Raw genomic sequence first — 97,212 nt, 5'->3', positions numbered from 1 at the left:
GTTTTAATACTATTAGATTATATTATATAATATAATCTAATAGTATTAAAACGCTCCTTTTAATTCAAAATATTCAATCCAGTTAGTTGAAAAAAATCTATTTTTATATGATAATTTGATTAGCAGCTAGCTCTGTTAATTAAAATGAAATATACTATTACTGTCATATTATTGATCTTTTTATTAATGTGTAGCGTTAATGTTAATTTATTTTGTTTTCAAAATAAATTAACTACTTCTCGATGGGAATTTCCTAAAAAAGAAGATATAATTAAAAAAAAAATAAAAATAGGTATAATTTATCATAATTATATAAATCCTATTTTTTATAATGAAGACTATAAATACATTGCTTTTATCGGGATATTGACATCTTATAATGAATGGATTGAAATACATTTTAGTCCCATAAATTTTTTTACTATCCCAATAATAAATAAAGATTTCATTTCAAATACTTATTTTAATTTGGCTTTCACTATTTACATTGCTAAATATTCAATTCTAGCTGATACACTTAACATAAAATTTTTCATTGGAACCCAAATCGATTTAACTCTAAGAACTACTGTATTTACAGGAAAAACAACTAATGCATTTCTCTACCCAATCTTTCCCATAATTACCTTAAAATTTGAAATTGATTTCATACCTAATAACTACAGCATTTACTACAAAGTATCAACTTCTTTCAAAGAATTTATTCTTTTAGATTTAGGAATTACTATATTTATAACATAAAAAATTCGAAGACAAAGGCTAAAAAAACAAATCTTTAAAACTTTAAAACAATTTAACTAAGGAATAAGGACTATATTCACACCTGAACTTAAAGATTTTTTAATAGCATTTTCAATATTAGAAAAACTTCTTGTAATTGCTCCCATATTATAAGAATCTGTTATCATAATACTAGTAATATTTAAATTTTCCCTTATAATATTAACAATACTTTTAGACATACTGGTTATATCTTTGGAAATTTTAGGGGCATTTGCATGACCAATCATGATAAATTTAGCAGCCCTACCAAAAACAAACGGCACAAAATTATTTAGCATTAAAAAACTTTTACTATAAGGTAAAAACGCCAAATATTTATGCGTATCTATAGCCGTTCCCCCTAATCCAGGAAAATGTTTAATTGCAGAAAATACACCATGATTCTGCATGCCATCAATAAAAGCTTCTACCATAAGCCCAATATTATAAGCAGAATATCCTCCAAATGTTCTATTTAGTAAAGGGGTATGGGGTACAAATTTTATGTCGGCAACTGGAGCCATATTTAAATTAATATCCAATCTGCGCAATTGTTTAGCAAGAACTTCTCCAATTTTATAGATAAGATGTAAATCTTCAACACTCCCTACATACTCCATAGCCGGGAAATTATAAACCCCCATTTTTTTATTTTCACTAGCCCTACTAACTATCCCCCCCTCTTCATCAATAGCAACAAAAATATCATGTCCAATATGACTTTTTATCGCACTAATCAATTTTTTTGTCTGATCAGCATCTTTTAAATTTTCTCTAAATAAAATTATACCAATCGGATTAATCTTTTTTACTCTATTAATATCGCCAGTATTAAGTCCTTGAACATTACTAAAATTTGTTAAATTTCTAATTCCGACAAACAAGTTTCTATCTTTTAAAATAGTTTGAAAATCAAATTCACCTAAAAATTTTATCAAATCTACAAGATCTGATTTATCCCTATTAAAATATTCATAATCTATTTCTGGTAAAGATTCTGTCGCAAATAAATTTAAACAAAAAAAGAAAAAATAAGATAAAGCTTTCAAAAAGTCCATCTATAATACTCACTAAGCAAACCGTAATCTTTTGACAACAAATCAGAAAGAGAACAATCTAAATCTTTAGTAGCATTAAAATTATCGACCCTTCTTCTACTCCTATAGTCAGAATAATATCCATATTTATCTTCAAAATAATTACTATTAAGCAACATATCAATAAATAATTTTGCAGGAAGGAATCTTTTATTTCTGTCAACCGTTAAAATTAATGGATTTTTCATTAATTTTAACACTTCCCATGTTATTTGTTCAACCGAAATATATTTACCAAATTCTTTATCTTGCTCTATAATTCTAATGGGCATTTTTTCTATTATTTCATCAATATTTTTTATTAAATATTCTAAATTAAAAAGCCCGGTAGCACAATTAAATAACAGCCTATTACCCTTATTTTCAAACTCTTGTATAATTTCTGAAGAAATTCCCCCACCAATATCAACACAGGTTAAACGATTTTCACCATTTATTGCTAATACTCCACCCTTAAAATCGGTTTTGTTTTTAAAACTAAATTCAAATCCAGAAGAACAATTGGTCAAAGCCATTACAGCAAGTGCTTTAAAATTAATTGTAAAACCCATATTATCAACATTACCAATGTATATAAACCTTTTACCAGATTCATAAAGATGTAAATAAATATCTTTTAAAATTTTAAAATTTTGACCATGACCAGCAGGCAAAGCTAAAATAGAATTATTATTTTTACTATCCTTGACAGTAAAATATTGATAATTAGAGCTATTCAGTTTTTCATAACAATAAACTAAAGGTTGGACAGCTGTAAAAACATCTTCTTTTTTAAGATTGCAAAAATTTACACTTTTAATCAAATCATCTCCAAATAAACCATCCAAAAATTTTGAAATAAATCCATCCGTTTTGCAACTAGTCATTTGAAATATTGAAGGTTTAATTCTCCTACCACAATAAGATTCATATCTTTTAGCAACCATTAAAAGGTGCCTGATTTTTAAGGCTAAAAATGAAAATCCAAAACTACCGTCTTTGTTAATATAAGCTGGGGTTATACCCTTTGGAAATTCTCCAAATTTTTCTTTAAATTCAAGTATTTTAGATTCACATAACATATATAAATCTTCATTAAATCCTCTATTTTTAGCCAAATCAAAATAACTTGTTGAAGAACCTCCATTTAAAATTCCAAAAGAAAGATATGGGAAAAGAAGTAGTCCTAATTTTTCAAGATCACAAGAAGAAAAAATATAATAATCACCTTCTTCTGAATTCAAAAATTTAGAAAAATCATAAAAATATTTTTTTAAATTATCTTCAACTAAGCCTTTGTTAAACTTAAACCTCGAAATTTTATCCGAAATATTAAAAATATTTTCATGACTATCACAAGGAAAATATTTTATGGAATCAAAATTATTAACCCCTATTTCACCAGAATTAAGTTTTTTGAGTATCGTTTTAGAAAAAATTTTATCAACCTTAAAATTCATCAGTAAAAACCAAAACCTTAAAATAAAGCTATTAATACAAGCAAAAAAATAAATTTTTAAGTATAATAATATAAGCGAGCATATTATTGATTATTATAGCAATAATATGGCTAGAATATCAATGAGAAGAAATTTACATGCTTAAACAATATTCACTTAACATGAAAAATTTTAAAAAAGCTTTTGATGATATGATATTGTCTCCTTCGGGATTTAGAAAAATCTTTGCAAAATCAAAAAATGAAAATTCAATAGAAAATGAAATAGGCAACGAAGATAAAGTACTAATAGCACTAATAATCTTTACAATATCAAATTATTTTAAAAATAAATCCAAACCCTATATTGGATTGGGATTGGACTCAAGACCAACTGGTAACATTATTGCAGAAATAACAATGAAAATATTAATAACAAGTAAAGAAAAGATTAAGTTTTTTGGCATACTTCCAATAACTGAAATTTTGGCTTTTACAAAAAACAGCAAAGATTTAAAAGGTTTCATTTATATCTCTGCAAGCCATAATCCAACAGGATACAATGGAATAAAAATAGGATTAAACGATGGTGGCGTACTAAATTCTGCAAAAACAAATGAAATAATAAAACAAATTAAAAATAATAGCCAAAATGAAAAGTTAATAAACTACTTAATTAATACTTTAAACAAATTTAATGAAAACAAATCTCATTTAGAATATTATAACAAAACAATAAAGTTGGAAAAAAACAATAAAAACCAATCTTACAAAGCATATAAATCATTAATACATGAAATAGCATATGAAAACGATATTAACAATAAAAATATTAAAATTTTAAAGGAAAGAATACTAAAAAATCCAATTGGAATAATAGCAGAAATGAATGGAAGCTCCAGAATTAATTCAATAGATAAAGAATTAATAGAATCTTTGGGATTGAAAATAGAATTATATAATGACAAAATAGGTATTTTTACGCATAATATTATTCCTGAAGGGAAATCTTTAAATGAATGTAAAAAGCTGCTACAAGAAAAATATATACAAGACAATTCTTTTGAGCTAGGATATGTACCCGATTGTGATGGAGATAGGGGAAATCTGGTGTTTATAGACAAAGCCACAAACACTGTAAATGTCATCGAAGCACAAAAAATATTTGCACTTGTAGTAATTTCAGAGCTTAGCTATCTTTATTATACAGGAATAAAAAATAACATAGCAATAGTAACAAATGATGCAACATCTTTAAATATTGAAAAAATTGCAAATTTTTTCAATGCCAAAGTTTATAGAGTAGAAGTTGGAGAAGCCAATCTAACAGAAATGGCAGACGACTTAAGAGCTCAGGGATTGATTGTAAAAATCTCAGGAGAGGGATCTAATGGGGGTTGTATAATACACCCTTCAAGAGTAAGAGACCCAATTACTACTCTACTTAGTATCGTAAAATTATTAAAAATGAAAGAACTTTACCAAATATGGTGCAAATTGTCTAAAAACCACTATACAGAAAAATATAACCTAAAAGATATTTTAAATACAACAAATTTCTATAGCAATGTAATAGTATCATCTAAGAAAGCTAATTTAACAAATCTTAAAATAGAAAATCAAGAAATTTTAAAAAGCAATTATGAGAATCTATTAATTAAAGAGATTAAAAGCAATAAGTTATTTCAAGAATTATCAATAGTTGATTACGAAATCATTAACTATGAAGGTAAAAGACAAACTAAGATTAGAACAGGAGATGCCTCAGGAGGATTAAAAGTATTGCTAAAAACCAATAACGAAATTGTTGCAACTTTATGGATGAGGATCTCAAAAACAGAACCAGTAACAAGGGTGCTCAGCGAGGTTATTTATGCAAAAAGAAACATTTTGTTTAAGCTATTAGAATTTAATAAAAGCTTAATAAAAAAGGCAAATCTACCATAATAATTAATATTGTTTGATTTAAATAATAAGTTAATCACCACTATAAGTCTAGCATAAAATCAATAATTTTCATTCTTCATTTTTTATTTTTTTCAGCACCATATTTTATTCCATTCCAAGTTTTTGAAAGTCCTATTAAATCTTTCACATCTTTTACTACTTTACCTGCAATAGACCTTGCCTTGTTCGTACCATCAAAAATAATTTCATTAATATAGTCTTTTTTTTTAGCTTCATAAAAACTTCTTTTATCTCTGATTGGCTTTAAAAAGTTATTCAAAGCTAAAAACAATCTCTTCTTAACTTCAACATCACCTACTTTACCCTTCTTGTACCTACTTTTAAGATCTTCAACTTCCTCATGATTACTATTAAAAATACTATGATAAATAAAAACAGGGTTACCATCAACATTACCAGGGACATCTGCCCTTATTCTATTTGGATCTGTATACATAGACATAATTTTTTTTTCTAACAAATTTTCATCATCGTTTAAAAAAATTGCATTATTAAGACTCTTGCTCATTTTATTTTTACCGAAAATGCCCACTAAAGGACGAGAATCCGTGAAAACAGATTCGGGTATTGGAAAAAAATTATTTTTGTATAAATGGTTAAACCTTCTTGCAAGTTCTCTTGCAAATTCAATGTGAGATTCATTATCACGCCCAACGGGAACTAAATTTGCTTTTGCCATTAAAATATCTGCACTCATAAGAACGGGATATCCTAAAAGACCATAAGGAATCTCTTTAAGTCCGGCAGCAATACTCATATCCTTTATGCTGGGAATCCTTTGCAACCTAGCAACAGTAACAATCATTGAAAATATTAAATAAAGCTCGATGAGCTCGGGTATAGCTGATTGCAAATATATACTAACCTTATTAGGATTAATCCCACAAGCAAGATAATCTAAAACCATTTCTCTAACATTAAAGGGTATTGTATTGATGCTTTTCAAATCGGGTTTTGTAGTCAAAGTGTGTAAATCGGCTATAATAAAATATGTCTCATACTCTTCTTGAAATTTTAATCGATTTACTACAGATCCCACATAGTGTCCTAAATGCAGCGCTCCAGTGGGTCTATCTCCCGTAAGCATAACCTTTCTTTTCAAAATTAAATCTCCTCATCTTTGCCTGAAACATGGCTAATACTGCTTAAAATCTCAGAACCACCTAAAAATACCGAAAAAGACTTTAGCCAACTTACATTGTCAACTATTACCTTTACAATCACAGTAAAAGGATAAGCTATTAAAAGGCCCACAATACCCCAAAGCCAACCCCAAAAAAACAAAAAACATAAGAGTAAAAATGGTGAAATATCAAGTCTTTTTCCCTGCATTTTCGGCTCAAGAATATTTCCAATCAACATTTGAACAGAAGTATTGTATAGAAAAATATAAAGCACTATGTTTAAATTTGGATAAAATTGAATTAAAGATGTTATTACAATAAAAAACACAGCTAATATAGACCCAATACTAGGAATAAAATTGAAAACAAAAGTAAGAACTGCCCAAACAAGAGGAAAATCTTGCCCAAACAAAGTTAATCCAATAAACACTAAAATACCTGTTAAGCAGCTTACAAGAATTTTTATCCCTAAATATTTGCCAATTTGATTATTGATCGTATCTAAAGCCCCAATAAATCTAGTAGATACTGGCTTTTTAAACGCTTTATCAAGTTTCATTCCAAAAACATGTATTTCTGAAAGCAAAAAATACAACAACAAAAATACTACTACCAAGCTACTTGTAAATCCAATAATCTCATTAGAAGCTCTTGTTAAAAACGGATAAATATAACCAGAAAAATTTATATCATTAATAACAGAACTATCAACTTTATAGCGACTAAGCACGTCTTTCATAATGAATGCTAATTGATTTTGATAGTAGGGTAATTGCTTCATTAAAACAGTAACACTGTAATAAACAAAACTAAAAATTAAATAAGAAAAAGAAAATAATAAAAAAAATATAAGAAAAACTATCAAAAACTTCGGAACTTTAAATCTTGCCAAAAAAGTATAAACGGGATAAACCAAAAATCCCAACACTATAGAAATAGCCAAAGGTTTAAATACCGCTTCTGCTATTTTAAAAGCCCCAATAAATATTAAAACTATGACAATACAATGAAAAACAGATTCTATTCTCCAAGGCCTTAACCCTTGATTTGTATTTAAATCTTTAAACATATTCCCTCTTTTTGTTTTTTATACTGTTTTTATCAACTAAACAAAAGTAATAATGAATTAAACACTCAAGCAAATTTTTTCCATTATCCAATTATACAATTTGGTGCCTTTACTATAATCAGCCTCAGCAAAATCTCCTACTCTATTTTCATAAAACAATTTTTTTGCATTCGTATCATTTCCATGATACACCGTCAAAGTATTTCCACAATGATTCAAAATATTGTTTAAGATTTCAAATGCCGGAATATCACTAAATCCATCTGCAATGTAAAATATATTTTTAAAAGGAATTTGTCTTTTACTCTCTGGTACTCTCTGATTAATCTTCTCATAAGAACCTTTATTAATTTCAAAAATAACTCTGGTTTTTATTGTATGATCTACAAAGTAACAAACACTGCTTAAAACCTTATTTTTAGAAAATTTTTTATCTCTAAGTTCATAAAAAGGCATCAAATAAGAGTCTATAAACTCACATGCCCACACTTTGCTCACATAAGGTGCAATTTTGCTTCCCAAAATCATTTGTCTAAACCCACTTGAAACAATATAAATCTTAACTTGAGAATTATTATTTTCCAAATTTTTATTTATTTTAGATATCTCATCAAATAAACCAATAACCCCTTCAAAAAATCTTAACTTAGCACCTAAATTAAATAATACTTTATTATCCAGACTTTTAAAAAACCCCTCTCTTACATAGGTTAAAAAATGAGACAAATATATCATTTCATTAGAAATTATATTATAACCATTTTGATTATAAACATACTCTAAGCTTTCAACTTCTCTCCAAAAAGAACAAGAATCAACGCAATACTCATCAAACAATACTTGCTGCATATTACCATAAATAAGAGTATTATCAAAATCAAATATTAAAGCTATAATATTTTCTCTTTCATTCATAAATTCAAAAACAATTTAATTTAATTGTAATAATTGTAAACTATGCTTATTTATATATTTTATATTATACTAATATAGATTAATAAGTACAGTGTTTTAGCATTGAGTAGAAAATTTGTGATAGACATAAATGATTTAAATCAAATAAAAGATACTTTTTCAAGAATTTTAGATCTAAGCTTAATGAGCATCCTAGTATACTACATATACAAAAATGTAATCAATTCTTATTCTACAAATCTACTAAAAGGAATGTTAACCATCATCTCTATAGGAATTATCTCATATTATTTAAATCTCTATACTATTAGTTGGTTGTTAAATTATATAGGCAATATATTACCAATAGCAATAGTTATACTTTTTAATCAAGAAATAAAAAAAATAATAATGCAAATTGGAAATTTCAATTTAGCTTTTAAGCTTTCAAATAAAAAAGAAGAAACTTTAAAAGTTATTTCTGAAATCCTAAAAGCAGTTCAACACCTATCTGAAAGCAAATCTGGCAGCCTAATATGCATTGAAAAAAAAATACAACTGGAGCAAATAATAAACAAAGGAACTAAAATTGATGCACTAGTATCTAGCGAGCTGTTAATATCACTATTTGAGCGCGAAACCCCTCTTCACGATGGAGCTGTAATAATTAGTAAAAATAAATTAAAATATGCAGGCTCATTTTTACCATTATCTAATGTTGATTCTATTAGCAAAGCATTTGGAACAAGACACAGAGCAGGACTTGGGATTTCTGAAAATTCTGATGCAATAACAATAATAACCTCCGAAGAGACTGGATCTATTTCTATTACAATCAATGCAAAATTGGAATACAATTTAAGTTTAAATGAAATTAGAAATAAATTGAATCTCGAGCTAATAGAGTAAAATAATGAAAATAAGCAAAAAAATAACAAATATAATAGGTTTACTATTCGATGATTGGCAAAATAAAGCCATTTCTATTTTAATAGCTATTCTAATGCTTGTAGCGTTTCATTTCAATAAAATTGAATCAATAACAACTGAAAAAGAATTCGACATTATCTTAAATGATCAAATAGCTCTTGGAAAAATTCCTGACTTTAGCAAAGTCAAGATTACAATAAAAGTTAACAAAGATGACTTAAAATACCTTGATCTTAATAAAATAATATTATTTATTGAAGCATCAAAAATAAAGATTCCTGGAAAATATAAGCTACCAATAAAAATAAAAAATCTTAACTCAATACATATTGCAGAATATAAACTTTCAAAAACAAATGTGGTGCTAAATCTTGATAACAAAATCTCCAAATTAGTAAAAATAGAACCTAAATTTAAACTTATAGAAAAAGATGGTAAAGGCGAATATTTTATTGCAAAATACAATATATTACCCGAACATTTATTGGTATGTGGCCCCGAACAAGAGCTTAAAAAAATAAACACTATTCAAACCAACGTCAAAGAGTTTGATACAAGAACCCTATTTGTATCAGATTATCTTGAAGTAGTTCCCCCAAATCCCCTAGTTGTGTTTGAAAAAAATCATGTAGTAATCAATATTTATTTAAACAAAAAATATTCATACTCAACAATAAAATCTCCTAATCTTATTTTTAATAACCTAAAAAATGGCCTTGAGATTAAAGATAGAGAAAAAATAAACTCAGAAAACAAAGCGTTTGTAAAAATAAAAACAAGGCTTCCTGAAAAACAAATTAAAACCCATATAAACAATCAAAATATAAGCTTTGCTTTTGATTTAGCAAATATAAAAACTCCTGGGGTTTACAATATTAGTACAAATATAATTCTTAAAGAGAATATCAATGAAACAGAAATATATGATTATGAACCTAAAAAAATAAAACTGGAAATAATTGAAAGCTCAGGGGTCAAACCATGAGGTCAATAGGATGTGATATAATAAGAGTTGAAAGATTTAAAAGTTTTTTAGAAAATAAAAAAAAATTGGAGAGATTTTTTACATATAAAGAGATTGAAAATTTTAAATTAAAAGGGGGCAACATTATAGAAAGTTTAGCTGGAAAATTTGCAGCTAAAGAATCTTTAATCAAAGCATTAACTCCACTATTGCAATATAAAATAAATTACAGTCTTAAAGATATTGAGGTAATAAAATCTTTAAAAGGAAATGCAAAATTTTGTTTGCATAATGAAATTGAAAAATTTGCAATAAAAATGAATTTAAAACTATACCTAACAATATCCCATGAAAAGGAGTACGCTATTGCATTTGTAATGGTAGAAAATTAATTCATGAAAAAAATATCATATTTTACAAAAGAAAAAATTGAGTGCCCAATATGCTCTTTTAAATTTCAAAAAGAAGAACTTTTGACTGGAAGTAGCAGATTAATAGCTGGAAAGTTGAAAATTGATCTAAAAAGAGAATATATAAAAAACGAAAAATATGGCAATATTTATCCTAGAATATATTCTGTAATAGTATGTCCAAAATGCTACTTTGCAACATTCCCAAACGAATTTAATTCAATTCCTAAAAACAAAAAAGAAATTTTGCAAAATAAAAAATCCGAAAGAAAAAAAATAAATGCTATTTTTGATAATATGATCAACTTTAGCAAATCTAGAACATTAAAAGAAGGAGCTGCAAGCTATATTCTTGCCATGCTATGTTATGAGCATCTTGAAAAGAACCATAACCCCACATTAAATCAAGCAAAATCAGCAATAAGAGCCGCTTGGACATTTGAAGACCTTGAAAAAGAAGAACCAGACAAAAACTATAATTATCTTCAAAAAATATTTTACCACAAAGCTGCATATCTTTATAAACTGGTTATCGAAAAAGACAAAGACAATTCAGAACCTGTTAGCTCGTCAACCATATTTGGCCCAGATACAGACAAAAATTATGGCTATGACAGTGTTCTTTACTTATCAGGCCTTCTAGAATACTTTTATGGAAATAAGGACAATAAAGAATACAGATACAAACAATTAAACGACATAAAAACTACTCTTTCTAAGATAGCAGGAATGGGTAAATCTTCAAAAGAAAAACCTTCAATACTTTTAGACAAAATCAAAGAAGTTTACTTTAAAATATCAAAGGAAATGAAAAATCTTAAATAAATGAAAAAAATATTAGCTGAAATCGCTTATGACGGATCTATATATCATGGATTTCAAATACAACCAACAAAACCTACAATTCAAGGAGAAATTGAAAAAGCTCTAATGAAAATCAACAAAAAAAAAATAAAGATTCATTCATCCGGAAGAACAGATAAAGGAGTCCATGCAAAAAGACAAATAATAACTTTTAATATGAACATCGATATTCAGCTAAACAATCTAAAAAAAGCTTTAAATGCAATTTTATTAAAATCTGGTATAAAAATACTAAAACTCAAGCATGTGAAAAATTCATTTCATCCACGTTTTAGCGCTCAAAAAAGAAAATACAGTTACTGTATATTAAACAGCGATAACTACTACCCCTGGGAAGGCTATCAAGCTTATTATGTAAATAAAAAACTAAACATAAGTAATTTAAACCAAATGGCTAAAATATTAATTGGAAGTCACGATTTTACCACATTTTCATGCATAAAAGATAGAAGCAAATCCAAATTTAGGCACATACATTTTGCCAAATTTAAAAAAAAGGGAAAATATATTATTTTTGAAATAATAGGATCTTCTTTTTTGTGGAAAATGGTAAGATCAATAGTAGGTACAATGCTAGATATCGAAATAAAAAACGAATCAATTTTTACTTTTGAAGAAATACTACAATCAAAAAATAGAAATCTTGCAAGAACAACTGCACCCGCAAATGCTTTATTTTTAGACAAGGTTTATTATGAATAACAATATTTTAGCTAAAAAACTTTTTTTACTTAAAATATTGACAAATAATATTGAAGGCAAAATTACAGAAAATCTTGAAAAAATAGATATTGAGATTAAACAAAAAATAGAAAAAGTTAAAAATGTTAAAATTTATCAAAAAAATGAAAATAGTAAAGAACCTACAGAAATACCCGGGGCAGCCTTAAAAACCAAAAACTTAACGGGCCTATTATCAAATAATGGTTTACAAGAAAAAAGTATAAGCAATTACATCATAATATATGTAAACAAAAACCATCTTAACGAATCTTCAAGAGATATTATAAAAAAATGGTGCAAAAGCATAAACATGCACAATTATAAAATAATAGATACTATTGAATCACTTAACTTGGAAATCAGCAACAAAAACCCCAAAGCAATTTTATCTTGCGAAGAAATAGATTTTTTCTTAAATCAACCATTAAGAATTCAAATTGTAAGAGGCATAGAACTAAGATTTAAAGGTATTCCGCTGGTTTTAACATACCTTCCTACAAATCAAATAAAAAATCCAGAATTAAAAAAAGAAATATGGCAAGATTTAAAAATAATAAAAGGCATAATAAAATATGGTTGAACATCGTCATTCAAATTATTACTATGAAATTGCAATAAATATTCCTTTAAATAAACTTTTTTTTTACAGATTTAACTTGAATCTAGAAATTGGAATAAGGGTAATGGTTAATTTTAATGGCTCTAATAAAATTGGAATAATTATTAAAAAATATTTTGAAAACGAATTTAAAGAAAAATTTGAATTTAAAATAAAAGACATTATTAAAATAATAGATAAAACTAAAATAATAACAGAACATAACATTGATTTAGCACATTGGATTAGTAGAAAAACATTTTCGGGATTTGGAGAAACTTTATTCTTTGGGCTGCCTAAAAATTCAAAATCTAAAAAAAATCAAATATTACCTTTAATAAATGAGTATCCATATCCAGCTCATAAAAAGCCCCTTCAACTAAACACTGAACAACAAAATATTTACAAAGAAATTATTGGATCAGAAAAAACCAATATTTTTTACCTTTTTGGAATACCTGGATCTGGAAAAACTGAAATATTTATCAAATTGTGTGAATACTACTTAACACTAGAACAACAAGTACTTTTCTTGATTCCTGAAATATCATTAGGATATCAAATAATAAAAAGAATAAAATATGCATTAAATATGCACCATAAAATTTATGAATATAACTCTAAAGTTCCAAATTCTAATAAAAATTTAATATGGAATAAAGTCAAAAATGGAGAAAGTCTGGTTGTTATTGGCATTAAAAGTGTACTAATGCTACCTTTTACCAAATTAAAATTAATAATTATGGACGAAGAACACGAAACTACATACAAATCTGAAAATATTCCAAGATTTCATTCAAGACACATATCATTTTTTTTGCAAAAAAAATTTAATGCTAAATTTATAATGGGAAGCGCAACACCTTCTCTTGAAGCATACCACGCAATGAAACATAACCAAATAAAAAAAATAATAATGCAAAACAAATTCTCTCAAAACAAAATAGAAGATATAAAAATAATAAATATGAAAAAAGAACCCAGCACAATTTCATCAGAACTATTATACAGTATACAAAAAAGTTTAAATGAAAAAAGACAATCTTTAATTTTCATTAATAAAAGGGGATACCTAAAAAATCTCGAATGCAACGAATGTGGGCATATAATTTGTTGCCCAAATTGCTCATTTAGTCTAATTTACTACAAAAAAGAAAACAAACTTTCATGTCACTATTGTAGCTATAAAACAAAAACAACAAACTATTGTCCTCAATGCAAATCAAAAGACATTAAATACAAAACTTATGGAATTCAACTTGTTGAAAAAGAGTTAAAAAAATTTTTGCCAAATGCAAAAATTGCAAGAATAGATTCTGATATTACAAAAATAGAAAATATCAATTCAATAAATAAGTTTGAAAATAAAGAAATAGACATACTTATAGGAACACAAATCATTGCAAAAGGATTCAATTTTGAAAATATAAAAACACTAGGCATAATCAATGCAGACATTGGAATAGGATTACCTGACTTTAGAAGCAGCGAAAGAATTTTTACAACACTCTCACAAATTATGGGAAGAGTCGCAAGATTTAAAGATGATAACACAATTATTATACAAACAAAAAATCCTAATTATTATGCCATAAAATATGCTTATAAGAACCAATATGAACAATTTTACGAACAAGAACTAGATATAAGAAAAAAATTAAACTATCCTCCTTTTAACAAAATTATTAGAATAGTATTTAGAAGTAAAAATGAAGAATCTGTTAAACAAAAATGCTGGGAATTTTTTGAAAAATCTAAAGAATTTTTGCAAGAAGGAATTGATCACTTAGGCCCATCAGAAGCTATTATGAAAAAAATATCTAAAAATTACAGATACAATATAATATATTTGTCAAAATCCTACAGCTTGCTTGAAAAACTAGTTAATAAAACAAGAGAAAAGGTAAAAATAACAAATACTGTTTACATTGAAATCGATTACTATCCAATATCATTAATTTAGATAAAATCTAACCCTTCTTTACTTAAGGACTTAAGAAAAGTTGAAAGCACATAAAGCGCTTTATCATTGTGACCTCCTTCAGGAATAATAAGGTCAGCATATTCTTTGGTAGGCTCAATAAACCTATAATAGCCCCATCTAGTGGTGCTTAAATACTGATCAATAACCGATTCTAAAGTACGTCCCCTTTTAGAAATATCTCTCCTTAAACGCCTAATAAATCTAATATCATTTGGGGTATCAATATATATTTTAAGATCTATTAAATTTCTTATCCTCTCTTCAACAAAAATCATAATACCTTCAACAATAACAACAGGAGTTGGAACAACCAAAACCGTTTTAAGCTGCCTTTTATGATTAATAAAGTCATAAAGAGGCATGTCTATTGGGCTATTTTTTTTTAAATTTTTCAAATGTTCATAAAACAAATTATTATCAAAAGCATCCGGATGATCAAAATTTACCTTAGAAAACTCATATTCATAATCACCCACGCTCTTATAGTAATTATCTTGAGAGATAAGGACAAACTCTGGAATAAACTCACTAATCTTGCTTACAACTGTAGTTTTTCCGCTTCCAGAACCACCAGATATCCCAATAATCTTAGCCATCAACTAACTTCTTTTTTTCCATTTGCGGCATGTCTTTTAAAGTACCAGCCACAAATACATTCTTAAATCCCATACTTTTTAAAACTTTTTTAGCCTCGTAAGACTTATTAAAACTTTTACCATAAACAATTATTTGGGACTCAAAATCACCCAACTTATCTTTTTTAGCAAATAAATTATTAAAAGGAATGTTAATTGATTTCAAATAATGCGACTTATTATATTCTTTGGGAGATCGAATGTCTAAAATTTTTGCTCCATTTTTAATTTTCTCTAATAAAAACAGATTAATCCTTTTCATTCTGAGGATAATAAAAAACCAAATATAAAAAAAAAGCAGAACTATTAATACTATAAATTTTACATAATTCATCGCCATAGTTTCATGAACATGATATCAAAAAAAATAAAAAAAGGGAATAAAATTGTTTTTTTTGCAAAATTAATATAAAATTCAAGTAAATTATTTTATGGCTTAAAAGTAAATCTGGTGTTAAGTGAAAAAGAAAAAAAAGATAAGTTGTCGCAGGATTAAAAAAAAACTCAAATTGTTATTCATAATACTAGCAAAAAAAATAAAAACTATTACTAAAAATCCTAAATTAATATTTGATAGCACAATACAAATAGCTTTGGGCTCAACGCTAATGGCAATTTCCACAAATATTTTATACATTCCTCACGGACTTCTTAGTGGGGGAATTGGGGGCATTTCATTAATGCTGCATTACCTGGCAAGCTTCAATTTAGGATGGACAATATTTGCATTAAACATCCCATTATTTCTTATTGGAATAAAATTTTTAAATATAACATTCATCATTCAAAGTTGGATTGCAATGGGATTATATTCTATCATTATAAACTACTCACAGTTTTTACAAAGTAAAATACATCTTAACGATATGATGCTTGTATCAATATTAGCTGGCCTTATTTCTGGGCTCGGGCTTGGGCTAGTGTTTAAAGGTAAAGGGTCTTCAGGAGGATCAGATATAATTGCAATGATAATTAAAGAAAAATATTCAATTAGTATTGGAACAACAAACTTCATAGTTAATTTAGTAGTATTAATACTTGCATCCTTTTTATTTAATATTGAAATCGCTCTTTATACACTAATAGCATCATTTGTAACATCTATCATGACAGACAAAACAAGCAGCGGATTTGGCAATCAAAAAGCAATATTAATCATTTCGGATAAAGGAAAAGAAATTGCTTATCTTCTTACAAACAAGCTAAAATTAGCTGCTACATTAATAAGTGGAAAAGGAGCTTGGGCAGGGACAGAAAAAACCATAGTATTTATAGTAGTCCCAATAATGCGTTTGTCAAGAATTAAGTATATATCACAAAAAGTTGATCCAAATTGTTTCATTACCATTATTAACACTAATGAAATTACTGGAGGAAAAATAATAACTAATTCAATTTCATTAAAACAAGAAAAACAAGAAATTTTAAATTAAAAATCTTTTAACAAGAGAACCAAATTATCAATAATTAAATTCAATTCGTCACTTTTGTAAAAATTTGACAAAAAAATAACAAATCTTTTAGGAAATTCAGAAATGAATTTCCTAAAAGATTTACTTCCATTTCCAACATCAATTTCAAGCTTATAAGAATGAAGCATCAAAGTTATTTTTTTAAAACTGCTATCTACTCTGCCATAAACATCATCTCCTAATATTGGAAAATTAAGATATTTCATATGAACTCTCAATTGATGTGTACGACCAGTTTTAGGTTTTAAAGCTAAAAGGGAATATCCCCCAAAATTGAGTAATAATTTATATTCTGTTAATGCTTTTTTGCCTTTATCTTTAGAAACACTAAATTTTTTCCTATTGTATTTATCTCTATCTATAAAAGATTCAATACTTCCAATAAAACTATTAAAATTGCCCTTAACAATTGCAATGTAGACTTTATTTATCCTTTTATCTTTAAACTGCTGCGCTAAAAACCTTAAAGTACTAATGTTTTTCGCACAAATTAACACTCCAGAAGTATCTTTGTCTAATCTATGAACAATTCCGGGTCGAATTTTTTCTTCATTAAAATTAATTTTCAATCCTTTTATATGGTATAAAAGAAAATTCACAACAGTATCATCCCAATGCGATATTCCAGGATGACTTAAAATTCCTTGTGGCTTATTTAAAACAATAATATTAGAATCCTCATAAATTATAGCAATAGGAATATTGCTAGGCCTAAGACAATCAATCTGACTACTCTCCTCGTCAAATTCAATAAGCATTTCGTCATCCTTAAAAACAGGTTTAGACAATTTTATCTTAAAAAATTTTCCATTATTCTTTTTAAACGCTTCTACATTTCTTCTTTTAATCTGACTTCTAGTAAAACCCTCCAAATTATTTGACAAGTAAAGATCCAATCTTAAAGCATTTTCTTTAACAGTAAATTCTCTCTTAAGTCTTATCATATCACTGAAGCAAATAATCAATCAAAGCAATAGTTAATGCAACCATAGCCCCAATAGAAGCCGAAATAATAAATTTTTTATAAATTTCATCTTTTGAAAAAATAGGACCATTTGAAAAAGGATATGGAACGTAATTTGCATTCATTCCGCTATAAAAATAGTATCCTACATCGAAAAAAAACAAGCTCAAAAATAAAGCTATTGGAAAAGATCCAATACTAATAGCTGAAAACCTATACAAATCTTTTACTGATTTTGACTCAATATCATTCTCAAGATTTAAAGCTTTATTCTCTTGAATATTTTTATAAAGAAAAGAATCGTCCTTATCAACAACAGGTATATTAATATTATTTTTTTTTTGAGAAACAAATTTGCCACTGGAAGTTAATTTATCTTGCAATGGCAAATTTTTAGAAATACTTAACTTTAAATAATTAAAATTCAGCTTGGAATAATTGGATGAATTTGAATAAATATTCAAAACACTAAAAAGCAATAATAAGCTTCCAATAAGCATAAATTTTCTACTTTAATAATTCTAACTTTAAAGTCTCAGTTATTTCATCAACAATCTCAGAAGAACCAAAATACTGCACAGGGCCTGGATATAAATACAAATTATTCAAAGCCCACTTATCACGATTTTCAACAAACTCCTTAAACGCTCTCCCTTCTAAATCAACTAGAGCTTTTTTTATAACAGGCTTTTGCACTCCATACCTCTCTTCCATGTTCATCAACATTGTTAGAGGAACTCCTCCTGCGATCCAATCAGTTGGTTTTGAATTTAAATTTTTTATACAAGACATATAACCTGTAAGGCCATTTAAAATGAGCACAGCAGCATTATAACCTAAACTATAGCAATAATCACTATCAAAATTAGAAGGAAAAGCGCTTCTACCTTCATAGCCAAAGAAATGATCAACTGGAATGAAGCTTCCCTTATATTCTCCTTTTTTTTTCATATCGCTTAATCTTGATTGAACCATTTCAATAAACAATTTTTCAGTAGGAACTCTTGAAACATTAAAATTTCCATGAGGATCTCTTTCTAAAATTGAATTTATAAGTTCAAATTGAATAAACAAAGGCAAGGACAAATAAATTCTCTTCATATAATCACTAAGCTTAGTAACAAAAACTTCTTTCATTCCTTCAGCATTAAGTCCCTTAAACTCACTCTCATTCTTATCAAAAATATTGCATAATTCAACCATTAAAGACTTAACTTCTGGAATAAACTCAATTACACCCTCGGGAACTATAACTATTCCAAAATTATCTCCATTTAAAGATCTCTTTAAAATAACAAACACCATTTCATCAACAATCTCAGACAAAGTTTTCTTCTTAGCCAAAACCTCTTCAGAGACAATGCAAATGTTTGGGTGGGTCTTTAAAGCACATTCCAAAGCAACATGAGATGCGCTCCTGCCCATAAGTTTGACAAAATGCCAATATTTTTTAGTCGACATAGCATCTCGACATAGATTGCCTATCATCTCAGAATAAACTTTTGTAGCAGAATCAAATCCAAATGAAATTTCAATATGATCATTTTTAAGATCAGCATCAATTGTCTTTGGAACTCCAATAACCTGAATATCTTCTCCCTTTTTTTTAAAATACTCTGCAAGAATAGCGGCATTGGTATTCGAATCATCGCCACCAATAATAACAATTGCATTAAGATTGTTTTCTTTGGCAACCAATAAGGCTTTATTATAATGCTCTTCCGTTTCTATTTTTGTTCTTCCAGAAGATACAATATCAAAGCCTCCAGTATTCCTGTAAGAATTTACTAAACTCTCAGTAAGTTCAATTTTGTCATTCTCTAATAGGCCTAAAGGGCCCCCCTTAAATCCAAAAAGTTTTGAATTTGTATTAAATTTTTTTATTGCATCAAAAATACCAGATATAACATTGTGCCCACCGGGAGCAGGTCCTCCAGAAAGAATAATTCCAATATTTAAAGCTTTTGAAAAAGACAGATTAGACTCGCCCTCGGTAAAACTTACAACCGGAAGCCCATAAGTATTCTTAAAAAATTCCTTTAAAGCCTGTCTATCTTGAATTGCCTCAGTCTTTTCTCCATAAACTAAATTAATATTCTTAAAATCTTTTTTTAAAATATTTGGCAATTTGGGAATATACTTTTGCCTTTCTTGCTGAAAAAGAGAAGTATTCATACATTTTCCTCCAATAATTAATAATTAATTAACTAAATTAAACCTCTATCACAACTTAAATATTAAAATAATTCACAACTAATATCTATATATGATTTAAAACTAACATAGCATCACCATAAGAAAAAAATTTATACCCTTTCTTTATAGCTTCTTCATAAGAGCTAAACACAAAATCTTTACCTGCAAATGCAGAGACCAACATCAAAAGAGTAGACTGTGGTGTGTGAAAATTTGTAAAAAGCATGTCTACAAATTTGAAACAATAGTTTTTACCGGGATAAATAAAAAGATTTGTACTTTGCTGACCTGTTTTAAACTTCTTAAGTTCATCGTCATAAGATGATTCTAAGGCCCTAAGCGTTGTAGTACCAATTGATAAAATTTTTTTACCAAGAAATTTAGCCTTCTCCAATCTATCAGCCACACAATCTTTTATTAAAAAAGTTTCAAAATGCATATTATGTTCTTCAACCTTTTTTGATCTTACAGGAAGAAAAGTGCCAAGACCCACATGAAGAGTAATAAAATCATATTCAATATTGTTCTTTTCAAAAAAAGTAAATAAATCCCTGCTAAAATGCAACCCCGCAGTTGCAGAAGCTGCAGACCCAACATATTTAGAATAAATGGTTTGATATCGATCTTCATCTATTTTATCATAATCTCTTTTAATGTAAGGAGGTATAGGAACAAAACCATGTTTTTCAAAATAATCTTCCCCAACATCATTATCAAATTTTAAAACAATCTCACTACCATTTTTTGACAAAATTTTACCTATTAATCCTTCAGGAAATTTGTAAACACTGCCAACAATTTGCTTTTTAGACTTAGAAATTAATGCAGTAAATAAATCGGTGTCAATTTTATCCAAAATTAAAAATTCAACATCACTACCTAGCTCTGATTCTGCATATATTCTTGATTTTCTAACTTTTGAATTGTTAAAAACAATAAAAGTATCACTATCTATATATTTTAAAATATTGTTTACAGAATTTTCATGGTAAATTTCTTGCAATTTAGGATCTAAGACCATTAACCTTGAAGATCCTCTTTTTTCACTTGGATATTGAGCTATTAAAGAATAGGGTAAATTAAAATGAAACTCCTTGGTTTTCATTAAGATTGTCCTCTTTCATCTCTAAGTTTAAGTGGAGATACGCGAACTCAGTGGCTTTACGCCCCCTGTGGGTTCTGCTAATAAATCCTTTCATAATTAAATAAGGTTCATAAAAGTCTTCAAGAGAATCCGCTGTTTCCCCCACAGAAATAGCTAAAGTATCAACACCTACAGGGCCTCCATTAAACTTCAATATTAAACTTCTTAAAATATTTCTATCTTGCTCATCTAGACCTTCCCCATCAATTCTAAGCATTTCAAGCCCAATTGCAACAATATCGCTAGTAACAACCAAACTCCCAGTTACCTGAGCAATATCCCTTATTCGTCTTAGCAATCTATTTGCTATACGAGGAGTTCCTCTTGAACTTCTTGCAAGAAGAAAAGCAGCATCCTCTTCTATTTCAATATTTAAAATAATAGAATTTCTCTTTATTATCTCAACAAGCTCTATTTCGCTGTAAAGTTCAAATCTTGCAGTAATTCCAAATCTCGCATAAAGTGGAGATGTTACTTTTCCTGGTTTAGTAGTAGCTCCAATCAATGTGAATTTTGGAAGTGGCATTCGAACTGTTCTTGCATTAGCTCCTTGCCCGATTACCCAATCTAGCTCATAATCCTCCATAGCAATACAAAGCATTTCTTCTATTATTGGTCTAAGTCTATGTATTTCATCAATAAACAAAACACTCTTCTCATCAAGACCTGTTAAAATTCCAATAATATCTTTAGGCTTGTCAAAAGCCGGAGCTGATGTAATCTTAATCGAAGCATTCATCTCAAAGGCAATAATACTTGCAAGAGTAGTCTTTCCAAGACCTGGTGGACCACTTAAAAAAACATGATCTAAAGCTTCATCTCTCTCTTTAGAAGCTCTTATAAAAATACTAAGGGTTTCTTTAACATTAGCCTGACCTTTGAAATCTTCAAAGACTTTAGGCCTAAGCTCATTTTCACTCTTATCATATAAATAATTTTCATTAGAACTTAAAAAGCTTATACTATTTTCGTCTTTCATAAAAATACCCCTTAAAGACTAAAGACTATTTTATAACTTTTATAACTACCAAAAACTAACAAAAACTAAAATTAATTTGACATTCTTTTTAAAACCTCCTTAAATAAAAACTGCTCCTTTTCAGAGTCTTTTAAATTTGAAAATTCAACTAGATTGAAAGCCTCCTTAAGCTTACTACTCACAATTCTTCTGTCAAATCCCATACTAACAATCGATTCTTCTAATTCTTTAAATCCAAAAAGGCTAGATTCAAGCTCATTATTAATCAAAAGTTTACCTTGAAGATGTAAAAACATCTTGCCAGCCATTTTTTTGCCAATACCTTTGATTTTAGCAACAAGCTCAATGTCTTCTCTATCAATAGCATCTTTAAACTCATTATACCTTATACTAGAAAGCACTCTCAAAGCAGCCCTTGGCCCTATTCCACTTACTCCAATAAGTCTTTTAAAAGTCTCTCTTTCGTCTGAATTTAAAAATCCAAAAAGTTTTAATTCATTTTCTCTTGTATAAAGATAGGTAAATAGTTCAACTTTGTCTGACAACTTAAAATTATCAAGGCAAAATGCACTAACTAAAAGCTCAAATTCAAAAACAGCGGTCATTAAAACCAAACTAGATTCTTTTTTTTCTATAACTTTACCATAAATCTTATTTATCATATAATTAAATTATATTACACAGAAACACCCAATTTAAAGCAAAAATCTTAAAATAAGAAAAGGATACTAAATGAAAAATCAATTTCTAAATAGCTATTTTCAATTAATTACAACTATTTTTTTAATCTCATCTACAACTCTGGCAGCAGAAGAAACAGTAAGTGCACTAAAAGTTCCAAATGGATTTAAAGTCGAAATTTTTTTAAATAATACAATTGAAAAACCAAGAGGAATTACAAGCGATCAAGATGGAAACATATTCATAGGATCTGGGAGTACTTTTGCATACTTTGTAACAAAAAACAAAAAAATTTATACCATAGCAAAAACCCTAAAAAACCCTATTGGCATTGCTTATTGGGACAATAAATTGTATATATCTTCTGTCGATAAAATATATGTAGTTAAAAATGTAAAAGAAGAAATTAATAAAAGCATAACAACAAATAAAGACTATACATGGGAAATGCAAGTTTTTTCACTTTTACCAAAACATAATTCTAAAATCCACTCTGGACGCTATATCAAAGTGGATCCTAAAAATAACAAATTAATAGTAAACATAGGATCTCAACATAATGCTAAAATTCCCCCAAAAAAAGAAGCAATAATTCTCAGCATAGATTTAAAAACAAAAAAAGAAGAAATAATAGCTTTTGGAGTAAGAAACTCAGTTGGATTTGATTTTCATCCAACTAGCAACGAAATGTATTTTAGCGACAATGGCCAAGACGGATTGGGAGACAACATTCCTCCAGATGAGATAAACCTAATAATTACATATAAAGAGCATTTTGGATTCCCCTATGTATTTGGGAAAAACCAAAAAAATCACAATTTTTATAACAAAGCCCCTAAAAACACTAAATTTAGTCCATCTATTTATGAACTTCCTGCACACGTAGCTCCACTTGGAATACACTTTTACAAAGGAAATAACTTTCCAAAAGAATATATAAATAAATTATTCATAGCAGAACATGGTTCATGGAACAGATCCTCTCCTGTTGGATACAAAATAAGCACACTAGACATTGACCCAAAAACTAGAACAGCAAAAAATTACAAGAGCTTTTTACATGGATTTTTAAAGCCCAATAACTCCAAATTTGGACGCCCTGTTGATATAATCACGTATTATGACGGTTCAATTCTTTTTTCAGATGATTTTGGAAATAAAATCTACAGAGTTTACTACGAAAAGATTTAAATTAAGCTAAAAAATTAGCTTAATTCTTCTGGAATCTCCAAATTATGAATTACTTCCTGAACATCATCAAAGTCCTCAAGCTTTTCAATAAGAAGCATTATTTTTTCTGCTTGCTCTTTGTTTAAAGAAATTTTATTTTCAGGAATTAAAGCTATCTCTGCCACTTCTTCTTTAAATTTAGTTCTTAAAAAAGATAAGACTTTATCAAAATCATCAGGATTTGTTATAACTTCTGCTTCGTTGCTTGAAACTAAAATATCCTCAGCACCAAATTCTAATGCAAATTCCATTATTTCATCCTCAAGATATTTTTCTAAATTGTAAACAATAAGACCCTTTCTGTAAAACATGTATGAGACTGAACCGGGGGTACCAAGAGATCCCCCAGCTTTTGCAAGAACACTTTTTACATCACTAGAGGTTCTATTTTTATTATCAGTCAAGCATTTAATCATTAAAGCCACTCCATAAGGAGCATAAGCCTCATAGGTGATTTCAAAATATTCAACCCCCTCATTACCACCAATGCCTTTTTTTATTGCCTTCTCAATATTATCTTTTGGCATATTAGCAATCTTAGCCTTATTAACAGCAACCCTTAGTCTTGAATTAGACTCAATATCTCCTCCCCCCATTTTAGCTGCAATAGTTATTTCTCTTATTAACTTTGTAAAAAGTTTATTACGCTTTGCATCAAGAGCGCCTTTTTTCCTCTTTATTGTTGACCATTTGCTGTGACCAGACATTTACACCTCCAACAATTTTTCCAACCGATCTAAAATATTAAACATATTATTATTAATCAAATGAGCTTTAATTGTGTTAAACATTAACATAAGAACCGTAACAGGACCTATTCCCCCCTTAACAGGAGTAATAAATTTAACACAATCTTTAATATTCTCAAAATCTGTATCGCCTGAGAGAACTTTCCCATTATTGGTCTTAATTTCAGAAATACCAATATCAATAACGTAAGGTTTTCCACATAACATACTTTTGTCTATTAACTTGGGCTTACCAACAGCAGAAATAACAATATCTGCCTGTCTTAAATAAACATCCAAATAAATGCTTTTACTGTGACATGTAATAACAGTTGCATCATAAGGCTTTGAAGAGAGTAATATTGAAATAGGCCTTCCTACAAGAGGGCTTCTGCCGACTACAACAACCGTTTTTCCAGATGTTTTTATTCCTTCGTCTCGCAAAATCTTTAATACAGCAAGAGCTGTACAAGGAATAAATCCTTTTTTATCTCCCAAAATCATTTTACCTAAATTAACAAAAGATAAGCCGTCAACATCTTTTGAAGAAACTATACCATTTAAAACAGAATTTAAATCCATACCCTTCAAAAGAGGTAATTGAACAATAATTCCATCTGTACTTAAATTTTTATTTTCTCTATCAATTACTTTTAAAACATCGCTTTGAACAGAATTAGCAGACAATTTAATTACTTCAACATTCAAGCCTATCTCTTTTGCAACTCGATTCTTAATTGAAACATAAAGATTGCTTGCAGGCTCATCATTTGCCAAAACAACTTTTAATGCAATTTTATTTTTCAAATTGTGGTCTTTTAAGAATTCCTTAAGCATTAAATAATACTTACTTGCAAAATCTTTCCCATTAAATACAGTATTCAAAATATACCTCTTAAACCTAATAGGGTTATTAATATTATACTTAGATTGTCAATATAAAAAAAGCTAAGCTACTAAATTTCAAATTGTAATTAAATTTATTTTCAACTATAATAAACAGGGGTAATAATTTTAAAAGAATGGAGAATAATGAAAAAGTATCTTTTTATAACACTAATTGCAATCCTGCTAATTGGCGTAAATATAAAAAAAATCGAAGCCGTAGCTAATATTGATAGGCATACAAACTCTACCTTAGGAATAGATTTAAGTGTTGGAATACCCATTTTTTACAATGACTTATCAAAAGCTTATCCTACTAATTTATACCCAGGAGGCATTGGGGCAATAAAATACCAGTATCATATTTTAAACAATTTAGCAATTGGACTTGAACTAAGATATATGTTTAATTTTGATATTAACCATTCTTTTAATATATTAAATCCAGATTCAAGTGTGGGCAAAATTTTTTATAGCGTACCTATTACATTTTCAATAAACTATATATTTGATATAGGCGAATTATTTCAAATTCCAGTTTTCACAAATGTAGGATTTTCTCTTAATACATATGGAGATAGAAATAATAATATTACAAATTTAAGAACTTTTGATGCACTCCCTACAATCTCTTTTGGATCTGGAATTTTATGGAATTTTAACTATAAATGGTCTTTTGGAGTAACAACATCTTGGTGGATGATGTTTGAATTTGGAAATTCTGCTAAAATGGCACATTTTGCAAATGTATCATTATCAGTTACAGTAAATGTAAATAAATTGTAGGATAAAAATGAAAAAAAAATATGAAAACTATTTTAAAAAAAGATTAATTTTAAACCTATTAATATTTTTACTATTAGCATGCTCAAGCGAATCCATATTTTCCCAACTAGGTAATCTTCAAAAAATAAATCATGAATATAATATTTTAGGAAGCTCAAGTCCAACCGGAATTTCTCTAGTAGGAGAAACTCTCTATATTGCAGCCATGCATTTATTTAAAAAAGAAAAGGGAAAAATTGAAAAAATTGACTTGAGTAATTCTTATGAGTTTATAAATGACATTGTAAATGTATCTGGCAAAACCTATCTTTTAGCACAAAACAAAAACTCAGAACTAGAAGTTTACGAACTAAATGGAAAAGATTGGACATCAAAATTTAAAAAACCGCTAAACGCATATAAATTCTTAAAATCTGTAGGAAAGGATGGCATAAAAGAAGCATATATTTTAGCTATAGACAAAAATAATCAAGAGAGAATTTTAGACCTACACGGAGCTGACAAAACTCCATCACAAGCTAATAAAAATGACAAATTTTATCAAATATCAAATGAAGACAACTTAATTACAGGAAATTCTCTTAAAATATGGCAAACAAATAACAATACATATACAAACATAGATCACCAGCAAACCAAAGAAATAATGCCTATCATTAAAACAAATATTAGGGGTTTTTCTGAAATTTTAGTAATGAGTGGCGGTTATAATAATTTAGACACAAAGTTTAAAGTCTATTCAAGTGCAAATAATTACGCAACACCAATATTTACTCAAGACGAAGTGGGTGAATTTAGTAGTTACTTTGCAAGGGAATTTAATGATGCAATATTAATAGGAAGTAATAATGGGTTTGCAGAGTTCACAAAAAATAAAGAAGGGATTTTTGCTTTACAAGCACCCTCAAAATCTGTAGAGCCTGGAGCTTATAACGGTTCCCAGCTAAGCAAAACGGGTCTTAACGATATTATTCCTGTATCAAACAACACAATTTACATATTAACTCAAGGTAAAGGCCTATGGAAATTGGAAAACAAAAAATTAACTAAAGAATAAAGAATAAAAATTCGTTATAAATTTCTCATATCTAGATTTGTTAAAATCTTCATCATAATATTTTTTAATCTTAATTTTTAAATTGAAATTAATCTTAGATCTAAAATGTAAATAATTTATATTATTTATATTAAAAATTTGACCCTCATCATTCATAACCTTAACCTCAAGATCTAAAAGAAGTTTGGCAAAAAAAATATCTCGAGTAACCACAAGGCTATACTTGTCTACTAAATTTAAAATAAATGCATCAACATTGTCTACCACCTCTAAAGCAACATTTTCTGTCTTTTCTAACCTCAAAAACTTATTAGAAACTATAATAAGTTCTGATTTATTGTACAATATAAATTTTTGTAAAAATTTTATTATTTTGAAATTACAAGAATCAGCATCAACAAAAATTTTATTTAACAATCTTATAATCCACTACTTTAAAGGCCAAAAAAGAAACAATAGCACTTTTATTAATAGGGCCAAATATTCTAGAATCATTCAAAACACTTAAATTGTCATTTAATAAAAAAATTTCATTTTTTTTCAAAATAAAACACTTAACCACTTCATCCGTATTAAAAAAATTATTCAACTTGTAATAACTAACCAAATTACCATTCAAATAAAAAAAATCCGTATCCTTTTTATTTACCAAAACATTCAAACCCCTAACATACACAGAATCGCCGTGAACAGCTGCTATTCTTGATACTTTGTAGCTTGCTCTTTTGAAAATTTTATTTAAAAAAAAGAAATCTTTTATTAAAGTTAATAAAAAATTATCACTTAACCTAAAATCTTCATAAAGAACAATATCATTCATTTTTAAAGGAATAAAAAAAGATGTTATATGTGTTGCAACAAAAAATAAACTAGCATTCTTTGTTATTGTTGGTAACATATCATTACCTTTAATCATAAAAATTTGCAAAATAAACTTTGTGAAAAAAAAATTTAACATTAAAAATGTTAAAGCATATTTTAAAAAAATTTTTCTTCGCTTTTTCCTTAAAAGCCTTTGTTCGAAAGTTAAATATGGAGCCACTTTAAATAAATCCTACTCTAGAAAATGGAAGGTATATTATCAGGGTTCTTCCAAGCACTTTATTCTTATTAATTACTCCAAAAAATCTACCATCATGGGAATTATCTCTATTGTCTCCAATTGGCAAAATATACCCATAAGGAACATAAATTCCGCAATCCCTTATTATAGCTTTTTCCATATAATAATCAACATAAGGCATAAAAGCGGATAAATACTTATATTCCAATCTTTCAAACTCAAACCTATCAATCACTCTAACATCAAAAAATGAGAAATCGGGAGTACTGTTTAAATTTATATTTAACTGACTTAAAGCAACAAACATAGCAAAATCACTATAAATTCCATAATCCTCATTTGCCACAATTTTTTTAATATTAAAATTTTGACCAACTAAATCCCAATAAAAATCTTCTAAAATAAAATTTTCTTCGCCTTCTCTTTTAATATAAGCTTTACCGCTGTTAAATTTAACAATTTTACCGTCTGCAAATACGCCTCTTTTCACTAGAAATCTAACATTAGGATTGCCATATTCATCTCTATCAAGATCAACAAAAGATAGCGTTAACATGTAAAGTATTCTTTGAAAGATATCAAAAAAAACACCCTTTGATTTATACTCTGGATTTTCAAAAATAATAATATCGGATTCTTCTGGGGTTTTAAAACCAGTAATCTTAAATAATCCTGGCAAAAGTTCAGGACCGTAAGAAAATTTATCCACAAATAAAAAATCCCCTATTTGAAGAGTATTTTCCATTGAACCTGATGGTATTTTATAAGCTTGAATGAAATATTGATTTATTACCAGTACAAAAATTGCTGCAGCTACAAAATCAAATAAAAAGTTGCGCAAAAATCCTCGCTTCTTCGCTCTTAATTTGCAAAAATACTTCTTTCTTTTTCGATATGTCAAGTACCTCTCAATAGAATATACCAAAAAAGATGCAAATTTATCCAATCTTCTTAAATGCATAACCTAACCTCAAGAATTAAATCATACAAAATATTGACACTTATTTAAATACTTTTCTATACTTAAAAAGATGAAGGAAATTGATGAGAATTCAAATATTGAGCTTTTTGAAGTTAAATTAAAGCCAATTCTAGGAATAGCACCCAAAATTTACGTATTTTTTATAACAATAATATTGCTTTTAAGTTTAGTGTCAATTTTAATAATCATACCCAAGTTTAAAAATCCAGGAGCATATTTAAAAATAAATTCTAATATTGCAAACACTTATATCTACTTAAATGAAAAATATATAGGTAGAACTCCACTTAATAAATACATAAATACCACCGAAGGAATTATTAAAGCAAAAAGAATGGGATTTAAAACCTACGAGCAAAACATAAAAATTAACAACAAATTCTTTGGAAGCTACAATTTACAAATAAATTTAGAACTGGTTGATCCTGAAAAGATCATCAAACAAAGACAAAAAGAGCTCTCTATAATGGTGAAAATAAAAAATACTAATGAAAATATAAAATTAATTCCTGTATTTTCATTAATATCTAATGAACTTAAAGAACATCCTAAATACATTAAAAAATTTCTAAAAAATTCCATACCTTACTTAAATTCAATCGAAATGTTTAAGGATTTTCTAAATTCATACAAAGTCATGTATTCAATAGACCCACACAATACCAATCAAGAAGAAATATGGAACTCTCTAAAAACAAATTTTGACTTAGAAAATAGAGCTATCTTTTGGTTTTTAGAAAATTTAGATAAAGATCTAAAAATGATAACAAAAAATGAGCCATGGGTTAAAACATTAACCAAAACTCTAGACAATGAAAACATTCAATTAATTTCTAAAAATGAAAAAATTAATATAACGTTACCTGGATTTAAAAAAATAAATTCAAATAAAATCGAAAAAATTCAAAACTATGAATTAGATTTAAAAAATATTTCATTAAAATCTACCTATAGTATAAAAGAATTTCTTATTCAAGAACAAAATGTTACAAAATATGAGTATCAAGACTTTTTAAAAGAAAATCCAAAATGGACATTAAATAACAAAGAAAATTTAATAAAAGAACAGCTTGTAGATGAAAATTATCTTAAAAATTTTAACCAAATAGGCTTAAATGAGGCTATCACGGGAATATCTTATTTCTCAGCAATAGAATATGCCAATTGGTACTCTAAAAAACTTCCCAACGGATTCAAAGCAAGACTTCCTATATCACAAGAATGGGAATTGTACCAAAAAGAACCAAACAAAAACCCATTAAATATTAATGAAATATCAAAAAAAGTTGGATTTTGGAATCTAATGCAAAATTCGTCTTTTAATGATATCGCAATATTTAAAAATGAAAAAAATTTTTATAACGAAAATTCAAATTTTCATTCATTAATAACAGAAATTAGGACATACTCTTATCAAAATAATAATTTACTAAATCCATCAACTAAAGCTTCTTTCTTGAAAAATTGGAGCTCTCCAAACATTGGTTTTAGATTGATTGTATCAAAGGAATAGATTTGAACACAAACACTTTGCTTCTTGAAAACAAAAAGGCAAAATTTAATTACTTTATTGAAGAGAAAATAAGTTGCGGAATAGTACTGAAAGGCACCGAAGTGAAATCAATAAAGGCAAAAAAATTATCATTTAATAATAGCTTTGCAAGCATAAAAAAAGAAGAATTGTGGCTTGAAAACTTACACATATCAAAATATAAAGAAGGAAATATCTTTAATCATGATGAATTAAGACCTAGAAAACTTCTAATTAAAAAAAAGGAACTGCAAAGACTAAAAAAATTTAAAGAAAAAGAGGGATATACTTTAATTCCTATTAGTTTTTATTTAAAAAAATCAATAATTAAAGTAGAAGTTGGAATATGTAAAGGAAAAAAATTGTATGATAAAAGAGAAATACTAAAACAAAAAAGCATAAAAAAAGACCTTAGTAGAGAAATAAAATACAAATAATAAATAAAAGCTCTAATTTTTAATTACAATGAGCAATCACAATATAAAATTGCAATCACTCATTTTCATAATAAATAAAACTAATAACTTTTTTTAAAAGACAGTTCAAACCCAAGAGCACTAGCTTGACCCATGTTAATATCAAAACTAGGTTCAAACCCTCCCAAAGCTACATTAAGGCTATTTTTCAGTTTCTTGTTATAACTATTAGCAAATGTAAACGGAAGAATAATTTCTGTCAATCTTGTCACAGCCATAGTAACCGCACCTGCTAACATCATTCCCTTACCCCAAGTCCACTTAAAAGCAGCTTTTTTAGCATTACTATTAAGATCTTTAATATCTAAATAAGCTCCCGAAAGTATTAACCCTATACCAACCGCATCAAATCCAAGAATAAGAAAACCTCCTAAAATATCACCTTGAACAAAAGAACCTATTCCAAACCCTAAAAAAAGGTTCAATAAAAATGGCACAATAGGGTCTTTCTTACTAGTTTCATAAATTAAAAGTTTTTCTCCTGCGCCCAAATTAAAAGCGCTTTTAGAATCACCCGCTTGAGCAAAGCTAGAGAAAACACAAAAGGCTAGCAAAACAACAATTAAAAATTTATTCATAAAAACAAACCTCTTTATTAAAACTGGTAATATGGTAGCATATTAATTAAATTTAAAAAAGGTTTTTAAAACTATTTAAATTTAACTTTTTTCAAATTGTTACCTGAAATTCGCTTACCAATAGAGCTTCTTGATTTGACTATAAAATTAGTAATTTCAATTCTTTTAATAATGTCTTTATTTGTCGAAAATTCTACAAATTTAGGACTCAATGAAAAATCAACAAATTCATCATTTTCTCCTAAAAATTCATAAACTTTATCTGTAATAAATTTATCTATTTTAAATCTTTTAACATAATAAAAATTGTCAAGTTTGTTAAGATAAATTATTGAAAATATTTGTTCTTTTGAATTATTTATATCATAAACTAAAGCACATATATTCTTTTTATCTATAAATGCCTTGTCTTCAATATTTTTTAAAACATAATTATTTTTTCTGAAAACCAATACTTTATCATAATAACTAGCACTTCCAATAAATTCACCATCAAAAAGACTAGTCCCTACAAAACCTTCTGCTAAGTTTAAATAAACTTTCATATTCTTTGTAGCTATTTCTTTTACATTTTTTGATTTGATTAAAGAAATTTCGGTCTTTCTTTGATGATCTTTAGAATACTTTGCAAGTAATAAATCAATAAAATTTATTGAATATCCTTTTATTGAGGAAATATTACTATTTATAGTCCTTAATTCTTTATTTAAAATTTTAATATCCTTGGAATTCTTATCAATATCAAAAAGACTTATTTTCCTAATTGGAATCTTAAGCAAATTTTCAACATCTTCTTTCAAAACTTCCCTTGAAAAAGATTCTTTGCATCTTAAAATCTCTGACAATATTATACTTACAATATTTTCTTCTTTAGAAATTGTTTCAAGAAGTTTATAAATTTTTTTTTCAATAAAAATTTGCTCAAGTGTCTTATAAAATATTTTTTCAAGAATCTTGCTTTTTTGCAATTCAAGCTCCATTTTTAAAACTTTTTGAAGATGAGCTGCATGAAACTTAATAAGATCTTTAATAGTATAAACAACTGGATACCTCTCACTAAGCAACAATAAATTAACAGAAATTGATACTTGACAATTTGTATAATGATACAGCTTTTCAATCACTTCACTCGCATAAACGCCCCGCGGCAAAGACAGCTCTATGGCCACATTTTCAGCAGTAAAATCATTAATGCTTGAAACTTTAATATAATTTTTTCTAATTGCTTTTTCAATTGAAGATATCAAGCTCTCAGTAGTCTCCCCAAAAGGTAATTCCCTTATTACAATTGTTTTTTCATCTATAGTTTCAATTTTAGCCCTAACTAAAACTTTACCATTACCATCAGCATATTCATTAACATCAACTATTCCTCCTGTTGGGAAATCCGGATAAATATCGTAAGTCTCTCCAAGAAGCTCGCTTCTTACTGCATTTAAAATCTCATTAAAATTGTGAGGCAATATTTTGGCTGCCATTCCAACAGCAATTCCCTCACTTCCCTGAATTAAAATAACAGGAATTTTTGCAGGATAAAGCAAAGGCTCATTATTTCTTCCATCATAAGAAGATTCATAAACTGTTATCTCCTTGCTGTAAAGAACATCAAAAGCTAAAGGAGTTAACCTACACTCAATATATCTAGAAGCAGAAGCAGGATCACCTGTAAACAAATTGCCAAAATTGCCCTGCTTTTCAATAAATAGATCCTTGTTGGCAATGTTAACAAGAGCCTCATAAATTGACGTATCACCATGAGGATGGTATTTCATTGTATTACCAACAACATTTGCGACTTTATGAAAATTACCATCATGCATTTCAAAAAGCGAATGTATAATTCTTCTTTGGACCGGTTTAAATCCATCAACAACACTAGCAATAGCACGATCTTTAATAACATAAGACGAATATTGCAAAAAATTATCTTTAAGTACAGTTCTAATATCCATTAAATCAAATTCTCCATAATAAAATTCCGCCTTTCAGGAGTATTTTGCCCCATATAAAACCCCAACTTATCTTTTATTTCTTTAATATTAAAAAGATCCACTTTTGTAAGCTTAATGCTATTAATATCAATAAAACCTTTAAATTCATTTGGAGAAATTTCACCAAGACCTTTAAATCTTGTTACTTCACATCCACCCTTAAGCTGAAGAACAGCTTTTTGCTTTTCTTCCTCAGAATAACAATAGATTGTGTTTTTTTTATTCCTAACCCTAAAAAGAGGGGTTTCTAAAATATACATATGACCATTTAAAATTAAATCTTCAAAAAAAGTCAAGAAAAAAGTTAACAACAAATTTCTAATATGAAATCCATCAAAATCTGCATCAGTTGCTATTACAACCTTATTGTACCTTAAATTTTCAATTGATTCCTCAATGCCGAGAGCCACCATCATATTATAAAGCTCTTCATTTTTATATATTTCAGATTTATTTTTTTCAAACATATTTTGAGGTTTTCCTCTAAGAGAAAATATAGCCTGAGTATAAACATCTCTACAAGACACCATTGAACCGGTTGCAGAGTCCCCTTCTGTTAAGAAAATCATAGTTTGTTCTGACTGATTACTGCTACTATTAAAATGAAATTTGCAATCCTTAAGTTTAGGAATCTTAAAAGATATTTTTTTTGCTCTCTCTCTTGCTTCTTTTCTTACACTACTTAACTCTTTTCTAAGTCGCTCATTGTCAACTACTTTTTTCTCAATTAATTTTGCAAGTATTTTATCTTTATACAAAATTTCAGAAATTATCTTTTGCACTTCCTTTGCAACATTTCCTCTAGTTTCAATATTTCCAAGCTTATTCTTAGTTTGACTTTCAAATATTGGGTCTTTAATTTTAACAGAAAGAGTTGCAACAAGGCCTTCCCTAATATCTGTCGACGAATATGTTTTTTTAAGAAAATCGTTAATAGCCCTTACAAAGCCTTCTCTAAAACCAGTCTGATGAGTGCCTCCATCGTTGGTATATTGCCCATTAACAAATGAAAAATAAGTCTCACCATAATTATTTGTATGAGAAAAAGCAAATTCTAAGGTTTTGCTAGAATAGTAAACAATATCATAAAGCAAATCATCACTTTTAATTTCTGAATTCAAAAAATCTAAAAGACCATTTTTGGATTCAAAAATTTGATCATTATAGTTTATTATAAGCCCTTTATTCAAACAAGCATAATGGAAAAATCTTCTCTTTAGAAAATCTTCGCTGTAAGAATATTTTCCGAATATCTCTGAATCTGCTAAAAACTCAACATAAGTACCATCTTTATCAGAAGATTCTATTTCTCTAGATTCCAGCAAATTTCCTTTAGAAAATAAAGCTTCAAAAGATTTGCCATTTCTTATTGATCTTACTAAAAATTTCGAACTTAAGGCATTAACCGCCTTAGTTCCAACCCCATTAAGACCTACAGAAAATTGAAAAACATCATCATTATACTTGGCTCCAGTATTAATAACTGAAACACTCTCAACAACTTTACCAAGAGGAATTCCTCTTCCATAATCTCTAATAGTAATTAGATTATTTTGTTTTTTTATAAAAATTTCATTTCCGTAACCCATAATAAACTCATCAATTGAATTGTCTATTATCTCTTTAATTAAAATATAAATACCATCATCAATATTAGAACCATCCCCTAAGCGGCCAATATACATACCAGATCTTAATCTAATGTGTTCAAGAGAAGATAGAGTAATTATTTTACTTTCATCATAATTTTGAGTCTTCATCTAAATCCTTGCTTTATAAATTAAATTTTAATAGTTTCAAGCTTTTTAACTATTTGATCTCTAATAATACTAGCAAGATTCTCTTTTTCATATTCACTTAATTTTAAAATATCTATCAAAGGATGTACATGGACATAAACAGATAGCCCAGAATTAAAAATAATGTTTTTAATGAAAAAGTTATTAGTATTATAAAGAGTAACAGGAAGAATAGGTGTTCCTGTCTTTAATGCCATCTTAATTGCACCTTTTTTAAAAACCTTAGTATCCCCCCCCCTATTTCTAGTCCCTTCAGGGAAAATTCCAATAGTTCTACCCTCTCTCATAACCTTTATTGCCTTAGCCTCAGCTGCAGCAGCAGATCTTATGCTCCTTCTATTAACAAAAATAGTGCCCATAACAATTAGAATAAGATTCACAAAAGGAACCCTAAGTAAAGAATGTTTTGCCAATATTACAAATGGATTAACAAAAGTATAAATAAAAATTAGAGGATCCATAGCCGCAATATGATTTCCCATTATTATTATATTGCTTTTTTTAGGAATATTCTCAGAACCTGTAACAATAATTTTAATTCCCGCAAGCCATAAACCAACCTTAATACAAACCCGCATCATAACAAAACTTAACCTAACAACATAACTCTCAAGCAAAAAAATTTTACAAACCAAGTAAAAAGGAAATAAAAAAAAAATAAAAATTAAAAAGAACAATAAAATACTCAAATAAGCTATAATACTTCTCAATATTTTCATAAAAACTATTATCCTATTTTTTCTATTCGCTCAAGTTTTAATTTTTGCCCTTTAACTAAGCTTACATCATCTTTTAAAATTTTAATAGGATTAAGAATAATTGTAGAAAATTTTTGCTTTTGAACAACTCTTTCGCTATGTTCAAGAAAAAAAGATTCAACAAGCTTGTGACTACCCATATCAATTTCATATTCGAGAACAAAATTATTTTTTAAAGGGAAAATATTAAAAATGCCATAATAAATTTTGTTTTCATCAATATAAGTTAAATGTGGGTAAGAAAAATCATAAATTTTGTCCTTATACACATAATTCCCAATAGGAATAAAATACATATTATTACCATTTTTTTCAACATTTAAAACATCTTCATCAAATCTCTTAAATGCCCCCGAAAATCCACTATTATCATAAGAATTTGTACTAGTGTCAATTTTGACTTCAATGTTTTCTTTGTCTACAATTTTTATCCAAAAGTTGTAAACTATTAAATCTGAAAAAAGAGACTTAGCACTAATATTAAGAGTGTTGTAAGCCGGTTTTGAAATATATTTAATTTTTGCAACTTCTTGAGAATTTTTTATAAAAAGATTAATCTCGCTTGATTGCCTTTCAAAAGATAAAAATAAAGTCTCATTAATATCTTTATCTTGTTTTTTATTATAATCATGAGCATCATACCAAACTCCATGTAAAAATCTATAAACTTCATCTTTGCTTAAATTCTTTAAAGTTTTATAAATATTATTATCAATCTTGCCAACTTTTTCACTAACAGAAGAAAGATAATATTTGCCTTGAACATGAGAATATTCATACTTTTCAATCTTACTGATTATCAAATCTTCTCCCACTTTTTCATATTTTTCTAAAGAAATAGGATAACTTTCTCTTGATCTATTTTCTTCATATGCTGAAGATCTTGCATACTTATTGATAAGAACAGTGCCATTAACTTTATCAAAAAATATGGGTTTATAAGAAGATACATCATTTAAAACAGATTTTTGAAAAACATATAAAACAGATTTATCTTTTAAAAATCCTTGAACAACTATGTTAAAATCGTAATCACCCGTAATATCCTCAAGATACATGTTATAAGAATTTTTTGGATCAATATCTATTTGGGTTTTAAAAAGAATCGTTCCAACTTTAATTTTGGGATCAAAACCAATAATAAACAAATATGCATTAAGATTTGAAAAATCTTGAGCTAAAACTACCTGTTCAAAATAAACATCTAAGTTCAAATTTTCTTGCTGTACTGCAAGAATTTTATAGCCCTTTAAATCTATAATATCTCCAAAAAAATCTTCCATTTTGTTTATTTCTAAAACATTAGAACTTATATTCTCAATCTTGGAAACAGATTTTACATCTTTGTTAAAAACAATAAAATCTTTGTTTACCTTAGAACAAGCAAATAATATAAAAAAAAAGAATATAAATAAAAATCTATAAAAATAATTATAAAACCAAATTAATTCCCTATTAAAATTAATTACACTAGCAATCAAAACTTTTATCATGGCATTTATTTCTTAATTTTGACTAAAGTTTTGCAAAGCAAAAAACGACTCATTAAAATTATTAACAAAATCTTTTTTATTCAACAAAAAATCTGTAATCAAACCACTATTTGCAATATTAAAATTGTCAAGAAGTGTTTCATTTTTAATCTCTTCTTTAAGCTGGTTAGACCTTTTTTTAGCTGATTTAAGGAAAAATAAATAAACTTTTTTATTCGCTAAAAAAGGCTTAGACCAAGAATTTTCTTTTAATCCGAAAACAATATTATAAAAAGACTTGCTATTATTAAATTCAACCAACTCTTTTAAAGTATTAGGATAAATATTAACATTGTAAGATAAATTAACAATTTCTTCTTTTAAACTAAACCGATGTTTTTCAAGAGCTTGACTTAAACTGCTAAATTTAACATCACTGAGAAAATCATTTAACTTATTTTCCAAAAAGCCCTCAATAATACTTGGTTCATAAGTTTCAATATAATTTTTAACAGCACTAATATCTCGATCTGAATTTTTATCAAAATCATAAATATTACTAAATGCCTTATATATTTGATATTCATTTTTATTTTTAGTCTTAATAGGCTTGCTAAATTCACCTTCTTTTAAAGAAAAAATAGAATTTAAATCTTCTTTATTTTCAACATTAAGATCTAAGTCAAAATAATATTTATCCAGAGAAACAACACCTTTGAAATTAGCCATATCATCTGAATAAAGCTTAGCAAGCTCTTCAAATGGGGTTTTGTTTAATAGCTTATCATAAGCATTCCGAGCATCGCTCATATTTTTAAACCGAATAGACGCAAGAGATAAACGTTTAAATAAATTTAAATTTTTCTCGGCATAAGACATTGCCTCTTTATTAGAAAAGTCATGATAAGAAAGAGAAAGATATGAAATATGCCTTTCTACGGTACTCATATCTTTAATCATATTAAAAAGAGAATCGGGAAATATTAAATTATTATTTAAAAAAGTTTTTACATTAGAAAACAGTATGCTTTCTACAATATCATCATAAATTTTAACTTTTCGATAATCAGAAACTTTATTATATCTTTTAGAACTAAAATTTCCATTAGGATCTAAATATTCAGGTGATCTGAGTAAATTTTTATCCAACATTTCCTTAGAAATATAAAAATTGTATTTTTTTATCAAGTCTAAAAAAGCAATATCCTCAACATATTTCATAAATGCTAAATACCAGGCGTTATAATCTATATTAATATTTTTAGCATTTCCTTGTAATCTAGAATAAAGATTTGAATAATAATTAACATACTTGGCAAACTTATTATCTTTTTCATAGTAAATAGGTTGACCTTTATAAGAACCAAATTTTAAACCAGATGAATGAGCATTATCAAACATCCCTGGAAGTAAAGGTGCAATAATAAATCCGAAAACAATTAAAATAAGAGCAAAAATACCCCACATACCAACTTTTTTTTCTTTAGACTCAGGCACAACTAAATCATTCTTGACTTTTCTACTTCTTTTTCGCATAAAACAACCTTTAAATAAGTAAGTATACTAATAATTTAACTACTAAATTATCACAATTGAAAAATTATTGCAATTGAAATCTCTAACTTAAGATGTACGTTTAAGTATTATAGAACTAAAAAAGAAATTTTTACATTTCTGACATGAAAACAAATCTCGCTGAATCAAAAAGGAGAACGAACTCAAGGATATGTGAATATGAATCAAAACAAATTTAACCTTAATATAAATATAACTAAAGACGAACTTTTAAGATTAATAAAAATAGTTTACAATAATTTTGGAATCAATCTCAGCGAGAAAAAAAAGATGCTAATTGAAAGTAGATTATCATCTCTTCTTAAGGTTAAAGGTTTTAAAAATTTTACTGAATACATTGACTTTTTAGAAAAAAGCACTGGGAATCTTCAATTAATTGAATTAGTAGACAAAATATCAACAAATCATACCTATTTTTTCAGGGAATCTAAACATTTTGATTTCTTAAATAACAAAATATTACCCAAGCTTGCTGAAAAAATATTAAAATCGGAAAACTCAGAAATTAGAATATGGTCAGCCGGATGCTCAAGTGGTGAAGAGCCTTATACAATTGCAATGATATTAAGAGAATACATGGAAAATAATAAAGTAAATTTTAAAGTTAAAATCTTAGCAACAGACATTTCAATTAGCGTTCTACACGAAGCTTATGAGGGGATTTATCCTGAAGATCGTATAATAAATTTACCCAAATATTTAAAAAATAAATATTTAAATCAACTTCAATATGATAAATTTCAAGTTAAAGAAATTTTAAAAAAAATGGTTTACTTTAAAAAATTAAATTTAATGGATGAGAAATTTCCATTTAACAAAAAATTTGATCTGATATTTTGCAGAAACGTTATGATCTATTTTGACGAAAAAACTAGAAACAACCTTGCCAATAAATTCAATTACTACCTGAAAAATGATTCTTATCTTTTAATTGGACATTCAGAAACAATTCGGGGAAACAAAAATCTTGAATACATAATGCCTGCCACTTATAAGAAGAATTAATAATCATGATTATTAATTCTTCTTATAAAAATTATTTAGATTAAAAAGTCTAAAAATAATGCCACTAGGTTAAATTTACTTTCTCACCTATTCTAATAAAATAGAGCAACTCGCCAATTGTTGCTACATGATCACCCACTCTTTCTAAAAAACTATTTAAAAATAATATGTTTAAAAGATAATCCAAATTTTCAGGATTTTTTTTCATTGCATCAACAACAATACTTTTTTGCTTTGAGAATAATTTATCTATTATATTGTCATACTTAACTATCTTTAATATTTTAGTAAAATCTCCATCAAAATACGCATCAAAAATATCAGATAACATCTCTTTAGCTGTATCGGCCATTTCTCTTAAAGGTTTAAAATACAGATTAAGAAAATCGAAATCGTCCAAATCTGATTCAAGAAGAAGAACAACTCTTACAATCTTAGTAGCATGATCTGCAATCCTTTCAAGAGAACTTATTATTTTAATAATTGCTAAAATTTCTCTAAGCTCTGTAGCAACAGGGTGCTCAGTCGCAATTATTCTCCCGCACAAATCCTCAATATCATATTGATAATCATCTATTATTTTTTCATCTTCATTGATTATTTTTTTAGCTAAACTTTTATCTTTAGATTCTAAGGCTATTAAAGAGTCATCTATAATTTTAAGCACACATTCTTTCATATCCCAAAGATAATCTTTTATTATTTCAAGTTGTTTAGTAAGCCTTCTTCGTATCATATCATATCTCCTAAAAAAACCGCTTTAAAAATAAATATCTTATCTTGGCTCTCTCGTAATAATCACTAAAAGGGTAATTATCAATAACTAATTGATAACAATGTAAAGCCTTTAAAAAATCTTTATGTTTACTCTCAGACTCATAAAGTTTTCCCAACAAATAATTATATTTATCTAAAAAGCTTGAATTAATATACTTAGGAAAGTAAAGAGAACTAAAGTTTAAAGCAAACTCATACTCCCCCTTTGTTAATAAGAATTCAAAGATCTCAAGATAAACACTCTCAGAAAAATCAATATTCTTTTCAACTAAATATCTGGTGTTCTCTAAGACCTCTTCTTTAATATTTAATTTTATACCAAGCTTAATTAAATCAAAAACAATGCTTTGAAAGCATCTGCTCTTCAACTTCAAATAATTTTCATAAGATTTTAAATAATCTCTATTTTTATAATAAATTTCCGCCTTTAATAAAATATATTTATCATCATTAAAATTATACTTATTAAGCAAATCTATTGCTCCTTTGTAATCATTTATATAAGATAAATTCAAAGCTCTGGTAACAACTTCTAAATAGGTTGGCTTAATACTGTCCCTTCCAAATTGAAGGTTATTGTTACTTCTGATGTCCTTATTCTTATCAGAGCCACCACCATATGGATTTTCAACTTCAAACTTCTTTGTAATTTTCAAGACAACTATTTTATTAAATTCCCTTGAATCTTTAACATTTTGGTAGCTGAAAATTAACTTAATTTTGCCTTCTTTTTTAAAAGTTTGAAAAGTAAAAACGGCCCCGTTCTCATAAGATTCTCCAATTAGCTTAATAAAAACTCCATTTTCATTGCTTTTGACATAAATCCAAGACTCATCTTTAAAAGAAAGGTTAAACTTTGAATTGGTATTTACATTAATATCTACTTCTCTACTGCTAAAGTCAAGCTCATAAGAATCACCTTGACTTATAAAAGTTGGCTCAGGACAAACTTCAAAAACAATAAATAGCAAACTTATATAAATCAAATATTTTTTAATCATTTGGAAATTTCTAAAATCTTATCTATTAATTTTTCATTCTCCTTCTCAATATCAATATTAAATAAATTTTCTTTTTTAATCCAAAGGTTTTTAAAAAAATTCTCATCAAGAAATTGATTTTTAATCAACCCATCAATAACCAAATTTTTATTTAAATTTTCATTGAAAAAATCGGGTCTTGGAATAAAAAAATCATCCATATTTAAAGACTCATTTAAATCAAAATAAAAATCTTCCATATCAACTAATTTAACCTTAGCGTCTAAATTATCTTCAACAAACTTTTGAGATTTCTCTAACATTTGTGTTGAATAGAAATAAGTAATACCTGAAACAATAAAAATCAAAAATATTAAAATTAAAAAATATTTTCTAAAACTAAACTTTCTATCTTGCATGCTAATTTCCTTAAATCTAACTTAATTATATATTAAACACCTTGCTTTCACCATTATCAAGCGTAATACCTATCAAATTTTCACCACCCTCAGAAACATATGCATTATGGGTTATTACTAAAAGTTGAATTTTTTTCCCCAATTCTTTTAAAAGTAAAGAGAGTTTTTTACTGTTCTCAAAATCAAGGGCTGCATCTATTTCATCAAGCATACAAAAACAAGCAGGGGAATAATAATAAAGCGCAAACAAAAAGGCCATACTAACTAAAGTGCTCTCACCCCCTGAAAGCATGTTGTTATTTTTAATAAATTTGTTTGAAAAATTTATTCTAATTTCAACATTATCGGAATTTTCATTATAAAAAAGAATGGCAGTTCCTTTGAAAATTTTTTTAAAAAAGTAAGAAAAATTTTTATTAATCTCATCAAATGATTCTCTAAATTTTTTATAAATCTCATTTTTTATTTTTTTTTGAAGCTTTTGTAATGAATTTTTTGAAAGCTTTAAATCTTCTACTTGTAAACTTACTTTTTCAAAACGATCCTTAGTTTCATCAAATTCTTTATCAATATTGAAAAATACATAATCACCTAGATTGATTGAATCAATCTCTTTATATAATAGCTCTCTAGTTACAAGATCCTCTTCCAATTCAAATTTATCAGACATTTTATTAGAAATATTGAAATTTTCTATTTCGCTCTTAATACTTACATTAGAATTCAAAAGAAATTCGTATTCTGTCTGTTTTTTTATATATTCATAATAATTAGTTTTTTTAAAATCATTTAAAAACCCTAAAGAGCTTAAATCTTTCTCCTTAAAAGACTCTTTGCTGGCTTTTGAAGTACTAATAAGATTGCTTAAACTAAGCTCAATATTGCTCTTTTCTAAATTTAAATTTTCAAACTTTAAATACAAATCCTTAAGCTCTTCATCAAGACTATTCTTAGATTCAAATAAAAATTCTAAATTACCATCTATAAGTTTGATTTCGTCCAAATTTTTAAATTTAGAAAGCTCTATATATTCAAGCTCTCCTAATACATCATTTAATTGAAGTGTCTTTTCTTCAATTAATCTTTCAATATTTGTTATCTCTTTAGCAATATTTGATTTTAAAGCATTTTTTTCAAGCAAAAATTTTTTTAAATTAATATTTTGATTGAAAATAGGCTCAATTTTATCCTTCAATAAAGCCAAAAGATTCTCATCTTTACTTATATATTTTATTAAATTTACTCTAATCTCTTTAATATATTTTATACTCAATGATTCTTCAAAAAGTTTAAGAGAGTCTAATATATTATCTTTTAATAAAACAAGCTCTTCTAATTTAGCATTCTTTAATACAGATATAATTAAATCAACAAGTTCAAAAAAACTTTTAGTATATCTATTAATCTCATCACTTAACGAAAAAAAATCATTTTTCTTTTCTTTAAGCAAGCTATTTAATTGATATAAATCGTTATTTATAGATTTTTTTTTATCTTCAAACTTACATTTACTCTTGACAAACTTATCTTCTAAATTTATCTTTGCCGTCTTTTCTTGCTCTAATTTTTGAATCTTAATCTCTAATCCTAAAATTTTAGATTTCATAAGCTCAAGATCCTTTTCTAATGCTTGAATATTACTAACAACATTTTTTTCTCTAAATGAATAAAATTCCAACTTTTCCTTAAAACCAGAAGACAAAAATCTACTCAAACCATCTAAATTTAATTTACCTTTTAAGACATTAATATCAAAATTAATATTAAAAAGCCTTTTTAATGTTATTGTTTTTTCTAAAGCTTCTAATTTTTGACTTAAATCTTGATGTTTTTTTCTCAAAAGGTAAACGCTTTTTATGTTGTCATACTTTTGCCTTAAATTTTCTTGCAAGGCCAACAAAGATGATAAATTTTGATTAGATTGCTTAAAATTTTTCAGAGCCTCTTCTTCTTCAATTTTTAAAACATCTATTCCACTTGCCTGTTCAATCAAAGATTTAAGATTTACATTTCTTCCTAAAGAAATGTCTTCAACCCTACCTTGAGTTATAAACATATAAGGTGATTTTTTAAACTGGAACCTATTCAAAAGTCTGCTGTAATCTTGGAAATTTAAAATTTTATTATTAAAATAATACTCGCTCGAACCATCCTTATAAAGACGCCTGCGAATATAAAACCCCCCCCCAAATTCCCTTAAAGTCGATTTTTCACCATCAATGTTACTAAAAAAAAGAGTTATTTCTGCAAAATTGGATTTTCCTAATTTTGAAACAGAAATTAAATCGGAAATATCTTCAACTCTTAAAAATTTTAAATTATCTTCTCCCATACAAAAACGAACAGCATCAATAAGATTACTCTTGCCGCATCCATTAGGCCCCACAATAAAACTTAAATTTTCACCTATTTCAAGCTCTTGTCTATTTAAAAAAGACTTAAATCCCAAAAGTGCTATTTTTTTTAAAACCAAACCAACTCCTAATTAAAATTAAAATTAAAATTAAAACCCAATTACTGATAACCAATTACTGATAAATCTACAATTCCATATTATAATAAATAAAAATATTTTTATAAAAAGGTCAATTATGATTTGCGGAATAGATGAAGTTGGAAGAGGCTGCATTTTTGGACCTATTCTAAGTGCTGCTGTAGTTTTTAAAAAAAAACCTAACTTTATAAAAGAATTGGATGATTCTAAAAAACTAAAAAAAGAAAAAAGGGAGTACCTATCCTCATTAATACTTGAAAATTCATATTATGCATTCGCTGAAATTTCAAATATAACAATAGAAAAAATAAATATTCATAACGCATCTCTTCTTGCAATGCAAACTGCATACGAAAACCTAAAATTAAATTGTAGTTTAGTATTTGTAGATGGCAAATTTGTTCCAAAAATAACAGCAAAAACTGTTAAAGCAATAATTAAAGGAGATTCAATAATAGATGAAATAAAAGCTGCCTCAATTATTGCTAAAGTTAAAAGAGATAAACTTATGGATGAATACGATAAAATTTATCCATTATATTTACTCAAAAAAAATAAAGGATACCCCACAAAAGAACATAAAAATGCAATAAAAAAACATGGGGTTTTAAGCCTTCATAGAAAAAGTTTTAAACTAATTTAAAAATATAAATAATAAAAATTAATAATCCTTCTTTTTAAATCTCCCGCCTGATAAATGAGTTTTCTTATGAAATTTAGAATCGTCTAATTTAGATCTCTCGTCATATTCACCATACCCTTTGTTATGCCTCATAGAAGAATCAACAGACCCTGTAGACACTTTCTGCTTAATAACCGCTATTGCCTTAAGCAAATTGGATTCAAACTCACTTATATTTTCTTCATATACAAAAATAGAATGCCTTTCAAAATCTCCACTTGGACTTCTTTTGCTCTCTACAATATTTAAAAAATAATCTCCTTTTCTATTTTCCTTGACATTAAAAAAATAAGTTCTCTCAGACTCTGTAAATAACTTCTCAGAGTATACTTCCCCTCTCTCTCCCATCAATTTCCTCCACACAAGTTTTTGTACTTGACTACATTTAAGTTAAATTAATTGTACTTATTTAAAAAAAAAAATGCTAGCTAAAAATAACATTACATAAATCTTATTGACATAAATTGATTTTTTTTATATAAGTAGAGTATTGCTCTGCGTCCTTCGTATAATGGCTATTACCTTAGCCTTCCAAGCTAATGATGTCGGTTCGATTCCGATAGGACGCTTTAAATAATAAACAATAATTACACAATTTCATTACACGCCTTCTAAATTTAGCAGTGCTTTTTAAGGATTGCATTTAAAGTGTAAATAAAAAAATAAAATACATGGAGATGGCGGGAATTGAACCCGCGTCCTAAAAACAATATTATAAGCTTCTACAAGCTTATCTAGCATTTTATTAAGCAATATGGTTTGGAAATACTAGCAAACCGCCAAATTGCTCTCAAGTATAAAAGTCCTTAAAAATCAACTTGAAAACATTTTTAAGCAAGCTTCGATGTCGAAAAGAGTATAAGTGAATCTCAAAGCCAAATTCAACAAAACTCTCTGCTAATTTAAGCAGCCATTACAAGGTTTGAGCTTGTAAAGTTATTATTTTTTGCATTTATTTTAGAAGTTTTAAGAGATTCCCTCTGCTTGCAACTTACAATATTAGCATTTTTAGTCAAATCCAAAACATCCCCTAGTGCAAAGCCATATTACCATAGTTTCAAAAAAACAACAATACTTCCTTATTTGCAAAAACTAAACTAAAATTTTATAATAAATCCGATATTACTAAAAGAGAATTTTATGTTTAATGAGATTTTATGGTTTGTTATGCTAATTACTACCTATTCATTCTTGACTATTATATTCCTTTTTTTTAAAAAAAATGGACTATTTGCGTGGGTTGCAGTAGCAATTATTACAGCTAACATTCAAGTTTTAAAACAAATCACAATATTTGGAATTAATGCTACATTAGGCAACATTATTTATGCATCGTCATACATTGCAACAGACATTCTATCAGAATTTTATGGGAAAAAAACTTCAAAAAAAGCCGTTTACATTGGATTTATCAGCTTCATTATCTTTGCGGTATTAACAAATGCTCAAGTTCAATTCACATCAAATAGAACTCAAGAAAATTTTAAAAGCTTAGAAAACATTTTCTCATCAATACCCGCTTTACTATTAGCTTCGCTTGTTGCATATCTAGTATCCCAATTAAACGATGTATATCTATATCAGTTTATTAAAAATAAATTTCCTAGATTTTTATTTTTCAGAACTAATGGATCAACTTTAATAAGCGGATTAATAGACACAATAATTTTTGTAAGCATAGCAACCTATTTTAAGGTATTTCCAAAGGAAGCTTTGCTAGATATAGTAATTTCCACATACCTAATTAAAGGTTTAGCAGGAATTTTGGGAACACCTTTTATATATGTTGCGAAATATATAAAACTTCAAAAATAAAAAAGTTAATTTAAACAAATAAAAAACTTTATCTAAGATAATTATTCTGGTAAAATTAAATGCTATGAATGAAGATATGTTTGACTTAAGCTTGTGGATAGGAGTGTTTCTCTTTACATACATAACCTTAGGGATTCTTTACCGATTTTTTGGGAAATCTGGTCTTTTTTGTTTCAATGCAATTATTTCAACAATATCAAATATTATAATACTAAGAAACTTAAAAACATTTGGAATATCTTTAAATTTATCGGGTATTACTTTTTTATCAGCATTATTCTCTTTAAACTTAATGGTAGAAAAATATAACAAAAAAGAAGCAACAAATTCCATAATATTAAGTCTTTTGTTAAACATAACTTTTACAATTATGCTTAATTTTATGATAGTATTCAATCATAATAAATTAGACACTGCTGACATTCATCTTAAAATATTGTTCAATAACTTTACATACATTTTAACAATATTAATTGGAACTTATGTACTTTTTTTATCTCAATATATAAACATCTTACTATATGATTATTTTAAACAAATAAAAATAAAATCTTTATGGATCATACATCCTCTATCAAGGCTAATCTCTGGATATTTAGCTAATTTACTAGTTTCAATATCTATAAATACAATATTTAAATTGTATCCTGAAACAAATAATATTGAACTTACAAAAGGTTCTCTAATTATTACATTAATAATAATTACAATCGATACCATTTTTTATCTATTTTTAAATTCTTGGAAAAAGATAAGAGAAGTTTAAAAATTAATAAGATTTTCAATAATTTGATAATTTTTAACAACTTGTCTATAGTATTTTAATCTCAAATTTGATTTTTCAACTTCATTTAACAAATAATCAACACCACTTTCTCTTAAACGAATCAATAAAGAATACATAACTATCGCAACAGCTACAGAAATATTATAACTTTGAGTAAATCCATACATAGGTATTTTCACACATAAATCAGCAGCTCCCAAGACTTCTGCACTAAGCCCCGTTAACTCTGTGCCAAAAAATACCGCCATTTTATTGTTAATTGGAAAATTTTCAAGATTTACTGATTGTTCATTTAAAGATGTAGCCACTATAATATATCCATTAGATTTCAACCTATCAATTGCAAGCTTAGTATTTTTATACTTATTTAAATTTATCCATTGTGAAGATCCTAAAGTAATATCTGGATTTAAAGTGCACTTATTATTTTTTTCAATAATATGAACATCGCTAAGCCCTAAAATTTCCCCTGTTCTAATAGTAGCACTTGCATTGTGGGGTTGAAAAATATCTTCAAGTACAAATGTTAAATAATTAGTGCGTCTACTTAATACTTCTTCAATCCTGGCTTTTTTTCCATCTGTAATAAATTCAGACAAAACATCTATTCTCTTTAATGCATCATTATCCATAATAAAAATCAAATTTCAAAAATAGTAAGGCCACTCTTTAATATATTTCAAATTACAAACTATTTCTTATATAATACAAAAATGATAGTAAAAATTGAAGAATCTTGGAAAGAAGTTTTAAACAATGAATTTAATAAAGAATACTTTAAAAAGCTCGTTAAGTTTATAAAACATGAATATAAAACAAAAAACGGGAAAATATTTCCCCCTCCAAAACTTATATTCAATGCTTTTAATTCTTTACCATTTAAAGACATAAAAGTGGTAATAATTGGACAAGACCCATATCATGGAAAAAACCAAGCAAATGGACTTGCTTTTTCTGTAGATTCAAAAATCAAAATTCCACCATCTTTACAAAACATATTTAAAGAAATAGAAAAAAGTTTAAAAATAAAACCCATTCCAAACGGAGATTTAAAAAGGTGGGCAATTCAGGGTGTATTTCTAATAAATACAATCTTAACAGTCGAGGAAGGCAAACCTTCTTCTCACAAAGACATTGGATGGGAAATTTTCACAGACGAAGTAATAAAAATAATTTCTAAAAATTTGAAAAACATTGTATTTATGCTTTGGGGCAATTTAGCAAGAAGTAAAAAAAAGCTAATCGACCCAACAAAGCATTTAATTCTTGAAACAAGCCACCCATCTCCATATTCAGCAAACAATGGATTTTTAGGATCAAACCACTTCAGCAGTGCTTTAGAGTACTTAAAAAAACACAATAAAAACAAAATAAACTTTCAATAAAAATTGATAAATTTAATAATAGTAATAATAGTTACGATTTAAAATCATTTTACGTAAAGAAAAACTCTCTACGTAAACTTCTATTTTTCTTTTATTTTTTTTCTTCAACTTTATTAACATTAGTATCTAATTCATTACTCTTCTCATCATCCCAAAAAGTTGAACTATTATTATTTTCCGTCTTTATGTCATTTAGAAAGCTATTATCTGCTCTTCTAGTGTTCATAAAAGATAACAAAACTACAAAAATAAAAAATAATGCTATAAAAAACCCAGTAATTTTTACAGCAACACTTGAAGATTTTGCCCCAAAAATAGAAGAACTACCACCTCCAAAAACACCGCCTATTCCATCACCCTGCTCATCTTGAATTAAAATTAAAAGGACAATAAAAATTGAAACAATAACAAAAATTATAAAAATACAAAATCTAATTAAATCCAAAACAAACCTCTTTAACTAACGAACATTATTAATTATAGATAAAAAAGATTCGGCCTTCAAAGATGCTCCACCTATTAAAGCACCATCAATATTAGGTTCATTCATAAGCTCTTTTATATTGCTAGCATTAACAGAGCCGCCATACTGAATTATAATATTATCTGAAGCCGATTTTGAATAAAGCTTCATAATCTCAAGCCTAATTGCCTTATGAACTTCTTCTGCCTCCTCTTTAGTTGCAGTTTTGCCCGTTCCAATTGCCCAAACAGGTTCATAAGCCAAAATTATTCTTTTAAGATCTGATTCAGAAACACAATCTAACCCCTTTTTAACCTGATTTAAAACAACATCTAAAGTTTTCCCAGAATCTCTTTCATCAAGAGTCTCTCCAACACAAAGGATTAAATACTTAAAAGAATGCTTAAGCCCTGCAAGAATCTTTTTATTTATTATTTCATCTGTTTCTGCTAAATACAATCTACATTCAGAATGACCAAGTATAACATACTCCACTCCAAATTCTAAAAGCATTGAAGGCGAAATCTCGCTTGTTCTTGCTCCACTTTCCATATAAGACATGTTTTGAGCACCAAGAAGGATATTACTACCCTTAATACATTCTGAAACCTTAGACAAAGCTGTAAATGGGGGAGTTAGCATTATTACAAAATCATCTTTTAAAGTTTTAACTTCAGTTGCAATTTGTTTTGCAACAATAGAAGCCTCTTCACTTGTATAATGCATTTTCCAATTTCCCGCTAAAAAAGTTTTTCTCACTTTACTTCTCCAAAACCTTAATACCTGGTAAAATCTTCCCCTCAAGATACTCAAGCGATGCACCACCACCTGTTGAAACATGGGTGATCTTATCAGATAAATTAAATTTATTAACAGCTGCAACAGAATCTCCCCCACCAACAACAGTTAACCCCGGACAAGATGCCACCATTTCAGCAACCTTTGCAGTTCCTTTTGAAAAGGAATCAAATTCAAATACACCAAGAGGACCATTCCATATTATAGTCTTAGCTGTTTTTACAACCTTTTCAATTTCTTTCAAAGTATTAACTCCAACATCCATACCAATCTTGTTTTCAGGAATATTAAAGGAATCAACATACTCAGGAGTAGAATTTTTATTAAAATCGTCCGCTACAATATGGTCAAGTGGTAAAATTACTTTAACGCCCAACTCTTTTGCCTTCCTTAAAAAAGAAGAAGCTGTATCAATATATTCAATCTCTAAAAGAGATTTCCCTATGGAATATCCCTTAGAATACAAAAAAGTATATGCCATCCCACCACCAATCACAACTACATTTGACTTTGATAAAAGCGATTCCAGTACTGCAATCTTTGAAGAAACTTTAGACCCACCAATAATCGAAACAAATGGCTTTTCAGGATTTTTTAATACTCCCCCAAGAAATTTGTCTTCTTTTTCCATTAAAAATCCACCAAAAGATGGCAAATACTCAGAAACCCCCACCGTTGAAGCGTGAGCTCTATGAGCTGCACCAAAGGCATCACTTACAAAAACATCTCCACTCTCAGAAAGTTTTTTTGCAAAATTTTTATCGTTTTTTTCTTCCTCTGCATAAAACCTTACATTTTCAAGCAATACAATATCACCATCCTTCATTTGCAAAGTACTATTTACAATTTCGCTTCCAATGCAATCAGAAAACATCTTAACATCCTGATCTAAAAGCTCTGACAATCTATTGGCAACAGGTTTAAGAGAATATTTAAGATTTTTCTTACCTTCTGGTCTACCCAAATGGCTCACAAGTACAACCTTGGCGCCTCTTTTTCTTAGATACTCTATTGTGGGCAATGCAGCCTTAATTCTAGTATCATCGCTAATATTTCCCTCTTTTAAAGGAACATTAAAATCACATCTTACTAAAGCTCGCTTGCCCGCAAAGCTATTAAAATCTTTTAGTGTTTTTATCCCCATTTTATTACCTTACAAGCATTTTTGCTTATTTTACCAATTTTTGAGCAAGATCAACCACTCTTGTAGAATATCCAAACTCATTGTCATACCATGACAACACCTTTGCAAATCCATTTTCAAGAACCATTGTTTCAAGGCCATCAACAATAGAAGAATGAGAATTTCCCTTTATATCTGAAGAGACAATTGGATCTTCTGTGTATCCTAAAATACCTTTAAGCTCAGATGTTTCTGATGCCTTCTTGAGAACAGAATTAATCTCTTCTTTTGTAACATCTTTTTTCTTGAGTTGAACTGTAAGATCAACAATTGACCCTGTTGGCACAGGCACTCTCATTGAAGTCCCATTCAATTTTCCCTTAAGCTCAGGCAAAACAAGTCCAACTGCTTTTGCAGCACCAGTTGAAGTTGGAATAATAGAAAGTGCAGCAGCCCTTGCCCGTCTAAGATCAGAGTGAGGAAGATCTAAAATTCTTTGATCATTAGTATAAGCATGAACGGTTGTCATAAGCCCTTGTTCAATTCCAAATGATTCATGAAGTACTTTTGCAAGGGGAGCCAAGCAATTAGTTGTGCATGAAGCATTTGACACAGCCTTTAAATCGGAATTAATATCATGATCATTTACACCAAGAACTATTGTTTTAATCTCGTCCTTAGCAGGAACTGTTAAAATAACTTTCTTAGCCCCAGCATGACTCACATGATCAAGATACCCCCCTTTATCACTAGTTGCTGATGAAAAAACACCTGTTGATTCAATTACAACATCAATTCCAAGCTTTGCCCAAGGAAGATTTTTTGGATCTCTCTCAGCAATAATTTTTATTTCTCTTCCATCCACAACAATAGCGCCATCTCTTGACTCAACTTTTCTATTATATACTCCAAAGGTTGAGTCATACTTTAAAAGATGTGCAAGAGTTTTAGGATCTGTTAAATCATTTATTGCCACAACATCAATTCCTCTTTCAAAAGCAATCTTAAAAACATTTCTACCAATACGACCAAAACCATTAATAGCCAATTTCATACAAAATCCTCCAATTTTTGATTTTATTATTACTAGAATTATTAAATCATAAATTAATAACAAGTGTCAAACTATCTTTTTACAATCACAGTTGCTCCTTCTTGAATATAATCTTTTAAAAACATAGAAGATTTTATAATACCTCTAGAAATATAATCACTTACATCCTCAATTAAAATCTCCCCCAAAATATCTGATTTTTTATAAACAATAAAACTAGAATCTCTAGTACCACTATTTAAAGCACCTTCTTTGAGAATCAAAAAAACATCACCCTTTACAACACTATTTACTTGACCGAGATTAATAAGAGCATCATCATTTTTAATTTGAAGAATCTTTCCTTTTTTTGGCAAATACTCATGAAAATCTTCAGAAAAAGAATTTAAAGCGTTACTCAAATAATTAACACCCCCCACATCATAAGAGAAAGAACCGACCTTAATCCCTGTTTTTCCTGAAAAAACATTTACTACTAAAGTAGCTGTGTTTTTCAAAATATCTGCCTTAAAATCAAAAATTAAAAATAAATCCAAATTATTATTTCTTGAATAAGAAAATCCTTCAGAAAAATTATTAATCAGATAGTCTTTATTTTTATTGTAATCAAAATTATAGTTAACTATTTCTATATTTAAGTTACGCTCAAGCACCCTTTCAGCGTATCTTAATATCAAATCATTTGCGCCAAAAAACTTATTCTCACTCTGAGTAAAAATAGCCATTTTATAAACCATTCTGTCATCGTAAAGTTTATTAAAATCAGCAATACTTTTATATCCGTATTTATAAAATAAAGACTTTCTAACATCAAAAGACACAACATCATAAAAATCCAAAATTCTAGAATCAGTAGAATTTCTCTGTTTTACTAAATAAAAAAGCTGCTCATAAGCCATAATATCTAAATTCATAAGCTTATATATTTTTGAAAGCAAAAACCTAGCACTATCATTATCAGGCCAAATATCAACAGCATTTTTTACATTAAACAATGCTTTGTTTAAATTCAAAGCTTTAAAAGCTTTAGACCCTTCATTTTCATAATGCTTAGAAATTTTAGCATTGGAATCATTTTTTAAAAAATTTCTAAAATTAGATGCAAAAAAACTCTCCTCAAGGGCAATATTGTAAAATTCTAAATCTTTTTTAAGATTTTTAGCTCGCTCTAAATTTAAAATAGCATTTTCAACATTCCCAAATTTCAAGTAAGAATACCCTAATAAATAATAAAGCTCATCAGAATCTTTATTAACCAAAATAGCTTTTTGTAATGCTTCTATTGCATCCTCATATTTAAATTCATGCAAATAAACAAGCGCAAGCAATCGATATGCATCAACAACTCCAAAATCCTTGTAAGAACTTTCAATCAAAGCTAAATAATTTAAAGAATACTTTTCAGCAAGCCCTAAATTATTAATGCTGATATAAAATTCAGCTACTCTTTTATGAAAATCTGGAAAAGATAAAAAATTTACTCTAACTTTATTTATTAAATGTCTAATCTTGTCATGCATTCCCAATCTCTGATAAATATCAATAAGATGCTCAAACGCACTATAATTATTTTGACTATAGTCAAGAATAGATAAGTAATAATTAGCAGCCGCTATAAATAACCCATTTTTTTCAAAAATTGAAGCAAGTCCAACCAAAGCATCAATATTATTTCTCTGTTTAATTAAAACCTCAGAATAGATTTTTTTTGCTTGATCAATTTTATTATTTTTTAATAATATATTCGCATAAAGAATTTTATACTCGATATCTTCGTTAGACATTTTATAAGCTTTTTCTATGAAAAATTGTGCTTGAGTATATATCTTAAGAGAATAATAAATTGATGCAATAAATTTATAAGCTTCATAATAATTGGGATTAATTTTTATGGCCTCAACAAGCTCGTCAATAGCATCATAATACCTTTTAGATAAATAATACTCATTAGCCTTTTGATAATGCCCTAATGCTGTAGTATCACTGCCCAACAGAACACCAAAATTAAAAAGGAATAACATTAAAAATCGATTAAAATTCATAAACCTTCCTTCTCGGAAATCTTTATCACCTTAATATTTCTTTGATGCATATTTTTAATCGAAAAAATCAAATTGCCATATTCTACCTTTTCATTTTTCAAAGGAATCCTCCCAAAAAGATCGTAAACGAAACCACCTAGGGTATCAAAGTCCCCATTTGGCAAATCTAAATTAAGCTTTTCATTTAAATCTTCTATTAAAATTCTAGCATCACAAAGATAAGACCCATCATCAAGTCGAACTATTTCATCAAGCTCATTGTCAAATTCATCCTGAATGTCGCCCACTATCTCTTCAAGAATATCTTCAAGAGTTACAAGCCCTGAAACTCCACCATACTCATCAACTACAATTGCAATATGAACATGATTTTCTTGAAATTCTTTTAAAAGAGAGTCTGTTTTTTTGCTCTCAGGGACAAACATAACCTTTCGCATAATATCTTTTAAATCTATTTCGTAGAAATCTTTTTTACACATATGCAATAATATGTCTCTTGTATGAATTATCCCAACAATATTGTCAATAGTACCATGATATACAGGAAATCTTGAATGGCTACTAGATGTTACAACCTTTAAAAGCTCGTCTTTGCTCTTAGCATAATCAACAAATATAACCCCTATTCTGGGAATCATAATCTCTTTTACAATGGTCTCTTTAAGAGCATTGAAATTTTTTATCAAAGAAGTCTCAATATTCGACTTATCTTCAAGATCATTTTTGGGGCTTCCTTTTTTCTTCTTTTTGTTTTTAAAATTAAAAAATCCCAACATCTAAAATACCCTTTTATTTTTTCTTAAGATATTTTCTTGAAGAATCAACATACCTTCCTTTTGAAAATCATTGGTTTCATGTTTATATCCCATTAAATGTAAAATACCATGAATAGTGACACGTTGAAGTTCTTCATAAATTTCAACATTAAACTCTTGAGCACTAAATTTTAAATATTCAAAAGAAATTATAAGATCTCCTTGTATTTTATAATTTATACCATCAACTAAACCTTCGTTAACTTCATTATCTTCATTATAATTAAAAGAAAGAACATCGGTTGGCTCGTTCTTGTTTCTAAATTTATTGTTCAATTTTTGTATATAAACATTATCACAAAGAATAACTGAAAGTTCAAAATCACTAATAGAAAGAGTATTTAAAACAGACAAAATAAAATCATAAAAAATACTAAGATGTTCAAATTTAATATTTTCTACTAATAAATTCAAATCGAATTTGGACAAATTAACTATACCTTAGAATAATCCACATATAACTTACAAATATACAATTGCTATAAATTAAATTATTTTAATTTGCAAACTAAAAACCAAAAAAATCCTTAATTATATTTTCAAAAGCATCTTCTTGTAAAAAACCAACAGAAACCTTCGGTTTGCCATCAATAGGAATAAAAAAAATAGTTGGAAGGCTTTTCACTCCAACAACAGAAGTAATATCTTGTTCTTTGTCCGTATCTACTTTGTAAAAATCAATACTATTCTCGTACTTTTTAGAAAGTCTTTCAAAAATCGGCGAAAGCATTCTACATGGCCCACACCAATCAGCATAAAAATCAATTATTGCAGGCCTATTGCCTTTAAAACTCCACTCTTTATTATTCTTATAATCAAAAACTTTAGCAATAAAATCCTCTTTAGTTAAAGAAATAGCCATATATCCTATATGCCCCCCTATCGACTTAAAATTATATCACAAATACAATATTAATAATAAGGAATTATAAAAAATGAATCTAATGTTAATAACTTGTAATGAATTTAAAACAGGAATTTCGCTCAATGACGCCAGAGCAGAACATCTTGTTAAAATCTTAAAATTAAAAGATAACGATAAATTTAAATTTGGCATTCTTGGAGAAAAAAACATTTACCATTGCATTTATAAAAAAGATAAAAAACTATTTTTCAAGAAAATCTTTAAAATAGAAGAATCTAATAAACCAAAAAATTTAAGTGTACTAATTGGAATAATAAGGCCAATTGTTGCCAAGAGAATCATAAAAGAACTTGCTAGCATTGGAATATACGAAATAATTTTCTTTAACACCGAACTTACTGAAAAATCATATTTAAATTCTAAAATCTTTAAAAACAATAATTATGAAAAACATTTAATAGCTGGAGCAATGCAAGGGGGAATAACGTACTTACCAAAAATAAAAATTATGAAAAATTTGCAAGCCAGCCTTAAATATATTAAACAAGAAAATTTTGAAATAAAAATATTGCTTGAAAAAAATAGCAAAAAAAAATTAATTAATATAGAGCAAGCAAATAATGCAACCATTATTGTGGGCTCTGAGAGAGGGTTTACAGAAAAAGAAAAACAATTAATAATGCAATATAATTTTTCCCCTTGCAGTATATCATCAAACATCCTAAGAACAGAAACAGCAATAATTGCTGCATCTATTATTACTGCCTTGAAACTAATTAGTATATGATTTTATGTTGGAATTTTTTGATTATTTTAAATCAATCCATTTAAACATAATCAATTTATAACTGTTTGATTGATAAGCTTATCATAAATATAAAGTTCGATCGCAGAGCCTTTGTAAACTTCATAGGGCAACTTAATCAACCCTCCTTTTGACTTGAAGGAATAAATTAAAGAATTTTCACCATCTAAACCTTTTAGCCTAACAGATACATCAACATAAGATGGATGTTGTTTTAATTTATAAGTCAAAATTCCAAAAACAATTTTATTGTCAACCTTAGGCTTTGCAATAGTAATTGTAATTTTATCTGACTCATTTATTTTAGTTCCAGGTGGAATAGACTGAAAAACAATATTTCCAAAATCGCCTGTGTTTACCAAATTAATGTCAAAGCTAATACTATCATTCAAAAGAGAAACAATCGCATCTTTATAATAAATTCCAATATAATTCTTAACATGTTTATCTAAACGATCTTTACCCTTACTAATTAAAAATTGCAGATCTGTTAAACTTGATATTTGGGTACCTGGTGATGGATTTTGACGAATTATTATACCTTTTGGTAATTCACTCTCAACCTCAAGAGGCTCAACAATATGATAAAGTAATTTGGAATTATCAAAAGAATTAGCTTTTAAATTAATGGTAACATCGTCAATATTTTTGCCAATAAAACTATCAACTCTGTTTATTATAGCCCCCTTGCTAATAAAAATTATAACCTTATTGCCATGCCTTAAAACAGTTCCTGGTTTTGTACCCTGCTCTATCACTTTTCCTTTGTCAAGAGCACTTGAAGAAAATTTAAATTCAATGTGGGGAATCAACTCTTTTCTCTGTAATTCAATAATAGCATCTTCAATGGTAAGAGAATAAAGATTTGGAACAACTACAATCTCCTTATTTTCTAAAACCATAAAGAAAATTGTAAAAGAAATAATTAAAGATCCAAAAATAATCAAAAGCAATGCCTTGATTGTGGTTTTGGACAAAATTTCATTATTACAATTTCTGCCACCCTGAATCAGATCTAATTCATTTTTCAACAATTGACTTCCATTAGAAAATTTATTTTCTAAATTGTCATTATTATTAAAACTAATATATCCCTCCTCTTATTGAAGAAAACACGTGTCCTATTAGCTGCCTGCTCCCATTATAAAAAGACTTATAATCTAAAACCCTTCTTCCGGGCCTTTGAATTTCTAAGAGCAAAAGAATCCCTTCCCCGGTATTAACAAATAATCCTTTTTCAGGATCAAAATCAACAATTTCTCCTACTTTTTTCTCTTTATATAAATCTATTTTCAAAAAATCAGCACGATGAAAAATAATATCGCCATAATCAAGAAGCCTAGCTCTTGCAAGTGGCCAAGGATTGCATGCATTAATTCTGTTTTTAATCTCAAATGCACTTAGATTAAAATCTATAAATCCCGATTCTTTTTTAAAAAAAGAACAAAAAGTGGCTTCACTAGATTTTTGAGGAATTCCCAAAAAACCCTTGCCAATTTTTTCCAAAGCTTCTAAAACAAGTCTTGGGCTAAGATTTGATACAAGTTTTGAAATATCATAGCTTGTATCATAAGATTTTATTTTAAAATTTTTCTGCACTAAAATATTCCCACTATCCATTTCCAAAGCCATACTCTGAACAGTAATACCGCTAACACAATCGCCATTTAAAATTGCAGATTGAATAGGAGAAACACCTCTATATTTGGGCAAAAGAGAAGGATGAATATTAATACAACCCTTTGGGAAAATATCTAAAAATTCTTTTTTAAAAATCTTGCCATAAGAAAAAACTAACATTAAATCTGGATTCAGGTCTTTAATTAAACTTAATGTATTACCATCAAGAACCAAAGAATCAAAAACTTTAATATTCTTAGAAACAGCCTCTAACTTTATTACATTTTGACTTAATTTTTGTCCTCTACCTTTAGGCTTATCGGGCAAGGTTAAAACTCCCACCACTTCATAATGCCTTACAATCTCCTTAAAAACTTCTAAAGCAATAGAAGAAGAGCTTACAAAAAATATTTTCATTTTGCCTTAAGACCTCTTTCCTTCATATAAGGCTTTAATAATTTCTTTTTTATCCTTTCTTCGTAATAATCAATAAAAAGAACTCCATTCAAATGATCCATTTCATGTTGAATAATTCTTGCCAAAAAATCAGAATTTTCTATAGTAAAAGATTTTCCATTCTCATCATAAAAATTTACCACAATAGTCTTGGGTCTCATTAAATCATAATAAACTCCCGGTATACTTAAACACCCTTCTTTATAAGAATTAAGCTCATAGGAAGTTTCTGTGATTAAAGGATTAATAAAAACCAAAGGCTTTGCCATTTTATTCTCTCTAACTACAAAAAGTGACAAATCAAGGCCTACCTGGGGAGCAGCAAGTCCAACTCCACTACTAATATCCATTAATTCTATCATCTTTTTTGCATAATCTCTAATCTTATTATCAATATTATCAATTTGTTTTGTCTTAACACGAAGTAAATCATTAGGATAAAATACCATTTCCATAAAAACTCATCCCCCCTTTCAAACAAAAAAAGACTTATTTTATTTTTCCAAAAAGCTTCCACTCCTCATTTCCTAATAATGAAAAATAAATATTACCGGTCCTAGACTTAGGAATAGCATAAAGCTTGTTTTCATCAATATCTTTAAAAACCAAAAATTCTTTAAGGTTTGTATCAAAAAGATCAAGCTTTCTGTCCTTACCATTAAACTTTAATCGCCAATCACCTTTTAATGTTTTGTAAAAAAAAATTCTCTCATCAAGAGTATTAATTTCATAATTTTTTTGCTTTTTTAAAATACTTGTTGATTTTATAGCCCCCATAACATAGCTTAAAAAATCCTTATCAAATTGAATACTGTTTAAAGCAGTTCCTGTATAAGCCACCTTTATTTGCTCATTCTTAGAATCTACAAAAAAAATAGTTGGACTTTTTTGTAGATTGATTTTATTAAAAATTTCATTATCCTTATCTATAACTAAAAGAACATTTTTTTTAGATACCGTGTGAATAATTTCATCATTCCTAAAAGAATTTAAAAAATCTTTTATTAAATTTTCTTTAATATCTCTGCCAACCAAAATTAAAACATTTTTATTCAATTTTTGAGCTTTTTTAATTGCAATATCGTAAGAACTCTCAAAAATAATATCTTCTGAAAAAGAAAACAAGTCTAAAAATCCTTGATTCAAAATCATTAAAAATGTAATTATAAATCTCATATTTTACTTGTCAGCTTTGCTAAAAATTCCAACTCCTCTTCATCATCAAAATACTCTTTTAAAGTTAAAAACACACATTCATGATAATTATTGATATAATTTAACTCATCTTCTGAGAGCATCTCTTTTACTATCAATTCTTTTTCAAAAGGAACAAGAGTTAAATTCTCAAACTCTAAAAAAGATCCAAAATCATTTGTAAAAGCTTGTCTTACAAAAACTAAATTTTCAATCCTTATTCCATGACTAAATGTTCGATAAAGACCGGGTTCAATTGAAACCACCTCAGACCCTTTAAATAAATAACTAGAATTAGGACTAATCGAAACTGGAAGTTCGTGAACATTAAGAAAAAACCCAACACCATGCCCAGTGCCATGAATAAAATTCAACTCATTTTTTAAAAGCGGCAATCTACAAATTCCATCAAGAAAAGCCCCTGAAGACCCATATGGAAACTTTAAAGAAGCAAGACTAATAAAAGCCTTAAGAACCAAAGTATAGTCACGCTTTTCTTCACTAGAAGCACTCTCTATTAGAAAAACTCTTGTAACGTCTGTCGTACCAAGTCCAAAATACGAACCTCCAGAATCAATCAAAATAAGACCTTTGGTATTTATTTTTTTACCTTTTTTAGGCTTATAATGAGGGAGGGCTCCATTCTCTTTAAAACCAACTATCGAATCAAAGCTAGAACTAAAAAAATGTTTATTCAATTTCCTAAAATGCAAAAGCATATCAGAAATATCTATTTCATCTAATTCGGCTAATTCAACCTTACTTAGACTTTTAAATTTACGTAAAAATTTAATCAAACCAATAGCATCAATAATATGCGCTTCTTTCATCTTAAGAATTTCATAATCGGTTTTTACTGCCTTAAGGTTGCTTATAATACTCTCTCCAAAAACGATATTAGCCTCACCAAGAACTTTTAAAACCTTGACATTGGTATAAAATGAAACAAAAAATTTTCCCTCGTGTTTTATTCGATCTAGAAAACAGTAAAAATCACTATAAGGCTCTATTTTAAAATTCTCCATTCCAAGTGTTTCTTTAAGCCCCAAATCAAGTTTTTTTGTATCAATAAAAAGAACGTTTTTTTGATCTTCATTCCTAGATATTAAAAGAAACGAATAAAACAATGCTGACTTTTTGACATCTGACCCTCTTAAATTCAATATCCAAGCAATCTCATCAAGAGCAGTAATAACATAAAAATCTGCCAAATTTTTTTCTAAGATCAAACAAATAGATTTAATCTTTTCAGCTCTTTTATTATTTTTCTCAACATCAATCAATTCAACTATATAACTAAACTCAAGCTGAGGTCTAGATTTCCAAATTAAATCAATTAGATCTTGATTTAAAACCTTGATATTTGTATTTTTGCATTTTTCACACAACTCTTTATAAAACTTTATACTAATCTCATCAGAATAAATTCCAAGCTTTAATCCTTGTAAATTTAGATTTATATACGTAAAAACATCAGGAAATCCTTTTACCCCAAGCTTTATTAATGTAACTTCAGTTCCTTCAAGTTCTTGATCTGCCTGTAAAAAATACCTACCATCCGTGAAAAGAACTGCTTTGGATAATGTTACAATTACCGTACCAAAACTACCAGAAAAGCCTGTAATAAACTTGCGAGTACTATACCTTTCATGAGAATATTCACTAAAATGGGGATCATATCCTGCCACCAAATAAGCATCAACTCCATTTTCCCTCATATGATCTCTAAGCAAATCTAATCTTTTATTAATATCCAAAAAAATACCCTTTATAAAATCTATTAATACCAGTATACCAAATAATTATCAATTTAAAAAAAAAAAATTATTTGATATAATTTAGCTTGAAATTAACCCCTAAAGGATAAAATATGAAAAATATTAAAGCAGTTGCATCTGATCTTGATGGCACTCTTTTGCTATCAAAAAGCTATATTGGAGCCTTTACAGAACTTGTAATTAAAAAATTAACAAAAGAAAAAAAGAAATTCATAATAGCAACAGGAAGAAGCAAGAACGAAATTATTCAAATTACAAAAAAAATAGATCAACTGCAAGTTTCATTTTTCATTACATTAAACGGAGCAAAAGTTTACAACCAAAAATGGGAATTGATAAAAAGTCATAATTTATCTCCTGAAGTGGTAAAAAAGATTTTAAATTTAAGAGACGAAAAGTTTAGTCACATACCTCATTTTTTACATAAAGCAGATCAATACGACGACCAATTAAATATTGACATCAAGACTAAAATTGCAATCGATCAATGCCAAAAATTTAAAAAAGAATCTAATGCCTTCAGACATGAAATAATTAGTCCAATTAATAAAATTCAAGAAATTAAAGACTTTAACGAGTTTAAAAATTTTGAAAATGTTGCAAAAATAATATTAGCTGGCAGAGAAGAAAGCCTAATAGAATATGAAGCTATGATTTTAGACAAATACAAAGGAGAAATAAATGCATACCTTTCTACTCCAAATTCGCTAGAAATTGTAGACCACAAAGTTTCAAAAGGAAAAGCATTAAAAGAGGTTCTTAAAACTATTAATATTGATTTAAGCGAAACCATAGCTTTCGGCGATGGATTTAATGATACTGATATGCTAGAAAATGTAAAAAAAGGATTACTAATGGGAAATGCAAATTATAGATTAAAAACAATGCTACCTTACTTAGAAGTAATAGGAACAAATGACGAAGAAGCTGTTGCAAATTATATTAATGAGAATGTTTTAGAAGAACCTATTTAGGAGGAATAAATGGAGAAAGATTTAATAAAATACGCAGAACTTATAATTTTAAAGGGAATTAATTTGCAAAAAAATCAATGTGTTTTAATTCAAGGTTCAATCGAAAATTACAATTTTTTGCAAATATTAGCAAAAAAAGCTTATGAATATGGAGCTAAGTATGTCAAGCTAAATATTAAAGATATTAATATTTTAAAATCAAGATTAAAATTTTCACAAGAAAAAAACTTGGAATTTATTCCAAATGCCGAAAAAAGCTTTTTAGAGGAAATGGTTCAAGATAAATGGGCAAGAATAAATGTCGATGATACAGAAAATTTTGAAGACTTAAAAGATAGCATAGGTCAAAAAATGTCAATTTATCAAAAAGCATTAAATCTAGCGAGCAAAACCTTATCACAAGCAATAATGAGCAACGAAATAGCCTGGTGTGTTGTTTGTTCACCAGGTCCAAAATGGGCTTCCAAAGTTTTAAATAAAAAAGAAGGAAATAAAACTTTAGAAGAATTTTTCGAAGTACAAAAGAGAATATTGTTACTTGATAAGGAAAATCCAATAAAAGAGTGGGAATCCCATGGAGAAAAACTTCACAAAAGATGTAAAATATTAAATGAACTTAACCTAGAAAAGGTAATTTTTAAAAACGAAAAAACAAACTTGGAAGTATATTTGCTTGAAACTTCTCTATGGACAGGTGGAAGCGAGAAAATTAAAGAAACAGAAATAGAATTTAATGCTAATATACCAACAGAAGAGGTTTTTACAACTCCAAACTATAAAAAAACACAAGGCATTGTGTACGCCACCCGTCCTGTCATGGTGCTTGGAACACTAATATCTGGGATATGGTTAAAATTTGAAAATGGAAAAGTAGTTGACTTTGGCTGCAATGATGAGAAACAAAAAGAAATATTAAAATCACATATTGAAACCGACATTCAAGCAAAATATATAGGAGAAGTAGCACTAGTTGATAGTAGTTCTCCTATTTATCAAAGCAATCTTATTTTTTACAGCACATTATACGATGAGAATGCAAGTTGCCACATAGCACTCGGAGCAGCATATCCATCTTGTTTAAGCAACGAAGGGGATTTAAAAACCGACACCGATAAACTAAATTACGGATGCAACGTTTCATTAATACATACAGATTTAATGATTGGAAGCAATGACTTGGATGTTATTGGTGTGGGCAAAAATGGAAAAGAATACATAATAATAAAAGCTGGTAAATTCGCAATATAAAAGGAGGTTTAATAATGATAAGGGCATTGCTTACCAATGATCTTTTTTTATCTTGTCTTGTATCAGGAATTTCTGCTCAAATAATTAAATATGGTATACAAACCGTAAAAACAAGAAAGCTAAAGCTAACTCCAACACATCTTTTAAAAAAAATCTTTTTAGAAACGGGGGGCATGCCAAGCAGTCATTCATCAACAGTCACCGCTCTTTCAACCTCAATTGCACTAACTGAAGGAGTAGGTACAAATTTTATAATAGCTCTTGCCTTTGCCCTTATTACAATAAGAGATTCTTTTGGCGTAAGATATATGTCTGGGGTTCAGGCAGAATATTTGAATGCATTATCAGAAAAATTAAAAAAAGAAATAAAAATTGACACAACAAAAATAAAAGTGGTCAAAGGGCACAAAAAAAAAGAAGTTTTAACAGGCATAATAATAGGAATAGCCTCCGCATATATTGTATGCTATTTATAAAACAGGGAAAAAATAAATGGTTCGTTTTTTAAGTTTTTTATGTTTAATTACAACAATACCACTTATCAATTCCTGCAATGTAGCTCAGTTTGGGGATTACAACCCATTATATTTTACAAATGAAGCCGATCTAAAAACTGCTAATGAATATATAAATTCACTAGGATATAAAACAATCTCAGAATATACAACAAAAATTGACATTTTAGACTTTCCCGAAAATAAAAAAATCACAATAAATGAAATAAATAAACTCAACAATCTTGACCTGAGGAAAAATATATTTTTAAAAAAACTCCCCAATCTTTTCAACGTAGAAGATAAAAAACTTCTATATGTTGAAAACAGGTTTAAAACTATAAATTTTAAAAAACTAAAAAAAGATCTCAATATCAATGTTGACATGCATTCTCTTGACTACAAAACAAAAATTAATTTCATTTCGAGCATAATATTTTCAATCACAATAATTTTATTAATTTTTCTAGACCCAAAAAACTCTATATTTACTTTAATTTTTCTATTAATTTCATCACTTACTTTTGTAATAAGCAAAGAAATAATGTATTTTTATCCATTTACAGTTCTCTCTTATTTGTTATATTTAATAATCAATAATTTTAACAAAAATTACAATAAAATATATTTAAAAGAAATAAATTTTTTAACACTAATAACAAAAATCAAGCACTTATTATTTTTGTTTATATTCGCAACTCTATATTTCGTTATAATTGCAACCTTTTTTACTACAAATATTGATCCAACTTTGATTGCATTTGTTGCAATACCAACCCTTTGTATTTTCCTAATCTTCAGCTGGATTAAAACAGAAAGCAACTTTAAAGATACATTTTTATTCCCGATCGAAATTAAAGAGAGAACAAAAGAAGAAAAAAAAGCTTTAAAATTTAAAATAGTAATACATCTACTGCTATTTACATTCTCATTAATACCATTCGCCTATTCAAGCTACATGCTAAACTCTTATAAAAAAATCAACTACCTTTACAGTAAAAAGTTAAACTATTTTGATTATTTAAATCCTAATAATATTTATATAATGCTAGGATATAATAAGAACATACCCAATATTGTGGGATACCTATCCCATATCATTTATCAAAACGAACTAAAGTACAATATTACCGCTAAATATGGAAAAATTCCTAAAGATATAAAAGAAAATTACTTTGAAATCAAAAACGACAAGATAGAAATTAATTCTAAAACTGTTTATGAAGTAAACAGATCATTTATTGACGAAACCCTTAAAAAAGATCTTTCAAGTCTGTTTTTAAAAAATAAAAATCCAATCTTAATATATAAAGAAAACAAGAATAATATCAACATAGACAAAAAAAATTACAAAATGCTCTTCTTATTCTCTTTGCCTTTCTTTGTATTGCTATTTCTATTTAAAGCAATAAGATTTACAATTCTTTTAAACATAAATGAAAAAACCTATAAAAAATACATTCAAGGATAAATAGCTAATGCTAGAGTTAGAAAAAATAAAAACAATTTTTAAAAAATATAATAAATACGAAATAAACATTGACGAGATTCAAATACCTGAATATGCTCTAATACCCCTTGAAACAGAAAATTCAAAATCTGTAGTATATATAATTGAAAAACAAAAAATAGAAGAAAATCAAATTTTATCAAAAAATTCTAACATAGAACTATACACATATTCACCAATATCTGGAATAGTAGAAAAAATATACACAGCCAACCTTCCAGATGGAAAAAAATTAAAATCAGTATTAATCAAATTTCAAGGAAAAATAAAAACCGAAAAAGCCCTAATAGAAGATGAAAGCTCAAGAGAAAAAACCCTAGCAAAATTAATTCAACTAGGAATTCCTTGGTTTAACGAGAATTCTTTATTTCAATTCATAAACAAATGTAAAAAAATAGACAAAATGATTTTATTAACAAACGGAAAAGATGTGTTTACAAATATTTCAGAAGCACTGATGGCGGAAAAATTAGAAGATATTCTTTCGGGATTCCAAATAATCGACAAAATATTTAAATTCAAAGAAGTAACAATAATATCAAATAAAGAAAAACTTAAAAAAGAATTAGAAAAATTGAGTATTTTTAAAAACAAAAAAATAAAAATTAAATCTTTAGAAAATGAATATCCTTATACAAATCATGAAATGATAATGCACTTTTTATACAACAATAAAAACACAAAAAATGATATAAACCCCCACAACAATATTTTATTAGCAAATATTGAAGATCTATATAACACAAATCTTGTTATAAAAAATAACAATCCTTATAAAGAAAAATTTGTAGCTATAAATGGAAATAAAAAAATAAAAAGTAGAATACTTAAAGTAAAAATTGGAACTTCTTTCAGCCAAATAATAAATGAAAAAATTGACACAAAAAAATATGAAATTTTTTTAAACAACCCAACCAACAAAATAAAAATTGAAACATTAAACATACCAATAACAAGAGATATTTATAGCCTAACCATATTAAAGAAAAAATCAATATATGACAAAATTAGAGCATTGTTTGTATCTAGCTTTTCCCCATTGCAAATGGAAAATATTATTTTTTCATACTTAAAGAATGAAAAAAAAGATGATAGCGGTAAATTAAAAATATTTAAATATACAGACAAAGAAGTAGAAGAAGAAATACATAAAGTTCAAACAGAAATTAAAGGCAAAATTCTAAATGAAAATCTAATAAATGGGGTAATATATACTGAAAACAATTTAAAAGACATATACTTTACTATTATACTATCATTATTGCCTAGTCTAATATTTTCTTTCCTAAATAACACAAAATTCATGATAGACACTTTGCTGTTAATATTTATTAGTATGGCAATTTACATACCAATAATGCTAAAAATTAATTACAAATGCTTGTCTTTTTTTATTTACAATGCCTTAATGATAAGCATTATATTGCCTTTAAATTTAGAAATTGCACTAAAGATAACCTCCTTATTATTTACCTTTTTAGTATTCTTTTACTTTTCCAGGCTATCAGCATTTTTGGCAAATCCTATATTAATTTCTTTTATATTTTTTGTATTAAATTTTCCACTAAGTTTTAAGCAAACCTATCAAGAATCGCTTAAAAACTCAACATCAATAATTCCAACCTGGAATGAAATAATTGACACAAATCCAAACATAAAAAATCTAAAAAGTTTAAATACCTTAACAAGGTATGAAAACAAAAAAATCGATGCAATTGAAAACTTCGTAAATAAAAACATTTTTTCCATTTTCAATATAATTGTCACAAGATTTCATATTGAAAGTCTTTTAGGAATTAATAATGAAAAAAAAATATCTCCAATCTTGCTTTATTTTGGACTATTATTAATAGTTGGTAAATATATAATTAACAAATTAATACCATTGTCATTTTACATAAGTTTAATGACGATTTCATACATAATGCATAATATAGGAATTCTAAGCCACATCAGCTCAGATATGTTAACATTACTTATTTCTCCAATACCAATGCTTTTAATATTTACAATAGCAACAGAAATACAAGTAGCACCTCATTTCCAATTTGAGCAAATACTCTACGGATCACTATTAGCATTTATATACTTTTCAATATTAAGCTATATTCCTTTTGAAACTTTATCGGCCATAATATCTATTTTTGTTTTACAAATAAGCTCAAACCTAATAAAAAAATACAGTTTGACCTTTAAAATTAAAAAAATAATACATTTTTGGAAAATAAATAAAGAAAAAGCTCTCAAAACCCCTTTTGAAAATGAAAAGGATATAATAAAATTATGACTAATGATTTGATCACATGCTTGATTATTAACAACCTAACCTTAATACACTTTGTTGGATTTGAGGATATAAAAATAAAAAATAATGCAATATTGATAAGAAAATATGTTACAATAACGGTTGCCTCTTTGTTAATATATTCAATGTCATTTTATTTTTATAAACTACTTGCAAATAACAATTTATTGTTCTTAATGCCAATTTTTTATACAACTTTAATTTACATGTTGATATTATTATTTAAAGTTTTAAATGATATATTTATTGTTTACAATAAAAAATCAAATTATTCAAACGATTTTATGCTTTCAAACAGCAGCTTAATTGCAATAACATTTTTTGCACTTGATAAAAACAACGGATTTTTTGAAGGATTAGAAATACTTATTCTGTCCGCACTTGGCATACTAATAGCTTTAATATTAATAACAGCAATAAAAAAAAACTTTGATAAAAACCCAAAAATCAAAATATTAGAAAATGAACCAATATATTTTTTTATAATGTTTATTTTATCTTTAATTCCAAATATAATTATATTAATATACAATTAATACTAGCGAGAAATAAAAATGAAAGAAAAAATAAATATACTGCTTGAGCAAGCCGAAGACATTTGGAGGAAGCTTTGACAAAAAAGAAATTCAAGCTAAAATCGAAAAATATGAAAAAGAAATAAACCAAAAAAATTTTTGGAATGATCCTAAAAAAGCTCAAGAAGTTATCAAAGCTCAAAGCATTTTAAAAAACAAAGTTGATCCGTGGGTAGAGCTAATCAACAAAATCAAAGACTTGGATGATCTTTGTGAAATTATTGAAAATGAAAAAGATATTAACAGCTTGGAAATCGAATTTAATGTGCTTGAAAAACAATACAAAGATTTACTAACAATTTCTTACTTTAAAGAAGAGCTTGACGCAAACGGAGCTTTTTTAACTATTCATTCTGGCGCTGGAGGCACTGAAGCATGTGATTGGGTTGCAATGCTTTACAGAATGTATTCAAGATATGCTGAGAGGAAAAAATACAAAACAGAACTTATTGATCTGCTTGAAGCAGAAGGTGGAATCAAATCTGTTACAATAGAAATTAAAGGCGAGTACGCCTATGGGCTGTTAAAAAGTGAGGTCGGAATACATCGTCTTATAAGAATTTCTCCGTTTGATGCTGCTAAAAAAAGACATACCTCTTTTGCCTCAGTATTTGTTGACCCTGTTATTGACGAAAAAATAGAAATAATAATCAAACCAGAAGATATAAGAATTGATACATACAGAGCATCAGGAGCCGGAGGACAACACGTCAACAAAACATCTTCTGCTGTAAGAATAACTCACATTGAAACAGGAATAGTAACTCAATCCCAAAGCGACCGAAGTCAACACAAAAACAAAGACATGGCAATGAAAGTTTTAAAATCAAGACTTTACGAATACTATAAGAATAAAGAGGATGAAAAAAACAAATCCAAGCAAGACACAAAAAAAGAAATTTCTTGGGGCAACCAAATAAGATCTTACGTATTTCAACCTTACAATTTAGTAAAAGATCACAGAACAAAATTTGAAAATTCAAACACCACTTCAGTTATGGATGGTAATATAGATAATTTCATAGAAGAGTATTTAAAATGGAAAAGCTTAAACTAACACTAGTAATACCGCTGCTAATATTTACAATATACAAAATACATTCTCAAAGTAATATCGAATACAACTTTTCCTATATCATTAATACAAAAAAAGAAAATATTGACCTTAAAAAGGGAATTGAAAAACAATTGGACAAAATCTATAACAAAATAACAGAACATATTGTAACCAATGATGACAAGAATATTATTGAAGATATTTACATAAATCAAGATATAATAAAAACAGAACTTGAAATTAGCAAATTAAAAAAAGAAATGGATAAAAAAAAACTTCAAAACATAATAACCGCAAAAGAAAAGCATGACACCAAAACCAAAATTGATGCGCTTAAAAAAAACATTCAAAATATTAACAGCAAAAAAAAAAGATTTGCTGAATATTTTCACAATTTAAAGAAATTAAAAGTAAAATATAAAAAAATCGAAGAACAAACAAACATCTCAAATTTAAATAAAGAATTTTGCATAAGAGAAGAATTATTTTTTATTAACTATATTGAACTAAAAAAAATAGAAAATTATTATTTGCTAGAAATTAGCAACATCACTCCTGAGAAAATTGAGAGTAAAAAAGCAGTATTTAAAACATCATCTTCTGTTAATGAAATTGCAGAAACAATAACAACACATAGTTTAAAAGAAATACTAGGTAGAGAATTTTTAAAAATCAATATTAATGTCAAAAACAATCCAGATGCAAAAATCTATATTAATGAAAAATTTGTTTCAAAAGGAATCTATTACGATAATATTTTTGATATTTCTAAAATACCAAACAAAGAAATTGAAATACAAATCACAAGTACAAATTTCGAAAACTACTCTATTAAAAAAAAGGTAAAAAATGCAGATTCAATAACATTAAATATTGACCTAAAAAGAACAATCTCTAAAAAAGTAGAGATTACAAGCAATGTAAAATCTAAAGTTTTCAAAAAAGGCATATTTATGGGAGAAACCCCAATTGAAATTGAAAAACCAGAAAATCAAGACATCATTTTGCTTAAATCTGAAGGATATAAAGATAAATTCAAGTTAATAAATAAAGAAGAAGATCAAGTAGAAATAGAAATGATAAAGACTAGTAAAAATAGACTTAGCAATACAAGAGATAAATTTTATGTTAATTTGGCTGTTTTCACATTAAGCACAATAGGAACCATTTTTGCAGGAACATTACTTAACAATGCAGAAGCACTTTATAAAATAACTGGCAATCACTTTATCAATAAAAAATTAACAGCTGAAGATGTTTATGTGGCAAAAGCAGAACAAATGACTGCAACATTTCTATTTGGAACAGGCATCACTTTAACTATTGGTAGCTTTATTTCATTAATAACTCATTTGGTAGAATATATTAAAGAAGCAAATCTGGGAGAATAGATTTAGCAATTAGAAATAAAATGGGAGAACAAACTTTTGGGCATTTTTGAAAAAATAAAAAATTTATTTAAAAGCAGAGAACAAGAAAACATTCTTGAAAATTTAGAAGACATTTTATTAGAATCAGACATTAATAATGAGATTGTAATAGAAATAATAAACAAATTAACAAAAGAAAAAAATAAAACCGAAAAAACTATTATTGAAAAACTAAAAGAACTTTTAAGTGATTATATCAACACAAAAAAATTTACTCTAGAAAATAATAAATTAAACATTTTGTTAATAGTTGGCATAAATGGGATTGGAAAAACATCAAGCATAGCAAAACTAGCAAATAAATTAAAAAATGAAGGTAAAAATATATTAATATCAGCTGCTGATACATTCAGAGCAGCCGCAATTGAACAAATGAAAATTTATGGGGAACAAATCGGAGTAAAAATAATATCTCAAAACCAAGGAAGCGATCCATCAGCTGTGATATTCGACAGCATCTCAAGCGCTAAGCTTAAAAATTACGATGCATTAATCATTGACACAGCTGGAAGATTGCAAAATAAAGAAAATTTAATAAAAGAGCTTCAAAAAATAAACAATGTAATATTAAAGCAAGTAAAAAATACCAATATAAATTATCAAAAAATACTTGTAATCGATTCTACTATTGGAAAAAATACAAATAGCCAAGCAGAAATTTTTAATAAATCAATAGAAATAGACGGAATAATAATCACCAAACTTGATTCATCCTCCAGAGCAGGTACAATAATAAATATTTCAAAAATTCTTGAAAAACCTATATACTTTACTACATTTGGAGAAAAACTAGAAGACATTAAAGAATTTGATATCAATGAATATCTTAATAAATTGCTATGAAAAAAAACCAATTAATACTTCTTCTATTTATACCACAAATTATTTATTCAAAAAGCTATTTTGCATCTGATGCATTTTTTAATAAATACCAAAAATTAACCGAAACCCCCAAAACCGGATTTTACATTGAGTATCATTTTATTGATGATATCGAAAAATTCTACTTATATAAAGAAACTAATTTAATAAAATACAAGACAATTCAAATCATAGAAAACACAAGAAAAATCACATATTATGATACAAAAGATACAAAAATAAAAGAAGAAATTTACGACAATTTAAATAATAAAATACAAGAAATTGAATATGACAATAAAGGAAAAATTCTTGAAACAGTAAATTACTTTTATGAAAACGGCAACTTAATATCCAAAAATTTAAAAACCAAAAACCAAAAACCAAAATCAATATATTATTTTAAAGATGAAAATGGTAAATTGCTAAAAATAACAGGATCGGATTTTCAAATTTGGAACTATGGAATTAATGGCGACATAAAATCTACATATTTTGACATTAAAAAATTAACAACAAAAGTAATAAAATATGACGACAAAAAAAGAAATTTAGACAGTACAATCATTGTTAATAATAAAATAAAATCTAAAGAAAAAAACCAATATCTAGATGAACAAAAAACAGTAAATATTTTTGAAGAAGAAAATACAAAAATCATATCTACCTATCAAGGAAACAATTTAATTAAAGAAGAAATATATAAAAATAATGAACTTATAAAAATAAATGATTTTCAATACAACTCATCTGATATGATAATTCTTCAAAACATTAAAGAAAAGGATAAAGACAAATATACCAATACTAAAATTGAATATGAATATAGCCAAGACAATCAATTAAAAAGCAAAAAAATTTATGAAAACGATATAATTTATCTAAAAACCGAATACCACAACGATAATGAATATGAAGAAGAAATATACTACAATAAAAAACCTGCTCTTAGAGTAAAACACAAAAATGGGAAAGTCACCGAAGAAAAACCAATAGGAACAAATTAAATGGGTATAAAAAATTTTTTGCTTAAAAAATTAATATTAGAAGAAAAAAATAGCCTAGCTCTTACAATTGTAATAATATTAAGCATTACTTTAGGTGAAATAATAATTATCCTAACAATATCAATCATGAATGGTTTTCAAAACGATTTTTTTCTTAGCATTACAAATGTAGAAAGTGGGAATTTAAAAATAGAAAATGAACTTACACAAGAAGAACTCCTAGAAATTAAAAAAATTAAGGGAATAAACCATATAAATAAAATGTACGAAACACAAGGCATTGGAATTCAAAATTATTATTATCCAACTATTTTAAATATCATTGCAATTGATATTAAAGATCTTAAAAAAGACCAAAATTTTATTTCATTTACAGGACTTGACAAGACTGAACTGGATCTTAAAGACAATGAAATCATTATCGGAAATGTACTCTCTTACAATTTCAACTTATTCGAAAATGACTACCTGGGATTAATAATCACGGATGAGATAAAAAACTTTATATCATTAGAAAATGATATAAAAAACTTTAAAATAAAATCAATTTTCAAAAGTAATTATGCAAAAATAAATGAAGCTTTAATTTTTATGAATATAGACTATTTTATTAAAAATAAAATTCTACATAATTCTAGCATTAATTACCAAATAAAAACAAAAAATTTAAATCCAAGCAACAAATTAATTGAAAAGATCAAAGCTATTAATCCACAAATCAAAGTAAAAACTTGGAACGAATACAATAAAGAATTCTATAAAACATTAAAAATAGAACGAAATACAATGTTAATTATTTTAGCAAGCATTTTTATTGTTATTGCCGTTAATTCATATTATCTACAAAAAAGAATAATAATAAACAAAAATAAAGCTATTTTAATACTATTAGCCATGGGCCTTAGAATAAAAAAAATAAAGCAAATTTTTATTATTCACTCAATAATAATCTGCACCATAGGGGGACTTATTGGTTTGATACTAGGAATTTCAATTTCTTTGAATATAAATGAAATTTTAAAAATAATTGACAATCTGGTAAATACTTCAATAAATTTTTTAAACCAAATATTTGATTTAAAAATAGACAGCATTAAAATACAAATAGTAAAAAATATAATTACTCCTAAATTATTTTTAAGCGATTTAGCATTTACTTTCTGCTTTGCATGCTTTTCTACAATATATTCAAGTATGAAAGCAACAAAAAAAATTGGAAGTCAAAAAAACATTGAAACTATAAATGGATCTTAAAATGGAAAATATATTAATAATAAAAAATCTTTGCAAAGCCTACAAAAAAAATAAAACAAAAATTCAAGTAATAGAAAATTTAAACTTAACTGTAAAAAAAGGTGAATTTATTTCAATCCAAGGAAAAAGTGGCTGCGGAAAATCAACTCTTTTTAATATGATTTCAGGAATTGATAAAATAGATTCTGGAGAAATAATATCGTGTGGAATATTTTTGAAAAATGCTAATGAAAAAACATTAAGTTTGTATAAAAACAAACAAATAGGTTTAGTATTCCAAAATTATAATTTAATAAATGAGTTTAATGTAATTGAAAATATAATTTTACCCAAAATTATCTCAGGACAAGAAACAAAAGAAACAATAAATAAAAAAGCTTTAAATCTAATGAAAATACTAAAAATAGAAAACAGAGCAAAACATTACCCTTCAGAACTCTCGGGGGGCGAATCGCAAAGGGTTGCTATTGCTAGAGCGTTAATCAATGAACCTAATATAATCTTGTGTGATGAACCTACAGGAAATTTAGACTTAAATACAGCTAAAACTGTAGAAAATCTTCTTATCAATACAGCAAAAAATTTTAAAAAAACCTTAATACTAGTTAGTCATAACCCTCAATTTGCAAACAAAGCAGATTCAAAATATGAATTCAAAGATAGGACATTAAAAAAACTATGATGCTTTTAAAACTAACAGAAATTACAAAAATTGCGTATTTAATTTTTAAAAATTCAACAAACAAAATAGCTTTAATAGGTTCTGGAATATCATTAAGTTTAGTAATGATCCCATTAATTATTGTCTACTATATGTCTAGTAATATTATGACTTCTACTATTAATAAATATATTGAAAGTGAAGGATTTTCTACGCAAATAGAATATAATGACATAAACAAAACTCGTCAACTAAAAGATAGATTAATCTCATTTAAAAAAAAATATAATTACAAGAATTTAAATTATTTTTTTGAGAAAAGAACTTATGGAATTATTGGAAATAATAAAAAACAAGGTGTACTAATAAGAGCAATAGAAAATGAATTCATATTGGAAAACAAATCAATAAAATTAATAAAAGGTACTAAAAATTTAAAAAAGGATTCTATACTCATTTCAAATCAAATAAAAAATAAACTTAATTTAAATCTCAATGAAAAAATTGACATTTTGATTCCAAATACAAAAAACAATAAAATAATGCCAAGAATAAAAAAGTTTAATATCTCAGGAATAATTGAAACCGGACTAAAGGATATTGATAATAATTTAGTGTTAATTTCTTTTGAAAACGAAAATTTAATGTCAAAAAAGTTTTCTAAAAACATAGTTGGACTTAAAACAAATTTCCATTCCATAAAAAACAATGAAATTTTGAAACAGAATTTAAAAACTGAATTTCAAGAATTTCAAATAAAAACATTTTATGAACTTTACTTAAATAAATACAATAATCTAGATATAAGTAAAAAACTTTTAATATTCATTATGGCTTTGATTATAATATTTGCAAGCATTAATATATCTTCGTCCCTTTCAATGCTTATTTTTGAAAATAAAAAGAAAATTGCAATACTAAAATCAATTGGAATGAATAATTTAAACATAAAAATAATATTTCTTTTGATATCACTCACATTAAGCACCACCTTTTGTGGAATTGGAATAATAATTGGAAATTATTTAACACTTAAAATATCTTATTTAATAAACTTTGTTGATAATGTTTTAAACTTTTTTTTAAAAATATTTGGAGAAGAAAATTCTGAAATATTAAACTCAGAATATTACGTATCTGAATTTCAAATACATTTAAGCTTGAGCTTTAGCTTAACACTTCTTGGTTTATATATATTAATAAACATCTTAACTACAATGATTCCGCTTAACATTGTCTCAAATCTAAAAGAAAAAGAAATTTTGAGATAGTTTAAAGCTCTATTTAATTATCACATTATAAATTTTAATAGATGAAAAATCATTTTCAATTGTAGGATAAATCTCATTTGGAAAAATCGTACTAATTGTAAAACTCTGTTTGGATTTAGATTTTAAAAAAGAATTCGCAGAAGAGATTAATTTGCGTCTCAAAGACCTAATAATTCTACCTTCCTTATCAATATAATCAATTTCAATCTCTAAATTTTTAACAACATCTTTTGAAGAATTGAAAACTTCTATCACGGTATTTGCCTTACAAATCCCAAAAGACTTTTTAAAATAATTTCCAATATATTTAAATTTTAATATAAAAGAATCTGAGTCAAGATTTACACCAATTTTATCATCAACATCCTTAAAAAAATCAACCTCAATAATATCTAATACTATTTTTTTAGGATTAACATCAATAGCTCTTGGTATACTTGATATAACATCAATTGGAATGTAAACATTTTTACCCCATTTCGCAAAAAAATCACTTTCTTTGGCAAAAACCTGATTAAACACAGATTTACCAAGATCATCATAAACTGTCACTTTATAAGAAATTTTTTTAACAGGATGTGTTGTTGATACAACTCCAGCTTTAAGCTGATACAAATGCGCATCTTCAAAAACTAAAACTTTAGCATCCTCTATTTCTATATAATATGAGTCTTTGGGATGTGAAATAAGATTGACGGCTTCGACTACTAAATCCGTAGCCATAGTAATGGGGGGAAGACCTTGTGATACAGAATAAGGAGTAGATTTTTCTTTTAAAGCCATTTTACCATTTCCATTTACACTAACGAAACTCTTAAAAGATCTGTAAGTAATCAAAGAAATAAAAAATATCAAAATAGAACTCAAAGTCAATATTAACATTCTATTCTTAGATTTTTTAAATTCATAATAGTCGATTAAATCTAAATCATTTCTTATCCCAAATTCTTTTGCTTGTAAACTTACATGGATCATTTTTTTTTTAGATTCTTTAGTATTTACTTTATCAGTAATCTCTTTAAAAAGAAAAAAAAATAAACTAAACATTGATTTATCGTGAAGAGAATAAAAATAAATAGATTCAAGCTCTCTAAAAGCAACATCTATCTTACCCATATCAAAAAATCTTTTAACTCTCGCATAAGATCTTCTAAAATGAAGTCCAATATTTTCAATATCATTATCAGAAATATCTGATATTTCAATGATATTTTTAATACTCTTTTTGCTTAAAACTTTATTTCTATGTTTCCTAAGTTTTGATAAATAAATTTTAATTCTATCTTCAGATGTTTTACTATTCATTATCTTCTAATTCATCAACTTTTTTTAAAAGCCAATAAGCAATATTCCTAGCAGTAGTCTTTGTAATAGAAATTCCTATAAAAGAGTTGATTAATACTATTTTACCCTCTTCTCCGCGTTTTAATTCTTTTGAAGCCTCTTCTAAAACACCTTCTTTGGTTTTTGTGTAAGCAATCTCCTCAGAAATCTCTGTAGACTCGAAAACAAGATCACAAAAAATCTCCCCTGTATTAGTTACATTCCCATAAATATTATTAACAGGAACTAATTTATAATCTTCGGTTTTTTCAAACCTATAAATTACTTCTTTCATATAAACGAGTATATCATAATCAAAAAACATAGCCAATAAACAAAATTTATATAAAAAAAATCTCAATTTCAAAAAAAAATGATTACTAATTAATAATCATTTTAAACTTTTTTTGTAAAATTCAAAACAATGCTATAATAATTAAAAACGAAAAAACAAACCAAAGGAAATTGTAAAAATTATGGATTTCAAACAAATAAAAAGCAATGCAGAAAAAGTCAAGCTTTTAAGAAAAGATTTTCCTATTTTAAATAAACAGTTTAATAATAAGCCTATAATTTATTTTGACAACGCAGCAACCTCTCAAAAACCCCAAAAAGTAATTTACTCCAGCATTGAATATTATGAAAATTACAACGCAAATGTACATAGAAGCGGTCACAAATTTGCAATTCAATCTAGCATAAAAATAGAAAAAACAAGAGAACTTGTAAAAAACTTCATTAATGCAGAATCTGCAAAAAATATAATATTTACTTCTGGAACTACAGATGGAATTAATACCATTGCAAACTCATTTTTTTGCTCAAAATACTTTAAAAAAAAAGATGAAATTATTCTTACAACTCTTGAACATAATAGCAATTTGCTGCCATGGGCAAATCTTGCAAAATTAGTTAATCTAACAATTAAATTCGCTAAATTCAATGAAATGGGAATTATTACCCCTGAAGAAATTGAAAAACTTATTACAGAAAAAACAAAGCTCATCAGTATTTCAGGAACAAATAATACCTTGGGAACCGTCAATGATTTGGAATCTATTGGAAAAATCGCAAAAAAATACAATATAAGTCTTTTTGTAGATGCTGCCCAAATGGCACCTCATTTAAAAATAGATGTTAAAAAAATTGGCTGTGACTTTTTGGTATTTTCTGGACATAAAATGCTTGCTCCAACAGGAATAGGAATTTTATACATTTCAAATAATATGGCTGAAAAACTTAATAGCTCAAAATTAGGGGGAAATACTGTAGAAGAAATATTCATAGAAAATAAAAAAATTAAATTTAAATCGCTTGATGCCCCCAATAAATTTGAATCAGGAACTCCAAATATTGCAGGAATTATCGGTCTTAAAGAGGCAATAAAATATATCAATAATATTTCTATGGATTTTATTTTAGAGCATGATCAGCAATTAATCGAATATGGAGTGAAAAAATTACAAGAGCTTGATGAAGTTGAATTTTTACTAAATACAAATCTTAAAAGAAATTCAATAATATCATTTACAGTAAAAAATATTCACTCACACGATATTGAAACCTATCTAGATACAATGGGAATAGCAACTAGAGCCGGGAAAACTTGTTCCTATGTAGCATTTTTTCCAGAAAATTTAAACAAAAACCATCTTTTAAGAATTAGTTTTTATTTTTATAATACACAAGAAGAAATTGATATTTTCATATCAGGATTAAAAAAAGTAATAAAAGAACTCTCATAAAAAAATATCAAAACAATTTCAACTATATTTTTAAAAATTTTTATTTAAAAATCTTCATATTCTCTTTTATTATTGATTTAATAAATCAAAGAAAATAAAATTAAATTATGCTCACTGAAAACGCTAAAAGAAAATTAATAAGGCTTAGTAAAGTAAATACTTACATAATACACAAAGTAAAAACAAGCCAAAATTTCAAACATCAATCTAAATGTGGAGATCAAATCTTATTCCAAACAACAGAAGAAAATAACGGAAAATTTAATTTAAAACATCATGCATCTGGATGCATGATTTTACTTGCAAGCGCAAACGCTTTAAGCAAATTGTGTAATAACAAGCCAAAATCCAAAATCCTAAACTTAGTGCAAAAAGTAATAAACGGAGATTTTGAAAATCTAGAAGAAATTGACTCAAGTTTAAAAATTTTTAACACGTTTACAAATACAAACAGAAAAGACTGTTTTTTACTGCCATACATATCATTAAGAGATAGTTTGGAAAATTACAAGCCTTAAGGAGCGCTATTAGATGAAAATCTATTCACACTCAGCAATTGGATATGAAGGAGAACTAATTGAGATTGAAATAGACATTAAAAAAGGAATTTCAGGAATTGATATTGTAGGACTTGCTGGAAGCGAAATTAAAGAATCAAGAGAAAGAGTAAAATCAGCCATCAAGAATTCAAATTTTAATTTTCCTAAAGATAGAATACTAATAAATCTTGCACCAGCTGGAGTTAAAAAGCTTGGAACAGCTCTTGACCTTTCAATTGCTATTAGCATCATTAAAATCCAAGAAAAGAAAAATAATCACAATTTAGAAATCTTAATACTGGGAGAATTGCAGCTAGATGGCAAAATAAGATCAATAAAAGCAGTTTTACCTGCCATTGCTCTTGCTAAAGAAAAGGAAATAAAATTTGCAATAGTTCCTCTTGAAAATTTAGAAGAAGCTCACTTAATAGATGGCTTGAATATTTGGGGTGTTAAAGATTTAAAAGAAACTATAAAAATAATAGAACAATTAAATGACAACATACTTCCTCCAAGAATAAATATTAAACCACAAACAGCAATTGAACAAGATTATGTTTTAGATTATGACTTTAAAAATATAAAAGGACAACAAAGAGTAAAAAGAGCAATTGAAATAGCAATTGCCGGTGGGCATAACATCATGCTATTTGGTCCGCCTGGAAGCGGAAAAACGCTTAGTATTAAGTGCGCTCAATCTATTCTTCCTCCACTTACAAACAAAGAATTGATAGAAACAAATAGAATATGGTCAATCTCAGGAAAATTAATAGACAGAAAGATAATAAAACAAAGACCTTTTAGAAATCCTCACCACACTGCTAGTAAAGAAGGAATAATTGGGGGGGGGCCTAATCCTTTGCCTGGAGAAGTATCTCTTGCCCACAACGGGATATTATTTCTAGATGAAGCTTTAGAATTTAAAAAGTCTATCTTACAATCTTTACGTGAACCTATTGAAGATAAATCAATTTCAATCTCAAGGGCAAGTTCTAAATTATTTAAATACCCCGCCAATTTCCAACTAATGCTTGCAATGAATCTTTGCCCTTGTGGAAATCTTGGCAAAAAAAACACAGACTGTTTCTGCTCGCAACAAGAAATTTCAAATTATTGGAAAAAACTTGGAGCTGCAATGCTTGATAGAATTGATATTAGGGTCCCAACAAGAGCAATTAATAACGAAAAATTACTTGGTGAAACAAGCGAAAGTTCAAGCGAAATAAAACAAAGAATAATAAAAGCAAGAAACATTCAAAATATAAGATACGAAAATTTTGCAAACATAAATAAAAATTCTGATCTGAATTCTGATCACATTGAAGAATTTTGCGAATTAAGTGCAATCTTAAAAAATGATTTGATTTACATTTTAAACAAACTTAACATATCTTCAAGAGCAACACATTCAATATTAAAAATTGCAAGAACAATATCTGACTTAAAGGAAGAGAAAAATATTTCAAGAGAAGCTTTACTTGAAGCAATTGAACATAGAAAAAACGGAGAAAATATGCTTGAAAAATAAAAACCCCCAAATATTGGGGTTTTGAAACTAAAATTCTATTTTATCAATATAACTTTTAAGCTGATTAGCAGAACTTTTAAACTTCTCAAGCTCTTTAGGACTTATCTTAAAGTTTAAAACTTCTTTAACTCCTTCTTTACAAACTATGGCAGGTGCTCCAATATAAATATCTTTAATTGATCCCCCATACTGGCCATTAATATAAGAAGATATTGGTAAAATGATATTCTGATCTCCAATTATTGCATTTACAATATTCTTAATACCAAGTCCAATAGCATAATAGGTTGCTCCTTTAAGCTTAATCACCTCATAAGCAGCATTAACAACCTTTTTATGAATTTCATCAAGCTCCAACTCAGTTATTCTGCCTTCAGCAATGTATTCTGATAAAGGCTTCATTGCTATTTTTGTTTCATCCCAAGTAGCAAAAGAACTATCACCATGCTCACCCATAATATATGAATGTATATTTTGGGTATTCACATTAAAACGATCACTTAAAAAATATCTAAGCCTTGAAGTATCAAGAATAGTACCAGTACCAATAACCTTATGAATAGGAAATTTAGAATATTTCATTGTAACATAAGTCATAATGTCTACAGGATTACTTGCAATGACAAAAATACCATCAAAGCCACTAGATACAACATTAGTTATAATATCTTTAAAGATTTTAGAATTTTTACCAACCAAATCAAGTCTTGTTTCACCAGGTTTTTGATTAAGGCCTGCTGTAATTACAACAATGTCTGCATCAACACAATCTTTGTAAGTCCCAAACAATACATTAATATTCTTTTTTAAAAACATTTGGCCATGATTAAGGTCCATAACCTCACCTTTTGCTTTATCCTCATTAACATCAATAATTACAAGTTCATGTACAAGCGAATTGTCTATTGTCAAAGCATAAGCAAAGCTTGAACCTACCCCACCAGCCCCAATAAGAACAACTTTATTAGACTTAAGCATAAATTACTCCCTATAAAATCAAACTACATACAACTAATTTTAAATAAGCAATGATAAAAGTATTTTATCTCATTTCTAAGAGCTTTGCCAATCATATACCTTAAAAAATTAAAAACACATTTAATTATCATTGGATTTTAGAACTGAAAGAAAAACGCTTTGTGGAATTTCCACATTTCCTACCATCTTCATTCGCTTCTTACCTTCTTTCTGCTTTTCCAAAAGTTTTCGCTTACGAGTAATATCACCGCCATAACACTTTGCAGTAACATCTTTTCTAACAGGAGAGATTGTCTCTCTAGCAATAACGTTAGAGCCAATAGCACCTTGAATGGCTATTTTAAATTGTTGTCTTGCTATTTCATCTTTCAACTTTTTACAAATTCCAATAGCCTTAGTTCTTGCACTATCTTTAAAAGCCAATTGAGAGAGTGCATCAACCCTATCCCCATTGACTAATATATCTAATCTTACTAAATCTGTATATTCATAATCTAAAAGTTCATAATCAAAAGAAGCATATCCACGACTGACAGATTTAATCTTATCATAAAAATCAAAAAGGATTTCAGAAAGAGGCATTTTATAAATAAGTTCAACACGCTTAGTATCAAGATAAATTAAGTTTATCTGAACTCCTCTTTTTAATAAACACACACTCATAATATTTCCTAAAAATTCTGTAGGAACAATAATATTAGCTCTAATATAAGGCTCAAGAACACTTTCAATAGCTTCATTTCCGGGAAACTGTTCAGGACTTTCAATAAAATAAGATTCTCCCTTTTTGGGAATTATTTTGTATCTAACAGAAGGAGAAGTCAATATTACATTTAAATCAAATTCGCGCTCAATACGTTCTTGAATAACTTCTAAATGTAAAAGACCAAGAAATCCACACTTAAACCCATGTCCAAGAGCTGATGATGAATCTTTTTCAAATGTTAACGATGCATCATTAAGCTTTAATCTATCCATTGCCCTTAAAAGATCATCATATTGATTAGCATCAACAGGATACACTGAAGAAAACACTACAGGCTTAACTTCTTTAAATCCCTCAAGGGGGGATAACGCAGGACAATCACAAAGAGTTACTGTATCTCCAATCTTCACATCTGATATATTTTTTATTCCCGCAATAAAATACCCAACATCCCCTGCTTCTAATCTATCTTTTTTTTCAAGCAATATTTTAAAAACCCCAATTTCTTCAATTAAATACTCACTATTAGTATGCATTAACCTAATCTTATCGCCTGTCTTGATTTGGCCTTCAAAAATTCTAAAGTGAACAACAACTCCTCTATAAGAATCATAATGTGAATCAAAAATTAATGCCCTTAATGGATCCTTAATACTTCCTTTAGGAGATGGCACATACTTACAAATAGCTTCAAGCAAATCATCAATTCCTATTCCATTCTTAGCAGAAATCGAAATAGCAATTTCTTCATTTAGTCCTAAATCATTTTTTATTTGCTTTTTTACAAAATCAATATTAGCATTTGGAAGATCTATCTTATTAATAACAGGAATAATTTCTAAATCATGCTCAAAAGCCATATAAAAATTAGAAACTGTCTGAGCTTGTATTCCTTGACTTGCATCAATTAATAAAAGAGCGCCCTCACAAGATGAAATTGCTCTTGAGACTTCATAAGAAAAATCAACATGACCTGGGGTGTCTACAAAATTTAACTCATAAAAATCTCCATCATTACTTTTATAAGTAATTGTTACTGCTTGACTTTTTATTGTAATTCCTCTTTCTCGCTCAATCTCCATACTGTCAAGCATTTGACTTTTAAAATCACGATCGGCTATTATTTTAGCCTTTTGAATAAATCGATCGGCTAATGTCGATTTACCATGATCAATATGTGCAATAATACAAAAATTTTTCTTACGAATACTAATACTCACTCCTTCCTGAAATACAAATCAAGACTTAAAAATTTACCTTTTTTTAAATACAAAATTTTTAATTTGACTTCTTGATTTCGCAATATAAGGAGAAAATCTTGGTGCAAGATCCACTATTAATTTCCAAGTATCTATTGCTCTAAATTTATAATTACCATTAGAATATGCATAAGTAGCAACAGCAACATTATAAACTATTTCCCAAAAATCTGTAGATTCAAAGGCACTTTTTATTGCCTTATACTCATTAATTTTTTTAACAAAAGATCTTAAATTTCTAAACTGATACACAGGTTCATAATAACAAACATACTCATACATTCTTGTTAAAATCCCTACCGCAGCTATAAGTCCATGAGTAATTGAAAGCTCATAAGCTTTTAAGCGCAAATAAACTTTTGACAATAATTCGTGAGTATCAATAACATTGTAGTTTTTAAATCTGTAAAGATTAAAAGTAAAATCAATTCCAAAAGCTCCTCTTACTTGTTTTAAATAAGAAGTTAGATAAAATGAAACATTAAATTTATTGTTTGATGTGCTATTCTCGCCTTGAGAATAATCATGATAACTATAATAATCTTTTTTAGTTGAAAACTTATTTAATATATCATTTAAATAATCAATCGTATCAACATAATTATTCTCAAGTTCAGCCATTTTGGCCAAAGAAAAAAGTATTTTTTTTTCAAAAGATTCATCTAGTAAATAATCTTTGTCTTCAAAAGACTTGTAAAGGTTTAATTTTTCAAGAACAGAATTGCCAGACATGCCATAAGCTACTGACAAATAATAACTGGCTTCAGGATAAACACCTTTTCTAAGCAAAGCTTCCTGCAAATAATTAATAGCATGTGTAAGATTAGACTTACTAAATTCAGATTTAGAATAAAGAAATTGCCTACCTTTTTCAAGTAAAATCCAATACGGAAAATTTCTATTACTTGAAGAATTCAAAGAAATAGAAAAAGGCAGGGCAAAAAAAAATAAAACCAAATTTCTCATAATAATAAATATATTAAATTAACTCATAAATTACGAGAAAATTTAATATTAAAATTAAAAGAGATAATAAATTAAAATCAAACAAACTTAAATATCATTAAAAATACCATTACAAAAAGAGCAACAGATTCTATTAAACCCAAAACTAATAGGTATGTAGCAAATCCCTTACCAGTCTCAGAAAAAGCATCACAAGCGCCTGCTGCCGCTTTACCTTGAGCAAATCCAGAAACAGCGATCGCAAATCCACCACCAAGACCAGCTCCAAGTAATAACCACGGATTTGTCTGCATCATTACCTCATATAACGTGTTCATTAAAATATATCCATATATTATTTGAGTCAATGGTGCTGATACAAAAACAATCAATAAAAATGGTGCTGGCTTTCCTTGCATATAGCACCTCTTCCATGCTCCAATAGCAGCACTACCTGCTGCTCCCATGCCCAGAGCAGACCCTATTGCTGAGATTGTCAAAGCTGAATTAACCCCTATTAAACCTATATCCATAAGTACTCCTTTTTATTTATTTTTTTATTTTTCTAAAAGGCTTATAAGCATATCCACTCCATTCTTGCCCTAAATGGTTTGAAAACTCAAGCATATTAAGCCTTACTCCATGAACAATTACTGAAAGTAAAGATAACATTATATTTAAAACATGCCCAAAAAGTATAACAATAATTCCAACTATTACAAAACCAATATTAGAAGATTTTAACAAAGGCATTGACATAGCATTAAAGCTTGCTGAGATTGAAAGCCCAGCAAGTCCAACTGCAAAAAGTCTAATATAAGATATTATATCTGCAAACCCCGACACAGTAGTTAAAAATTGCTCTATAATACCCCCAAAACTTTTAAATATGCACTTAAAAAAATTTGAACCATCTTGTTTGCCAAAAACAAATACAAGTGCAACACCCAAATATATTGTATTATAAACAGCATTATACATGGGAAATCGAGATTGACTTAGTATCAAATTCAAAACAAGATAATAAAGACCAAGTATACATATAAGCCAGCCAATCTGTGCAATTGAATGAATATGGGGCTTTTCTTTTACTTGTTTGAAAAAATTCCAAGCATGCGCCAATGAAATTTGCAAAACTCCTATTGAAAAACAGATAAAGATAATATTTTGCACACTATTTTTCTCTGTCAAATAATTAACTTTAAATAAATTTAAAATAGGAAACATTTCAAGAATTAAAGGACTTCCAAACCAAGTACCAGTCATAGAACCATAAAGGATTGATGATACACTAAGATAAAATATTAATCCATGAACTGAAGTTAGGGGCTTGCCTTTAAGAACAAAACTCAAACTAAGCAAAATTCCTATCAAAAAAAATATCACTCCATAAGCCGCATCACCTATTATCATACCAAAAAATACAAAGAAAAATAACATAAAAATAAAACTTATATCTCTTTCTTTATAACCAGGAATTGTCTCTAAAATGTTAAAAATAGGTGCAGCTAAATTGGCAATTCCTTTTCTTTTTATATAAGTTGGAATAATATCATTTTCTTCAGGATCTGCAAATTGAACTGCAAAACCTGCTTTTAAAACCGAGCTTTTAAGAGATTCTTGACTTTCAGCTGGAACAAAACCTGTAATATACGAAAAATCATCGAAATCGGTTTGCATATCAGCTAAAACTTGCTCAAACTCTACAATTTGATCATAATTTTTTATCTCGTCTTTTAAAATATCAATATATTTATTAAAAAGAGAAATTTGAGTCAATTTTTGATCTAAAATCTCATCAACAACCTTTAATTTATTATTAATATAATAAAGATCAAAATTAAACTTAAACTCATCAGCAATTTCAATTTTTTGCTCAAACTCACCAACACTTACAAAATAAGAAATGTTCTTCACATTTTTAATCAAAAGCACATTAATATTAGGATCTCTTAATAAATTTTTATATTCACTTTTTTGAATTTTAAAAAATTGAATATAAATTTTAGATTCTTTCAATTTGTTGATATACTCTAAAGAAAAATTTCCCCAAACGGAAATCAAATCCCTTTCATGCAATAAAGATCGTTTAACATCTTGAAATTCTTTAATCTCATTACCTAAATTGACTATGCTTTTTGCAATATCTAAAAAATTTCCATTAGAAGATTTTAAAGCCTTAACGCCCCCATCTTCTCTAAGGAGTGAAAAAGCTTGCATTAAAATTCTCCGATTATCAATGCTTTTTTTTAAAGATTCTGAATTTTTATTGCAAGAATTAATATGAACTGCTCCAAAATCTCTTAAAATCTCTAAAGCTTCTTTTTTATATTTCGATAAAGTCAAAAGTAAAACTTTTTTCATTTTTACAATCATAAGCTTGTTCCTATTTTTTTTTATCAATCAAATTAGACTTAGCAATTTTACCTCTTACAACAGCTGCAGTTTGCTGATCTCCAAGATATATATTAATTTTTTTGATATTAGCCTTTGCTGTTGGTATCATAACTTTCTCAAATAAATTAACTCTCTGAGATGTTACTCTAAACTCTCTTAAAAGCAAATCAATCTGCTTTTTTAAAATTTTAAGTTCTACATCAATTTGAATCACAATTTTAAGAATTTCAATTCCCTTATCTACCCAATAAGGGGTAAAAAGTAAGTCATGCCTTATATCTTCATATTCAATAGAATCGAATATAGGAATTGCAACTCCTGCAATATTTACAGACTTTTTGACCACTGTTTTTACTTGAATCCAACTCTCAAAAGGAAATTCTTCGCTAAAAAGAGAAATCCAATTAGAAATACTGCCTTTAAGCTTTTGTTGTTCAAGATTTTTAATTTTATAAGAACTCTCAATTCTAACAATTTCCATATAAAGTTGTTGTTTCTTAAGCTGTAAAGTAGGCAAATATCTCTTAAACATTTTAAGTTCATCTTTTTGCTTTTTAAGATCATTTTTGGTCAATTTAATTTTAGACATAATCAACAAGTCTCTTTTTTAGGCCAATATTTTTCAATAAGGTCCGTTTTTATTCCTGTTTCTTTTGGACTAAAACAACTAGCAAGAATATTCCAACCCAAATCTAAAGCCTCTTCTAAGGGAATATTAACAGATAAATCCATCATTTTGCTTTCAAACATGTTGCTATACTTGAGCAATTTTTCATCCCACTTAGTCATATTAAATCCCATAGCCTTCTTTTCTACAGACTCTTTTGAAGATGCGTAAAGTTTAATCATTGTATCCATTATAGCCCTGTGATCATCTCTGGTTTTACTATTTACCATTTGTTTAAGTCTTGAAAGCGATCCAAAAGGTTCTATTCTACCACCCTTTAAATAGTACTGACCTTCTGTAATATACCCAGTATTATCAGGAACAGGATGAGTAACATCATCACCCGGCATAGTTGTAACCGCAAGTATTGTAATCGACCCTGCACCTTCAAAATCAATAGCTTTCTCATAACGATATGCAAGCTGAGAATATAAATCCCCAGGATAACCTCTGTTAGAAGGCACTTGTTCCATAGTAATAGATATTTCTTTCATCGCATCAGCAAAATTTGTCATGTCTGTAAGAAGCACTAAAACTTTTTTACCCTTAAGGGCAAACTTTTCAGCAACAGAAAGCGAAATATCAGGAACAGTTAAAGATTCAACAACAGAATCATTAGCGGTATGAACAAAAAAAATTGTTCTACTTAAAGCACCTCCTTTTTCTAAAGAATCTTTAAAAGTCAAATAATCATCGTGCTTGAGTCCCATTCCTCCAAGAATTATCAAATCAACCTCTGCTTGAAGTGCAATTCTCACAAGAAGTTCATTATAAGGCTCACCAGAAACAGAAAAAATTGGTAATTTTTGAGATTCAACAAGGGTGTTAAAAACATCTATCATTGGAAGCCCTGTCCTTATCATATTTCTAGGAACAATGCGTTTTGTAGGATTTGCAGAAGGCCCCCCAATTTCAATCAGACTATCATCAAGCGAAGGACCTCCATCCCTAGGATTTCCAGAACCATCAAAAATTCTGCCCAACAAATTGTCAGAAAATGAAACCTGCATTGAATGCCCTAAAAACTTTATCTCGTCTGACGTAGAAACACCTCTTGTGCCGCCATAAACTTGAAGAGAAACTTTTTCTCGATCAAGTTTAATTACTTCGGCTAGAGAACTTGTATCTTTTGCTTTCACAATAGCAAGCTCACCATACTTAATACCTTGAGCTGTAACAGTTATTACATTGCCTGCTATAGACTCTATTTTACTATAGACTCTTTTCATTATATATTTCTCCAAACCCCCTAAATTACCTTTTTAAAATTTACCAATTCACTTAAAGTATGCTCCAATTTATTAAACTTAGAATCTTTAAAAGAAGAAAGATTCATGTCTAAAAGATTTTGTCTTAATTCATTTATAAAATCTCTTGCTTGAAGCTTATCAGAAAACTCAAAGTTGGTTTTAAGAATGTTATAAACTATATCAAACATATAATTTTGACGCTCTGAATCAACAGCGGCATCAACTGAATCAAACGAATTTTGTTGTAAATAACACGAATCAAGCAGTTCAGATTTCAAATAAATTAAAAAATCCTCGTTACTTATCCCCTCTTCCCCAACAACTTTCATCATTTGATTAATTTCGTTGCCTTTTACCAAAAAAGATCTTACATATTCGGTCTTTTTGGAATCAATAACACCTTTATATTTACTCCAAGATTCAAGAGGACTAATAGCCGGAAATTTCCTAGCATCAGACCTTTCTCTTGTAAGTCCATGAAATGCTCCTACAACCTTTAAAGTTGCTTGAGTAACTGGCTCTTCAAAATTACCACCAGCAGGACTTACAGAACCACCAACTGTTACAGATCCAATATCGCCATTATTAAGAACTACAATGCCCGCCCTTTCATAAAAAGAAGCAATAACGGACTCAAGATACGCTGGAAAAGCCTCCTCACCAGGAATCTCCTCAAGGCGACCAGACATTTCTCTCATGGCTTGAGCCCATCTTGAAGTTGAATCTGCTAAAAGAAGAATATCAAGGCCCATTTGCCTATAATACTCAGCAATAGTAATAGCAGTATAAACAGAAGCTTCTCTAGCTGCAACTGGCATAGAACTTGTATTACAAATAATACAAGTTCTATCCATTAAAGATTTACCGGTTTTAGGATCTATCAACTCGGGGAACTCCTTAAGAGTTTCTACCACTTCTCCTGCTCGCTCACCACAAGCTGCAATAATAACTATATCAACATCAGCATTTCGACTTGTAACCTGCTGAAGAACCGTTTTTCCAGCTCCAAAAGGACCTGGAATGCAAAAAGTTCCTCCTTTGGCAACTGGGAAAAATGTATCTATAATTCTAGTTTGAGTCAACATAGGCTCACTCGGAATAAGTCGCTGCTTATAATTAGCAATGGGAATTTTAACAGGCCAATGAAAAGACATTGTAATACTATGTCTTCTTCCAGAATCATCTTCAATTACAGCAATTTGTTCATCAATCGAATAATCACCATCATCTACAATCTCCACAATTTTATACGAATCTATTTTATAAAACGGAATCATTATTTGATGGCGAACAGTTCCTTCAATTACAAATCCCAAAAAATCTCCTGCAATAACGCTGTCTCCTAATTTGGAGGTTTTTTTAAAATTCCATTTTTTATCTTTGTTTAAGGGCCTTAAATACACTCCCCTTTCTAAAAAAAATCCACATTGAATAGCTAGTTCAGGCAAAGGATTTTGAAGCCCATCATACACTTGAGTTAAAAGACCAGGACCTAATTCAACTGTTAAAAGTTTATCTGTAAATTCAACTAAATCTCCAACAGATATTCCTTTTGTCAATTCAAAAACTTGTGCATCAACTTCATTGCCTCTAATACGAATTATCTCTGCTTTTAAATTTCTACCACCAGTTTTTACAAATAAAACCTCATTCATAGAAACTGAACCTTCTACCTCAATAGTAACTAAGTTTCCATTTACTCCAACAACTTTTCCTTTTGTCTTCATTAAAATACCTTTTCTAAACTTTTTCATTAGTTTTATCAATTAAATTTTGACAAATATTGTCAAAATTTTGAATACCTAATTTTTCTTTAAATAAATTATGTCTTAAAAATAACCTTAACTTTAAAAAGTAAATTATTACTTTTTCAAAATCAAATTCATGTCCAACCTCAAGATCAGTCAAAAATTGCCACCTAAGAAGATCTAACCCCAATTCTATTTCAAAAGAATTTTCTTTCAAACAAATATTTCTCAAAATATTCAGATAATAACTTGAGAAATAAGCGGATTCTAAATAAAAATCTTTAGACAATCCCAATTTTTTTGCCCTTAAAGCTGCAAGTGTATATCTTATTGTATCTTCAAAATCAAGAAAAAGATCAACAACTCTTGATTTACCCCTATCTACCTTAAATTCTAGCAAGCTTTTTAAAAAATTGAAGTCCTTTTTACTTAAAGAAAGCTCGACATTATTTAAAAAATCTGTAATACTGTAGTCCTTTAAAAATTTTAAATCAATATAAGGCAAAGAAGATAAAACATAATAATATGAATCTAACACAAAAGTCTCCTAGACTACTTTTATAACTTCCTTAAATCTTGGATTAAGATAATCAAAAAGAATGTCTGCAACGGTTTCCACTGAAAAATCATACTGCAAACCCATATTCTTTTTTTGAATCTTAAAACCTTTGCTTATGCCTTTAAAAGGTTTAATTTCTATCCCCTGCGCAAGCTTATTTCCAAGTTTTAATCTTAATATCTGCTCTAAACTAAAAAAATCAGATTCATTTAATTGAACAACTAATTTTTCTTCTTTAGCCCAAGAATCCGTTATTTTAATTATAAGCTCTGCTAAGAAATTATTATCACTAAAAACTTCCGCTACATTATCTTTTAAAGTATTTTCAAAAAGAGATTTAAGATTATTCTCAACACCAATAATTAAATCTCTGATTGCCTGACGAGAAGCTTCAAGAGCATGAGATTTATAATCATTAATTTCTTTTTCTGATTTTACCTTTAATACTCTTGCAGCTTCTTCTGCTCTAGTAACTATTTCTTCTGCCTCTCTTTTAGCTTTCAAAACAATATCGTTAGATACTCTCTCAGCCTCTTCAAGTCCATCTTTTTTAATTTTATTTATCAAATCCTTTACTTCAAATTGCATTAAAACTCCTTATCATACAACATAAAAATAATAATTTAACACTTATTAGTAAAAAAACTTTAAAAAAGTATATAATAATTTCTAATATCAAAAATTTTATAATATTAATAAGACATATCAAATTAAAACATATTAAAAAAATTGCCCAATAATTTTATAAACATTACCATCAAGCACTATATCTAGATTTTTGCTTGGAAATTTATTTTTAAGCCCTTCTCTAAAGATTTCAATACCCCTTCTATTTATCTTATCCCAAAATTCACCATCAACAAAACTTAAAGTTAATATCTCAATAATGATCAAATAGCCTCTTCCAAACTTCGATCCATAGCCTGATGTGAAAGTTGTTGTAACGCTAAAAAGACCATCCAATAGACCATTTGCGGCTTTACCCCTAAAAGGTCTATTAGGATGAATATCATAAGAATTGCCAAATTCATCTTCAAGTACAAAATCAACATCAAGACAAATGTGAAACAATACATTTTCAAATTCATTAAATTTTGATATATTCACTTAAATTAAATCTCAACTATAGTTTTTCCAGCCCCTCCATCACTAGGATGAGCAAAATAATATTTTTTAACAAACTTCAACTTTTTTAACAAATTGTGAACTTTATTCATAAGATGACCCTCACCTTTTCCATGAACGATCGCAAACTTATTAATGCCATTTAATATAATATTATCTATTTTCTTATTCAAAAAGTCTAGAGCATCAACAGACCTCATACCCCTAATATCAATGGTAAAACTTAACAAGTCTTCCTTATTATAATCAATTGAAAAATCGAAATTTTTACCATCCTCTTTTTTATGCTCTGTACAGTTTTCTAAAGATATCTCTGAGCTAGAAACACTAACATTAAAAGCTCCTACATTAACAGTAATTTTCTTTTTAGAAATCCCAACTATTTTTCCTTTTGCATTAGAATTAACTATTCTAACTCTGTCTCCTATTTTAAAAACAGTCGTAATATTTCTCTTATTGTCAAGAGAATTTACTTTATTTAACTTGCAATTTACATTTTTCTCCAAACCTGATATAAAAGCTTTATTCTTTTCAACATTAACATTACCCTCTTTTATTTCTCTGACTAAATTTTCTAAAACTTTTCTTGAATTTTTTAAAAATTCATTCTGCTCATTTAAAAGCTTGACTTCAATATTTTTTTCTTTTAATAAAAGATCTTGATAAATATTTTCTATTTCTTTTTCTTGCAATTCTATTTGGATTAATTTCTTATTCATGCTTTCTTTAATAAAAAGCAAATCTTTCTCTTTCTCTATTAATCTTTCTAAAATTTTATTAACTTCTGTCTTCTGGGATGAATAAATTTCATTAGCACGAATTATTATACTACTGTCAATCAAAACCCTACTAGCAACATTAAACGCATAACTTTCACCGGGAATGGAAAAAATTAAATCATAATTGGGCTGCATTGTCTCTAAATCCATCCGCATAGAAGCATTAATAACACCCTCATGGGTATATGCAAAATATTTAAGAGCATTATAATGAGTTGATATTAAAACATAAGAATTAATATTAATTAAATATTCAAGAATTGAAATAGCAAGCGCCTGCCCTTGATCAACGTCTGTTCCCGAGCAAAATTCATCAAATATTACAAGGCTATTTTTTGTAGTATATTTTAAAATATAAGAAATATTACTCATATGGCTTGAAAAAGTTGAAAGTGAATTAGAAATTGACTGTTCATCACCAATGTCAATGAAAATGTTATCAAAAATTTTAAAAGTGCTAGACTCGTTAACAACAATAGGAATTCCAAACTGGAACATTGCACTAAGCAACCCAATTGTCTTTAAAGTTACCGTTTTCCCACCAGCATTAGGACCAGTAATAATTACAACATGATTCCCAGCGGGAGTAAAATTTATTGCCTTTGAATCCTTTAACAAAGGATGGTGTGCATTAAACATATTTAATTCACTTGAGATTTCAGGAAATATCCCTTTAGTTTTAACTCCATAAATCGCTCGTGCTTTTAAAGAATCATAATACAAAAAATTATTATAAAGATTATCTAAAAGAACAATATTACTATGAACTTTGCCAGAAAGATTTTGTAAAATTTTTAAAATTATTCTTTTTTTTTCTAAACTTAAATAATTTAGTCTATTGTTATCATTTACAATATCACTTGGTTCAATATAAAGTGTTTCACCCGATGATGAAATAGAAATAACATTTCCCTTAATTTTACCTTTAAAATTAGACTTAAGAGCAAGAGTATATTTATTCGATTTATAATAAACAAAATTAGAAGATAAATATTCTACATTCAAGCCAATTATTCTTTTTATCTGCTTTTCAACCCGTCTATTTAAATTTTTAATTTCAAATTCAATCGAATCATATTCTTTTACAACACCACTTTTCAATTCAAGAGTGTCAATATCTATATATTCTTTTAATTCACTAAGCAAATTTTTTAGCTCTGGACTTAGAAATAATAAATCAGACAAAATCTGAGTATTAAAATGCTTAAGATCACTATTTTTATCCAAAAATAAATTTATTCTCAAAACCTCATCTAAAAACTCCACAATATCTCTTAAATCTTCAATAGAAACTCTTGAATTTTCTTTTGATAATAGTGAAATAGGATATTTCAAGCTATTTATAAAAGAGTTCGGATATCCTTTACAACTCTCAAAAAGCATTCTAATGAGATTCACAAAGGAAAACATTTTCTCTAAACTTTCTCTTGTTTTTAATATTTTTTGATTATTTAGTAAATTAACAGTGTCCGGATTAGAAACGTACTTGGACACTAAAAATAAAATTTCATAAAAGTCAATATTTTTTAAATATTTATCTTGCATAATTTTTATAATTTTTAAGCTCTGATAAAATCTTTAAATAGCTTTCGTACCTAAGTTTAGAAATGCCATTACCTAAAGAATCAGTAACAGAACAACAAGGTTCACTAACATGTAAGCAGGACTTATATTTACAAAGACTTGCAAAATTTTCAAACTCTTTAAAATAATACTTAAGATTTTCAAAAGGCAATGTTTCAACTCCAAACTCCTTTATTCCGGGAGTATCAACTATTATTCCACTCTCAGAATGAAATGATATTGCATAAACGGTAGTATGTTTTCCTCTAGAATACTTGTGTGAAATTTCATTTACTGATTGAGAAGCTTTC

General features: G+C 27.6%; 95 protein-coding genes, 1 tRNA gene and 1 other RNA gene (1 of these 97 cut by a window edge). 38 read left to right on the top strand and 59 right to left on the bottom strand.

All coding sequences use genetic code 11. The features are described from left to right. Positions 1-144 precede the first annotated feature (144 nt). Entirely contained in the window at positions 145-741 is a 597-nt protein-coding gene (locus tag HNR35_RS04245) for a hypothetical protein (RefSeq protein WP_183224137.1), read from the top strand. A gap of 56 nt (positions 742-797) precedes the next feature. Here HNR35_RS04245 and HNR35_RS04240 read toward each other — a convergent pair whose 3' ends face one another. Then, positions 798-1,820, bottom strand: coding sequence for a glycoside hydrolase family 3 N-terminal domain-containing protein (locus HNR35_RS04240; protein ID WP_183224135.1), 1,023 nt, complete (start codon positions 1,818-1,820; stop codon positions 798-800). Then, positions 1,808-3,298 carry a UTP--glucose-1-phosphate uridylyltransferase gene (locus HNR35_RS04235; protein WP_183224133.1) on the bottom strand — a complete coding sequence of 497 codons (1,491 nt, stop codon included), beginning with the start codon at positions 3,296-3,298 and terminating at the stop codon, positions 1,808-1,810. The genes HNR35_RS04240 and HNR35_RS04235 overlap by 13 nt, the downstream gene beginning before the upstream one ends. A gap of 137 nt (positions 3,299-3,435) precedes the next feature. On the opposite strand from HNR35_RS04235, the gene HNR35_RS04230 reads away from it, so the two are divergent. Next, a complete protein-coding gene (locus HNR35_RS04230; RefSeq protein ID WP_183224131.1) occupies positions 3,436-5,223 on the top strand; it encodes a phosphoglucomutase in 1,788 nt (595 codons plus the stop codon). 76 nt (positions 5,224-5,299) lie between these two features. On the opposite strand, the gene trpS is transcribed toward HNR35_RS04230, so the two are convergent. Genes trpS through HNR35_RS04215 form a run of 3 tightly spaced genes read right to left on the bottom strand, consistent with a single transcriptional unit; the run spans position 5,300 to position 8,352 of the window. Next, positions 5,300-6,346 (bottom strand): tryptophan--tRNA ligase, encoded by a 1,047-nt coding sequence (gene trpS / locus HNR35_RS04225; RefSeq protein WP_183224129.1) that lies wholly within the window; start codon positions 6,344-6,346, stop codon positions 5,300-5,302. A gap of 2 nt (positions 6,347-6,348) precedes the next feature. Then, positions 6,349-7,437 carry an AI-2E family transporter gene (locus HNR35_RS04220; RefSeq protein ID WP_183224127.1) on the bottom strand — a complete coding sequence of 363 codons (1,089 nt, stop codon included), beginning with the start codon at positions 7,435-7,437 and terminating at the stop codon, positions 6,349-6,351. A 57-nt stretch (positions 7,438-7,494) separates the two neighbouring features. Beyond that, positions 7,495-8,352 (bottom strand): hypothetical protein, encoded by an 858-nt coding sequence (locus tag HNR35_RS04215; protein ID WP_006434093.1) that lies wholly within the window; start codon positions 8,350-8,352, stop codon positions 7,495-7,497. Positions 8,353-8,469: 117 nt separating this feature from the next. Here HNR35_RS04215 and cdaA point away from each other — a divergent pair, with 117 nt between their 5' ends. Genes cdaA through priA form a run of 7 tightly spaced genes read left to right on the top strand, consistent with a single transcriptional unit; the run spans position 8,470 to position 14,783 of the window. Further along, positions 8,470-9,240, top strand: a complete 771-nt coding sequence (cdaA, locus tag HNR35_RS04210; RefSeq protein ID WP_183224125.1) for a diadenylate cyclase CdaA — start codon at positions 8,470-8,472, stop codon at positions 9,238-9,240. A gap of 4 nt (positions 9,241-9,244) precedes the next feature. Then, positions 9,245-10,246 carry a YbbR-like domain-containing protein gene (locus HNR35_RS04205; protein ID WP_006434069.1) on the top strand — a complete coding sequence of 334 codons (1,002 nt, stop codon included), beginning with the start codon at positions 9,245-9,247 and terminating at the stop codon, positions 10,244-10,246. Then, positions 10,243-10,617, top strand: coding sequence for a holo-ACP synthase (acpS, locus tag HNR35_RS04200; protein ID WP_183224123.1), 375 nt, complete (start codon positions 10,243-10,245; stop codon positions 10,615-10,617). Before HNR35_RS04205 ends, acpS begins: the two co-directional genes overlap by 4 nt. A gap of 3 nt (positions 10,618-10,620) precedes the next feature. Further along, positions 10,621-11,460, top strand: a complete 840-nt coding sequence (locus tag HNR35_RS04195) for a DUF2225 domain-containing protein (protein WP_006434066.1) — start codon at positions 10,621-10,623, stop codon at positions 11,458-11,460. Then, on the top strand, positions 11,461-12,201 hold the full coding sequence (gene truA / locus HNR35_RS04190; protein WP_183224121.1) for a tRNA pseudouridine(38-40) synthase TruA: 741 nt from the start codon (positions 11,461-11,463) through the stop codon (positions 12,199-12,201). After that, positions 12,194-12,802 (top strand): uracil-DNA glycosylase family protein, encoded by a 609-nt coding sequence (locus HNR35_RS04185; protein ID WP_183224119.1) that lies wholly within the window; start codon positions 12,194-12,196, stop codon positions 12,800-12,802. Before truA ends, HNR35_RS04185 begins: the two co-directional genes overlap by 8 nt. Then, a complete protein-coding gene (priA, locus tag HNR35_RS04180; RefSeq protein ID WP_183224117.1) occupies positions 12,795-14,783 on the top strand; it encodes a replication restart helicase PriA in 1,989 nt (662 codons plus the stop codon). The genes HNR35_RS04185 and priA overlap by 8 nt, the downstream gene beginning before the upstream one ends. On the opposite strand, the gene udk is transcribed toward priA, so the two are convergent. Beyond that, entirely contained in the window at positions 14,780-15,400 is a 621-nt protein-coding gene (gene udk, locus HNR35_RS04175) for a uridine kinase (RefSeq protein WP_006434027.1), read from the bottom strand. The genes priA and udk overlap by 4 nt on opposite strands. After that, positions 15,393-15,773 carry a rhodanese-like domain-containing protein gene (locus tag HNR35_RS04170; RefSeq protein ID WP_084790354.1) on the bottom strand — a complete coding sequence of 127 codons (381 nt, stop codon included), beginning with the start codon at positions 15,771-15,773 and terminating at the stop codon, positions 15,393-15,395. Before HNR35_RS04170 ends, udk begins: the two co-directional genes overlap by 8 nt. 124 nt (positions 15,774-15,897) lie before the next feature. Between HNR35_RS04170 and HNR35_RS04165 the strand changes: the two genes are divergently transcribed. Next, complete coding sequence (locus HNR35_RS04165; protein WP_183224115.1) at positions 15,898-16,872, top strand: YitT family protein; 975 nt, start codon at positions 15,898-15,900, stop codon at positions 16,870-16,872. Here HNR35_RS04165 and HNR35_RS04160 read toward each other — a convergent pair. The 6 genes from HNR35_RS04160 to ruvA all read right to left on the bottom strand — a co-directional run bounded on the left by HNR35_RS04160 (position 16,869) and on the right by ruvA (position 22,856). Beyond that, a complete protein-coding gene (locus HNR35_RS04160; RefSeq protein WP_183224113.1) occupies positions 16,869-17,855 on the bottom strand; it encodes an RluA family pseudouridine synthase in 987 nt (328 codons plus the stop codon). The genes HNR35_RS04165 and HNR35_RS04160 overlap by 4 nt on opposite strands. Before the next feature lies 1 nt (position 17,856). After that, positions 17,857-18,375 carry a hypothetical protein gene (locus HNR35_RS04155; protein ID WP_006434122.1) on the bottom strand — a complete coding sequence of 173 codons (519 nt, stop codon included), beginning with the start codon at positions 18,373-18,375 and terminating at the stop codon, positions 17,857-17,859. A gap of 7 nt (positions 18,376-18,382) precedes the next feature. Further along, positions 18,383-20,050, bottom strand: coding sequence for a diphosphate--fructose-6-phosphate 1-phosphotransferase (locus HNR35_RS04150; protein WP_006434131.1), 1,668 nt, complete (start codon positions 20,048-20,050; stop codon positions 18,383-18,385). Positions 20,051-20,135: 85 nt separating this feature from the next. Next, entirely contained in the window at positions 20,136-21,176 is a 1,041-nt protein-coding gene (queA, locus tag HNR35_RS04145; protein ID WP_183224111.1) for a tRNA preQ1(34) S-adenosylmethionine ribosyltransferase-isomerase QueA, read from the bottom strand. Continuing rightward, a complete protein-coding gene (ruvB, locus tag HNR35_RS04140; protein WP_006434119.1) occupies positions 21,151-22,194 on the bottom strand; it encodes a Holliday junction branch migration DNA helicase RuvB in 1,044 nt (347 codons plus the stop codon). The genes queA and ruvB overlap by 26 nt, the downstream gene beginning before the upstream one ends. Positions 22,195-22,265: 71 nt before the next feature. Next, a complete protein-coding gene (ruvA, locus tag HNR35_RS04135; protein ID WP_183224109.1) occupies positions 22,266-22,856 on the bottom strand; it encodes a Holliday junction branch migration protein RuvA in 591 nt (196 codons plus the stop codon). Positions 22,857-22,926: 70 nt separating this feature from the next. Between ruvA and HNR35_RS04130 the strand changes: the two genes are divergently transcribed. After that, complete coding sequence (locus HNR35_RS04130; protein ID WP_006434067.1) at positions 22,927-24,066, top strand: PQQ-dependent sugar dehydrogenase; 1,140 nt, start codon at positions 22,927-22,929, stop codon at positions 24,064-24,066. 14 nt (positions 24,067-24,080) lie between these two features. On the opposite strand, the gene HNR35_RS04125 is transcribed toward HNR35_RS04130, so the two are convergent. Both HNR35_RS04125 and HNR35_RS04120 read right to left on the bottom strand, forming a co-directional pair. Further along, entirely contained in the window at positions 24,081-24,812 is a 732-nt protein-coding gene (locus HNR35_RS04125; protein WP_183224107.1) for a YebC/PmpR family DNA-binding transcriptional regulator, read from the bottom strand. Continuing rightward, positions 24,813-25,718: a bifunctional 5,10-methylenetetrahydrofolate dehydrogenase/5,10-methenyltetrahydrofolate cyclohydrolase gene (locus tag HNR35_RS04120; protein WP_006434141.1), complete on the bottom strand. Its 906-nt coding sequence runs from the start codon at positions 25,716-25,718 to the stop codon at positions 24,813-24,815. Between the two features lie 147 nt (positions 25,719-25,865). Here HNR35_RS04120 and HNR35_RS04115 point away from each other — a divergent pair, with 147 nt between their 5' ends. Both HNR35_RS04115 and bamB read left to right on the top strand, forming a co-directional pair. Then, positions 25,866-26,504: a BB0027 family outer member beta-barrel protein gene (locus HNR35_RS04115; RefSeq protein ID WP_006434116.1), complete on the top strand. Its 639-nt coding sequence runs from the start codon at positions 25,866-25,868 to the stop codon at positions 26,502-26,504. A gap of 7 nt (positions 26,505-26,511) precedes the next feature. Continuing rightward, on the top strand, positions 26,512-27,561 hold the full coding sequence (gene bamB / locus HNR35_RS04110; RefSeq protein WP_183224105.1) for an outer membrane protein assembly factor BamB: 1,050 nt from the start codon (positions 26,512-26,514) through the stop codon (positions 27,559-27,561). Here the strand turns inward: bamB and HNR35_RS04105 are convergent. The 3 genes from HNR35_RS04105 to lepB (HNR35_RS04095) are packed head-to-tail and all read right to left on the bottom strand — an operon-like array spanning position 27,547 to position 29,585. After that, positions 27,547-27,978, bottom strand: a complete 432-nt coding sequence (locus HNR35_RS04105) for a DUF188 domain-containing protein (protein ID WP_183224103.1) — start codon at positions 27,976-27,978, stop codon at positions 27,547-27,549. The two genes, bamB and HNR35_RS04105, sit on opposite strands and share 15 nt — an antisense overlap. Continuing rightward, a complete protein-coding gene (gene lepB / locus HNR35_RS04100) occupies positions 27,968-28,603 on the bottom strand; it encodes a signal peptidase I (protein ID WP_006434051.1) in 636 nt (211 codons plus the stop codon). Before lepB (HNR35_RS04100) ends, HNR35_RS04105 begins: the two co-directional genes overlap by 11 nt. 1 nt (position 28,604) lies before the next feature. After that, a complete protein-coding gene (gene lepB / locus HNR35_RS04095) occupies positions 28,605-29,585 on the bottom strand; it encodes a signal peptidase I (RefSeq protein ID WP_183224101.1) in 981 nt (326 codons plus the stop codon). A gap of 70 nt (positions 29,586-29,655) precedes the next feature. Here lepB (HNR35_RS04095) and HNR35_RS04090 point away from each other — a divergent pair, with 70 nt between their 5' ends. Next, complete coding sequence (locus HNR35_RS04090; RefSeq protein WP_183224099.1) at positions 29,656-31,119, top strand: SUMF1/EgtB/PvdO family nonheme iron enzyme; 1,464 nt, start codon at positions 29,656-29,658, stop codon at positions 31,117-31,119. A 2-nt stretch (positions 31,120-31,121) separates the two neighbouring features. Next, positions 31,122-31,574, top strand: coding sequence for an SsrA-binding protein SmpB (gene smpB, locus HNR35_RS04085; protein ID WP_006434033.1), 453 nt, complete (start codon positions 31,122-31,124; stop codon positions 31,572-31,574). 80 nt (positions 31,575-31,654) lie between these two features. Here the strand turns inward: smpB and HNR35_RS04080 are convergent, their stop codons facing one another. The 6 genes from HNR35_RS04080 to HNR35_RS04055 form a co-directional block, all read right to left on the bottom strand. Beyond that, positions 31,655-32,191: a P13 family porin gene (locus HNR35_RS04080; RefSeq protein ID WP_006434118.1), complete on the bottom strand. Its 537-nt coding sequence runs from the start codon at positions 32,189-32,191 to the stop codon at positions 31,655-31,657. 71 nt (positions 32,192-32,262) lie between these two features. After that, complete coding sequence (locus tag HNR35_RS04075) at positions 32,263-34,143, bottom strand: DNA topoisomerase IV subunit A (protein WP_183224096.1); 1,881 nt, start codon at positions 34,141-34,143, stop codon at positions 32,263-32,265. Next, on the bottom strand, positions 34,143-35,942 hold the full coding sequence (locus HNR35_RS04070) for a DNA topoisomerase IV subunit B (RefSeq protein ID WP_006434099.1): 1,800 nt from the start codon (positions 35,940-35,942) through the stop codon (positions 34,143-34,145). The genes HNR35_RS04075 and HNR35_RS04070 overlap by 1 nt, the downstream gene beginning before the upstream one ends. A gap of 20 nt (positions 35,943-35,962) precedes the next feature. Then, positions 35,963-36,700, bottom strand: a complete 738-nt coding sequence (locus tag HNR35_RS04065) for a 1-acylglycerol-3-phosphate O-acyltransferase (RefSeq protein ID WP_183224094.1) — start codon at positions 36,698-36,700, stop codon at positions 35,963-35,965. A gap of 8 nt (positions 36,701-36,708) precedes the next feature. Continuing rightward, complete coding sequence (locus HNR35_RS04060; RefSeq protein ID WP_183224092.1) at positions 36,709-38,232, bottom strand: pallilysin-related adhesin; 1,524 nt, start codon at positions 38,230-38,232, stop codon at positions 36,709-36,711. Positions 38,233-38,244: 12 nt separating this feature from the next. Continuing rightward, the gene (locus tag HNR35_RS04055; protein WP_183224090.1) at positions 38,245-39,747 is read right to left on the bottom strand and encodes a peptidylprolyl isomerase; all 1,503 of its coding nucleotides are present in this window, start codon (positions 39,745-39,747) and stop codon (positions 38,245-38,247) included. 192 nt (positions 39,748-39,939) lie between these two features. On the opposite strand from HNR35_RS04055, the gene HNR35_RS04050 reads away from it, so the two are divergent. Next, entirely contained in the window at positions 39,940-40,791 is an 852-nt protein-coding gene (locus HNR35_RS04050) for a CheR family methyltransferase (RefSeq protein WP_183224088.1), read from the top strand. A 64-nt stretch (positions 40,792-40,855) separates the two neighbouring features. On the opposite strand, the gene phoU is transcribed toward HNR35_RS04050, so the two are convergent. From phoU to HNR35_RS04030, 4 genes are read right to left on the bottom strand one after another with little or no spacing between them, the layout of a single operon-like run. Then, positions 40,856-41,527 (bottom strand): phosphate signaling complex protein PhoU, encoded by a 672-nt coding sequence (phoU, locus tag HNR35_RS04045; RefSeq protein WP_004790733.1) that lies wholly within the window; start codon positions 41,525-41,527, stop codon positions 40,856-40,858. A 10-nt stretch (positions 41,528-41,537) separates the two neighbouring features. Next, positions 41,538-42,569: a tetratricopeptide repeat protein gene (locus HNR35_RS04040; RefSeq protein WP_183224086.1), complete on the bottom strand. Its 1,032-nt coding sequence runs from the start codon at positions 42,567-42,569 to the stop codon at positions 41,538-41,540. Then, complete coding sequence (locus tag HNR35_RS04035; RefSeq protein ID WP_006434048.1) at positions 42,566-42,967, bottom strand: hypothetical protein; 402 nt, start codon at positions 42,965-42,967, stop codon at positions 42,566-42,568. Before HNR35_RS04035 ends, HNR35_RS04040 begins: the two co-directional genes overlap by 4 nt. 25 nt (positions 42,968-42,992) lie before the next feature. Beyond that, complete coding sequence (locus HNR35_RS04030) at positions 42,993-45,440, bottom strand: AAA family ATPase (RefSeq protein ID WP_183224084.1); 2,448 nt, start codon at positions 45,438-45,440, stop codon at positions 42,993-42,995. A 118-nt stretch (positions 45,441-45,558) separates the two neighbouring features. On the opposite strand from HNR35_RS04030, the gene HNR35_RS04025 reads away from it, so the two are divergent. Next, the gene (locus HNR35_RS04025; RefSeq protein WP_006434056.1) at positions 45,559-46,104 is read left to right on the top strand and encodes a ribonuclease HII; all 546 of its coding nucleotides are present in this window, start codon (positions 45,559-45,561) and stop codon (positions 46,102-46,104) included. 18 nt (positions 46,105-46,122) lie between these two features. Here the strand turns inward: HNR35_RS04025 and bpuR are convergent, their stop codons facing one another. After that, positions 46,123-46,491, bottom strand: coding sequence for a transcriptional regulator BpuR (bpuR, locus tag HNR35_RS04020; protein ID WP_183224082.1), 369 nt, complete (start codon positions 46,489-46,491; stop codon positions 46,123-46,125). A gap of 149 nt (positions 46,492-46,640) precedes the next feature. Here bpuR and HNR35_RS04015 point away from each other — a divergent pair. Continuing rightward, positions 46,641-46,712: transfer RNA gene (locus HNR35_RS04015), tRNA-Gly, on the top strand. Positions 46,713-46,812: 100 nt separating this feature from the next. Here the strand turns inward: HNR35_RS04015 and ssrA are convergent. Beyond that, positions 46,813-47,174: a transfer-messenger RNA gene (gene ssrA / locus HNR35_RS04010) on the bottom strand. A gap of 109 nt (positions 47,175-47,283) precedes the next feature. Here ssrA and HNR35_RS04005 point away from each other — a divergent pair. Both HNR35_RS04005 and HNR35_RS04000 read left to right on the top strand, forming a co-directional pair. Next, positions 47,284-47,958 (top strand): queuosine precursor transporter, encoded by a 675-nt coding sequence (locus tag HNR35_RS04005; RefSeq protein WP_183224079.1) that lies wholly within the window; start codon positions 47,284-47,286, stop codon positions 47,956-47,958. A 76-nt stretch (positions 47,959-48,034) separates the two neighbouring features. Further along, positions 48,035-48,724: a queuosine precursor transporter gene (locus HNR35_RS04000; RefSeq protein WP_183224165.1), complete on the top strand. Its 690-nt coding sequence runs from the start codon at positions 48,035-48,037 to the stop codon at positions 48,722-48,724. Here the strand turns inward: HNR35_RS04000 and HNR35_RS03995 are convergent. Continuing rightward, on the bottom strand, positions 48,721-49,377 hold the full coding sequence (locus tag HNR35_RS03995; protein ID WP_183224077.1) for a TrmH family RNA methyltransferase: 657 nt from the start codon (positions 49,375-49,377) through the stop codon (positions 48,721-48,723). The two genes, HNR35_RS04000 and HNR35_RS03995, sit on opposite strands and share 4 nt — an antisense overlap. A gap of 81 nt (positions 49,378-49,458) precedes the next feature. Here HNR35_RS03995 and ung point away from each other — a divergent pair, with 81 nt between their 5' ends. Continuing rightward, positions 49,459-50,130 (top strand): uracil-DNA glycosylase, encoded by a 672-nt coding sequence (gene ung, locus HNR35_RS03990; protein ID WP_006434028.1) that lies wholly within the window; start codon positions 49,459-49,461, stop codon positions 50,128-50,130. 91 nt (positions 50,131-50,221) lie between these two features. Here the strand turns inward: ung and secG are convergent, their stop codons facing one another. The 8 genes from secG to trxA form a co-directional block, all read right to left on the bottom strand. Then, the gene (gene secG / locus HNR35_RS03985; RefSeq protein ID WP_183224075.1) at positions 50,222-50,575 is read right to left on the bottom strand and encodes a preprotein translocase subunit SecG; all 354 of its coding nucleotides are present in this window, start codon (positions 50,573-50,575) and stop codon (positions 50,222-50,224) included. Between the two features lie 15 nt (positions 50,576-50,590). Then, on the bottom strand, positions 50,591-51,352 hold the full coding sequence (tpiA, locus tag HNR35_RS03980; protein WP_183224073.1) for a triose-phosphate isomerase: 762 nt from the start codon (positions 51,350-51,352) through the stop codon (positions 50,591-50,593). Between the two features lies 1 nt (position 51,353). Beyond that, on the bottom strand, positions 51,354-52,535 hold the full coding sequence (locus HNR35_RS03975) for a phosphoglycerate kinase (protein ID WP_183224071.1): 1,182 nt from the start codon (positions 52,533-52,535) through the stop codon (positions 51,354-51,356). Between the two features lie 25 nt (positions 52,536-52,560). Beyond that, entirely contained in the window at positions 52,561-53,568 is a 1,008-nt protein-coding gene (gene gap / locus HNR35_RS03970; protein WP_006434126.1) for a type I glyceraldehyde-3-phosphate dehydrogenase, read from the bottom strand. Between the two features lie 71 nt (positions 53,569-53,639). Further along, positions 53,640-55,610 (bottom strand): tetratricopeptide repeat protein, encoded by a 1,971-nt coding sequence (locus tag HNR35_RS03965; protein ID WP_183224069.1) that lies wholly within the window; start codon positions 55,608-55,610, stop codon positions 53,640-53,642. Next, positions 55,607-56,386 (bottom strand): hemolysin family protein, encoded by a 780-nt coding sequence (locus HNR35_RS03960; RefSeq protein ID WP_006434133.1) that lies wholly within the window; start codon positions 56,384-56,386, stop codon positions 55,607-55,609. The genes HNR35_RS03965 and HNR35_RS03960 overlap by 4 nt, the downstream gene beginning before the upstream one ends. Continuing rightward, the gene (ybeY, locus tag HNR35_RS03955; protein ID WP_006434084.1) at positions 56,387-56,854 is read right to left on the bottom strand and encodes an rRNA maturation RNase YbeY; all 468 of its coding nucleotides are present in this window, start codon (positions 56,852-56,854) and stop codon (positions 56,387-56,389) included. 79 nt (positions 56,855-56,933) lie between these two features. Then, positions 56,934-57,287: a thioredoxin gene (gene trxA / locus HNR35_RS03950; protein ID WP_183224067.1), complete on the bottom strand. Its 354-nt coding sequence runs from the start codon at positions 57,285-57,287 to the stop codon at positions 56,934-56,936. A gap of 73 nt (positions 57,288-57,360) precedes the next feature. Here trxA and HNR35_RS03945 point away from each other — a divergent pair, with 73 nt between their 5' ends. Then, positions 57,361-58,077 (top strand): 16S rRNA (uracil(1498)-N(3))-methyltransferase, encoded by a 717-nt coding sequence (locus HNR35_RS03945; RefSeq protein WP_183224065.1) that lies wholly within the window; start codon positions 57,361-57,363, stop codon positions 58,075-58,077. Positions 58,078-58,127: 50 nt separating this feature from the next. Here the strand turns inward: HNR35_RS03945 and HNR35_RS03940 are convergent, their stop codons facing one another. The 5 genes from HNR35_RS03940 to HNR35_RS03920 are packed head-to-tail and all read right to left on the bottom strand — an operon-like array spanning position 58,128 to position 63,122. Then, positions 58,128-59,129, bottom strand: coding sequence for a PASTA domain-containing protein (locus HNR35_RS03940; protein ID WP_183224063.1), 1,002 nt, complete (start codon positions 59,127-59,129; stop codon positions 58,128-58,130). 49 nt (positions 59,130-59,178) lie between these two features. Continuing rightward, complete coding sequence (fmt, locus tag HNR35_RS03935) at positions 59,179-60,132, bottom strand: methionyl-tRNA formyltransferase (protein WP_183224061.1); 954 nt, start codon at positions 60,130-60,132, stop codon at positions 59,179-59,181. Then, the gene (def, locus tag HNR35_RS03930) at positions 60,129-60,626 is read right to left on the bottom strand and encodes a peptide deformylase (protein ID WP_006434050.1); all 498 of its coding nucleotides are present in this window, start codon (positions 60,624-60,626) and stop codon (positions 60,129-60,131) included. Before def ends, fmt begins: the two co-directional genes overlap by 4 nt. Positions 60,627-60,660: 34 nt before the next feature. Further along, complete coding sequence (locus HNR35_RS03925; protein WP_006434129.1) at positions 60,661-61,347, bottom strand: hypothetical protein; 687 nt, start codon at positions 61,345-61,347, stop codon at positions 60,661-60,663. Continuing rightward, positions 61,344-63,122, bottom strand: coding sequence for an aminopeptidase P family protein (locus tag HNR35_RS03920; protein ID WP_183224058.1), 1,779 nt, complete (start codon positions 63,120-63,122; stop codon positions 61,344-61,346). Before HNR35_RS03920 ends, HNR35_RS03925 begins: the two co-directional genes overlap by 4 nt. A 113-nt stretch (positions 63,123-63,235) precedes the next feature. Between HNR35_RS03920 and HNR35_RS03915 the strand changes: the two genes are divergently transcribed. The 13 genes from HNR35_RS03915 (at position 63,236) to HNR35_RS03855 (ending at position 77,790) form a co-directional block, all read left to right on the top strand. Further along, complete coding sequence (locus HNR35_RS03915; RefSeq protein WP_183224056.1) at positions 63,236-64,117, top strand: HAD family hydrolase; 882 nt, start codon at positions 63,236-63,238, stop codon at positions 64,115-64,117. Positions 64,118-64,126: 9 nt separating this feature from the next. Next, positions 64,127-65,365, top strand: a complete 1,239-nt coding sequence (locus tag HNR35_RS03910) for an aminopeptidase (RefSeq protein ID WP_183224054.1) — start codon at positions 64,127-64,129, stop codon at positions 65,363-65,365. A gap of 14 nt (positions 65,366-65,379) precedes the next feature. Then, a complete protein-coding gene (locus tag HNR35_RS03905) occupies positions 65,380-65,841 on the top strand; it encodes a divergent PAP2 family protein (protein WP_006434063.1) in 462 nt (153 codons plus the stop codon). A gap of 16 nt (positions 65,842-65,857) precedes the next feature. After that, positions 65,858-67,330 carry a hypothetical protein gene (locus tag HNR35_RS03900; protein ID WP_183224052.1) on the top strand — a complete coding sequence of 491 codons (1,473 nt, stop codon included), beginning with the start codon at positions 65,858-65,860 and terminating at the stop codon, positions 67,328-67,330. 7 nt (positions 67,331-67,337) lie between these two features. After that, entirely contained in the window at positions 67,338-69,656 is a 2,319-nt protein-coding gene (locus tag HNR35_RS03895) for an RnfABCDGE type electron transport complex subunit D (RefSeq protein ID WP_183224050.1), read from the top strand. After that, a complete protein-coding gene (locus HNR35_RS03890) occupies positions 69,653-70,210 on the top strand; it encodes a hypothetical protein (protein WP_183224048.1) in 558 nt (185 codons plus the stop codon). The genes HNR35_RS03895 and HNR35_RS03890 overlap by 4 nt, the downstream gene beginning before the upstream one ends. A gap of 18 nt (positions 70,211-70,228) precedes the next feature. After that, positions 70,229-71,306 (top strand): peptide chain release factor 2 gene (gene prfB, locus HNR35_RS03885; protein ID WP_183224046.1). Its coding sequence is split into 2 segments (ribosomal slippage): positions 70,229-70,285 and positions 70,287-71,306, totalling 1,077 coding nucleotides; the frame shifts between segments, so codons are not numbered across the junction. Further along, the gene (locus HNR35_RS03880) at positions 71,288-72,697 is read left to right on the top strand and encodes a hypothetical protein (protein ID WP_183224045.1); all 1,410 of its coding nucleotides are present in this window, start codon (positions 71,288-71,290) and stop codon (positions 72,695-72,697) included. Before prfB ends, HNR35_RS03880 begins: the two co-directional genes overlap by 19 nt. A 36-nt stretch (positions 72,698-72,733) precedes the next feature. Further along, a complete protein-coding gene (ftsY, locus tag HNR35_RS03875) occupies positions 72,734-73,579 on the top strand; it encodes a signal recognition particle-docking protein FtsY (RefSeq protein ID WP_183224043.1) in 846 nt (281 codons plus the stop codon). Next, the gene (locus tag HNR35_RS03870) at positions 73,576-74,604 is read left to right on the top strand and encodes a hypothetical protein (protein WP_183224041.1); all 1,029 of its coding nucleotides are present in this window, start codon (positions 73,576-73,578) and stop codon (positions 74,602-74,604) included. Before ftsY ends, HNR35_RS03870 begins: the two co-directional genes overlap by 4 nt. Continuing rightward, positions 74,605-75,858: an ABC transporter permease gene (locus HNR35_RS03865; protein ID WP_183224039.1), complete on the top strand. Its 1,254-nt coding sequence runs from the start codon at positions 74,605-74,607 to the stop codon at positions 75,856-75,858. A gap of 1 nt (position 75,859) precedes the next feature. Next, positions 75,860-76,540, top strand: a complete 681-nt coding sequence (locus HNR35_RS03860) for an ABC transporter ATP-binding protein (protein WP_006434104.1) — start codon at positions 75,860-75,862, stop codon at positions 76,538-76,540. After that, positions 76,537-77,790, top strand: a complete 1,254-nt coding sequence (locus HNR35_RS03855; RefSeq protein ID WP_419465735.1) for an ABC transporter permease — start codon at positions 76,537-76,539, stop codon at positions 77,788-77,790. The genes HNR35_RS03860 and HNR35_RS03855 overlap by 4 nt, the downstream gene beginning before the upstream one ends. Before the next feature lie 9 nt (positions 77,791-77,799). On the opposite strand, the gene HNR35_RS03850 is transcribed toward HNR35_RS03855, so the two are convergent. Both HNR35_RS03850 and HNR35_RS03845 read right to left on the bottom strand, forming a co-directional pair. Next, positions 77,800-79,098 carry a hypothetical protein gene (locus tag HNR35_RS03850; protein ID WP_183224160.1) on the bottom strand — a complete coding sequence of 433 codons (1,299 nt, stop codon included), beginning with the start codon at positions 79,096-79,098 and terminating at the stop codon, positions 77,800-77,802. After that, a complete protein-coding gene (locus tag HNR35_RS03845) occupies positions 79,088-79,408 on the bottom strand; it encodes a hypothetical protein (RefSeq protein WP_004790586.1) in 321 nt (106 codons plus the stop codon). The genes HNR35_RS03850 and HNR35_RS03845 overlap by 11 nt, the downstream gene beginning before the upstream one ends. A 181-nt stretch (positions 79,409-79,589) precedes the next feature. Between HNR35_RS03845 and HNR35_RS03840 the strand changes: the two genes are divergently transcribed. The 3 genes from HNR35_RS03840 to HNR35_RS03830 all read left to right on the top strand — a co-directional run bounded on the left by HNR35_RS03840 (position 79,590) and on the right by HNR35_RS03830 (position 82,925). Then, positions 79,590-80,858 carry a cysteine desulfurase gene (locus HNR35_RS03840; protein WP_183224037.1) on the top strand — a complete coding sequence of 423 codons (1,269 nt, stop codon included), beginning with the start codon at positions 79,590-79,592 and terminating at the stop codon, positions 80,856-80,858. Between the two features lie 107 nt (positions 80,859-80,965). Then, on the top strand, positions 80,966-81,376 hold the full coding sequence (locus HNR35_RS03835; RefSeq protein WP_183224034.1) for an iron-sulfur cluster assembly scaffold protein: 411 nt from the start codon (positions 80,966-80,968) through the stop codon (positions 81,374-81,376). A gap of 13 nt (positions 81,377-81,389) precedes the next feature. After that, the gene (locus tag HNR35_RS03830; RefSeq protein WP_183224032.1) at positions 81,390-82,925 is read left to right on the top strand and encodes a YifB family Mg chelatase-like AAA ATPase; all 1,536 of its coding nucleotides are present in this window, start codon (positions 81,390-81,392) and stop codon (positions 82,923-82,925) included. A gap of 27 nt (positions 82,926-82,952) precedes the next feature. Here the strand turns inward: HNR35_RS03830 and HNR35_RS03825 are convergent, their stop codons facing one another. The 13 genes from HNR35_RS03825 to rsgA all read right to left on the bottom strand — a co-directional run. Continuing rightward, positions 82,953-83,903, bottom strand: a complete 951-nt coding sequence (locus HNR35_RS03825; protein WP_006434130.1) for an L-lactate dehydrogenase — start codon at positions 83,901-83,903, stop codon at positions 82,953-82,955. A 120-nt stretch (positions 83,904-84,023) separates the two neighbouring features. Continuing rightward, complete coding sequence (lepA, locus tag HNR35_RS03820) at positions 84,024-85,829, bottom strand: translation elongation factor 4 (RefSeq protein WP_183224031.1); 1,806 nt, start codon at positions 85,827-85,829, stop codon at positions 84,024-84,026. A 33-nt stretch (positions 85,830-85,862) separates the two neighbouring features. Further along, positions 85,863-86,834: a hypothetical protein gene (locus tag HNR35_RS03815; RefSeq protein ID WP_006434077.1), complete on the bottom strand. Its 972-nt coding sequence runs from the start codon at positions 86,832-86,834 to the stop codon at positions 85,863-85,865. A gap of 77 nt (positions 86,835-86,911) precedes the next feature. Further along, on the bottom strand, positions 86,912-87,346 hold the full coding sequence (locus HNR35_RS03810) for an ATP synthase subunit K (RefSeq protein WP_004790144.1): 435 nt from the start codon (positions 87,344-87,346) through the stop codon (positions 86,912-86,914). A gap of 16 nt (positions 87,347-87,362) precedes the next feature. Continuing rightward, entirely contained in the window at positions 87,363-89,189 is a 1,827-nt protein-coding gene (locus HNR35_RS03805) for a V-type ATP synthase subunit I (RefSeq protein ID WP_183224029.1), read from the bottom strand. A gap of 10 nt (positions 89,190-89,199) precedes the next feature. Then, on the bottom strand, positions 89,200-89,799 hold the full coding sequence (locus HNR35_RS03800; RefSeq protein WP_006434138.1) for a V-type ATP synthase subunit D: 600 nt from the start codon (positions 89,797-89,799) through the stop codon (positions 89,200-89,202). A 2-nt stretch (positions 89,800-89,801) separates the two neighbouring features. Then, positions 89,802-91,106, bottom strand: coding sequence for a V-type ATP synthase subunit B (locus HNR35_RS03795; RefSeq protein ID WP_183224027.1), 1,305 nt, complete (start codon positions 91,104-91,106; stop codon positions 89,802-89,804). Positions 91,107-91,126: 20 nt separating this feature from the next. Beyond that, complete coding sequence (locus HNR35_RS03790) at positions 91,127-92,854, bottom strand: V-type ATP synthase subunit A (protein ID WP_183224158.1); 1,728 nt, start codon at positions 92,852-92,854, stop codon at positions 91,127-91,129. 13 nt (positions 92,855-92,867) lie between these two features. Further along, entirely contained in the window at positions 92,868-93,413 is a 546-nt protein-coding gene (locus HNR35_RS03785) for a hypothetical protein (RefSeq protein ID WP_183224025.1), read from the bottom strand. Positions 93,414-93,422: 9 nt separating this feature from the next. Next, positions 93,423-94,022 (bottom strand): V-type ATP synthase subunit E, encoded by a 600-nt coding sequence (locus tag HNR35_RS03780; RefSeq protein WP_183224023.1) that lies wholly within the window; start codon positions 94,020-94,022, stop codon positions 93,423-93,425. Positions 94,023-94,154: 132 nt separating this feature from the next. Further along, the gene (locus HNR35_RS03775; protein ID WP_006434071.1) at positions 94,155-94,541 is read right to left on the bottom strand and encodes a hypothetical protein; all 387 of its coding nucleotides are present in this window, start codon (positions 94,539-94,541) and stop codon (positions 94,155-94,157) included. A 5-nt stretch (positions 94,542-94,546) separates the two neighbouring features. Then, on the bottom strand, positions 94,547-96,883 hold the full coding sequence (locus HNR35_RS03770) for an endonuclease MutS2 (protein ID WP_183224022.1): 2,337 nt from the start codon (positions 96,881-96,883) through the stop codon (positions 94,547-94,549). Beyond that, positions 96,873-97,212: the end of a ribosome small subunit-dependent GTPase A gene (gene rsgA, locus HNR35_RS03765; protein WP_006434039.1), read on the bottom strand. 584 nt of this gene lie beyond the right edge of the window; only the last 340 of its 924 coding nucleotides appear in the window; its start codon lies off the right edge, out of view — the gene reads right to left on this strand; the stop codon is at positions 96,873-96,875. Before rsgA ends, HNR35_RS03770 begins: the two co-directional genes overlap by 11 nt.

Source organism: Borreliella spielmanii (assembly GCF_014201705.1).
Classification (GTDB): domain Bacteria; phylum Spirochaetota; class Spirochaetia; order Borreliales; family Borreliaceae; genus Borreliella; species Borreliella spielmanii.
Note: the sequence above shows the minus strand (reverse complement) of the source record. Positions and strands in the feature narration are given on the sequence as shown.

Bases quoted from the DNA above. Each gene is read 5' to 3' on its own strand.
- HNR35_RS03915 (WP_183224056.1), top strand. From the start codon at position 63,236: ATGAAAAATATTAAAGCAGTTGCATCTGATCTTGATGGCACTCTTTTG.
- HNR35_RS03880 (WP_183224045.1), top strand. From the start codon at position 71,288: ATGGAAAAGCTTAAACTAACACTAGTAATACCGCTGCTAATATTTACA.
- HNR35_RS04035 (WP_006434048.1), bottom strand. From the start codon at position 42,967: ATGCAAGATAGAAAGTTTAGTTTTAGAAAATATTTTTTAATTTTAATA.
- trxA (WP_183224067.1), bottom strand. From the start codon at position 57,287: ATGGCTATTTCTTTAACTAAAGAGGATTTTATTGCTAAAGTTTTTGAT.
- HNR35_RS03865 (WP_183224039.1), top strand. From the start codon at position 74,605: ATGGGTATAAAAAATTTTTTGCTTAAAAAATTAATATTAGAAGAAAAA.
- HNR35_RS04195 (WP_006434066.1), top strand. From the start codon at position 10,621: ATGAAAAAAATATCATATTTTACAAAAGAAAAAATTGAGTGCCCAATA.
- HNR35_RS04125 (WP_183224107.1), bottom strand. From the start codon at position 24,812: ATGTCTGGTCACAGCAAATGGTCAACAATAAAGAGGAAAAAAGGCGCT.
- HNR35_RS03805 (WP_183224029.1), bottom strand. From the start codon at position 89,189: ATGATTGTAAAAATGAAAAAAGTTTTACTTTTGACTTTATCGAAATAT.
- HNR35_RS04205 (WP_006434069.1), top strand. From the start codon at position 9,245: ATGAAAATAAGCAAAAAAATAACAAATATAATAGGTTTACTATTCGAT.
- HNR35_RS03800 (WP_006434138.1), bottom strand. From the start codon at position 89,799: ATGTCTAAAATTAAATTGACCAAAAATGATCTTAAAAAGCAAAAAGAT.
- HNR35_RS03960 (WP_006434133.1), bottom strand. From the start codon at position 56,386: ATGTTGGGATTTTTTAATTTTAAAAACAAAAAGAAGAAAAAAGGAAGC.
- bamB (WP_183224105.1), top strand. From the start codon at position 26,512: ATGAAAAAAAAATATGAAAACTATTTTAAAAAAAGATTAATTTTAAAC.
- HNR35_RS04080 (WP_006434118.1), bottom strand. From the start codon at position 32,191: ATGAATAAATTTTTAATTGTTGTTTTGCTAGCCTTTTGTGTTTTCTCT.
- HNR35_RS03780 (WP_183224023.1), bottom strand. From the start codon at position 94,022: ATGCAATTTGAAGTAAAGGATTTGATAAATAAAATTAAAAAAGATGGA.
- ruvB (WP_006434119.1), bottom strand. From the start codon at position 22,194: ATGAAAGACGAAAATAGTATAAGCTTTTTAAGTTCTAATGAAAATTAT.
- phoU (WP_004790733.1), bottom strand. From the start codon at position 41,527: ATGATACGAAGAAGGCTTACTAAACAACTTGAAATAATAAAAGATTAT.
- HNR35_RS03890 (WP_183224048.1), top strand. From the start codon at position 69,653: ATGACTAATGATTTGATCACATGCTTGATTATTAACAACCTAACCTTA.
- HNR35_RS03975 (WP_183224071.1), bottom strand. From the start codon at position 52,535: ATGGGGATAAAAACACTAAAAGATTTTAATAGCTTTGCGGGCAAGCGA.
- HNR35_RS04160 (WP_183224113.1), bottom strand. From the start codon at position 17,855: ATGATAAGACTTAAGAGAGAATTTACTGTTAAAGAAAATGCTTTAAGA.
- HNR35_RS03860 (WP_006434104.1), top strand. From the start codon at position 75,860: ATGGAAAATATATTAATAATAAAAAATCTTTGCAAAGCCTACAAAAAA.
- HNR35_RS04240 (WP_183224135.1), bottom strand. From the start codon at position 1,820: ATGGACTTTTTGAAAGCTTTATCTTATTTTTTCTTTTTTTGTTTAAAT.
- HNR35_RS03855 (WP_419465735.1), top strand. From the start codon at position 76,537: ATGATGCTTTTAAAACTAACAGAAATTACAAAAATTGCGTATTTAATT.
- acpS (WP_183224123.1), top strand. From the start codon at position 10,243: ATGAGGTCAATAGGATGTGATATAATAAGAGTTGAAAGATTTAAAAGT.
- HNR35_RS04235 (WP_183224133.1), bottom strand. From the start codon at position 3,298: ATGAATTTTAAGGTTGATAAAATTTTTTCTAAAACGATACTCAAAAAA.
- HNR35_RS04000 (WP_183224165.1), top strand. From the start codon at position 48,035: ATGTTTGACTTAAGCTTGTGGATAGGAGTGTTTCTCTTTACATACATA.
- HNR35_RS03835 (WP_183224034.1), top strand. From the start codon at position 80,966: ATGCTCACTGAAAACGCTAAAAGAAAATTAATAAGGCTTAGTAAAGTA.
- HNR35_RS03810 (WP_004790144.1), bottom strand. From the start codon at position 87,346: ATGGATATAGGTTTAATAGGGGTTAATTCAGCTTTGACAATCTCAGCA.
- bpuR (WP_183224082.1), bottom strand. From the start codon at position 46,491: ATGGGAGAGAGAGGGGAAGTATACTCTGAGAAGTTATTTACAGAGTCT.
- HNR35_RS04220 (WP_183224127.1), bottom strand. From the start codon at position 7,437: ATGTTTAAAGATTTAAATACAAATCAAGGGTTAAGGCCTTGGAGAATA.
- HNR35_RS04065 (WP_183224094.1), bottom strand. From the start codon at position 36,700: ATGAAAATATTGAGAAGTATTATAGCTTATTTGAGTATTTTATTGTTC.
- HNR35_RS04060 (WP_183224092.1), bottom strand. From the start codon at position 38,232: ATGATAAAAGTTTTGATTGCTAGTGTAATTAATTTTAATAGGGAATTA.
- HNR35_RS03945 (WP_183224065.1), top strand. From the start codon at position 57,361: ATGAATCTAATGTTAATAACTTGTAATGAATTTAAAACAGGAATTTCG.
- HNR35_RS03905 (WP_006434063.1), top strand. From the start codon at position 65,380: ATGATAAGGGCATTGCTTACCAATGATCTTTTTTTATCTTGTCTTGTA.
- HNR35_RS03910 (WP_183224054.1), top strand. From the start codon at position 64,127: ATGGAGAAAGATTTAATAAAATACGCAGAACTTATAATTTTAAAGGGA.
- HNR35_RS03815 (WP_006434077.1), bottom strand. From the start codon at position 86,834: ATGAGAAATTTGGTTTTATTTTTTTTTGCCCTGCCTTTTTCTATTTCT.
- HNR35_RS03770 (WP_183224022.1), bottom strand. From the start codon at position 96,883: ATGCAAGATAAATATTTAAAAAATATTGACTTTTATGAAATTTTATTT.
- HNR35_RS03795 (WP_183224027.1), bottom strand. From the start codon at position 91,106: ATGAAAAGAGTCTATAGTAAAATAGAGTCTATAGCAGGCAATGTAATA.
- HNR35_RS03870 (WP_183224041.1), top strand. From the start codon at position 73,576: ATGAAAAAAAACCAATTAATACTTCTTCTATTTATACCACAAATTATT.
- HNR35_RS03900 (WP_183224052.1), top strand. From the start codon at position 65,858: ATGGTTCGTTTTTTAAGTTTTTTATGTTTAATTACAACAATACCACTT.
- HNR35_RS04155 (WP_006434122.1), bottom strand. From the start codon at position 18,375: ATGCTTATTGGAAGCTTATTATTGCTTTTTAGTGTTTTGAATATTTAT.
- HNR35_RS03840 (WP_183224037.1), top strand. From the start codon at position 79,590: ATGGATTTCAAACAAATAAAAAGCAATGCAGAAAAAGTCAAGCTTTTA.
- HNR35_RS03925 (WP_006434129.1), bottom strand. From the start codon at position 61,347: ATGAGATTTATAATTACATTTTTAATGATTTTGAATCAAGGATTTTTA.
- HNR35_RS03830 (WP_183224032.1), top strand. From the start codon at position 81,390: ATGAAAATCTATTCACACTCAGCAATTGGATATGAAGGAGAACTAATT.
- lepB (WP_183224101.1), bottom strand. From the start codon at position 29,585: ATGCATTTAAGAAGATTGGATAAATTTGCATCTTTTTTGGTATATTCT.
- HNR35_RS04185 (WP_183224119.1), top strand. From the start codon at position 12,194: ATGAATAACAATATTTTAGCTAAAAAACTTTTTTTACTTAAAATATTG.
- HNR35_RS04170 (WP_084790354.1), bottom strand. From the start codon at position 15,773: ATGAATTATGTAAAATTTATAGTATTAATAGTTCTGCTTTTTTTTTAT.
- fmt (WP_183224061.1), bottom strand. From the start codon at position 60,132: ATGAAAATATTTTTTGTAAGCTCTTCTTCTATTGCTTTAGAAGTTTTT.
- HNR35_RS03825 (WP_006434130.1), bottom strand. From the start codon at position 83,903: ATGCTTAAGTCTAATAAAGTTGTTCTTATTGGGGCTGGTGGGGTAGGT.
- HNR35_RS04215 (WP_006434093.1), bottom strand. From the start codon at position 8,352: ATGAATGAAAGAGAAAATATTATAGCTTTAATATTTGATTTTGATAAT.
- truA (WP_183224121.1), top strand. From the start codon at position 11,461: ATGAAAAAAATATTAGCTGAAATCGCTTATGACGGATCTATATATCAT.
- def (WP_006434050.1), bottom strand. From the start codon at position 60,626: ATGGAAATGGTATTTTATCCTAATGATTTACTTCGTGTTAAGACAAAA.
- queA (WP_183224111.1), bottom strand. From the start codon at position 21,176: ATGAAAACCAAGGAGTTTCATTTTAATTTACCCTATTCTTTAATAGCT.
- HNR35_RS04025 (WP_006434056.1), top strand. From the start codon at position 45,559: ATGATTTGCGGAATAGATGAAGTTGGAAGAGGCTGCATTTTTGGACCT.
- priA (WP_183224117.1), top strand. From the start codon at position 12,795: ATGGTTGAACATCGTCATTCAAATTATTACTATGAAATTGCAATAAAT.
- HNR35_RS03895 (WP_183224050.1), top strand. From the start codon at position 67,338: ATGCTAGAGTTAGAAAAAATAAAAACAATTTTTAAAAAATATAATAAA.
- ung (WP_006434028.1), top strand. From the start codon at position 49,459: ATGATAGTAAAAATTGAAGAATCTTGGAAAGAAGTTTTAAACAATGAA.
- HNR35_RS03995 (WP_183224077.1), bottom strand. From the start codon at position 49,377: ATGGATAATGATGCATTAAAGAGAATAGATGTTTTGTCTGAATTTATT.
- HNR35_RS04115 (WP_006434116.1), top strand. From the start codon at position 25,866: ATGAAAAAGTATCTTTTTATAACACTAATTGCAATCCTGCTAATTGGC.
- HNR35_RS03845 (WP_004790586.1), bottom strand. From the start codon at position 79,408: ATGAAAGAAGTAATTTATAGGTTTGAAAAAACCGAAGATTATAAATTA.
- udk (WP_006434027.1), bottom strand. From the start codon at position 15,400: ATGGCTAAGATTATTGGGATATCTGGTGGTTCTGGAAGCGGAAAAACT.
- HNR35_RS04070 (WP_006434099.1), bottom strand. From the start codon at position 35,942: ATGAAGACTCAAAATTATGATGAAAGTAAAATAATTACTCTATCTTCT.
- HNR35_RS04075 (WP_183224096.1), bottom strand. From the start codon at position 34,143: ATGGATATTAGAACTGTACTTAAAGATAATTTTTTGCAATATTCGTCT.
- HNR35_RS04245 (WP_183224137.1), top strand. From the start codon at position 145: ATGAAATATACTATTACTGTCATATTATTGATCTTTTTATTAATGTGT.
- HNR35_RS04150 (WP_006434131.1), bottom strand. From the start codon at position 20,050: ATGAATACTTCTCTTTTTCAGCAAGAAAGGCAAAAGTATATTCCCAAA.
- HNR35_RS03965 (WP_183224069.1), bottom strand. From the start codon at position 55,610: ATGAATTTTAATCGATTTTTAATGTTATTCCTTTTTAATTTTGGTGTT.
- gap (WP_006434126.1), bottom strand. From the start codon at position 53,568: ATGAAATTGGCTATTAATGGTTTTGGTCGTATTGGTAGAAATGTTTTT.
- HNR35_RS04055 (WP_183224090.1), bottom strand. From the start codon at position 39,747: ATGCGAAAAAGAAGTAGAAAAGTCAAGAATGATTTAGTTGTGCCTGAG.
- HNR35_RS04040 (WP_183224086.1), bottom strand. From the start codon at position 42,569: ATGATTAAAAAATATTTGATTTATATAAGTTTGCTATTTATTGTTTTT.
- HNR35_RS03790 (WP_183224158.1), bottom strand. From the start codon at position 92,854: ATGAAGACAAAAGGAAAAGTTGTTGGAGTAAATGGAAACTTAGTTACT.
- ruvA (WP_183224109.1), bottom strand. From the start codon at position 22,856: ATGATAAATAAGATTTATGGTAAAGTTATAGAAAAAAAAGAATCTAGT.
- HNR35_RS04230 (WP_183224131.1), top strand. From the start codon at position 3,436: ATGCTTAAACAATATTCACTTAACATGAAAAATTTTAAAAAAGCTTTT.
- HNR35_RS04130 (WP_006434067.1), top strand. From the start codon at position 22,927: ATGAAAAATCAATTTCTAAATAGCTATTTTCAATTAATTACAACTATT.
- HNR35_RS04090 (WP_183224099.1), top strand. From the start codon at position 29,656: ATGAAGGAAATTGATGAGAATTCAAATATTGAGCTTTTTGAAGTTAAA.
- HNR35_RS04005 (WP_183224079.1), top strand. From the start codon at position 47,284: ATGTTTAATGAGATTTTATGGTTTGTTATGCTAATTACTACCTATTCA.